This window comes from Alsobacter metallidurans (assembly GCF_014636935.1).
Classification (GTDB): domain Bacteria; phylum Pseudomonadota; class Alphaproteobacteria; order Rhizobiales; family Beijerinckiaceae; genus Alsobacter; species Alsobacter metallidurans.
Window position 1 is genome coordinate 899,201 of record NZ_BMES01000002.1, and the last position, 112,548, is coordinate 1,011,748.

At 69.0% G+C, this 112,548-nt stretch carries 103 protein-coding genes (1 of these 103 running past the window's edge); 46 read left to right on the forward strand and 57 right to left on the reverse strand.

Going from position 1 to position 112,548, the window contains the following annotated elements; translation table 11 throughout:
• Nucleotides 1-189: 189 nt before the first annotated feature.
• Together IEV99_RS14460 and IEV99_RS14465 are read right to left on the reverse strand one after the other, a co-directional pair.
• Nucleotides 190-951: an anti-sigma factor gene (locus IEV99_RS14460; RefSeq protein ID WP_188518460.1), complete on the reverse strand. Its 762-nt coding sequence runs from the start codon at nt 949-951 to the stop codon at nt 190-192.
• On the reverse strand, nt 948-1,514 hold the full coding sequence (locus IEV99_RS14465) for a sigma-70 family RNA polymerase sigma factor (RefSeq protein WP_308469375.1): 567 nt from the start codon (nt 1,512-1,514) through the stop codon (nt 948-950). The genes IEV99_RS14460 and IEV99_RS14465 overlap by 4 nt, the downstream gene beginning before the upstream one ends.
• A 161-nt stretch (nt 1,515-1,675) precedes the next feature.
• On the opposite strand from IEV99_RS14465, the gene IEV99_RS14470 reads away from it, so the two are divergent.
• The 5 genes from IEV99_RS14470 (at nt 1,676) to IEV99_RS14490 (ending at nt 7,138) form a co-directional block, all read left to right on the forward strand.
• Nucleotides 1,676-2,455 (forward strand): DUF4394 domain-containing protein, encoded by a 780-nt coding sequence (locus IEV99_RS14470; protein WP_188518461.1) that lies wholly within the window; start codon nt 1,676-1,678, stop codon nt 2,453-2,455.
• 205 nt (nt 2,456-2,660) lie between these two features.
• Nucleotides 2,661-3,182: a cupin domain-containing protein gene (locus tag IEV99_RS14475; RefSeq protein ID WP_188518462.1), complete on the forward strand. Its 522-nt coding sequence runs from the start codon at nt 2,661-2,663 to the stop codon at nt 3,180-3,182.
• An 83-nt stretch (nt 3,183-3,265) separates the two neighbouring features.
• Nucleotides 3,266-4,414 carry a 2Fe-2S iron-sulfur cluster-binding protein gene (locus tag IEV99_RS14480; protein WP_188518463.1) on the forward strand — a complete coding sequence of 383 codons (1,149 nt, stop codon included), beginning with the start codon at nt 3,266-3,268 and terminating at the stop codon, nt 4,412-4,414.
• Entirely contained in the window at nt 4,411-6,360 is a 1,950-nt protein-coding gene (locus tag IEV99_RS14485) for a mechanosensitive ion channel family protein (RefSeq protein WP_188518464.1), read from the forward strand. Before IEV99_RS14480 ends, IEV99_RS14485 begins: the two co-directional genes overlap by 4 nt.
• Nucleotides 6,361-6,397: 37 nt before the next feature.
• On the forward strand, nt 6,398-7,138 hold the full coding sequence (locus IEV99_RS14490) for a transporter substrate-binding domain-containing protein (protein ID WP_188518465.1): 741 nt from the start codon (nt 6,398-6,400) through the stop codon (nt 7,136-7,138).
• 152 nt (nt 7,139-7,290) lie between these two features.
• On the opposite strand, the gene IEV99_RS14495 is transcribed toward IEV99_RS14490, so the two are convergent.
• A complete protein-coding gene (locus IEV99_RS14495) occupies nt 7,291-8,205 on the reverse strand; it encodes an EamA family transporter (protein ID WP_188518466.1) in 915 nt (304 codons plus the stop codon).
• A gap of 195 nt (nt 8,206-8,400) precedes the next feature.
• On the opposite strand from IEV99_RS14495, the gene IEV99_RS14500 reads away from it, so the two are divergent.
• From IEV99_RS14500 to IEV99_RS14515, 4 genes are all read left to right on the forward strand, one after another.
• A complete protein-coding gene (locus IEV99_RS14500) occupies nt 8,401-8,688 on the forward strand; it encodes a hypothetical protein (protein WP_308469376.1) in 288 nt (95 codons plus the stop codon).
• A gap of 195 nt (nt 8,689-8,883) precedes the next feature.
• The gene (locus tag IEV99_RS14505; protein ID WP_188518467.1) at nt 8,884-9,378 is read left to right on the forward strand and encodes a (2Fe-2S)-binding protein; all 495 of its coding nucleotides are present in this window, start codon (nt 8,884-8,886) and stop codon (nt 9,376-9,378) included.
• A complete protein-coding gene (locus IEV99_RS14510) occupies nt 9,375-10,436 on the forward strand; it encodes an FAD binding domain-containing protein (protein WP_188518468.1) in 1,062 nt (353 codons plus the stop codon). Before IEV99_RS14505 ends, IEV99_RS14510 begins: the two co-directional genes overlap by 4 nt.
• Entirely contained in the window at nt 10,429-12,684 is a 2,256-nt protein-coding gene (locus IEV99_RS14515; RefSeq protein ID WP_188518469.1) for a xanthine dehydrogenase family protein molybdopterin-binding subunit, read from the forward strand. Before IEV99_RS14510 ends, IEV99_RS14515 begins: the two co-directional genes overlap by 8 nt.
• 520 nt (nt 12,685-13,204) lie before the next feature.
• Here the strand turns inward: IEV99_RS14515 and IEV99_RS14520 are convergent.
• The 8 genes from IEV99_RS14520 to IEV99_RS14555 form a co-directional block, all read right to left on the reverse strand.
• Entirely contained in the window at nt 13,205-13,717 is a 513-nt protein-coding gene (locus IEV99_RS14520) for a hypothetical protein (protein ID WP_188518470.1), read from the reverse strand.
• 149 nt (nt 13,718-13,866) lie between these two features.
• Entirely contained in the window at nt 13,867-15,264 is a 1,398-nt protein-coding gene (locus tag IEV99_RS14525; protein WP_188518471.1) for a gluzincin family metallopeptidase, read from the reverse strand.
• A gap of 2 nt (nt 15,265-15,266) precedes the next feature.
• Nucleotides 15,267-16,613 (reverse strand): TfuA-like protein, encoded by a 1,347-nt coding sequence (locus IEV99_RS14530; RefSeq protein WP_188518472.1) that lies wholly within the window; start codon nt 16,611-16,613, stop codon nt 15,267-15,269.
• Nucleotides 16,610-17,806: a YcaO-like family protein gene (locus IEV99_RS14535; protein WP_188518473.1), complete on the reverse strand. Its 1,197-nt coding sequence runs from the start codon at nt 17,804-17,806 to the stop codon at nt 16,610-16,612. Before IEV99_RS14535 ends, IEV99_RS14530 begins: the two co-directional genes overlap by 4 nt.
• Complete coding sequence (locus IEV99_RS14540; RefSeq protein ID WP_188518474.1) at nt 17,803-21,150, reverse strand: AAA family ATPase; 3,348 nt, start codon at nt 21,148-21,150, stop codon at nt 17,803-17,805. Before IEV99_RS14540 ends, IEV99_RS14535 begins: the two co-directional genes overlap by 4 nt.
• A 305-nt stretch (nt 21,151-21,455) precedes the next feature.
• Nucleotides 21,456-22,136 (reverse strand): anti-sigma factor, encoded by a 681-nt coding sequence (locus IEV99_RS14545; protein WP_188518475.1) that lies wholly within the window; start codon nt 22,134-22,136, stop codon nt 21,456-21,458.
• Nucleotides 22,127-22,696: a sigma-70 family RNA polymerase sigma factor gene (locus tag IEV99_RS14550; protein ID WP_308469377.1), complete on the reverse strand. Its 570-nt coding sequence runs from the start codon at nt 22,694-22,696 to the stop codon at nt 22,127-22,129. The genes IEV99_RS14545 and IEV99_RS14550 overlap by 10 nt, the downstream gene beginning before the upstream one ends.
• A 79-nt stretch (nt 22,697-22,775) precedes the next feature.
• The gene (locus tag IEV99_RS14555) at nt 22,776-23,657 is read right to left on the reverse strand and encodes an alpha/beta hydrolase (RefSeq protein ID WP_188518477.1); all 882 of its coding nucleotides are present in this window, start codon (nt 23,655-23,657) and stop codon (nt 22,776-22,778) included.
• A gap of 205 nt (nt 23,658-23,862) precedes the next feature.
• On the opposite strand from IEV99_RS14555, the gene IEV99_RS14560 reads away from it, so the two are divergent.
• Nucleotides 23,863-25,179, forward strand: a complete 1,317-nt coding sequence (locus IEV99_RS14560; RefSeq protein WP_188518478.1) for a Gfo/Idh/MocA family protein — start codon at nt 23,863-23,865, stop codon at nt 25,177-25,179.
• Here the strand turns inward: IEV99_RS14560 and IEV99_RS14565 are convergent.
• The 7 genes from IEV99_RS14565 to IEV99_RS14595 form a co-directional block, all read right to left on the reverse strand.
• Nucleotides 25,145-27,175: a hybrid sensor histidine kinase/response regulator gene (locus IEV99_RS14565; protein ID WP_188518479.1), complete on the reverse strand. Its 2,031-nt coding sequence runs from the start codon at nt 27,173-27,175 to the stop codon at nt 25,145-25,147. The genes IEV99_RS14560 and IEV99_RS14565 overlap by 35 nt on opposite strands.
• Nucleotides 27,176-27,335: 160 nt before the next feature.
• Nucleotides 27,336-28,757, reverse strand: coding sequence for a M20 family metallopeptidase (locus IEV99_RS14570; RefSeq protein ID WP_188518480.1), 1,422 nt, complete (start codon nt 28,755-28,757; stop codon nt 27,336-27,338).
• Between the two features lie 120 nt (nt 28,758-28,877).
• Entirely contained in the window at nt 28,878-30,263 is a 1,386-nt protein-coding gene (locus IEV99_RS14575) for a dipeptidase (RefSeq protein ID WP_188518481.1), read from the reverse strand.
• A complete protein-coding gene (locus tag IEV99_RS14580; protein WP_188518482.1) occupies nt 30,260-31,006 on the reverse strand; it encodes an SDR family NAD(P)-dependent oxidoreductase in 747 nt (248 codons plus the stop codon). Before IEV99_RS14580 ends, IEV99_RS14575 begins: the two co-directional genes overlap by 4 nt.
• A 10-nt stretch (nt 31,007-31,016) precedes the next feature.
• Nucleotides 31,017-32,054 (reverse strand): ketopantoate reductase family protein, encoded by a 1,038-nt coding sequence (locus IEV99_RS14585; RefSeq protein WP_188518483.1) that lies wholly within the window; start codon nt 32,052-32,054, stop codon nt 31,017-31,019.
• Nucleotides 32,051-32,752 (reverse strand): creatininase family protein, encoded by a 702-nt coding sequence (locus IEV99_RS14590; protein ID WP_188518484.1) that lies wholly within the window; start codon nt 32,750-32,752, stop codon nt 32,051-32,053. The genes IEV99_RS14585 and IEV99_RS14590 overlap by 4 nt, the downstream gene beginning before the upstream one ends.
• Entirely contained in the window at nt 32,749-33,777 is a 1,029-nt protein-coding gene (locus IEV99_RS14595) for a GntR family transcriptional regulator (RefSeq protein ID WP_188518485.1), read from the reverse strand. The genes IEV99_RS14590 and IEV99_RS14595 overlap by 4 nt, the downstream gene beginning before the upstream one ends.
• A gap of 157 nt (nt 33,778-33,934) precedes the next feature.
• Between IEV99_RS14595 and IEV99_RS14600 the strand changes: the two genes are divergently transcribed.
• From IEV99_RS14600 to IEV99_RS14625, 6 genes are all read left to right on the forward strand, one after another.
• A complete protein-coding gene (locus tag IEV99_RS14600) occupies nt 33,935-35,527 on the forward strand; it encodes an ABC transporter substrate-binding protein (protein ID WP_188518486.1) in 1,593 nt (530 codons plus the stop codon).
• Nucleotides 35,528-35,943: 416 nt separating this feature from the next.
• Entirely contained in the window at nt 35,944-36,882 is a 939-nt protein-coding gene (locus tag IEV99_RS14605) for an ABC transporter permease (protein ID WP_188518487.1), read from the forward strand.
• A complete protein-coding gene (locus IEV99_RS14610; RefSeq protein WP_188518488.1) occupies nt 36,879-37,706 on the forward strand; it encodes an ABC transporter permease in 828 nt (275 codons plus the stop codon). Before IEV99_RS14605 ends, IEV99_RS14610 begins: the two co-directional genes overlap by 4 nt.
• Nucleotides 37,703-38,704: an ABC transporter ATP-binding protein gene (locus IEV99_RS14615; protein WP_210318664.1), complete on the forward strand. Its 1,002-nt coding sequence runs from the start codon at nt 37,703-37,705 to the stop codon at nt 38,702-38,704. The genes IEV99_RS14610 and IEV99_RS14615 overlap by 4 nt, the downstream gene beginning before the upstream one ends.
• Nucleotides 38,701-39,741: an ABC transporter ATP-binding protein gene (locus tag IEV99_RS14620; protein ID WP_244643880.1), complete on the forward strand. Its 1,041-nt coding sequence runs from the start codon at nt 38,701-38,703 to the stop codon at nt 39,739-39,741. The genes IEV99_RS14615 and IEV99_RS14620 overlap by 4 nt, the downstream gene beginning before the upstream one ends.
• A gap of 20 nt (nt 39,742-39,761) precedes the next feature.
• On the forward strand, nt 39,762-41,270 hold the full coding sequence (locus tag IEV99_RS14625) for a carboxypeptidase M32 (protein ID WP_188518489.1): 1,509 nt from the start codon (nt 39,762-39,764) through the stop codon (nt 41,268-41,270).
• Between the two features lie 319 nt (nt 41,271-41,589).
• On the opposite strand, the gene IEV99_RS14630 is transcribed toward IEV99_RS14625, so the two are convergent.
• Nucleotides 41,590-42,414 (reverse strand): alpha/beta fold hydrolase, encoded by an 825-nt coding sequence (locus tag IEV99_RS14630; protein ID WP_188518490.1) that lies wholly within the window; start codon nt 42,412-42,414, stop codon nt 41,590-41,592.
• Nucleotides 42,415-42,650: 236 nt separating this feature from the next.
• Between IEV99_RS14630 and IEV99_RS14635 the strand changes: the two genes are divergently transcribed.
• From IEV99_RS14635 to IEV99_RS14665, 7 genes are all read left to right on the forward strand, one after another.
• Nucleotides 42,651-43,085 (forward strand): pyridoxamine 5'-phosphate oxidase family protein, encoded by a 435-nt coding sequence (locus IEV99_RS14635; protein ID WP_188518491.1) that lies wholly within the window; start codon nt 42,651-42,653, stop codon nt 43,083-43,085.
• Nucleotides 43,086-43,234: 149 nt separating this feature from the next.
• A complete protein-coding gene (locus IEV99_RS14640) occupies nt 43,235-44,494 on the forward strand; it encodes an extracellular solute-binding protein (RefSeq protein ID WP_188518492.1) in 1,260 nt (419 codons plus the stop codon).
• A gap of 95 nt (nt 44,495-44,589) precedes the next feature.
• Nucleotides 44,590-45,480 carry a carbohydrate ABC transporter permease gene (locus IEV99_RS14645; protein ID WP_244643881.1) on the forward strand — a complete coding sequence of 297 codons (891 nt, stop codon included), beginning with the start codon at nt 44,590-44,592 and terminating at the stop codon, nt 45,478-45,480.
• Nucleotides 45,473-46,324, forward strand: coding sequence for a carbohydrate ABC transporter permease (locus IEV99_RS14650; protein ID WP_188518494.1), 852 nt, complete (start codon nt 45,473-45,475; stop codon nt 46,322-46,324). The genes IEV99_RS14645 and IEV99_RS14650 overlap by 8 nt, the downstream gene beginning before the upstream one ends.
• Nucleotides 46,325-46,362: 38 nt before the next feature.
• Complete coding sequence (locus IEV99_RS14655; RefSeq protein WP_188518495.1) at nt 46,363-47,460, forward strand: Gfo/Idh/MocA family protein; 1,098 nt, start codon at nt 46,363-46,365, stop codon at nt 47,458-47,460.
• 10 nt (nt 47,461-47,470) lie between these two features.
• On the forward strand, nt 47,471-48,112 hold the full coding sequence (locus IEV99_RS14660) for a ThuA domain-containing protein (protein ID WP_188518496.1): 642 nt from the start codon (nt 47,471-47,473) through the stop codon (nt 48,110-48,112).
• A 4-nt stretch (nt 48,113-48,116) separates the two neighbouring features.
• Nucleotides 48,117-49,160 carry a LacI family DNA-binding transcriptional regulator gene (locus tag IEV99_RS14665; protein WP_188518497.1) on the forward strand — a complete coding sequence of 348 codons (1,044 nt, stop codon included), beginning with the start codon at nt 48,117-48,119 and terminating at the stop codon, nt 49,158-49,160.
• Between the two features lie 196 nt (nt 49,161-49,356).
• On the opposite strand, the gene IEV99_RS14670 is transcribed toward IEV99_RS14665, so the two are convergent.
• Nucleotides 49,357-49,899 (reverse strand): hypothetical protein, encoded by a 543-nt coding sequence (locus tag IEV99_RS14670; RefSeq protein WP_188518498.1) that lies wholly within the window; start codon nt 49,897-49,899, stop codon nt 49,357-49,359.
• Nucleotides 49,900-49,998: 99 nt separating this feature from the next.
• A complete protein-coding gene (locus IEV99_RS14675; protein WP_188518499.1) occupies nt 49,999-50,769 on the reverse strand; it encodes an SGNH/GDSL hydrolase family protein in 771 nt (256 codons plus the stop codon).
• Between the two features lie 208 nt (nt 50,770-50,977).
• Here IEV99_RS14675 and IEV99_RS14680 point away from each other — a divergent pair, with 208 nt between their 5' ends.
• On the forward strand, nt 50,978-52,099 hold the full coding sequence (locus IEV99_RS14680) for an OpgC family protein (RefSeq protein ID WP_188518500.1): 1,122 nt from the start codon (nt 50,978-50,980) through the stop codon (nt 52,097-52,099).
• A complete protein-coding gene (locus tag IEV99_RS14685) occupies nt 52,033-52,797 on the forward strand; it encodes an SGNH/GDSL hydrolase family protein (RefSeq protein ID WP_188518501.1) in 765 nt (254 codons plus the stop codon). Before IEV99_RS14680 ends, IEV99_RS14685 begins: the two co-directional genes overlap by 67 nt.
• A gap of 27 nt (nt 52,798-52,824) precedes the next feature.
• Here the strand turns inward: IEV99_RS14685 and IEV99_RS14690 are convergent, their stop codons facing one another.
• Nucleotides 52,825-53,676 carry a class I SAM-dependent methyltransferase gene (locus IEV99_RS14690; protein WP_188518502.1) on the reverse strand — a complete coding sequence of 284 codons (852 nt, stop codon included), beginning with the start codon at nt 53,674-53,676 and terminating at the stop codon, nt 52,825-52,827.
• A gap of 131 nt (nt 53,677-53,807) precedes the next feature.
• Between IEV99_RS14690 and IEV99_RS14695 the strand changes: the two genes are divergently transcribed.
• Nucleotides 53,808-55,211, forward strand: a complete 1,404-nt coding sequence (locus tag IEV99_RS14695) for a LuxR C-terminal-related transcriptional regulator (RefSeq protein ID WP_188518503.1) — start codon at nt 53,808-53,810, stop codon at nt 55,209-55,211.
• A 15-nt stretch (nt 55,212-55,226) separates the two neighbouring features.
• Here IEV99_RS14695 and IEV99_RS14700 read toward each other — a convergent pair whose 3' ends face one another.
• The gene (locus IEV99_RS14700; RefSeq protein ID WP_188518504.1) at nt 55,227-55,748 is read right to left on the reverse strand and encodes a DUF427 domain-containing protein; all 522 of its coding nucleotides are present in this window, start codon (nt 55,746-55,748) and stop codon (nt 55,227-55,229) included.
• 294 nt (nt 55,749-56,042) lie between these two features.
• Between IEV99_RS14700 and IEV99_RS14705 the strand changes: the two genes are divergently transcribed.
• Nucleotides 56,043-56,861, forward strand: coding sequence for a transglutaminase-like domain-containing protein (locus tag IEV99_RS14705; RefSeq protein ID WP_188518505.1), 819 nt, complete (start codon nt 56,043-56,045; stop codon nt 56,859-56,861).
• A 164-nt stretch (nt 56,862-57,025) separates the two neighbouring features.
• Nucleotides 57,026-58,294 (forward strand): hypothetical protein, encoded by a 1,269-nt coding sequence (locus IEV99_RS14710; protein ID WP_188518506.1) that lies wholly within the window; start codon nt 57,026-57,028, stop codon nt 58,292-58,294.
• Between the two features lie 83 nt (nt 58,295-58,377).
• Here the strand turns inward: IEV99_RS14710 and IEV99_RS14715 are convergent, their stop codons facing one another.
• From IEV99_RS14715 to IEV99_RS14780, 14 genes are all read right to left on the reverse strand, one after another.
• Nucleotides 58,378-58,575, reverse strand: coding sequence for a hypothetical protein (locus tag IEV99_RS14715; protein WP_188518507.1), 198 nt, complete (start codon nt 58,573-58,575; stop codon nt 58,378-58,380).
• 87 nt (nt 58,576-58,662) lie between these two features.
• Nucleotides 58,663-58,839, reverse strand: coding sequence for a hypothetical protein (locus tag IEV99_RS14720; protein WP_188518508.1), 177 nt, complete (start codon nt 58,837-58,839; stop codon nt 58,663-58,665).
• Between the two features lie 24 nt (nt 58,840-58,863).
• A complete protein-coding gene (locus IEV99_RS14725) occupies nt 58,864-59,622 on the reverse strand; it encodes a ZIP family metal transporter (RefSeq protein WP_188518509.1) in 759 nt (252 codons plus the stop codon).
• A 242-nt stretch (nt 59,623-59,864) separates the two neighbouring features.
• On the reverse strand, nt 59,865-60,464 hold the full coding sequence (locus tag IEV99_RS14730) for a sarcosine oxidase subunit gamma (protein ID WP_188518510.1): 600 nt from the start codon (nt 60,462-60,464) through the stop codon (nt 59,865-59,867).
• Nucleotides 60,457-63,438 (reverse strand): sarcosine oxidase subunit alpha family protein, encoded by a 2,982-nt coding sequence (locus tag IEV99_RS14735; protein ID WP_188518511.1) that lies wholly within the window; start codon nt 63,436-63,438, stop codon nt 60,457-60,459. The genes IEV99_RS14730 and IEV99_RS14735 overlap by 8 nt, the downstream gene beginning before the upstream one ends.
• Entirely contained in the window at nt 63,435-63,707 is a 273-nt protein-coding gene (locus IEV99_RS14740) for a sarcosine oxidase subunit delta (protein ID WP_188518512.1), read from the reverse strand. Before IEV99_RS14740 ends, IEV99_RS14735 begins: the two co-directional genes overlap by 4 nt.
• A 19-nt stretch (nt 63,708-63,726) precedes the next feature.
• On the reverse strand, nt 63,727-64,977 hold the full coding sequence (locus IEV99_RS14745) for a sarcosine oxidase subunit beta family protein (protein WP_188518513.1): 1,251 nt from the start codon (nt 64,975-64,977) through the stop codon (nt 63,727-63,729).
• A 114-nt stretch (nt 64,978-65,091) separates the two neighbouring features.
• Nucleotides 65,092-66,447 (reverse strand): MFS transporter, encoded by a 1,356-nt coding sequence (locus IEV99_RS14750; protein ID WP_188518514.1) that lies wholly within the window; start codon nt 66,445-66,447, stop codon nt 65,092-65,094.
• A 13-nt stretch (nt 66,448-66,460) separates the two neighbouring features.
• Nucleotides 66,461-67,294, reverse strand: coding sequence for an ABC transporter permease (locus IEV99_RS14755; RefSeq protein ID WP_188519685.1), 834 nt, complete (start codon nt 67,292-67,294; stop codon nt 66,461-66,463).
• Between the two features lie 62 nt (nt 67,295-67,356).
• A complete protein-coding gene (locus tag IEV99_RS14760) occupies nt 67,357-68,298 on the reverse strand; it encodes an ABC transporter permease (protein WP_188518515.1) in 942 nt (313 codons plus the stop codon).
• A gap of 3 nt (nt 68,299-68,301) precedes the next feature.
• Nucleotides 68,302-69,438 (reverse strand): ABC transporter ATP-binding protein, encoded by a 1,137-nt coding sequence (locus IEV99_RS14765; RefSeq protein ID WP_244643882.1) that lies wholly within the window; start codon nt 69,436-69,438, stop codon nt 68,302-68,304.
• Nucleotides 69,435-70,430 carry an ABC transporter ATP-binding protein gene (locus tag IEV99_RS14770; RefSeq protein WP_188519686.1) on the reverse strand — a complete coding sequence of 332 codons (996 nt, stop codon included), beginning with the start codon at nt 70,428-70,430 and terminating at the stop codon, nt 69,435-69,437. The genes IEV99_RS14765 and IEV99_RS14770 overlap by 4 nt, the downstream gene beginning before the upstream one ends.
• A 61-nt stretch (nt 70,431-70,491) precedes the next feature.
• Complete coding sequence (locus IEV99_RS14775; protein WP_188518517.1) at nt 70,492-72,012, reverse strand: ABC transporter substrate-binding protein; 1,521 nt, start codon at nt 72,010-72,012, stop codon at nt 70,492-70,494.
• 38 nt (nt 72,013-72,050) lie between these two features.
• Nucleotides 72,051-73,883: a gamma-glutamyltransferase family protein gene (locus tag IEV99_RS14780; RefSeq protein WP_188518518.1), complete on the reverse strand. Its 1,833-nt coding sequence runs from the start codon at nt 73,881-73,883 to the stop codon at nt 72,051-72,053.
• A gap of 184 nt (nt 73,884-74,067) precedes the next feature.
• Between IEV99_RS14780 and IEV99_RS14785 the strand changes: the two genes are divergently transcribed.
• A complete protein-coding gene (locus IEV99_RS14785) occupies nt 74,068-74,457 on the forward strand; it encodes an SgcJ/EcaC family oxidoreductase (protein ID WP_188518519.1) in 390 nt (129 codons plus the stop codon).
• 24 nt (nt 74,458-74,481) lie between these two features.
• Here the strand turns inward: IEV99_RS14785 and IEV99_RS14790 are convergent, their stop codons facing one another.
• Nucleotides 74,482-75,189: an HAD-IA family hydrolase gene (locus tag IEV99_RS14790; RefSeq protein ID WP_188518520.1), complete on the reverse strand. Its 708-nt coding sequence runs from the start codon at nt 75,187-75,189 to the stop codon at nt 74,482-74,484.
• Nucleotides 75,190-75,296: 107 nt separating this feature from the next.
• Here IEV99_RS14790 and IEV99_RS14795 point away from each other — a divergent pair, with 107 nt between their 5' ends.
• Nucleotides 75,297-76,238, forward strand: coding sequence for a LysR family transcriptional regulator (locus IEV99_RS14795; RefSeq protein ID WP_188518521.1), 942 nt, complete (start codon nt 75,297-75,299; stop codon nt 76,236-76,238).
• Nucleotides 76,239-76,245: 7 nt separating this feature from the next.
• Here IEV99_RS14795 and IEV99_RS14800 read toward each other — a convergent pair whose 3' ends face one another.
• Together IEV99_RS14800 and aroQ are read right to left on the reverse strand one after the other, a co-directional pair.
• Nucleotides 76,246-77,304, reverse strand: coding sequence for a Gfo/Idh/MocA family protein (locus IEV99_RS14800; RefSeq protein ID WP_188518522.1), 1,059 nt, complete (start codon nt 77,302-77,304; stop codon nt 76,246-76,248).
• Nucleotides 77,301-77,735, reverse strand: a complete 435-nt coding sequence (gene aroQ / locus IEV99_RS14805) for a type II 3-dehydroquinate dehydratase (protein ID WP_371875793.1) — start codon at nt 77,733-77,735, stop codon at nt 77,301-77,303. Before aroQ ends, IEV99_RS14800 begins: the two co-directional genes overlap by 4 nt.
• A gap of 382 nt (nt 77,736-78,117) precedes the next feature.
• Between aroQ and IEV99_RS14810 the strand changes: the two genes are divergently transcribed.
• Genes IEV99_RS14810 through IEV99_RS14850 form a run of 9 tightly spaced genes read left to right on the forward strand, consistent with a single transcriptional unit; the run spans nt 78,118 to nt 87,589 of the window.
• The gene (locus IEV99_RS14810) at nt 78,118-78,420 is read left to right on the forward strand and encodes an STAS domain-containing protein (RefSeq protein WP_503826893.1); all 303 of its coding nucleotides are present in this window, start codon (nt 78,118-78,120) and stop codon (nt 78,418-78,420) included.
• Between the two features lie 9 nt (nt 78,421-78,429).
• A complete protein-coding gene (locus IEV99_RS14815; RefSeq protein WP_188518524.1) occupies nt 78,430-78,795 on the forward strand; it encodes a response regulator in 366 nt (121 codons plus the stop codon).
• A gap of 4 nt (nt 78,796-78,799) precedes the next feature.
• Complete coding sequence (locus IEV99_RS14820) at nt 78,800-80,803, forward strand: chemotaxis protein CheA (RefSeq protein WP_188518525.1); 2,004 nt, start codon at nt 78,800-78,802, stop codon at nt 80,801-80,803.
• Nucleotides 80,803-81,258 carry a chemotaxis protein CheW gene (locus IEV99_RS14825; protein WP_244643884.1) on the forward strand — a complete coding sequence of 152 codons (456 nt, stop codon included), beginning with the start codon at nt 80,803-80,805 and terminating at the stop codon, nt 81,256-81,258. The genes IEV99_RS14820 and IEV99_RS14825 overlap by 1 nt, the downstream gene beginning before the upstream one ends.
• A gap of 39 nt (nt 81,259-81,297) precedes the next feature.
• Nucleotides 81,298-83,505, forward strand: a complete 2,208-nt coding sequence (locus tag IEV99_RS14830; protein WP_188518527.1) for a HAMP domain-containing methyl-accepting chemotaxis protein — start codon at nt 81,298-81,300, stop codon at nt 83,503-83,505.
• 22 nt (nt 83,506-83,527) lie between these two features.
• On the forward strand, nt 83,528-83,998 hold the full coding sequence (locus tag IEV99_RS14835; protein ID WP_188518528.1) for a chemotaxis protein CheW: 471 nt from the start codon (nt 83,528-83,530) through the stop codon (nt 83,996-83,998).
• A 2-nt stretch (nt 83,999-84,000) separates the two neighbouring features.
• Nucleotides 84,001-84,879, forward strand: coding sequence for a CheR family methyltransferase (locus IEV99_RS14840; protein ID WP_188518529.1), 879 nt, complete (start codon nt 84,001-84,003; stop codon nt 84,877-84,879).
• A complete protein-coding gene (locus IEV99_RS14845; protein WP_188518530.1) occupies nt 84,876-85,991 on the forward strand; it encodes a protein-glutamate methylesterase/protein-glutamine glutaminase in 1,116 nt (371 codons plus the stop codon). Before IEV99_RS14840 ends, IEV99_RS14845 begins: the two co-directional genes overlap by 4 nt.
• Entirely contained in the window at nt 85,988-87,589 is a 1,602-nt protein-coding gene (locus IEV99_RS14850) for a hypothetical protein (protein WP_194483074.1), read from the forward strand. Before IEV99_RS14845 ends, IEV99_RS14850 begins: the two co-directional genes overlap by 4 nt.
• A gap of 4 nt (nt 87,590-87,593) precedes the next feature.
• On the opposite strand, the gene IEV99_RS14855 is transcribed toward IEV99_RS14850, so the two are convergent.
• The 10 genes from IEV99_RS14855 to IEV99_RS14900 form a co-directional block, all read right to left on the reverse strand.
• Nucleotides 87,594-89,696: a methyl-accepting chemotaxis protein gene (locus IEV99_RS14855; protein ID WP_188518532.1), complete on the reverse strand. Its 2,103-nt coding sequence runs from the start codon at nt 89,694-89,696 to the stop codon at nt 87,594-87,596.
• Nucleotides 89,693-90,847 carry a TRAP transporter substrate-binding protein gene (locus IEV99_RS14860; protein ID WP_188518533.1) on the reverse strand — a complete coding sequence of 385 codons (1,155 nt, stop codon included), beginning with the start codon at nt 90,845-90,847 and terminating at the stop codon, nt 89,693-89,695. The genes IEV99_RS14855 and IEV99_RS14860 overlap by 4 nt, the downstream gene beginning before the upstream one ends.
• A 141-nt stretch (nt 90,848-90,988) precedes the next feature.
• Nucleotides 90,989-92,095 carry a mandelate racemase/muconate lactonizing enzyme family protein gene (locus tag IEV99_RS14865; protein ID WP_188518534.1) on the reverse strand — a complete coding sequence of 369 codons (1,107 nt, stop codon included), beginning with the start codon at nt 92,093-92,095 and terminating at the stop codon, nt 90,989-90,991.
• A gap of 32 nt (nt 92,096-92,127) precedes the next feature.
• A complete protein-coding gene (locus IEV99_RS14870; RefSeq protein ID WP_188518535.1) occupies nt 92,128-93,141 on the reverse strand; it encodes a Gfo/Idh/MocA family protein in 1,014 nt (337 codons plus the stop codon).
• A gap of 19 nt (nt 93,142-93,160) precedes the next feature.
• On the reverse strand, nt 93,161-94,045 hold the full coding sequence (locus IEV99_RS14875; protein ID WP_244643885.1) for a sugar phosphate isomerase/epimerase family protein: 885 nt from the start codon (nt 94,043-94,045) through the stop codon (nt 93,161-93,163).
• A gap of 2 nt (nt 94,046-94,047) precedes the next feature.
• Nucleotides 94,048-94,884, reverse strand: coding sequence for a carbohydrate ABC transporter permease (locus IEV99_RS14880; protein WP_188518537.1), 837 nt, complete (start codon nt 94,882-94,884; stop codon nt 94,048-94,050).
• The gene (locus IEV99_RS14885) at nt 94,881-95,765 is read right to left on the reverse strand and encodes a carbohydrate ABC transporter permease (protein WP_188518538.1); all 885 of its coding nucleotides are present in this window, start codon (nt 95,763-95,765) and stop codon (nt 94,881-94,883) included. The genes IEV99_RS14880 and IEV99_RS14885 overlap by 4 nt, the downstream gene beginning before the upstream one ends.
• 72 nt (nt 95,766-95,837) lie before the next feature.
• Complete coding sequence (locus IEV99_RS14890) at nt 95,838-97,118, reverse strand: ABC transporter substrate-binding protein (RefSeq protein WP_188518539.1); 1,281 nt, start codon at nt 97,116-97,118, stop codon at nt 95,838-95,840.
• Nucleotides 97,093-98,085 carry an alpha/beta hydrolase gene (locus IEV99_RS14895; protein ID WP_188518540.1) on the reverse strand — a complete coding sequence of 331 codons (993 nt, stop codon included), beginning with the start codon at nt 98,083-98,085 and terminating at the stop codon, nt 97,093-97,095. Before IEV99_RS14895 ends, IEV99_RS14890 begins: the two co-directional genes overlap by 26 nt.
• The gene (locus tag IEV99_RS14900) at nt 98,082-98,747 is read right to left on the reverse strand and encodes a GntR family transcriptional regulator (RefSeq protein ID WP_188518541.1); all 666 of its coding nucleotides are present in this window, start codon (nt 98,745-98,747) and stop codon (nt 98,082-98,084) included. Before IEV99_RS14900 ends, IEV99_RS14895 begins: the two co-directional genes overlap by 4 nt.
• Nucleotides 98,748-98,914: 167 nt before the next feature.
• Here IEV99_RS14900 and IEV99_RS14905 point away from each other — a divergent pair, with 167 nt between their 5' ends.
• The 3 genes from IEV99_RS14905 to IEV99_RS14915 are packed head-to-tail and all read left to right on the forward strand — an operon-like array spanning nt 98,915 to nt 101,576.
• On the forward strand, nt 98,915-99,613 hold the full coding sequence (locus IEV99_RS14905; protein ID WP_188518542.1) for a DUF4286 family protein: 699 nt from the start codon (nt 98,915-98,917) through the stop codon (nt 99,611-99,613).
• 32 nt (nt 99,614-99,645) lie between these two features.
• Nucleotides 99,646-100,692: a LacI family DNA-binding transcriptional regulator gene (locus tag IEV99_RS14910; protein ID WP_188518543.1), complete on the forward strand. Its 1,047-nt coding sequence runs from the start codon at nt 99,646-99,648 to the stop codon at nt 100,690-100,692.
• Nucleotides 100,693-100,748: 56 nt separating this feature from the next.
• On the forward strand, nt 100,749-101,576 hold the full coding sequence (locus tag IEV99_RS14915; RefSeq protein ID WP_188518544.1) for a shikimate dehydrogenase family protein: 828 nt from the start codon (nt 100,749-100,751) through the stop codon (nt 101,574-101,576).
• Between the two features lie 15 nt (nt 101,577-101,591).
• Here the strand turns inward: IEV99_RS14915 and IEV99_RS14920 are convergent, their stop codons facing one another.
• The 5 genes from IEV99_RS14920 to IEV99_RS14940 all read right to left on the reverse strand — a co-directional run bounded on the left by IEV99_RS14920 (nt 101,592) and on the right by IEV99_RS14940 (nt 105,768).
• Complete coding sequence (locus tag IEV99_RS14920; RefSeq protein WP_244643886.1) at nt 101,592-102,383, reverse strand: enoyl-CoA hydratase/isomerase family protein; 792 nt, start codon at nt 102,381-102,383, stop codon at nt 101,592-101,594.
• Nucleotides 102,384-102,408: 25 nt separating this feature from the next.
• Complete coding sequence (locus IEV99_RS14925) at nt 102,409-103,248, reverse strand: ABC transporter ATP-binding protein (RefSeq protein WP_188518546.1); 840 nt, start codon at nt 103,246-103,248, stop codon at nt 102,409-102,411.
• A gap of 10 nt (nt 103,249-103,258) precedes the next feature.
• Entirely contained in the window at nt 103,259-103,762 is a 504-nt protein-coding gene (locus tag IEV99_RS14930; RefSeq protein ID WP_188518547.1) for a MaoC/PaaZ C-terminal domain-containing protein, read from the reverse strand.
• Between the two features lie 42 nt (nt 103,763-103,804).
• Nucleotides 103,805-104,839, reverse strand: a complete 1,035-nt coding sequence (locus IEV99_RS14935; RefSeq protein WP_188518548.1) for an ABC transporter substrate-binding protein — start codon at nt 104,837-104,839, stop codon at nt 103,805-103,807.
• 65 nt (nt 104,840-104,904) lie between these two features.
• The gene (locus IEV99_RS14940; RefSeq protein WP_188518549.1) at nt 104,905-105,768 is read right to left on the reverse strand and encodes an ABC transporter permease; all 864 of its coding nucleotides are present in this window, start codon (nt 105,766-105,768) and stop codon (nt 104,905-104,907) included.
• A 166-nt stretch (nt 105,769-105,934) separates the two neighbouring features.
• On the opposite strand from IEV99_RS14940, the gene IEV99_RS14945 reads away from it, so the two are divergent.
• Nucleotides 105,935-107,494, forward strand: a complete 1,560-nt coding sequence (locus IEV99_RS14945; RefSeq protein WP_188518550.1) for an acyl CoA:acetate/3-ketoacid CoA transferase — start codon at nt 105,935-105,937, stop codon at nt 107,492-107,494.
• A gap of 262 nt (nt 107,495-107,756) precedes the next feature.
• On the forward strand, nt 107,757-108,671 hold the full coding sequence (locus IEV99_RS14950; RefSeq protein WP_188518551.1) for a LysR substrate-binding domain-containing protein: 915 nt from the start codon (nt 107,757-107,759) through the stop codon (nt 108,669-108,671).
• Nucleotides 108,672-108,760: 89 nt separating this feature from the next.
• On the opposite strand, the gene IEV99_RS14955 is transcribed toward IEV99_RS14950, so the two are convergent.
• On the reverse strand, nt 108,761-109,075 hold the full coding sequence (locus tag IEV99_RS14955) for a putative quinol monooxygenase (protein ID WP_188518552.1): 315 nt from the start codon (nt 109,073-109,075) through the stop codon (nt 108,761-108,763).
• Nucleotides 109,076-109,082: 7 nt separating this feature from the next.
• Nucleotides 109,083-110,447 carry an NAD(P)H-dependent oxidoreductase gene (locus tag IEV99_RS14960; protein WP_188518553.1) on the reverse strand — a complete coding sequence of 455 codons (1,365 nt, stop codon included), beginning with the start codon at nt 110,445-110,447 and terminating at the stop codon, nt 109,083-109,085.
• 506 nt (nt 110,448-110,953) lie between these two features.
• On the opposite strand from IEV99_RS14960, the gene IEV99_RS14965 reads away from it, so the two are divergent.
• Both IEV99_RS14965 and IEV99_RS14970 read left to right on the forward strand, forming a co-directional pair.
• Nucleotides 110,954-111,994, forward strand: a complete 1,041-nt coding sequence (locus IEV99_RS14965) for a TRAP transporter substrate-binding protein (protein ID WP_188518554.1) — start codon at nt 110,954-110,956, stop codon at nt 111,992-111,994.
• A protein-coding gene (locus IEV99_RS14970) for a TRAP transporter large permease (protein WP_188518555.1) crosses the window boundary here: on the forward strand, nt 111,991-112,548 show its beginning. Its footprint extends 1,332 nt past the window's final position; only the first 558 of its 1,890 coding nucleotides appear in the window; the start codon lies at nt 111,991-111,993; the stop codon falls past the right edge of the window. Before IEV99_RS14965 ends, IEV99_RS14970 begins: the two co-directional genes overlap by 4 nt.

Below are 112,548 nucleotides of genomic sequence, written 5' to 3' on the forward strand. Positions count from 1 at the left end.
CGGGAGAGGGATGCGCACGACGATCAAACGCCTCGCCGTCATTGCCGAGCGGAGCGAGGCAATCCAGGCGGTTGGGGTTAGCCGCCCGGCGCTGGGCATATGCCCAGCATCAGCTGGATTGCTTCGCTGGCGCTCGCAATGACGAGCGGAGGGTTGGGCGACAGCAGGGCGGCCCCAGCCACCCGCTCCCTACAGCGCCGTCGCCGTCAGCCCCTTCATCAGGATCGGCCCGGTGGGCCGGCCGGTGGGCGAGCCGCTGGCGGGCTCCACCGTGATCTCGAAGAGCTGGTTCGGCCCGGGCTTCGGCAGCTTCGACAGGTCGAGCCGCGTCGCCCGCGCCTCGCCGATGAGGCCGACCGATTTCGGCCCGACCGCGCGGTCCCACAGCGTCCAGATTTCGAGCGCCCGCCCGGGCGGAGCCGCGATCGCCCGCAAGGGAACCAGCTCCGTTCGCCCGTCCGCGAAGGCGTTGACCACGGCGGCCGGCTGGGCGCTGCCCTCCTCCAGCAGCACCGCGACCAGCGTCGGCGTGCGCGCCGCCTTGTCGGCGAAATAAGCGGCGCCGACAGCCAGCACCACCGCGGCCGCCGCCGCGAAGCCGGTGGCGGCGCGCCACGCCGGGAGGCTCTGCCAGATCGACGGCCGCGCCGCGCCAGCGGAGCGGAACGGCAACACGTGGGCTGTCGCGGCCTCGACGGAAGCGGGCGAACTCTCCGGTTTGGCAGGCGTAGCCGCAAGCCCTGACTCGATCCGCCCCCACAGGTCGCCGCTTGGCGCGGCGCGGTCTGCGATGGCGTCGAGATCGGACAGGCGCACCCGCCACTCCGTCACGGCCGCCGCGAAGGCAGGGTCCTGCTCCATGAGGGCGTCCGCCCGCGCTGCGTCTTCGCCCTCCAGGACGCCGAGCGCATGCTCGGCCGCCAGCTCGTCCCGGGTCGTCGCATCGCTCATGGCAGGCACTCCCGCAACGAGCTCAGCGAACGTCGCATCCAGGACTTCATGGTGCCGAGCGGCACCCGCAGGCGCCCGGCGAGCTCGCCGTGCGTCAATCCGTGCACATAGGCGAGCACGATCAGCGAGCGGCGCGTCGGGTCCAGCCGCTCCAGGCAACGGCGCAGCGCGCTGGCCTCCGACAACCGCGACACGATGGCCTCGGCGTCCTCCTCGGCGCTGGTGAGCCCCATGGGCTCGAAATCCTCGACCAGGTCGGTGCGGGTCTCCACCCGCAGCACGTTCAGCGCCCGGTGCCGCACGATCGCGTAAAGCCAGGACCGCGCATGGCCGCGCTCAGGCGCGAAGCCGGCGGCCTTCTGCCAAATCTGCAAGAAGGCGTCGTGCACCACCTCCTCGGCCACGGCCCGCCGCCCGACGATGCGCAGCGCCACCCCGATCATGCGCGCGCCCTCGGCGTCATAGATGCGCCGCAGCGCGTCCCGCTCGCCCGCGGCGCAGCGGGCGAGCTCGGCCGCGAGGTCGACCGGCGCGTCCAGCGTATGTTCGGCGGGCATGGACATCGCGGCGGAGGGCTCCGGGTGATCCTGTCCCTCTAATACGCTCCGAAACCGCCCATGGATGCAAAGGAGAAAAAACTTCAGCGCCTCTGCATCCGCCGCCGAGGTCGGCGTGTACCCGCTCCGTCAGCCGGTCGACAGGCCGGGACAACGGGAGAAACACGATGACAACCAAGACGCTGTTCGCCGCGCTGCTCGCCACCGCCGCTTTCACGGGCGCCGCCAACGCCCAGGTCGCCGTCGCGCTGATCGGCGAGAACACCCTCGCGATGGTGGACGTCGCCGCCAAGAAGGTCACCGGAACCGTGAAGGTCGACGGCGCCAACCTGCTCGGCATCGACGTGCGCCCCGCCGACGGCATGCTGTACGGCCTCGCCTCGGACGGCCAGATCTGGACCATCGACGCCAAGACCGGCAAGCCGACCGCAAAGTCCAAGCTCGACATGCCGCTGCCCGCCAACGTGATGATGACCGTGGACTTCAACCCGGTCGCCGACCGCCTGCGCGTGATCGGCTCCAACGGCGCCAACCTGCGCATCAACGTCGACGACGGCAAGGTCACCAAGGACGGCGACCTGAAGTTCGCCGAGGCCGACATGCACAAGGGCGAGACGCCCAAGATCGTGGCTGGCGCCTACACCAACTCCATGAAGGGCGCCAAGGAAACCACCCTCTACGACATCGACGGCACGATCGGCGCGCTCGTGAAGCAAGCCCCGCCGAACGACGGCGTGCTCGGCGCCGTCGGCAAGCTCGGCGTCAAGGCCGACATGGCGGCCTTCGACATCGTCACCGACTCGGCCGGCAAGAGCGAAGGCTGGCTGATGGCCGCCGACACGCTCTACCGGGTCGACCTTTCCACCGGCAAGGCGACCGCCCACGGCAAGATCGAGGGCGTCGGCACGATGCAGGTGCGCGACCTCGCCGTCATGCCGGCCATGTAAGGTAGGACGACGCGCGCTCGGAGCCTTTCCGACGTCACACTCAATCGTCATCCCCGGGCTTGTCCCGGGGATCCACGCGCTGGGCTCCCGCGTGGATGGCCGGGACAAGCCCGGCCATGACGGAGAGTGCGAGACCACATTGCGCCTCGGTGATTGCGGAGAGGTGGATGGCCGCGGTACTCGTCTTCCAAACGGGAGACGCCCCATGGCTTCGCACGATCACCCCCACGATCACGACCACGATCACGACCACCCGCACGACCACGCCCCGCGCTGGAAGCACAACGGCGTGCGCGTGATCAAGGGCGACCAGCTCGACCCCAACACGGCCCAGACGCCCGGCATGTTCCGGCAGGCCGCCATCAACCACGCCCGCGTCGGCGCGCAGAAGATCTGGGCCGGCACGGTCGCGATCGAGCCCAACGCCAAGACGGGCGTGCACCACCACGGCGCGCTCGAGAGTGTGATCTACGTGGTCAGCGGCAAGGCCCGCATGCGCTGGGGCGACAAGCTGGAATTCGTCGCCGAGGCCGGGCCCGGCGACTTCATCTTCGTGCCCCCCTACGTGCCGCACCAGGAGATCAACGCCGACCCCGACCAGCCGCTGCAATGCGTGCTGGTGCGCTCCGACAACGAGGCCGTGGTGGTCAACATCACGGACGTGGAGCCCGTCGAGAAGCCGGAGACGGTCTACTGGGTCGACCCCATCCACAAGCACCCGGAATAAGCCGCTCGCGCGAAGTTCAAGCCGCCGGGGCTCGCTTTCCGCGCCCCGCGCAGGCAATGTCCCGGGAGGTTCGGGGAACGACGATGTCTGCCACGATGGCGATCCGGGTAGTGAGGCTGGCGAGCGGCCTCTTGCTGATGGCCTTCGTGTTCACGCACCTCGCCACGCTCGCGGCCGGGCTGATGTCGCTCGACGCCATCAACGCCGCGGCCGGCATGCTGATGGCGCCCTGGATGACGGGCGTCGGCACCGCCCTGCTGGCCGGCTCCGCCGTCGCGCATCTCGCGCTCGGCCTCGCCACGATCGCGACCAAGCGCACGCTCGCGATGCGCCGCGGCGACGCCGTGCAGCTCGTGCTCGGCCTCGCCGTGTTGCCGCTGCTCACGCCCCACATCCTCACCGTGCGCGTCGCCAATGCGTATGCGCCCGATCTGGAGGTGGATTTCGCCCGCCTCCTCACCTTCTACTGGCACTTCGCGCCCGTTTACGCGATCCAGCAGCTCGTCGTGGTGCTGGTGGTGTGGAGCCACGCCAGCATTGGCCTGCATGGCTGGATCAGCGTGCAGCGCTGGGGCGAGCGCGCCGGGCGCCTCGTCACCCCGCTGCTGTTCGCCACCCCCATCCTGGCGCTGCTCGGCTTCGTGGAGGCCGGCAAGCAGGTGCTCGCCGCCTTGCGGGACGACCCCGCCTTTGCGGCCGACGTGGAGGCGCACTGGGCGCGGCTGCAATCCGCCCAGCCCTCGCTGCGCGCCATCGCCGGCACGGTCTCGCTCACCTACTGGTCGGTCGTGGTGCTGGTTGTCGCCGCGCTCGCGGTCGGGCTCCTCATGCGTCGCCGCTCGCCCGTCCACATCCGCTACGACGGCGGGCTGGAGGGCGTCGGCCTGCGCGGCCTGTCGATCCTGGAGATCAGCCGCCGCTCCGGCGTGCCGCACGCCAGCGTGTGCTCCGGCCGCGGTCGCTGCGGCACCTGCCGGGTGCGGGTGCTCAGCGGCGCCCAGGCTCTCACGCCCATGCAGGATGTGGAGCGCCGCACGCTTGGCCCCGCCTGCGCGGCGGATTCGGTGCGCCTCGCCTGCCGCGCCCGCGTCTACGACGACGGCGTCGCGGTGGAGCGCCTTCTCGCCCCCGACGCGGACGCCGCCTTGGCCCGCCGCCTGAAGGATCCCGACGTCGCCCCGGCCCCGGCCATGGAGGCCGCCCCGGCTCCGGCTACGGAGGCGGCGGCATGATGATGGCGACCAGCATCCTGGAGCGCGCCCAGAACGGCGTCGCGGCCGCCTTGCGCGATTTCGCCCTCGCGCCCGGCGAAGCGGCCGGGCTCCTCGCCGGGATCAACGCGTCGCTGCAGTCCGGCGACGGCGTGCGCGCCTTTGCGTACCTGCTGATCGTGTTCATCGTCGCGGCCGGCCTCGAATGGCTGTTCTGGACCTATGCGGGCCCGGCCTATCGCTGGCTTCTCGCCGAGGATCCGCGCCGCCGGACGGACGCCTGGCGCATCGCCGGCCGCCGCATCGCCACGGACGCCGCCGCCCTCACGCTCTCGGTCGTCTCGATGCTCGCCGTGGCGGCGATCTTCGCCTGGCCGCCCGGCGTGCCGGACGTCATCGTCGGCGTCGCCATGGTGACGCTCGCGGCGCGCCTCACGGCCGCGCTGGCCGGCGCGCTGCTGGCGCCTGGCAACCGCCGCCTGCGCCTCGTTTCGCTCGGCGCTCCGGATGCTCGCGCCTGGTCGCTCGCCCTGCCGCCCCTGGCGGGCGTTCTCGCCGCCGGCCTCGTCGCCGCGGAAGCGTTCGAACCCCACGCCCCCCATCTCGCCGGCGCGTTTGCGGTTCTCACCGCGCTGGTCGCCGGGGTGTCGCTGGTGGTCGTCGTGGCGGTTCTCGAGAAGCGCCGCCCGCCGCAACGGCGGCTGCTGCCGCGCCCGCTCGTGGCTGGCCTGTGGGCCGCCGTGGTGCTTCTGGTCTGGCTCGCGGGCGAGCCCCGCTGGGCGCTCACGGTCGTGATCGTCAGCGCCACCCTGTTGCTGGAGGGCGTCGCCCGCCGCATCGTCCGCGCCGCCTGGGACCTTGCCGAAGCCAGCAAGGCGTCCGCGGAGGCCGCCGCTTTGGCCCAAGCGGCCGATGCCGCTACACCGAGCACGGAGCCGGCCGCCTCCGTCCCGGCCGCGCCGGTTCTGCGCCCCCGACGCCGCGCACTCATGGCGGCGCTGAGCCGCGACGTCAGCATTCGGGCCGCCCGTTTCGTGGTGGCGCTCGCCGGGCTCGGCGCCTGCATCGCCGTGTGGGGTCTCGCCATTCTGTCGCCCATGGACGTGCAAAGCCCGCTGGAGCGCTTCGTGTCGCGCACGCTCGGCGCGGTTGTGCTGGTGCTGCTCGCCGATCTCGCCTGGACGGCTGTAAAAACCTGGACCGACGCGTTGCTGGAGCGCGTCGCCGCCACGCCGCACGGCGATCCCGAGACGGGCGCCAACGCGCGCCTGCTCACGCTGGTGCCGATGGCCCGCAAGGCCTTCGGAGCGACCCTGGTCGGCCTTCTCGCGGTGTCGCTCCTGTCGATCTTCGGCATCGCGATCACGCCCCTGCTGGCCGGCGCCGGCGTGCTTGGCATCGCGGTCGGCTTCGGCGCGCAGACGCTGGTGCGCGACGTGCTCTCGGGCGTCTTCTACCTCGCCGAGGACGTGTTTCGCATCGGCGACTACATCGAGGGCGGCTCCGCCAAGGGCACTGTGGAGCGCATCACCCTGCGCACCGTGGCGCTGCGCCACCAGAACGGCCCGCTGCATTTCGTGCCCTACGGCTCGCTTGGCTCCGTCCGCAACAATTCACGCGATTGGGTGATCGACAAGTTCGAGCTCCCGCTTCCCATCGAGGTCGACAGCGAGTTTGTCCGCAAGCTGGTCAAGAAGATCGGCCAGCAGATGCTTGAGGACCCGGAGATCGGCCACCTCATCGTCGAGCCGCTGAAAACCAAGATCTACCGCATCGAGCCGGGCGTGAAGGTGTTTCGCTGCAAGGTCCAGACCCCGCCCGGCAAGCAGTTCGAGGTCCGCGCCGCCGCCTACCGTCGCATCGAGGCGGCCCTGCGCGAAAACGGCCTCCGCTTCGCCGACAGCCGCTCGCAGGTGGTGCTGAGCTCCGCTCCCCAAGGAGAGCCGCTCACGGCCGCGAATGCCTGACCGGTCCGTCGCTTCGTCCTAACCTGCAGGAACGCGCATGACATCCCCTCTCCCCGCAGCCGAACGCGCCCGCATCGCGGCCCTGCTCGCCCCCACGGGCGTGCTGCGCGCCGGCATCAACCTGTCGAATTTCCTGCTGGTCTCGCGCCGCACGCCGGATGGCGGCCCCGCCGGCGTGTCGCCCGACATGGCGCGCGCCCTGGCCGACAGCCTCGGCCTTCGGCTCCACTACGTGCCCTACCCTAACCCCGCCCAAGTGGCGGACGCAGCCGGGAAGGACGAGTGGGACGTCGCCCTGATCGGGGCCGAGCCGCAGCGCGCCGAAGTCATCGCCTTCACGCCCGCTTATGCGGAGATCGAGGCCACCTACCTGGTGCCGGAGAAATCGACCGCCCAGACGGTTGCGGACGTGGACGCCCCCGGTCGGCGCATCGCGGCGGCCGACCGCACCGCCTTCGGCCTCTGGCTCGACCGCAACCTCAAAGCGGCTGAAATCCACCGCGTCGCCACCATGGACGACGCCCTGGCAGCTTTCCGCACCCACGACCTCGACGCCCTCGCGGGCCTCCGCGCCCGCCTCATCGACGACCAGAAGGCCGTGCCGGGCAGCCGCATCCTCGATGGTCGCTTCATGACCGTGCAGCAAGCCATCGGCGTCCCGCGCGCCAAGGAAGGCGCTCTCGCCTATTTGGTCGATTTCGTCGCCGACGCCCGCCGCACCGGCCTCGTGCAAGAACTCATTCGCCGCCACAAGGTTCAAGGCTTGACGGCGGCGTGAGCCAGACATCCGCGCTGGTGTTATGCGTCAGCCCCTTTACCGTCATTGCGAGCGCAGCGAAGCAGTCCAGCGAACGCCAGGCGTAGCGCGCGCTTCCCTGGCTCAGGCGCCGGCGCCTGAGCCAGCGCCAACATTCGTCAGCGCGGGCTTTTTCAAGCCGCCGAAGATGGCAGCCGCGCAGCGCCTTCGCGCCAGGCCGCGACACGCGGCCAGAACAGCCCGATCGCGAGGCCGCCGAGCACGAGGCCGGCCGCTACGAGCTTCCAGCCGGGCATCGGTTCACCAAGCCAGAGCCAGGACGCCCCCATGCCAAACACCGGGACGAGCAGCGCCATCGGAGTGATGGAGGCCGCGGGGTTGCGCGACAGCAGCCACGCCCAGGCCGCGTAGCCGAACAGGCTGTTGCCGACCGACTGCCACAGCACCGCCGCCCAAGTGGTCGCGCCGGCGTCGCGCAGCCCGGTCGCGATGGCGGGCCAGCCCTCGAACATCAGCGACAGCACGATCAGCGGCGGAACCGAGAACAGGCTGGACCACACCACATAGGCCACCATGTTCACGCGGCCGCCGGCCTTCGCGACCATGTTGCCGGCCGCCCAGCACGCCGCCGCGAGCAGGATGAGGCCGAGCCCCAGCGGCGTCGTGGTCGCGTCCACATTGGCGGCGATCACCCCAATGCCGACGCAGGACAGAAGCAGCGCGGCGATCTGGAACGCCCGCACCCGCTCGCCCGTGAACGCCATCGAGAGCCCGATGGTGAAGAACACCTGCGCCTGCACGACCAGCGAGGCCAGGCCCGGCGAGATGAAGCCGTTGATGGCGATGAACAGCAGCCCGAACTGGCCCGCCCCGATCAGCAGCCCATAGGCGACCAGATGGCTCCATGGCACGGCCGGCCGCCGGATGAACAGGAGCGCCGGAAACGCCGCGAACACGAATCGCAAAGCCGCGAAGGTGAGCGGCGGCAGATGCGACAGCCCGATCCGGATCACGACGAAATTGGTGCCCCACACCGCCACGACGGCGAGCGCGAGCAGGACATGGGACAGCGGCAGCGCGCGCGGCATCGGGGCCTCCGAACTCGGCCGCACCATGCACGCGCCGAAGCGCGCTGAACAATCGAATTGCGTGACGCCAGCGATCAGCGAAACCGATCGAAGTCACTCCTCGCCACCTCGCGACCTCGCCTGGAAGTCGGGCGCGCCACAAAGGAACCCCTCGCGCCCGGCGTCTGTTTCCCCCGCATCAATGGGAGAACACACATGACGATGAAGCTGATTGGCGTAATCGCAGGCGCCGCGCTGGCCTTTGCGGGTCTTGCATCCACCGCGCAGGCCCAGGGCGTCGTACGCGGCGCGCAGGACGGCGCCATCGTGGGCAACCGGGCGGCCGGCCCCGTGGGCGGAGCCGTCGGCGGCGTGGTCGGCGGCGTGGCGGGCGGTGTCGTCGGCGGCGTCAAGGGTGTGGCCGGCATCCCGCAGGACACCCGCGTGCGCACCTACCGCACGCACCGCCACCACTACCATCGCCGGCACGCCCACCGCCGCTGAACCGACCCGAATAAACGCGCGTCCCCCGAACGCCCGACGCAGGGCGGAAGGGGGATGCCGCCGGGCCACGCTCGGCTCGACGTGACTTACACGCGAGGGCTGGACTGCGCAGCGTCGTGCTCCATGTGCTTGCAACAAGGGATCGCGGCGCGCGCCGGCCGACCCTGTTCTTGCACACACCGGAGCACCCCCCGCATGAGCAGCCCCCTCACGCTCACCGTGAACGGCGTCCAGCGCCGCTTCGATCTCGACGACCCGCGCGTCACGCTGCTGGACCTGCTGCGCGAGCGCCTCGACCTCACCGGAACCAAGAAGGGCTGCGACCGCGGCCAGTGCGGCGCCTGCACGATCCTGGTCGACGGCCAGCGCATCAATTCCTGCCTCGCCCTCGCGATCAGCCATGACGGCGCCGACATCCTCACCATCGAGGGCGTCGCGCATGGCGACGCGCTGCATCCGGTGCAGGCCGCCTTCATCCAGCATGACGGCTTCCAGTGCGGCTTTTGCACGCCCGGCCAGATCATGAGCGCCATCGGGCTCATCCGGGAGGGCCAGGCCGGCGACGATCCCGAGCGCGTCCGCGAAGGGATGAGCGGCAACCTGTGCCGCTGCGGCGCCTATGCGGGCATCACCGAGGCCGTGCTCGAGGCCCATCACACCCTCAACCGCAAGGCGGAGCAGGCGGCATGAACCGGTTCGAATATCTCCGCCCCGCCACCGCCGCCGACGCAGTTGCGGCCGCCGCCCAGCCAGGCGCGGCCTATCTCGCGGCCGGCACCAACCTGCTCGACCTCATGAAGGGCGGCATCGCGCGCCCCGACACGCTGGTGGACATCACCCGCCTGCCCGGCCTGGACACGGTGGAAACCCTGCCGGACGGCTCAACCCGCATCGGCGCGCTGGTGCGCAACGCCAGGCTGGCGCATGACGCCGGCTTCGCCCGCCGCTACCCGGCCGTCGCCGAGGCGCTGCTGTCGGGCGCGTCGCCGCAGCTGCGCAACGCCGCCACGGCCGGCGGCAACCTGCTGCAGCGCACCCGCTGCACCTATTTCTACGACACGGCCAGCGCCTGCAACAAACGCCAGCCCGGCTCCGGCTGCGACGCGCTCCACGGCGACAACCGCCTCCACGCGGTGCTCGGCTGGAGCGAGCGCTGCATCGCCACTCACCCTTCCGACTTCTGCGTCCCGCTCGCCGCGCTGGACGCCGTGGTGGAGACGCACGGCCCCGCCGGCCCGCGCGAGATCCCGCTGGAAGCCTTTCACCTCCTGCCCGGCGACGCGCCCGAGCGCGAGACGGTTCTCCAGCCCGGCGAGCTGATTCTGGCCGTGAGGCTCCCGCCGCAAGCGGCTGAGTTCGCGGCGCATTCTCGCTACCTCAAGGTTCGCGAGCGCACCTCCTACGCGTTCGCGGTGGCGTCCGCCGCCGCTGCGCTGCGCATGGAGGGCGACAGGGTCGCGGAGGCCCGCATCGCGCTCGGCGGCGTCGCCCTGAAGCCGTGGCGCGCTCGCGAGGCCGAGGCCCTGCTGGCCGGCCAGAAGCCCGACGCGGCCCTGTTCCGCCGCGCCGCCGACGCCGCGCTGGCCGACGCGCGGCCCTCCGCCCCCGCCAACGCCTTCAAGATCGAGCTCGCGCGCCGCATCGTCGCCCGGGCCCTCACGCTGGCCGCCGCCGGGACCCCCAACCGCATTCCCGCCCTGCCGGCTTCCCCCTTTGCGCATCAGACCGGAGGCGCCCACCATGCCTGAACTCAAGCTCAACCAGGCGCCCGCCCATGTCCGCCACGGCTCCAACATGGGCCAGCCCCTCACGCGGCGCGACGGCGTGCTGAAGGTCACGGGCGCGGCCCCCTACGCGGCCGACAGCAAGGTCGAGGGCCTGCTCCACGCCGTTTTGGCCGTCAGCACGATCGCGCGCGGCCGCGTCACGCATCTCGATGTCGCGGCCGCCAAGGCGCATCCCGGCGTGGTCGACGTCATGACGCCCGAGAACCGCCCGGCGCTGGCCGAGGATCCGGACGCCAAGACCAACCCCTTCATGTTCCGGCTCGACCTCCTCCAGAACGACCGCGTGCGCTATCCCAACCAGCCCATCGCGGTGGTGATCGCCGACACGCTGGAAGCCGCAACCGAGGGCGCGGCCCTCCTGGCCCCCCGCTACGAGACCGAGCCGGCCCGCGCCGGCCTCGACACCGAAGGCCGATTTTCTCCCAACACCGTCGGGGTCGGCAACCCGGCCGAAGCCAGCCACGGCGACGTCGAAGCCGGCCTCGCGGGCGCGGCCAAGCGCGTCGAGGCCACCTACGAAACCCCGGCGCAATACCACAACGCCATGGAGCCGCACGCCATCGTGGCCCATTTCGAGGGCGACCGCCTCACGGTCGACACCCCCAGCCAGGGCCTCGCCATGGCGCAGGGCCGCCTCGCCGGCCTCTTCGGCATGGACCCGAAGAACATCCTCGTCCGCTCGCCCTTCCTGGGTGGCGGCTTCGGCTCCAAGGGCTTCATCGCGGGCCCGCAGATCCTCGGCGTGCTCGCCGCCAAGCTCACCGGCCGCCCCGTGAAGCTCGTGCTGCGGCGCGAGCACATGTACGGCCCCGTCGGCCACCGCGCCCCGACGCGCCAGACGCTGCGCCTCGCGACCGACGGCGACGGCGCGCTCCAGGCGCTGCACCACCACACGCTCACGGCCTCCAGCACCTTCGACGACTTCTTCGAGCCCGCCTCCGATATCGCCCATACGCTCTACGCCAGCCCGGCGATCCGCACCTCGCACGAGGCCGTGCGCGTCGACAGCGGCACGCCGCTGTTCATGCGCGCTCCCGGCGAGGCCACCGGCTCGATCGCGCTGGAAAGCGCCATTGACGAGATGGCCGAGGCCTGCGGTATGGATCCGCTCGAATTCCGGCTGAAAAACTATGCCGAGATCGAGCCCCTGTCAGGCAAGCCCTTCTCGTCCAAGGCGCTGCGCGAATGCTACCGCCAGGGCGCCGAGCGCTTCGGCTGGTCGAAGCGCTCGCTTGCGCCGCGCCAGATGCGCGACGCCGACGGTCTCCTGGTCGGCTACGGCATGGGCACCGCCACCTTTCCGGCGCTGATGTTCCAGGCCAACGCCAAGGCAATCATCAAGCGCGACGGCACGGGCGTGGTGGAAAGCGGCACGCACGACATGGGCCAGGGCGCCTGGACGGCCTTCGCCCAGGTGGCGGCCGACAGCCTCGGGCTCGACATCGAGCAGATCGAGTATCGCGCGGGACGCTCCGACCTGCCGGACGCCGGCATCGCGGGCGGCTCCGCCCACACGGCCACGGCCGGCACCGCGATTCATCGCGCCGGCGCGGCTGTGATCGCCAAGCTGGCGGCGCTCGCCACCGAGAACCCGGATTCGCCGCTCTACGGCGCCGGCAATGCCGGCGTGATCGCCCGCGAAGGCCGCCTCCACCGCCGCGACGACGAGAGCCGCAGCGAAACCTTTGCGGCCATCCTCGACCGGGCCGGCCTCGACCAGATCGAGGAGAGCGGTGCGGCCGCGACCGACCCGGCTGCCGCCGGCGCCTACGCGATGCACGCCCACGGCGCGGTCTTCGCCGAGGTGAAGGTCGATCCAGACTTCGGCCAGATCCGCGCCACCCGCCTGGTCGGCGCCTTCGCGGCGGGCCGGATCATCAACCCCAAGCTGGTGCGGAGCCAGCTCTTCGGCGGCATGATCTGGGGCGTCTCCTTCGCCCTGCACGAGCACGCCGCGGTTGACCACCGCACCGGCAGGGTGATGAACCCGAACCTCGGCGAGTACCACATCCCGGTGAACGCCGACGTCCCGGCGCTGGAAGCCATCACGGTCGACGAGCACGATCCCCACGTGAACGACCTCGGCGTGAAGGGCGTCGGCGAAATCGGCATCACCGGCTCAGCCGGCGCGGTCGCCAACGCGGTCTGGCACGCCACCGGCGTCCGGGTCCGCAACTTTCCCATCACGCTCGATCAGCTGATCGGGTGAGGCAAGCGCCCGCTGGGGAGGCGGCGCGACGCGAAGGCCTTCTCCCCCCGGGAGAAGGTGGCCCGAAGGGCCGGATGAGGGACTAGCGGGACGACCAAGACAATCGGCGGCGATTGACGCTGAGAGTCAGACCCTCATCCGTCGGCTTCGCCGCCACCTTCTCCCGGGGGCTAAGGGCCGCCCCCTGTCGTTCGCGCAAGTGTTTCCAATCCTCCCGGTCATTGCGAGCGACAGCGAAGCAATCCAGCTGATGATGGGCGTGACGCGCAACAGCCCACCCTCCCCTCGAGGGGGAGGGTCAACGGGCGAAGCCCGCCGGGGGCGGGGTGACGCCGGGTCAGCGCACGGATTCCTCTCACGATCCTTTCGCCCGGCGTCTGGATTGCTTCGCCTGCGGCTCGCAATGACGGGAGGGTGCCGTCGGCAGTCGCGAGAGTCGGCGACGGCGCCGTCGCGCTCCCCTTCTCCCCCCGGGAGAAGGGCTGCGCCTTTTTTGAAAACCGAGGTTGCCGCCGCCTCCCTACTCCGCACGCCCTGTCATCTGCGCCCGGCCGGTCAGTTGCGCCCGTCCGGTCATTTGCGCGCGGCCCGTCATCTGGGCCCGGCCGGTAAGCTGGGCGCGGCCTGTCATCTGGGCGCGGGCCGAAAGGCTGTCGCCGCCGTCGGCGAGTTCGGGGGCGAGAAGGATCTCCTCGAATGTCCCCGCCATGGCGTCGAGGCGGACTGACCGGTCCTTGGAGTCCACCGCCCACATGGACACGTCCTTGGCGAACACGTCGCTGGTCAGCTCCACGCCCGAAAGGCCGAGGTCGATCGGGCTCTGGCCGGCCGGAACCGCCGTCCCGGCGCCGTGAACCTTGAAGATGCAGGGCGCGGCGAGCTTGTAGTACTGGCCCTCGAAGCTGAACCCGTAGATCCGCGCCAGCACGGCGTCCTTTTCCGTGGTCGGGCCGTCGAGCTTCAAGTCGGTCATTTTGCGCCCGAACAAGCGCACAACCGAGCCAGCCAGCACGGTCTCGTTCAGATTTACCATTCGCCCCTCCTCTGGTGGTGGGTAGTCCCGCCGTTCGCCGGACGGGCGTGTTTGCAATCAACGCTCAAATCGCCGGAAGCCAGACACGCCCAAGGTTGCATGGTTGCATGGTCTCCAATGTGAAGCGCTTCACACGAGGCGCCTCACACTCAATCCGGCCGCCGATGTTCGGCGCGGATGATCTTGCCCAGCCCGAACGCCACCGCACCCTCGTGCCGGCGCGCCGGCAGGCAGCAGGCCGCGTGGCGCAATGCACGGAACTGGCCGATCTGCTGCGCATACGGCACGCCCGCCCGAAACCGCCGCGCCGTGGCCAGCATCACGCCCGCCGTGACCCGGGCCGGAACCACCGGATCGATCTCGCGCCAGCGCAGGTTTTCGGCGAGCATGTCGGCCGCGTAGAGGCCGACCAACTCAGACGTCACTTCGAGCAACACGCCCGCGACCTCGCCAAAGGACAGGTCGTCGATGTCGACCCGGTCCACCATGGCGCCCAGCACAAAACCGACTGTGTCGCGCGCATCCACAAGCGCCTCGCGGAAGTCGCCTCGCAGGGTTTCATAGCGATTGCCGAACGTCGCCGCGAGCGTCGCCATCGCGGCATCAACCTCGTCGCGATCCCAGCCGCGGGCGTCGTCGTCCGGCGCAATGACGCCGCGCGTCACGAGGTTGTCCTGGTAGAGATCCACCAGGAAATCGAACAGCGCGCCCGTGAGCGGCTGCGCCAGCGCATGCGCGTTCCGGCCCTGGCCGGACGGGTCGATCCAGTCCCCGCTCGCGGCGAGCCGCAGGCCGGCGAGGTCGCTCATCCGGGTGGTGTTGTCGGCGACGCGGATCTGCTGCGTGCTGGACAGCTCGCCGATCTTGTTGCTGTCGTTGGCCACGTACATGTTGCCGTTTGTCTGCGTCAACACGCGGTCGAGCACGGTCTCGAAGTGCAGCGCCGTGAGCAGCGCCGTCATGTCCGACAGCGACTCGTGGAAGGCCAGGAACTCACCCGTGAGGCGATCCTGCGCGGGCGTGCCGAGTTCGGCGAACAGCACCGTGTGGCCCGTTTCGTGCGCGATCACGTCGGCGTTCAGGCAAAACAGGCGCATCTCGCCTTCATTGTTGACCTGACAGCCCATCTCCATAAAGCCAGGACCCGACTGGGCGTTCGCCCATTCGACCAGCGGCACAAGCTCGAGCCGCTCGCGGCCGATCAGGTCCATCCACCGCACGGTGCGGCCGAGATATTTCTCCCAGACGTCGACCGACAGCCGCACGCAACCATAAAGGTGGGCCTGCAGGAACTGCTCGGTGTCGATCGGAATCCAGGCGAAGTCGCCGTTCTGGTCGGGCCAGGCCGGCGGCCGCACGGCGCCGCGAAACGGCGGCAGCGTCAGCGGCGGGTCGTATGGGACCTTGTCGACCGCATCCACGACGATCAGGCGGTCATCGGATGGTCCGGGCCCGACCGTGCCTGCCGGCCGCGACACCTCGATCAGTTCGGGCTCCGGATAGCTGTCCGTGGCCTGGGGAAACAACCTGAACAAGGTTCCGCGCATGGTCAGCCCCCGCTCCGCATGCCCTGCTCGCCCGGCTTTGCGGAACCGGCGAGATCGAGATGGTACCTGCTCCACAGTGCGCGCGCAAAGGCGCCCTCATCCGGGTAGCAAAGTCGTTCTGCCACACGCGCAAGCGGTTCCGGCGCCAGCGCGTCGTCGTCCACCAGACCATAGCGCCAGGCGATCGGCCGCATGTCGGGGGGCGGCGGCCGGCCGGCGTCCGGAGCCGCGGCCAGGACGGCGGCGTTCAGGCGGGCCTGATGGAGCGCTTCAGGATACGCGCCCGAAAGACGCAGGTGGTCGACCACATCGCGCGCCCCCGCCGCTGTGACGTGAGCGCCGCCCCGCCGCGCCACACGCTCGAACAAGGCCGCGAGCCCGGCCTCGTCGAGGCCGTTCTCGGCCATCCAGCGCTCCAGCGACGCGCGGGACGCCAGGCCCCGCAGTTCGCGCCAGGATGCGAAGGCGCGCCAGGTCACGGCGGGATCGGCGGGTCCGCCCTCCCGCCCGGCTGCGCGGCACAGAACCGGCCAGCGCACGAAATCCCGCTGCAAGTCGTCCGCGACCAGGGCATCGTCGGGCGTCAGGGCCGCGGCGCGGCGCGCCTCCTCGGCGGCCACGAAGGTTTCCCAGACGCCGGAGCGTTGAAACCCGAAGGTGGGCTTCGGCGCCGTCTCGCCGCTCGCCAGAAAGGCTTCGACCCGGGCGATCAGCGCCAGCGCGTCCCGGCGCTTCTGGGATACGTAAGCCTTCTCCCACCAGTCGCGCAGAGCCGCCGCGACGGGCGGCGCGAGCTGGGGGCTGGCGAGCAAGGCCTCGGCGCTGCGGTCCGGGTAGAAGGTCGCCGCCATCTCGGCGCAGAGCGCGTCACGCAGCGCCGCGCTGATCACGCCAAGGTCGTGCGCCTCCGCGAGCCCCTGTCGCAGGTCGACCATGGCGTCGCTGAGCCGCAGGAACTCCGTGTCGGGCGGGCCATGCACCACCGCGACCTCGTCGTCGTTCTCGAAATCGTCCGAGAAGGGACCATAGCGGCCGGCCCTGAAGCCCTTATACACCCGGCCTATCCCCACCATCCCGAACGCGTCGAGCTCGGCCGCGCGCAGCGCGCCCATGCTGGCCGCGCCGAACACCGCGACGCCCTCGCTGATCGCCCACAGGATCTCGCGGTGCCATACCGACGGGACCTGGTGGAAATAGCCGTCCACGATGCCGACGACGCGCGGCCGGTGCGCCAGCACGGCGCGGTACAGATCGCCCTGCGCGGCCGGCGGCAGGATGGGCGTGTCCGTCAGCGCCCGGGCTTCGGCGGCGGGCAGGCTGGGCCCGAGGAAGATGAGCCCGCCCGTCATCGCGGCCGCCCCGGCGCGGCGCCGTTCTGGCGCGCGGCGCGGACGCGGGCGGCCCGGGCGCCGCCGGCGCGCCCTTCCTCGCCGGTGAGCGGGGATTCGAGCCCGGGGACCAGCACGCGCGCCACCGGGATGCCGATGTCCGCGCGCGTGAGGTCCACGCACAGCGCCTGGCCGAGGCCGGCGGCCGCCAGCAGCCCGAGCGCGCGCCCGATGTCGGCGTCCGCGCTCCCGGTCGACAGATCCGCGCGGGCGTCCGGCGCCGCCGTGGCCGCGCCCTCCATCCACACGCGGCTGACGCGCCTGCGCCTCGCGCGCGCGGCCGCGTCGTAGATCTCGGGCGCGAAGTCGTCGCGCGAGCCCGCGATCCAGGTGGTGCGCGCCTGCGCGGCCTCGGTGAGCGCCTTGGCGATCGCGACCGCCGGCGCGGGGTGGCACGCGGCCCCGATCTCGGGGTCGGTCGCGGTGGCGCCCTCGTCCGCGGCCAGGCACAGATAGGCGGGCAGGCCCACGTCCGAGGTTGCGTCCCACACACGGATGCGCACGCCCGCGGCCGCGAAGCGCTCCAGCAGCCACGCGCAATCGGGATCGCGGATGGCCGCGAGCGCGAGCGAGGGCTCCGCGTACCCGTCGCGCAGACGCCAGAGCGTGACCGCGTCGCGCTCCACGAGCTCGTAGAGCGCGTGCGCGATCGCGTCCGCGAGCGTGGCCCCGGATGCGAGCCCGTTCGTGTGCGCCTCGAACATGCGCCCGAAGCGCGCCTCCGCGGCGGGCGTGTAGTCGGCGCTCACGCATTCGAGCGGGACCCAGGCGGGCGCGCCGGTCGCGAGGTCGCGCGCCTCCACCCATGGAATCAGCGCGTCCGCGTCGAAGCGCGCGCCCTCGGCCAGGGGCAGGCCCTCCCACACGCAGGGGAGCCCGGCCGCCTCCAGGTCCGCGGCGCGCCCGAGCCGGCACGGCGCCAGCACGCGCTCCGCGTGCCACGTCTCGGCCGCCTCCATGAACGCGGACGCCTTCGCGGCCGCGAGCGTGCGCCCCTTCCCCTGGAAGACCGCGATCGAGCGCGAGTTGGGGCGCGCGGCCAGGCACACGGGCACGCCCAGCGTATCCAGGCCCGTGAGCACGGCCACGCGGGTGATGCCCATGCGCGGGCCCAGCGGCGCAAAGCGCGCGTAGGTCTCAGCCGGCGCGCTCACGCGTCCGCTCCTGCGCCGTAGAGCGCGTGCGCGGCCTGCACGTCCGCCTGCGCGAGCCACTCGGGCGCGCCCGTGAGATACGGGCGCAGGATGGCGCGCGCCTCCTCGTGGTCGCCCGCCCGCCCGCGCGCCCGCGCGAGGGAGAGCGCCGCCCGCACGCCCAGCGCCCGCGCGTCCTGCGCGTGCGCGAGCGCCAGCGCCTCCCTGAGCGCCGCCTCCGCATCGCGCCCGCCCGCGCCCGTCCCCGCCCGCAGCTCCCCAATCCTCCTCAAAACCTCCGGCATCCAGATGCGCAGGCCGGCGGCGTTGCAGACGTCATGGACGTATTCGAGCTCGGCCAGGCCCTCGTCGGGGCGGCCGGCAAGTTCCAGAACTTCGGCGAGCATGCAGTAATAGACGGGGAAATCCTCCGAGGTGCCGCTGTCCTTTTGCTGGGCGAGGCCCTCCCGCAGCATCGCGAGGCCGCCCAGCGGGTCGCCGCCGAGTGCGGCCGTCCAGCCCAGAAACAGCCGCCCCTTGGACAGGTGGTCGGAAAAGCCCTTCTCCTCCGCCAGCCGCAGCATGGTGGCGGCCCGCTCGCGCACGGCCGGGATGTCGCGCCGGTAGGCGCTGTGCATCACCGCGATGTCGATGCAGTGGCTGTACGAGCCGTCATGGCCGAGCTCGGCCGCCCACGCCATGGCGCGGCGTTCCTGGGCGAGCGCCTGCTCGGGCGCGCCCTGCAGCCAGTAGACGAGCGCCCGCTCGCCGAGCGCGCAGACCTTTGCGTCATGGTTGCCGTAGAGCGTGGCGTGGTGGCGATAGTCGCCGGCCTCGTAGATCGCCAGCCCCTTGTCGATGTGCTCGCAGCAGGCCCCGAACTGCGCCAGCCCGAAATAGCTGCCCCAGCCGCAATGATGCGCTTGCAGCAGGAGCTCGGGATCGGAGCGCACCTGGGCGCGCTCCAGCAGCGCCTCGAAGCGCCGGGTCTTGTCGCGATAGTCCTCCGACATCCGCCACCAGCCCCAGAACACCGGATAGTGCGTGCGGGACTCGGGCAAGAGCCGGCAGGTCTCGTACGCGCTGGTGTAGATGTCCTCGACCTCGCGCGAGCCGGGCCCCTTCAGCGAGATCAATGCCGGGCCCAGCAGCACCAGCACGCGCAGGCGCTGCTCCAGGTGCTCGGGCTCGGGCGGCAGGTGGCCCAGCACCTCCAGGCAGCGCCGCAGCTGCGTCACGGCCTCCGGCAGCGCCGATCGCTGGAGGTTGCGCTCGCCCGCGCGAAGCCAGAACGTCACCGCCTGGTCGTAGAGGTTGGCCTCCGTCAGATGGTGGGCCAGCATCTCGGGCTGCTCGCGCTCCACCTCGGGCGTCAGCCGGCGGATTTCCTCGGCCGCGACTGCATGCAGCCGCCAGCGCCGGTCCCTCAGCAACGTCCGGTAGGCGGCGTCCTGCACCAGCGCGTGCTTGAACGAATAGTGCGCCTCACCCTGCTCCTGCGTCTCGAACAGCAGGCCGGACGCCAGCAGCGCCGCGATGCTCCCGTCGAAGCCCGCCCCTTCGCGCGCCGCCACGGCCTCGATCAGCGGCCGCGAGAACGAGCGGCCAAGCACCGCGCCGACCTGCGCCAGCGTCTTGGCCTCGCCGGCCTGGTCGAGCCGCGCCACCAGAATCTCATGCAGCGAGTCAGGGATCGGCGGCATCGCCGCTACGGCGAAGCGGTCAAGCCCGGAGGCCTGCTCCACGGCGTCCACCACCGTGCTGGTGAACTCCTCCAGAAACAACGGATTGCCGTCCGTCTTGCTGACGATCTGGGCCGCGAAGGTCGGGTCGATGCGCCGGTCGCCCAGCACGGTCTGGATCAGCGCCCGCGCGTGCTCGGGGTCGAGCCGGCCCTGGCGCAGCACCGCCAGCCCGGAGCGCTCGATCCATTCCACCTGCTCCTCGTCTCGGCAGGTCGCGATCAGCAAGATGCGCTGGCGCTCCAGCCGCGGAATCAATTGCTCCAGCAACTCCAGCGAGGTGGGGTCGAGCCAGTGGATGTCCTCGACAATCAGCAACAGCGGGCTCGCGGCGGCCCGCCGCTCCATCTGGTCGATCACGAATGCGAAGGTCTGCTCGCGGATCTGCCGCGGCGAAAGCTCGCCGTTGAGGCGTTGCTCGATGTCGACCGACAGGAGCTCCGCCAGGATCGGCATGCCGGCCCGGCGCGTCTCCTCGTCGCCCCAGATCAAGTTCTCCAGCTTGCGCCGGCGGGTGCCCACGTCGTCGCCTCGCCGGATGGAGGCCGCGCGCGTCAGAAAGGCGATCAGCGGAAATAGCGGGCTCTGGGCCGAGAACGGTCCAGCGGTGTAGCGGTGGACCACCGCCTCCGCGCCCTCCACGCCGTGGGCGAAGTGCTCCACGACGCGCGACTTGCCAATCCCGGCCTCGCCCACGATCACGAGGCCGCCGCCCTCCCCCACCAGGCTGCGCTTCCAGTGGGTGCGCAGCATCTCGAGCTCGACAACGCGGTTCACCAGCGTCGCCGGGCGCCGGCCCCGCCGCGCGCGGAAGCGCGTCGTCATCCGCCGCTCGCCCTGCACGCGCCACAGAGCGGTTTCGGTGGAGAAACCGCGGAACACGCGCCGCCCGAGCGACTCGCAAGTGAACAACCCCCGCACGAGCCGGTAGGTGCTTTCCGCCACCAGCACCTCGCCGGGACGCGCGGCGGAGTGGATCCGCGCCGCCAGGTTCGGCGTCGCGCCGACGATTTCCTGACGCTCCGACCCGCCGGGCGCGTAAAGGTCGCCGACGATCACGACGCCCGTTGTCAGCCCGATGCGCGCTTCCAGCACCGATCCATCCGGCGTTGTGACCGCCCCGAGCCCGCGCGTAATCTCCAGGCCGGCGCGCACGGCGCGCTCGGCGTCGTTCTCGTGACCGATCGGATAGCCGAAATAACACAGGATGCCGTCGCCGATGAACCGGGCCACGAAGCCCTCGTAGCGGTTCACGATCTGCGTGCAGAAGGCCCGGTAAGCCTGGATGATCTCGAGATAATCCTCTGTGTCCATGCGGTCGGACAGCCGCGAGGACCCGACGAGGTCGCAGAACATCACCGTGAGATGGCGCCGCTCGGTGATCGTCTCGGCCTGCAATTCCGGGTGCGTCGTCGCCACCGTCACGGCCCCGCCGAGTCGCTCGCCGATGGCCCGCATCAGCCGCTTGCGCTGGCCGAGCGTGAAGCCCAGCTCCTTGAGATCCGCCTCCGTGATGTCGCCGAGCGTGTCGAACCCGACATGCTGCGCCGCCAGCGCCGGCCCAAGCTCCGCCAGGCCGTGCAGGGCCAGCCAATCGATGAAGCTTGTTTCGGATTCGGACACTCGACGCGAACTCAGCGCAGCGCTTCCGCCAGAATGCCTCATCAGAGGTCCCGGCGGCAAGCGGGCGCGAGTTTTCGACGTGAAAACAATCACAACGCGCAGTGGGTTGTTGTTTTCGGCGCGATTCAGGCGCTCGGCAGCCCACCGTCCCCTTGAGGGGGAGGGTCGACGGGCGAAGCCCGGCGGGGTGGGGTGCAGCCGGGGAAGAGCGCGGTTGTGCCAACGAGGCTACCGCCCACCGTCACCTCACCCCGCCGCTGCGCGGCGACCCTCCCCCTCAAGGGAGGGTAAAGGGCGCGCTGCTCTTACTCCGGGATGAGCTTGCCCGAATAGATCACGGGGCCGGTCGGGCCGCCCGTGGGGGAGCCGCCGGAGGGTTCCACCGACACCGCGAAGGTGATGGAGGTGCGGGCGTCGTTGCGTAGTTCGGCGGGGGCGGCGACCTGCTGGGCGCCGTCGTGGACGACGCCGAGGGAGCGCGGGGCGGCGCCGTCGCGGATGTACCAGAGTTCGAGGCTGCGGCCCGCGGGCGGCTCCATGGCGACGGGGCGCAGCGTCACCGCGCCGGTGGCGACGTCGACGCGCACGATCAGGGCCGGGAGGTCGCCGCTGCGGTTGACCACGGCGACGTAGCGGCCGGCCGCGGGCGGCGCGGCGGGGCGCAGCCAGGGGGCGATCGCCAGGCTGGCGGCCAGCGCGGCCGCGACGCCCGTGGCGACGCGCCAGCGCAGCACCTGGCGGCGCAGCTGGACGACCGGGTCTGGACCGATGGCCTGCGCGATGGCGCGCCAGACGTCCGCGGTCGGGCTCACCGGCTCGACTCCTTGCGCCAGCGGCGACAGGCGGCGCTCCCAATCGGCGACGAGCGCCCGCAGCGCGGGGTCGCGCTCCAGCGCGCGCCCGAACGCGGCGCGCTCGTCGGCCCCGAGGGTGCCGAGCACGTACTCGCCCGCCAGGGCGTCGGCGTCTTCGGGCGTCATGGGCATGGCGGATCCAAGCACACGCGCAGCGCCGCCAAGCCACGGCGCAGCCACGTCTTGATGGTGTTCACGTTGCGACCGAAGCGGTCGGCCAGCTCCTCGCGACTGTAGCCTTCGCAGTAGGCGAGCACGAGGCACTGGCGCAGTTCGCCCTCGACCTGCCCCAGACATTGCCGCAGGGCCTGGGCGTCGACCCGGTCGACGCTCTCCCCGGCCGGATCGGCGAGGCTTTCCAGCCACCCGCCATCCTCGTCGCCCGCCGGAGCGCTCGCGATGGGCTCGGCCTTGCGGCTGCGGACCACGTCGATGGCGCGGTTGCGCGCGATGGCGCCGAGCCACGTCATCGGCGCGCCGGCCTCGGGCGAGTACCGGTTCGCATTGCGCCAGACGCGCAGGTAAACATCCTGAAGGATCTCCTCGGCCAAGGCCTTGTCCCTAAGGATACGAACCGCAATCCCAAGGAGTTTCGGAGACGTGGCGTCATAGAGATCGCGAAACGCGCGCCGGTCGCCGGCGCCGACGGACTGAAGCAAAACGGAAAGATCGGTCGCCGCCACTACGCGCACCCTTGCAGCCCCCGGAGGCAAATACTCGCAGAGGGCGCGCTTGGTTCACTTTCGCACGCCGGGATGATCGGACCGGGCCTCAGCCGCCCTGGATGAACGCAACCACGTCGTCCAGAACCGGCGCGCGTTCGCGCAGCGGCTTCGACAAGGCGAGCAAAATGCCCGCATGGCTGACGCCCGGATAGGCGCGCTCCACAACGCGCGTTCCCAGGCTGCGCAGCACCTCGGCGAGCTTGCGCGAGTTGCGCGGCAGCACGGTGGTGTCCTCGGTCCCGTAGGCGAGAAAAGCCGGCGGCGCGCCCCGCCGCGCGATCGAGACGGGCTGGGTTTCCTGCGGCCGCGGCCACTGGCCAAAAGCCTCGCGGGCGGCGCCGACGTCGAACGGGTAGAAATCATATGGGCCCGCGAGTCCGACCAGCCCGCGATAAGGAGCGCCGCGCAACCCGACATCCCGCGTAAATGCGGGGTTCAGCGCCAGCATGGCGGCGCTGTATGCGCCGGCCGAGTGACCCATGATAAAGAGGCGCGCCGGATCGCCGCCAAAGCGGCCGATCTCGCTCTTGACCCAGCGGGTCGCGAGCGCGCCGTCCTCCACGAAGCCCGGATAGCGGACCTGCGGGACCAGCCGGTAGTCCATCACCACGGTGACGATCCCACGCGCCGCGAGCGCCCGGCCAACAAACGCATAGTCGGCCCGCGCCCCACTATTCCAGGACCCGCCATAGATGAAGAGCGCCACGGGCCGGCGCTTCGCCGCCCTCGCGCCGGCGGACTCGTCTGGGACGAACACGTCGAGCTTGTGCCGGGGATCCGGCCCATAGGAAACGCCCTCGGCCGCGAGCCGGGCGCCGGAGTCGGCGGGCGTCACCGCATTGAAGACGCCGAGCGCCGAGCAGGAGGACAGAACGGGGGCGAGCAGGCCGGCCGTCAGAAGGGCGCGGCGGGACGGCGATGCGGGCATGCGGATCTCTGGCGCGAAGGAATGGGAAACATGAACTTCGTGCAAATACGCGCCAACCCGCCGGTTGGTTGAGGCCAGGCCCACGCAATCGGCAGCGCGCCCTTGTCGCACCCCTGACCGCGCCCCGGGGGCGGAACACCGGCCGGGAGGCCACGTTTCCCCGGCGGCGCATCGGCCGCCCTCGCGACCACGGAGACGACCCCCCATGAGCGACACCCTGGACCGCCCCTCCGAGCACCGCTGGAGCCGCCGCGGCCTGCTGCTGGCCGGAGGCGTCGGCGTGGGCGGCGTCGGGCTGGCGGGGCTCGCCGCCCCGGTTCTCGCCCAGGCTCCGGCGCCTCGCGAGCCGCTCGACGTAGGCGGGGTTTCGGGCGGCAAGGTGCAGTTCCAGCCCATTGCGGCCGGCACCGAGCCGGCGCAGAAGCCCAAGCCCGCTCCGCTGCCGCCGGCCGAGCGCGTCGGCTTCGCGATCGCGGGCATCGGACGACTGGCGCTCGAGGAGGTGATCCCGGCTTTCGGCGAAACCCGGATGGCCAAGATTGCCGCGCTGGTGTCCGGTTCGCCCGAAAAGGCCGGGCAGGTCGGCCAGTCGCTCGGCCTCGCGCCGAGCTCGCTCTATGACTACGCCAGCTTCGACCGCATCGCGGACGACCCGGCCGTGCAGGTGGTCTACGTGATCACCCCGAATGCGCTGCACAAGGACCTGGTTCTGCGCGCCGCCCGCGCCGGCAAGCATGTGCTGTGCGAAAAGCCCATGGCGGTGAGCTCCGCCGAAGCGCGCGAGATGACGGAAGCCTGCGCCAAGGCGGGCGTCAAGCTGATGGTCGCGTATCGCTCGCAATTCCAGAAGCACCACAGGGCGCTGCAGGACATGATGCGCTCGGGCGCGCTCGGGGCCATCCGCGGCATCGAGGCCGTGAACGTGCAGAACCAGGGCGATCCGCGCCAATGGCGCCTGCGCAAGGCGCTGGCCGGCGGTGGCTCGCTGCCCGACATCGGGCTCTACTGCCTCAACGAGGCGCGGTTCCTGTTGGGCGAGGAGCCCGTGGCGGTGTCGGCGCGCATCCACAGCCCGCCCGGCGACCCGCGCTTCGCCGAGGTGGAGGACAGCGTCGCGTTCACGCTGCAGTTTCCCTCCGGCGTGATCGCCAACTGCTTCACGAGCTACAGCGCCTTCAAGGGCCAGCATCTGCTGGTGAACGGAGCCGAAGGCTGGATGCGCATGGACAAGGCCTTCGCGTATCGCGGCCAGCAGCTGCACCATGGCGTGCTGCAGGACGGCCAGGAGGTGCAGCGCACCCTCACGGTGGCGGCCGGCAACCAGTTCGCCGACGAGATCGACCACATGGCCCAGTGCGTGCGCGAGAACCGCAAGCCGCGCACGCCCGGCGAGGAAGGCGTGCAGGACCACGTGCTGATGGAGGCGATCTACGAGGCCGCCGCGAGCGGCCGGACGGTGACGCTGCCGGCCTCGCAGGGGCTCGACGTCACGCGCGGTCCGGCGCTGCCGAAGGAGGGCTAGCCACGGCCTCGTCACGGGGGAAATACATCGACACAACGGTGCCGACGCCCGGCTCCGAGCGGGCGCGCACGAAGCCGCCGGACTGGCGCACATAGCCGAAGATCTGGCTGAGGCCGAGGCCCGTGCCCTTGCCTTCCGGCTTGGTGGTGAAGAACGGCTCGAAGGCCCGCGCCAGCGTGGCCTCGTCCATGCCCGCTCCCCGGTCCTCCACCTCCACGAGCACGTAGTCGCGTTCGGCCGCGCCGCCGCCCTCGGCGGGCGCGCTGCCGGCCGGCGCGTTGCGGGCGCGCAGCTGGATCCGCCCGCCTTCCGGCATGGCGTCGCGCGCGTTCACGGCGAGGTTCAGCACGGCGTTCTCGAACTGGCTGCGATCGGCCAGAGTCGGCCAGACGGGCTCCGTCCGGATCTCGATCTGATAGCGCGAGCCCAGCGTGCGGGTCAGGAGCTCCTGCAGGTCGGCCAGTTCGTGGCCGAGATCGAGCCGCTCGGGCTCCAGCGGCTGCTGGCGCGCGAAGGCGAGCAGGCGCTGGGTGAGCGCCGAGGCGCGCTTGGCGCCGTCCATCGCGCCCTCCACGAAGGCGCCCACGTTTGTGTCGCCGCGCGCGAGGCGCTTTTGCACCAGCTGCAGGCCGCTCAGCACCACGGCGAGCATGTTGTTGAAGTCGTGCGCGATGCCGCCGGCGAGCTGGCCGATGGCGTCCATCTTCTGCATCTGCCGCAACGTGCGCTCGGCCACCATGAGCTTCTCGGTTCGGGCCTCGACCTCGCGCTCGAGCTGCGCGCGCGATTTCGCCAGCACCTCGCGGGCGTCGACGATGTCCTGGATGTCCGTGCAGGTCCCGAACCAGCGCGTGATCGCGCCCGTCTGGTCGCGCACCGGCTGGGCCCGGCCGAGGACCCAGCGATACTCGCCCGAGGCGTGCCGGAGCCGGTACTCGATATGGTAGGGATCGCCGGTCGCCAGGCTGCGCCGCCAGGTCCGCGCGGCCCGCTCCTGGTCGTCCGGGTGGAACACGCCGTTCCAGCGCTCGCCGTCCGTCGCCCCGCGTGGCAGGCCCGTGAAGCTGTACCAGCGGTCGTTGAAGTAATCGTGGTAGCCGTCCGGCCGGGTGGACCAGATCATCTGGTCCACCGAGTTGGCGATCGCCTGGAACCGCGCCTCGCTTTCGCGCAGGCGCTCCTCGCTCTCGCGCCGCTCTTCGATGTCGATCACCGAGCCGACATAGCCCAGAAACGTCCCTGCCGGATCGAAGCGCGGCGCGGCGGCGTCGATCACCAGCCTGTAGGCGCCGTCATGGCGGCGCAGCCGATACTCGATCCGAAACGGGGCCTTCGCGGCGTTGGCGGCCAGAAATGCGGCCTCGGCGGCGCCACGGTCCTCCGGGTGGATCGGATCAAGCCAGCCGAAGCCCGCCGCCTCGCCGAGGCTCTGCCCCGTGAACGCGTACCAGTTGAGGTTGAGATACTCGCAATGGCCGGTGGGGTTCGTCACCCACACCATCACGGGCGCGTGGTCGGCCATTTCGCGGAACCGCGTCTCGCTCTCCTGCAGCCGGCGCTGGCCCAGAACCCGCTCGGTGACGTCGAGCACGATCGCGAGCGCGCCGCAGAACCGCCCGTCCTCGTCCGCGATCGGAGAGTAGCGCAGGTCCATCCAGACCTGCTCGGGCTCGCCGTTGCGGTTGAGCGACAGCTCCTGCTCGTCGAACGCCAGCGCCTCGCCGGCAAGGCTGCGCTCCACCACAGAGCGGTTGAAATCGCGATAGTCCGGCCAGACGTCGAACGCCGATTGGCCCAGCGCCGCCGGGTGCCGCTTGCCGCAAACCTTGGCGTAGCCCGAGTTGTAGATGAGGACGCCCGTCTCGCCCCACAGCAGCGTCATGGGCACGGCGGAGCGCAGCATCGTGCTCACCGAAAGCTTCAGAACGGCCGGCCAGCCTGAAATCGGTCCAAGCGGCGTGCGCCCCCAGTCATGCGCCGCGATGAGGCTTCCCATGGGGTCGGGAACCCGAAGAAAGAGAGGCGCGTCGACCACGTTCCAGGCGAACTCCTACGGTCGAAGACCGAAGCTGCGATGAACTTTCTTCTCTGGGGCCAGATCGAGCCGGCGGTCAACCAGAACCATTGGGAGTATGTGTATTACACGTCATGGTCGTTTATGCACGGCGCCTGGCCAGCACGGCCGGGCCGGTCTCGCCGAGATCCCAGAACAGCCCGGCCATAATCCGCAGCGCCTCTTCGGCGACCGAACCGAGCAGGTGCTCGTCCGGCGCGTGCTGCGAGCAGGCCGGGTAGGAGTGCGGGACCCAGATCGTCGGCAAGCCAAGCGTTTCCGAGAAGGCGTCGTTGGGGATCGAGCCGCCCAGATTGGGCAGCAGCGCCGGCTTCTTGCCGCTCGTGCGCGCCAGCGAGGCCAGCGCCCAGTGCACCCAGGGATCCTCCGGGTCGAGCCGCGTGGCCGAGAAGGTCTCCATCCGGCTCGCCGCGATCGTGACGGCGTCATAGCCGCTCGCGTCGAAATGTCGCCGTATGGCGGCCAGCGCCTCGGTCGGGTCCGTGCCGACCACGAAGCGCAACTGCAGGGTGGCCCTGGCGACGCCCGGCACCGCATTGGCGGGCGCGCTCGGGATGCCGGTCTCGTAGGCCAGCACCTCCAGCGCGTTCCAGCCGAACACGCGCTCCTCCGGGGTGAGCCCGGGCTCGCCCCAATCGTGGTCGATCGCCGGATCGTTCGGCCCCCCGCCCACCGTCAGGTCGGCGAGCGCGGCGCGCACCGCCGGCGGGATCTCGCGCGGTTTGAGCGCGTCCAGCAGGATGCGGCCGTTGCGGTCCACCAAGGAGGCGATCGCGTTGGCCAGGATCGTGCCCGGATTGGCGAGCAGCCCGCCCCAGTTGCCCGAATGATGCGCTCCCTCGCGCAAGTTTACCGTGAGGTCGAAGTTCAGCGCCCCGCGCGAGCCCAGGAAGATCGTCGGCCGCTCGGCGCTGAGCCGCGGCCCGTCGGAGGCGATCAGCACGTCGGCGGCGAGCGCCTGCCCGTGCGCGCCGGCGAGCTGGCGCAGGCCCGGCGAACCGGTTTCCTCGCCCATTTCGATCAGCGCCTTGCAGTTGAACCCGAGACTGCCGCCGCGCTCGGCCATCACCTGCGCGAGCGCCGCGATGTTGATGGCGTGCTGGCCCTTGTTGTCGGCCGCCCCTCGCCCGTACCAGCGGTCGCCATCCACGGTCACCGCCCAAGGGTCCCGATTCTCGCGCCACCGCCCCTCATGGCCGTTCACCACGTCGCCGTGGCCATACACCAGCACGGTCGGCAGATCCGCCCCCTCATGCCGTTCGGCCAGCAAAAACGGCGGCCCGCCTGCCACGGGGTTGTCCACCACCGACGACACGAAGCCGAGCTTGGCCAGCGCGGGCGCCATCGCGTCCGTCAGGTAGCCCCTCAGCTCGGCGCCACGTTCCCCCGACTGGCTCTCGGTGCGATGCGCCACGAGCGCCCGCAACTCGGACAGAAACGCCCCCGACGAAAAGTGCTCGGCCGCCCGCCGAACGGCGCCGTCGCGGGATGGGGTTGGGCTCATGGACATCTCCTGCCGGGCGGCGTGACCGCAACCTAGTTCAGCGACGGCGCGGAGCCACACCCTCCCCTCGAGGAGGAGGGTGTGGCTGCGGCGCGCCCTGAAAAGATGGGGAGCGGGCGTCTAACCCCTCCGCTCCCCTAACCGCGCCAGATACCGCGCCCACGCGATCATGCCGGCTTGATAGCTGGAGAGGCGGAAGAACTCGTTGGGCGCGTGGTAGTCCTCGTCGACGGTGGCGAATGAGAAGAACACCGTGTCGATGCCGAGCACGCGCTTGAAGATGTCGCCGATCGGGATTGTGGCGCCCATGCGCACGCGGACGGGGCGCCGGCCCAGGACGCCTTCGAGGACGTCCTCGGATAGCGCCAGGCCGGGATGGTCGGCCGGGATCGCGTAGGCCGGGGCTCCGCCGGTTTCGCGCTTCACGGAGACGCGCACGCCGGGCGGAGCCGCGGCTTCGAGATGGCGGGCGAGGAGGTCGACGATGCGGGCCGGGTCCTGCCCGGGCACGAGCCGGCAGGTGATCTTCGCGGAGGCCTCCTTCGGGATCACGGTCTTCTTGCCCGCGCCCGTGTAGCCGCCATGCACGCCATTGAACTCCAGCGTCGGGCGGATCCAGTTACGCTGCAGCAGCGTGTAGCCCGCCTCCCCGGCCCCCTCGGGCGCGCCGACCTCCTTGAGATAGGCGGCTTCGTCGAACGGAATGGCGGCGATCGCCGCCACCTCGGCCTCGCTGACGGGGTCGAGCCCGTCATAGAAGCCCCTGACCGCCACCGCGCCGGCGTCGTCATGCAGGCCCGCCATCAGGCGCGCGAGAACCTGGATGGGGTTGGCCACCGCGCCGCCGTGGCGGCCGGAATGAAGATCCTTGCCGGGCCCGCGCACGGTGACTTCCAGCGCGCAAATGCCGCGGCTCGCCACCGTGACGCTGGGCAGGTCCGCCCGCCACTGCGCGCCGTCGGCCGAAAGCGTGAAGTCGGCTTTCAGCAGATCGCGATGCGCTGCCACGAACGGCTCCAGATGCGCGCTGGAAACCTCCTCCTCGCCCTCGAACAGAAACACCATGTTCACCGGCAGCCGCCCGTCCGCCTGCATGAAAGCTTCGGCGACCGCGATCGGGATCAGCATCGGGCCCTTGTCGTCGGACGCGCCGCGCGCGTAGAGCCGCCCGTCCCGGATCTCGGCCGCGAAGGGTGGCGAGCGCCAGGCCTCGGCCGGGTCCGGCGGCTGCACGTCGTAGTGGCCATAGACCAGCACGGTGGGGGCGCCCGGGGCGCCGCGCCAGGACGCCGTCACGACGGGGTGGCCGTCGGTGGGGTGGATCGCGACCTCCCCCATCCCGGCCTCGCGCAGGCGTCCGGCCACGAAGGCCGCCGCGTCCGCGACGCCCTGCCGGTAGGCCGGGTCGGTCGACACGCTCGGGATCGCGACAAAGCGCTTGAGGATATCGACGTGGCGCGGCTGGTCGGCCTTCAGCTTCGCCTCGATGGCGGCGGTGTCGCTCATTTGCCGCCGTCCACCGGAAGGGTCTGGCCGGTGATCCAGGACGCCTGCTCGCTGGCGAGAAACAGCACCGCGTTGGCGATGTCCTCGGCCGTGCCGAGCCGGCGCGTGGCGATGCGGCCCAGCATGGCCTTCTGGCCCTCGGCGCCGTAGCTCGCCCACTGCTTTTCGCTGCTCGGATTGGAGCGCACGAAGCCCGGAGCGACGCTGTTCACCGTAACGCCGAACTGGCCGAGCTCATGCGCGAGCTGGCGCGTCAGCCCGATCTCGCCCGCCTTGGCGGACGCATAGGCCTGGATGCCCGTGAGGCTGACGCCGAGCCCGGCCCCGGACGAGATGAACACCATGCGACCATAGCCGTTCGCCTTCATGGCCGGGGCGGTCGCCTGCGCGAGCAGAAAAGCGGCCTTCATGTTGATGTTGACGATGGCGTCCCAATCCGCCTCCTCGATCTCCTCCAGCGGCCGGCCGACCTGCCCGCAGACGCCGCCGGCGCTGTGCACCAGCACGTCGAAGGGGCCGTGCTGGGAAGCAAGAGCCTGGATGTCCGCCTTGCGGCTGAGATCCGCAACCGCGGTGGTGATCCGCCCCGACGCATGCGAGGCGACCGGGGCGAGCTCGGCGGCGAGGATGTCGGCGGCGACCACGGTTGCGCCACCCTCCGCGAGGGCTTCCGCGATGGCGCGCCCGATGCCGTGGGCCGCGCCGGTGACGAGCGCCCGGCGCCCTTCGAACAGGATCTGCATGGAGGTTCTCTCAAGCTTTGGCGGGCAATGAGGCTTCGAGCTCGGCCAGGTTTTCCCAGGCGAGCGGGCGCACCCCGTCCTCGATCTCGTGGATCATCGCGATGACGCCCTGCGTGGCGGGGGTCGGCACGCCGACCTGCGCGCCGAAGCTCACGATGGGGCCGAGCTGGGCGTCCGCCTCGGTCTTGCGCTTGCGCACCGCAAGGTCGCGCCAGATGCCCGAATGCGTTTTCGCCGACTTGGCGTTGTGCGCCACCATGGCGTCGAAGGAGGCGTCCGCCACAGCGTCCGACGCGCCCGGCGCGAAGGCCTCGGGCGTGTAGCCGTTGAAGCCGAGCGCGTTGACGCCGAGCTTCATCGCGACCTGCGTCGCCTCCCCGGCGACGCGCCGGAACAACTCGCGCGGCTCGCGGGCGTCCAGCGCCTCGCAGATCGACGCATTGGTGAGCGCGGTGCCGAACAGCAGCGCGCCATAGCCGAGCTTGCCCCAGAGGTAGCCCATGATGTTGTCCGTGATCACGGCGTTCGGCTCAAACAGCAGCATGGTCTCGTGCAGCGCCTTGGCGCGCTCCGTGATGGCGCCGTCGATCTCGCCGATCACCACCGCGCCGCGGCCGCTGTATTGCACGAGGCCCGGGGCCATGTAGTCGGCCCCGAAATTCACGAAGGCCCCGACCGTGTTGGCGCGCCCGACCACGTCGGCGATCTCGAGTTCGTTGAGGCCGTTCTGGAACGACGCCACGTAGCCGCCCGGCGCCAGATGCGGCTTCAGCTGCTCGGCCGCGCCGCGCGTGTGGTGCGCCTTGACGCACAGGAGGATGCAGCCGAACTGGCCCTCCACGGCGTCAGGCGTGAAGGCCTTGGCCTGCACGGTGAACTGCTCGATCGGCCCCTCGATCTCCAGCCCGCGGCTGTTGATGGCCTCCACATGGGCGGCGTCGATGTCGACGAACGTGACCGGCAGGCCGGCGCGGATGAGATAGGCCCCGACCACGCCGCCGATGGCGCCGGCGCCCCAGATCAGGATGGGTCCCTCGACGCCGCTCATGCTCCGAGCCCTTCGATCAACGCGCGCGTTTCTTCCACGGCGATGTCCCAGATGGCCTGCATGTCGGCGTCAGAGCGGTGGTAGAGGCCGCCGAAATTGCCGTCGCCGAGGATCTCGCGCACGCCGGCCGGGTTCTTGGTGCGCATGCGGTCGAGATCCGCCATGGGCTTCTGCTCCTCCGGGCCGCGAATGTTGGCGAGCCGCGTCCAGGGGAAATTCTCCATCCAGGACGCGTGCGAGGCGACTTTGTCGGTCTCCTGCACCTTCGCGAAGGTCTTGGGAGCGTTCCACCAGTTGTGGAAGCGGACCGAGACGTCCGGGTTGTCGCCCATCCACTCGACGCTGACGGTCTGGGCCGGCGAGTTTCCGCCATGGCCGTTGCACAGGAGGATGCGCCGGAAACCCGCGATCTTCAGCGAGTCCAGGATGTCGCGGATCACCGCCGCATAGGTGGTCGCGCGCAGCGACACGGTGCCCGGATAGGCCATGAAATAGGGCGTGATGCCGTAGGCCTGCACGGGAAACACCGGCACGCCCAGCGGCTCGGCGGCTTCCAGGGCGACGCGCTCGGACAGGATCGAGTCCACCGACAGGCTCAGATAGGCGTGCTGCTCGGTGGAGCCGAGCGGCACCACGGCGCGGTCGTCGCCCTTCAGGTAGTCCTCGACCTGCATCCAGTTCATGTCGCTGATCCTCACGGGACAGCCTCCTTGAGCATCGGGCGCGCCGGGGCGCCGTTTCGTAGGGTTTCGATGAGCGGCAGCAGGGAGCCCTGCACCGCGTGGGGATCGGGCGTGTGGCGATACTCGATCGCGTTGGCGGAGCCTTCCGGCGGAGCGCCGGCGGCCGTGAGCGCGGCCTCCGCGCCGGTGGCGTACACCACCACGTCGACGCGCTGCAGGAAGGCCGGCAACTCGGCGTCGTCCGCCACGATGGCGTCCACCGCGCGCACATGCGGGGCGAAGCGCAGCACGCCGGGCTTCATCAGCGCCAGGAACTCGGGGAACACCGACACCAGCCCGACGTGCGCCAGCGGATCCAGCGCGGCGAGCCGGGCGCGGGTCGCCTCCGCGGGGAGGAAGCTGACGCTCGCCACCGGGGCGACGCCGGCCGCGATCTGCTCGGCCTCGCTCTTGCGGTTGGCCAGCGTGACGATGAGGTCCGGCGGCGCGCCGGGCCAGCCCTCGGCCGCGAGCGCCTCGAAGGTGAGCGGCGCGATGCTGTCGCCGGGCTTCAGCTGCCGGGCGATCTCCCCCGCATAGGCCTTTGTGGCCTCGGGGAAAACGCCCAGCATCACCAGCCGCATCGGCCGGCCGTCACGAACGCGGCCGCGGGTGATGGCGGCGGTAAGGAGGGAGGCAACCTGCGCGGTGGAGAGGCCTGCCGCCTCGGCGGCCGCCAGCGCGGCGTCGAGATGCGCCTGCACGCAGGCCAGTGCCTCCGGGCTCTCGGCCCGGGCGTCGTCCGCCACATAGGTGCCCGCGCCGGGGCGGGTCGCGATGAGGCCGCTACCCTGCAGCTCGCGATACACCGCAACCGCCGTCATGGGGGCGATGCCGCCCGCTTCGGCGAGCTCGCGCACGGAGGGCAGGCGCGTGCCTGGCGGCAGCTCGCCGCACGTGATTCCGTATTCGATCAGGCCCTTGAGTTGCACGCTGAGCGGCACCGGAAGCGTGCGGTCCAGCGCGGCGGCAAGGTTGCTGAGAAGAGAGGCGCCTGGCATCTGTTCTAGGCAGTTAGCACAAAGGTCGGGCGCGTCATCGGAATTTGCAACTCCAGAGCCTCTTTCCGAGACGTTCCTGTTGACGTCCGATTGTCGACCCTTCTAGCATCCTAGGACAGAACACCAGACGGCGTGAAGCCGCTGAGGGGAGAAAAAGATGAGAAGGACGTTTCTGAAGGCGAGCGCCGCCGCGCTCGCGCTCGCCGCCGGCCTGATCCACCTGCCCTCCGCCGCCGATGCGGCGACGCGTGGCGGCAAGATGATCTACGCCCGCTACGCCGACAGCCTGTTCCTCGATCCGGTGCTGAACGACGCCAACGTGGACATCTGGGTTTTGACGAACCTCTACGACACGCTGCTCGCCCCCACGGCCGACGGCGTCGGCGTGCAGCCCGGCCTCGCCACGAAGTGGGACATGGCCGCGGATGGCAAGTCGCTCGCCGTGACGCTGCGCCCGGGCGTGAAGTTCGCGGACGGCTCGGCGCTCACGGCCGAGGACGTGAAGTGGTCGCTGGACCGCGCCCGCGACCCCAAGGCCGGCGCGTGGTCGTCCTCGCTCGCCTCCATCGAGTCGATCGCCGTGACGTCGCCCGAGGTCGTCACGCTGACGCTGAAGCACCCTGACCCGACGCTGATCCCGGCGCTCGCGACCTTCAACGCCGCCATCCTGCCGCAGAAGCTGTTCGAAGCCTCGGCCGGCGCCACCCCGGAGGAGAAGGCCAAGGCCTTCGCCGAAAAGCCGATCGGCACCGGCCCGTTCATCATGACGGCCTGGAAGCGCGGCGTCTCCATGACGCTGAAGCGCAACCCCTACTACTGGAAGCAGGGCGAGGACGGGAAAGCCCTGCCCTATCTCGACGAGCTCGAGTTCCAGATCATCCCGGACGACGCCACGCGCCTCCTGAAGCTCAAGGCCGGCGAGATCGACGGCACGGAGTTCATTCCGTACTCGCGCGTCAAGGAGCTGCAGGGCGACAGCAACCTGCGCATGGAGCTGTGGCCCGCCACGCGCGTGCGCTACCTCACCTTCTACAGCGGCCCGACCTTCAAGGACGGCAAGCCGAACCCCTTCAGCAACCCGAAGGTGCGGCAGGCGCTGAACTACGCGGTGAACAAGGACGCCATCATCCAGATCACCACGCTCGGCCTCGGCAAGCCGATGCGCTCCTATATGTCGTCCACGACGCCGCTGTTCTTCGGCCAGGACCTCTACAAGTATGATCTCGCCAAGGCCAAGGCGCTGCTCGCCGAGGCCGGCTTCGCCAACGGGTTCGAGACGTCGATCTACTCGCTCTCGGGCAACGGCGACGACGCCAACGACCTCGCGGCCGTGCAGCAGATGTGGGGCCAGGTCGGCGTGAAGCTGCGCATCGACCAGGTCGACAACGCCACCCGCACGGCGCGCTACCGCGAGGAGAACTTCGCCATGCGGACGTCCGCGTGGACCAACGACATCTCCGACCCGAGCCAGATCACGTCCTACTTCGCCTATTGGCCGAACATCCACTCCCTCCATTCCAACTGGCAGGACAAGCGGGTGGACGAGCTGTTCGAGAAGAGCCAGCAGGAGATCGATCCCAAGGCCCGCGCCGAGCAGTACAAGGAGATCCAGCAGCGCTACGCCGAGGCCGCCCCCATCCTGTTCCTTTACGAGACGCCCTACCCGGTCGCCTTCCGCAAGAACGCCAAGGGCTTCGTGCAGATCCCGCTGGGCAACAACCTGTTCGAGGCCGCCTACAAGGACAAGTGAGCTGGCTTTCATTGCAGTGACGCGGGGTCGTCGTACCCCACCCCGTCATTGCGAGCGGAGCGAAGCAATCCAGAGGCCGGGAATGGTGCGCAGCGCCCAGCCTCTAGACTGGATTGCTTCGCCTCCGGCTCGCAATGACGGCGAGGCGCTCCACGGTGGCGACACCCTCCCGTCATTGCGAGCGAAGCGAAGCAATCCGGAGGCCGGAAATGGAGCGCAACTCCCAGCCTCCAGACTGGATTGCTTCGCCTCCGGCTCGCAACGACGGCGGGGTGGCGGCAGGTCCGCAAATCATCATGGCGCGGTCTCTCAGCCGTCATTTCCCGCGACCTTCGGAGCAGGTCGGGAAGGGATGACGGCGAGCGTTTCACGTCCACTGTCTCGAACGCCATGAACCGCACCAACAAAGGACACGCATGAGCAAGGCCGGACTGATCGCCGCGCGGTTGCTGCAGATCCTGCCGACCTTCCTGCTGATTGGCGTGGTGGTGTTCGTGCTGGCGCGGCTCCTGCCGGGCGATCCGGTGAGCGCCGCACTGGGGGATCGCGCCACCGACGAGGCCGTGAACCGGCTGCGCGAGCAGATGGGGCTGGACCGCTCCATTCTCGAGCAGTTTCTCCTGTTTCTGCGCAGCGCCGTGCAGGGCGATTTCGGCCAGTCCATCGCGTTCCGCACGCCCGTCACGACCGTGATCGCCGAGCGCCTGCCGGTGACGCTGGCGCTCACCGGCCTCGCCACCCTGATCGCGTTGGCGCTCGCAGTGCCGCTCGCCTTCGTGGCGGCCGTGAACGCCAACCGCTGGCCCGACTTCCTGATCCGCGGCGTGTTCCAGGTCGGGCTGTCGTCGCCGGTGTTCTATGTCGGGCTGATCCTGCTCACGGTGTTCGCCGCCTGGTTTCGCTGGTTTCCGGTGGGCGGCTATGGCGAGGGCTTCGCCGACATCCTGTGGCACCTCCTGCTGCCCTCCACCACGCTGGCGCTGAGCTTCTCGGCCGTGATCATGCGCAATCTGCGCGCCGCCATCCTGGAAGTGCTGAACGCCGAATTCGTCGATTTCGCCCGCGCCAAGGGCCTATCGCGCCGCGTCGTGATGATCCGCCACGTGCTGCGCAACGCGCTGATCTCCACCGTCACGCTGGTGGGTTTGCACGCCGGCTCGCTGCTGGGCGGCGCGGTGATCACCGAAAGCGTGTTCGCGGTGCCGGGCGTGGGCCGGCTCATGGTCGACAGCATCTTCGCCCGCGACTACCCGATGATCCAGGCGCTGACGCTGATCCTCGCCGTGGTGGTGTCGCTGGCCTTCCTGATCACCGACCTGATCCAGATGGCGCTCGACCCCCGGGTGGCGCGATGACGGCCCTCGCGCTCACCTTCCGCCGCGCCCCGGCTTCGCTGATCGCCGGCGCGGCCGTGCTGCTCGTCGTGCTCGTCTGCGCGGTCGCGCCCGGCCTGATCGCCCCCTATGACCCGCTCGCCTTCGACTATGGCGCGCTGCTGCAGCCGCCCTCGGCCGCCCATCCCTTCGGCACGGACCAGTTCGGCCGCGACATTCTCTCGCGCACCATCGCGGCAGCCACCATCGACCTGCAGATCGCGATCTTCGCCACCGTGGGCCCGCTCGTGATCGGCACGATCATCGGCCTGCTGGTCGGCTACTACGGCGGGATCGCGGACGCGATCTTCGGCCGGCTGGTGGACCTCGTGGTGACCTTCCCGTTCCTGGTGCTGGTGATCGCCATCGTGGCCGTGCTCGGGCCGGGGCTCTCCAACATGTACATCGCCATCGGGGTGGTCGGCTGGGTGTTCTACGCCCGGCTGATGCGCGGCGAGGTGCAGGTGCTGCGCGGACAGGACTATGTGTCGGCCGCCAAGGTGCTGGGCTATGGCGAGGCCCGCATCCTCCTGCGCCACATCCTCCCCAACGCGGCGCGGCCGATCCTCGTCTACTGGATGACCGACATGGCGCTCGCCATCCTGCTCGGCTCCAGCCTCGGCTATCTCGGCCTCGGGGCGCAGCCGCCCGCGGCCGAATGGGGCGTGCTGATCGCGGACGGCAAGAACTTCTTCTCGCAGGCCTGGTGGATCACGGTGTTTCCGGGCTTCGCCATCGTGTTTTGTGGCATCGGCTTCAGCCTGTTCGGCGATGGCCTCGCCGATCTCATGGACGTGCGCCGATGATGGCCGCGCCCTCCTCCGCCCTGCTTGACGTGCGCGACCTCCATGTCCGCTTCGCCACCGCGCGCGGCGAGGTTCGCGCCGTGGACGGCGTCAACCTCTCGGTCGCGCCCGGCGAGACGCTGGGCTTGGTCGGCGAATCCGGCTCCGGCAAGAGCGTCACGCTGCGCGCCATCCTGCGGCTGCTGCGCGCCAACGCGGCCATCACGGGCGAGGTGCGGTGGCAGGGCGAGAACCTGCTGGCCCTGCCTGAAAAGCGCCTGCGCGACATTCGCGGCAAGGACATCGCGGTGATCTTCCAGGAGCCCATGTCGGCCCTGAACCCGGTGATCTCGATCGGCCGGCAGATCGACGAAAGCCTCGTCGCGCACACGGCGCTGGACGCAGCGGGACGCCGGCGCCGCGCGATCGAGCTCCTGGACCTCGTCGGCATCGCGTCGCCCGAGCAGCGCCTCGCCGGCTTCCCGCACGAGTTCTCGGGCGGCATGCGCCAGCGCGCCATGATCGCCATCGCGCTCGCGGCGGAGCCGAAGCTGCTGCTGGCCGACGAGCCAACGACCGCGCTGGACGTCACTATCCAGGACCAGATCCTCAAGCTGCTGCTGCGGCTCAACCGCGAGCTCGGCATGGGGCTGATCCTCGTCACGCATGATCTCGGCGTCGTGGCCGAGACCTGCGACCGCGTCAGCGTGATGTATGCCGGACGCGTGGTGGAGAGCGGCCCGGTGGACCGGGTGTTCACCGCGCCGCGCCACGCCTACACGGACGCGTTGCTGCGCAGCATGCCGCATGGCGGCGCGGCGCGAGCGCCCTTGCGGCCCATTCCCGGCCAGCCGCCCCGGCTCGACCGCGCCATCGCGGGATGCCCCTTCGCGCCGCGCTGCGCCCTGGTGGAGGATCGCTGCACCGTTGAGGCGCCGCCCTTCGCCGTGGTGGCGCCGGACCAGCGCGCCGCCTGCTGGGCCAGCGACCGGCTCGCCGCGCGGGAGGGCGTCGCGTGAGCGGAACCATCCTGAAGAGCGGCCCCGTGGCCGACGCCCCGATCATGACCGTGGACGGGCTGGTGAAAACCTTCCCGCTCGGCCGCAGCCTCGCGGACGTGCTGGGCGGTCGCCCCGTGCGGGCCGTGCAGGCCTTGAGCGGCGTGTCGCTGACGGTGCGCAAGGGCGAGACGCTGGGCGTGGTGGGCGAATCCGGCTGCGGCAAGTCCACGCTGGCGCGCTGCCTGGTGCGGCTGCACGAGCCCGACGCCGGCGCGGTGCGCTTCGAGGGCGCCGACGTGCTCGGCCTTCAGGGCTACGCCCGGCGCGCCTACAACCGCAGCGTCCAGATGGTGTTCCAGGATCCCTACGGCTCGCTGAACCCGCGCCTGTCGGTCGGCGACGCGCTGGCCGAGGCCCTGACGGTGCACCGCATCGTCGAGGGCGGCGCCGTGCGCGAGCGGGTCGGCGAACTGCTCGACCTCGTCCATCTGCCGCGCGACGCCGCCGACCGCTACCCGCACGAGTTCTCGGGAGGCCAGCGCCAGCGCGTCGGCATCGCCCGCGCGCTCGCGGTGGAGCCCTCCGTGATCATCGCGGACGAGCCCGTCTCGGCGCTCGACGTGTCCGTGCAGGCGCAGGTCGTGAACCTGTTCCTGGAGCTGCAGGAGCGGCTTGGACTCACGCTGATCTTCATCACGCACGACCTGCGCCTCGTTCGGCACATCTCGCATCGCATCGCCGTGATGTATCTCGGCAAGGTGGTGGAGACCGGCGACACGGAGGCGGTGTTCACCGCGCCGCGCCACCCCTACACGCGCGCCCTGATCGCCGCCGTGCCGCAGGTCGATCCGCACCAGCGCTCGGCCCGCGAGGCGGTGCGCGGCGAGCTGCCGAGCCCCATCGCGCCGCCGCCCGGCTGCCCGTTCCACCCGCGTTGCCCCATCGCCGAGCCGCAGTGCCGGACGGTGGTTCCGGCCCTGGTTCCGCGCGGCGGGCCATGGCCCGTGGCCTGCCATCTGGCCGGCCCGGCGGACGCGCCCGAGTTCATCGCCTAGCCCTGTCGAGAAAGCCCCCCATGAGCCTCGCCGCCCTGCGCCAGCGGATCGCGACCGTATCCGACCTCCTCTGCACCCTAAACCTCATCGTGTGGGACAGCCGCACCATGATGCCGTCCGGCGGCGCCGCGGCGCGCGGGCATCAGATCGCCACCCTCACCCGCATGGCGCGCGACACGCTGGCGGCCGACGCCACCATGGACCTCCTCGCCCGCGCCGAGGACGAAGCCGCGGGGTTGCCGGCCGACGATCTCGCCCATGAGGAGCTGCGCCAGATCCGCCGCGCGGCCGAGCTGCACCGGCGCGTGCCGGCCGAGCTGATCGAGCGCCGCGCCGCCGTGCGGGCCGCCGCCAACGCGGCCTGGATCGAGGCCCGCGCCAGGAGCGACTTCAGCCTGTTCGCGCCCCTGCTGGAGGAGACGGTCGCCAACACCCGCGCCTATGCGGACGCGATCGGCTGGGAGGCGCATCCCTATGACGCGATGATCGGCCTCTACGAGCCCGGCGAAACGCTGGCCAGCCTGCAGCGGCTGTTCGGGGCGCTGCGCGACGGCATCCGGCCCATTCTGGACGCCGCGTTGGCGCGCCCGCAGGCGCAGGCGGCCTTTGTGCCCGGCGCGTTTCCGGCGGACCGGCAATGGGAGGCCGCCAAGGCCTTCTCGGCGCGTTTCGGCTTCGACTTCGGTCGCGGCCGGCTGGACACCACCGTCCACCCCTTCGAGATCTCGTTCACGCGCGACGACGTGCGCATCACCACGCGCTACAACCCGGCGGATCTCCGCCCTGCCCTGTTCGGCGCCTTCCACGAAACCGGCCACGGCCTCTACGAGCAGAATGTCGACCCGGCCTTCACCCGCACGGTCTTCGCGAGCGATCTCGTCGGGCTCTACGCGGTGGGCGGCACGAGCTTCGGCGCGCATGAATCGCAGTCGCGGCTGTGGGAGAACCATGTCGGCCGCAGCCGCCGCTTCTGGGAGCTGAACTTCGCCGAGTTGCAGGGCTTCTTCCCGGACGCGCTGGCGAACGTAACGCCCGAGGCGTTCTACGACGCCGTCACGGGCGTGCGCAAAAGCCTGATCCGCGTGGAGGCGGACGAACTCACCTATGATCTCCACATCATGCTGCGCGTCGAGATCGAGGCCGCGCTGATGGACGGAAGCCTGAAGGTCGCCGACGTCCCGGGCGCCTGGGCGGACGCTATGCAGCGCCATCTCGGCTTGACCCCGCCGGGCGACCGCGAGGGCGTGCTGCAGGATATCCACTGGTCCTCCGGGATGATCGGCTCGTTCTGCACCTACACGGTCGGCAACGTCATGGCGGCTCAGCTCTACGCGGCCGCGAAAGCCGACCCCGGCGTGGCGGCGGGCGTCGCGGCCGGAGACTACGCCCCGCTCGCTGGCTGGCTGCGCCGCTGCTGCTGGACGCATGGCCGCAGCAAGACCCGCGACGCGATCCTGCAGGATGCATGCGGGCGGGGCCTGGACGCGGGCGCCTACCTCGCGCATCTGCGCGAGCGGTATGCGGGATAGCGGCGCATCCTTCCGTCATTGCGAGGAGCGTAGCAACGAAGCAATCCAGGCGCCGGGCGAAAGGCTCGGCCGCCTTCTGGCCCGGCGTCGGCTGGATCGCTCCGCTTCGCTCGCGATGACGGCAGGGAACCACCGCCTTGCCCCCGTTCTGGACCGGGCAGCAGGTCAGACGCCGTTCGCAAGTAGAGGACGCCGCCATCTCTCCACCGTCATCCCCGGGCTTGACCCGGGGATCCACGCCCTCGGCTCACGCGTGGATGGCCGGGACGAGCCCGGCCATGACGGAGAGTGACGTCGCCTCAGCTCTTGAGACGAGGATTCAGCCCTTGATGAAGGCCAGCAGGTCGGCGTTGATCACGTCGGCGTTCGTGGTCGCCATGCCGTGCGGGAAGCCCGGATAGGTCTTCAGCGTGCCGTTCCTGAGCAGCTTGATGGCGAGCCGGGCCGAGACGTCGATCGGCACGATCTGGTCGTCCTCGCCGTGCATCACCAGGGTGGGAACCTCGATGGCCTTGAGGTCCTCGGTGAAGTCCGTTTCCGAGAACACCTTGATGCACTCGTGGTGGTCGAGCGCGGAGCCCATCATGCCCTGGCGCCACCAGTTGTCGATCACGCCCTGCGAGACCTTCGCGCCCGGGCGGTTGAAGCCGAAGAACGGCCCGGTCGGGACGTCGACATAGAACTGCGCCCGGTTCGCCGCCAGCGCCTGGCGGAAGCCGTCGAACACTTCGCGGGGCAGGCCCCCCGGATTGTTCTCCGTCTTCAGCATGATCGGCGGCACCGCGCCCAGGAGCGCAGCCTTGGCGACCCGGCCCTTGCCATGCTTGGCGACATAGCGCGCCACCTCGCCGCCGCCGGTGGAATGGCCCACATGCACCGCGTCGCGCAGGTCGAGATGCGCCGCCAGCGCGGCGACGTCGGCCGCGTAGGTGTCCATGTCGTTGCCCTTGCCGGGCTGGCTGGAGCGCCCATGCCCGCGCCGATCATGCGCGATGACGCGGAAGCCCTGCAGGGCGAAGAACACCATCTGGGCGTCCCAGTCGTCGGCGGACAACGGCCAGCCATGGTGGAACACGATCGGCTGGCCCTGGCCCCAATCCTTGTAGAAAATGTCGACGCCGTCAGGGGTCTTGATAAAAGCCATGATTGAATCTCCGTGGGGGTGGGAGAAGGATTGCGCCCCTCACGCACCCCTAACCGGCGGGCGTGACAGGCGCGTGTCCAATATCAAGCCTGCAACCGCCCCCGTCGAGCCCGTTCGGCGCAGGCGAGAGTCGCGCTGGTGGCCGCTGGAAGGATTGCCGCGCCTCAGGATCCAAGCGGTTCGGGGCCGCGTTGCCCGACGCAGGATCGGTCCTGCGACTGCTTCACGAGGCTTCCATGGCGTCCAAGACCCTGCAGGACATCGCCGAAACGATGCGCGACATCGATTTCACGATGATGTTCACCCGCAACGAGGCGGGCGCGCTCGCCGGCCGGCCGATGAGCAACAACCGCGACGTCGCCTATGACGGCGACAGCTACTTCTTCACCATGGGGGACACCCGCAAGGTGAAGGACATCAGCCGCGACCCGCAGGTCGCGCTGTCGTTGCAGGGCGCCGCCGGCCTGTTCGGCAAGCCGCCGATGTTTATCGCCATCGAGGGCAAGGCCGAGCTGATCCGCGACCGGCAGGCGTTCGACGCGCACTGGAATCCCGATCTCGAGCGCTGGTTCGACAAGGGCGCAGACACGCCCGGCCTCACGCTCATCAAGGTCCACGCCTCGCGCATCCATTGGTGGCACGGCGAGGACGAGGGCGACCTCTCGGTCTGAGACGCCGCGGACGCGCGCCGGAGCGGGACGCAACGTCCCGCTCCGGCGCGCCTGACCACAGGGCGCGAGCAATTTTGAGTTGCGTACCTCAGTTCCTGAGTTAAGTTCGTCCCACAGGTGGGGAAACGCCACCACGAGGGAGGAACCGGATGAGCATTCTCAAGCGCGCCGCGCTGGCTGCGGCGGCACTCGCGATGACGGCCGGGTTGGCCGCCGCGCAGACCACCGTGAAGTGGCTTCACATCGAGGTGAACCCCAACCAGGTGAAGATCTGGGAGGAGGTCGCGCGCGACTTCGAGGCCAAGAACCCGGGCGTCAAGGTCGAGATGCAGTTCCTCGAGAACGAGGCCTACAAGGCCAAGCTGCCGACCATCCTGCAGTCCAAGGATCGCCCGCACATCATCTACAGCTGGGCCGGCGGCGTGCTGAAGTCGCAGGTCGAGGCCGGCGTGCTGGAAGACCTCACCCCGGCGATGCAGGGCTACAAGGACAACCTTGCCCCGGCAGCCGTCGCGGCCTTCACGGTGGACGGCAAGATCTATGGCGTGCCGCATGCCCAGTCGCAGGTCGGCTTCATGGTCAACAAGGAGCTGATGGCCAAGGGCGGCGTCGACCCGGCCTCAATCAAGACCTGGGACGACCTGCTCGGCGCCGTGAAGAAGCTCAAGGCCGCGGGCGTGACGCCCATCGTGGCGGGCGGTGCGGACAAGTGGCCGCTGCACTTCTACTGGACCAACCTCGCCGTGCGGCTTGGCGGCAAGCCGGCCTTTCAGGCCGCGCTGAAGGGCGAGAACGGCGGCTTCGCCGGGCCGGTGTTCCTGAAGTCGGGCGAGCTCTTCAAGCAGCTCGTCGACCTGCAGCCCTTCCAGAACGGCTTCCTGGGCTTCAAGAACCCGCAGGCGGTTGGCGCCTTCGGCGACGGCAAGGCCGCCATGATCCTGGCGATCAGCTCGTTCTACCACACGCAAAAGGCGCTCGCGGCCGACAAGAAGGGCATCGCGGACGACAACATCGGCTGGTTCGATTTCCCGACCGTGCCGGGCGGCCAGGGCGACCCCACCGACACGCTGGGCGGCATCAACGGCTGGCTCGTCACCAAGGGCGCGCCCAAGGAGGCGGCCGCCTTCCTGAAGCACTTCGTCTCGCTCGACGTGCAGAAGCGCCTCGCGGCCGGCAACTTCCTGATCCCGACCTTCAAGGGCGCCGAGGAAGGGCTCGCCAGCCCGTTCATGCGCCAGATCGCCGCCAACCTGGCGAAGTCCAAGTACCACCAGAACTTCTATGACCAGGACCTCGGCCCCAATGTCGGCCGCGTCGTGAACGACGCCACCACCGAGATGGCCGGCGGCTCCATGGACGCCAAGCAGGTTGCGCAGGCGATCCAGGACGCCGTGAGGCAGGGCAATTGAGCGCGTCGTGGGAGGCGACCTCGCCCGCGAGGGCGACGCCTCCTCGGGAGGCTCAGCCTCCTCGCCTCCCACGACAGATGCCCGGGAACAAGCCCATGCTCGCCACCGTGGCGCGCCGGTCCATGCAATCCGGCAAGCTCACCGCCATCGCGCTGTTTCTGCCGCCGGCGCTGCTGCTGTTCACGATCTTCGTGGTGCTGCCGATCGCCGAGGCGGCCTGGTACAGCGGCTACAACTGGAACGGTTTCGGCAGCCCGAAGAACTGGGTCGGCTGGGACAACTACCGCTTCGTGTTCGAGACGCGCGCCTTCGGCCTGGCGCTGCGCAACAACCTTCTGATCATCGCGGTGTCGCTGATCATCCAGCTGCCGCTCGCCCTCACGCTGGCGCTGCTGCTCGCCGAGAAGTTCCGCGGCGCGGTGGCGCTGCGCATGCTGTTCTTCATGCCCTACATTCTGGCCGAGATCGCCACGGGCCTGATTTTCAGCTTCGTGTACGATGGCGACTACGGCCTCCTGGCCGCCATCTACCGCCAGTTCGGGGCCGAGGCGCCGCACCTGCTGGCCAGCACGCAGACCTCCATGCTGGCCGTGCTGATCGTGGTGGTGTGGAAGTATTTCGGCTTCCACATGATGCTGTTCATCGCCGCCCTGCAGGGCATGGACCGCAACCTCATCGAGGCCGCCCGCATCGACGGCGCGACCCGCTGGCAGACCGTGCGGCTGATCATCATTCCGCTGCTCTACCCCACCATCCGCCTCTCGGTCTTTTTCGCCGTGGTGGGTTCGCTGCAGCTCTTCGACCTCGTGATGCCGCTGACGCGCGGCGGCCCGGCCGACTCGTCGCAGACGCTGGTGAGCTTTCTCTACAGCTTCGGCGTGATGCGCATGCGGGTGGGCTTCGGCAGCGCGGTCGGCGTCATCCTCTTCGTGATCTGCGTCACCTTCGCGTTCACGTACAAGCGGTGGTTCATGCGCGATGAATAGCTCCTCGCCCGCCGTCGGAAAGCCGTTCGACCCCGCCGCGCTCTACAAGGGCCTGTTCCTGGCCATCGTGGTGGTGTTCGTCGCAACGCCGCTGGTCGCCACCCTGCTGGGCGGCTTCAAGTCGCTCGGCGAATTGCGCACCAACCCGTTCGGTCTGCCGCAGGTGTGGGAGTGGGAGAACTACGCCGGCATCCTCCGTTCGCCGCGCTACTGGATCCTGCTGCGCAATTCGCTGGTGATCTCCAGCCTCACGGTGGCGCTCACCCTGATCGTCGCCTCCATGGCGGCCTTCGTATTCGCCCACATCCGCTTCTTCGGCAGCGCCATGCTGCTGAACTACATCACGCTCGGGCTCCTGTTCCCGGCCGCGACCGCGATCCTGCCGCTGTTCATCAAGGTGCGGGACCTCGGCCTGCTGGACAGCTATTTCGGCGTGGTGCTGCCGCAGGTCGCCTTCGCGCTGGCGATGAGCATCCTCTTGCTGAGGCGCTTCTTCCGCGACCTGCCGGTGGAGCTGTTGGAGGCCGCGCTGGTGGATGGCTGCAGCTACATCAACTACTTCCGCTACGTCACGCTGCCGCTGTCCCGGCCCATCCTGGCCACCGTCGGCACCATCGCGTTCGTGAACTCCTGGAACGCCTACCTGGTGCCGCTCGTGATGCTGAACAGCGACGAGCGCTACCCCTGGCCGCTGGGCATCATGATCTACCAGGGCGAATACTCGTCCGAATGGCACCTGATCCTGGCCTTCATCACCCTCACGATCCTTCCCACCATCCTGCTGTTCCTGCTTGCCCAAAAGCACATCGTCGCCGGCCTCACGGCCGGCGCGGTGAAGGGCTGAGCGGAAGCGGCCACGAGAAGAACCAACCGGAGCGACCCATGAGCAAGACCGGGATCGGCGTCATCGGCTGTGGCAACATCAGCCAGAAATACATGACCGCGATGCGGCAATTCCCCAACATCGAGCTGCGCGCGGTGGCCGACATGCGCCAGTCCGTGGCGGACGTGCGCGGCCGCGAGTTCAACGTGCCGGCCATGCGGGTGGACCAGTTGCTGAAGCGCGACGACGTCGAGATCGTCGTCAACCTGACGGTGCCGCTGGCCCATACCGACGTCAGCCTCGCGGTGCTGAACGCCGGCAAGCACGTGCATTCGGAAAAGCCGCTCGGCGTGAACGTCGCCGAGGCCCGCAAGGTGATGGACCTTGCGGCGCAAAAGAACCTGCGCGTCGGCTGCGCGCCCGACACCTTCCTGGGCGGCGGCCACCAGACCGCCCGCAAGCTCATCGACGACGGCGCCATCGGGACGCCGGTGGCTGGCTCGGCCTTCTTCATGTGCCCCGGCCATGAGCGCTGGCACCCCGCGCCCGGCTTCTACTACCTGCGCGGCGGCGGCCCGATGCTCGACATGGGCCCCTACTACATCACCGACCTGATCCAGCTGCTCGGCCCCATCGCGTCCGTGATGGGCTCGGTGTCGACGCCCCGCAAGGAGCGGCTGGTCACCAGCGAGCCGATGAATGGCGAGATGATCCCCGTGGAGGTCGCCACCCACGTGGCCGGCACGCTGGAATTCGTCTCGGGCGCGCTCGTCACCATCGCGATGAGCTTCGACGTGCCCAAGCACCGGCACACGCCCATCGAGATCTACGGCACGAAGGGCAGCATCCTGGTGCCCGATCCCAACCGCTTCGGCGGCGAGGTGCAGGTCGCCAAGCTCGGCGGCGACTTCGAGGCCATGCCGACCACGCATGGCAACGCCGAGGGCGAATATCGCTCCATCGGGGTCGCCGACATGGCGGCCGCCATCCAGAACAACCGGCCGCACCGCGCCAGCGGCGCGCTGGCCCTGCACGCGCTGGAGGCCATGGAAGCGTTCCAGACCTCGTCCGACGAGGGACGGCGCGTGAAGCTCGAAACCATCGTGGAGCGCCCGGCCATGCTGCCGCCGGGCCTGCCCACCGGCCAGCTCGATTGAGGACATGACCATGCGGACTGCAATGATCGTCTGGGGCGGATGGGCGGGCCACGACCCCGACCTCTGCGCCTCCATGATCCGGGGCTGGCTGAAGCGCGAAGGCTTCGAGGTGCGGGTCGAGACCAAGACCGAGGTCTTCCTCGACCCCGCCATCAAGGACTACTCGCTGATCATCCCGATCTACACGATGGCGAAGATCGAGAAGCCCGAGGCCGCCGCCTTGTGCGAGGCCGTGAAGGGCGGCGTCGGCCTCGCCGGCCACCACGGCGGCATGGGCGACGCCTTCCGGGAGGCCGTGGACTACCAGTTCATGTGCGGCGGCCAGTGGGTCGCGCATCCGGGCAACATCATCGACTACAAGGTCGACGTGACCCGGCCGGACGATCCCATCATGGCCGGCATCGAGAGCTTCGAGCACCGCTCCGAGCAATATTACATGCATGTCGACCCGGCGAACGAAGTGCTGGCGACCACCACCTTCACGGGCGAGCATGCGCCCTGGATCGACGGCGTCGTCATGCCGGTGGTGTGGAAGAAGCGCTTCGGCCAGGGCCGCGTGTTCTATTCGGCGCTCGGCCACCGGGCCTACGAGCTTGACGTGCCGGAGATTCGCACGCTCATGACGCGCGGTTTCCTGTGGGCCGCACGCTGACGTCATGACCGAGCACCGCCTTCTCCGCCGATCGACCCTCGAGGACGTCGCCCGCGAGGCCGGCGTCTCGCTGGCCACGGCCGACCGGGTGGTGCATCGGCGTGACGGCGTGCGCGAGAAGACGATCCGCCGGGTCGAGGCCGCGATCGCCAAGCTGGGCTACCGGCCCAATGCGGCGGCCGCGAGCCTGTCGCGCAACAAGACCTGGCGTTTCGCCTTCATGCTGCCGGCCAACTCCAACGCGTTCATCGCCAACCTGGCCGAGCAGGTGGAGCGCACCTCCGACTGGCTGACCGGGCAGAACGGCTTCATCGACGTGATGCGGGTCGACGTGTTCGACCCCGTGACGCTCGCCAAGGCGCTGTGGGACCTGCCGGCCGTGTACGAGGGCGTCGCCGTGGTGGCGCTCGACGACGCCCGCGTGCGCGCCGCCATGGACGACCTCGTGGCGCGCGGCGTCCACGTCGTCACGCTGGTGTCGGACGCGCCGGGATCGCGCCGGGCAAACTATGTGGGGATCGACAACCCCGCCGCCGGCCGCACCGCCGGCTCGCTGATGGGGCGCTTTCTGCGCGGCCAGAAGGGCTTCGTCGGCATCATCACCGGCTCGCTCTCGCTGCGCGACCATGCCGAGCGGCATTTCGGGTTCCGGCAAGTCCTCTCGGCCGAGTACCCGGATCTTGTCGGCCTGCCGCCCGCAGAGGGCCGCGACGACAGCGCCCGCAATCACGAGATCGCCCGCGCCCTGCTGGCGCAGCATCCGGACCTCGTCGGGATCTACAACGCCGGGGCGGGAAACGAGGGCATCGCGGCGGCGCTGCGGGAAGCTGGCGCCGGCCGCGACATCGTCTGGATCGCGCACGAACTGACCGGCGACACCCGCCGGCTGCTGCTGGAAGGCACAATCGCGGCCATCATCAACCAGGATCCCGGCCACGAGGCCCGCTCGGCCGCCCGCATCCTGCTGGCGCTCTGCACCGGGCAACTGATCTATCCCGACCAGGAACGCATCCGGATCGAGATCTTCCTGCGGGACAATCTGAACTGAAAAGGCTCAACGCTCAGTCTCACCGTCATTGCGAGCGAGAGCGAAGCAATCCAGCTGACGCCGGACGTTAGGTCTGGATTGCTTCGCTGCGCTCGCACTGACGGCAGGGCAACGATAGGCTCGGGAGCGCGGCCGAGCGATCGCCAAGATGGCGATTGCTCTTGCCCGGTTGCGAGAGCGAGCCGCTGTCCGGGCGTTAGATCACCGGCGCGGCCGGTGTGGCCGGCATGGCAGGCGCCGCGCCCGTTCCGGCCAGCGCGGCCAAGATCTCCGCCATGGTGGCCTTTTCGGCGTCGCTGACCTTCACGCCGCCAAAGCCCAGGAACCCGCCCTCGTTGCCGGCTTCGGCCGCCTTCAGGGCGACGTGGTTCAGCCAAGCCTTGAAGGCGGGAGCATCCTCGGGCGCCTTGGCGTCGAGGATCTGGGCAATCGAGCGGAGCTCCTGAAGCGCCCTACCCTTGTACTCGGAAATCTGGCCGCCCTTGAACTGCGACTGCATCCAGTCGCGCGCCGCGGTCCGCGTGTCGGAATTCGCAATGTCGTCCGCCACCGCCTTCACGAGCGGGTTGGCGTTGGCGTCCTGTTTGGCTTCCAGCAACGCCCAGCCGCCCGACATAGCCTCCTTCAGGAGCCCCCATAGCCCGCTCGGCTCGGCCGCCGTGATGGCGAGGCCGGTCAGCATCGGGCTGGCGACGACGCGTGCCCATTCCTCAGGTGTGAAGCTTGCCTTGCTGGCCATGACGTCCTCCCTCGAACCCGCCTCAATGGCCCGAACGCGGCATGGTTCCACGCCGGCCAGTCACGGCGCGGGAGACGCAGGACGATCGCAGGCGTGGGCCTATTGGACGGTCTGGGCCGGCTGGGCGCTGGCCATCGGGCCGGCCGTGGCGGCGGCGTCCGCAATGACGCCCGCGAGCTTCTGCGCCAGGCAGGCGTATCCGGCGTCGTTCATGTGAAAGCGGTCGGGCGCAAGCGCGGCTTCGAGCCGCTCGGCGCCGCCGGCGTCCACCCAGGCCTGCATCATGTCGTGGCGATGAAACACCGGCACGCGCGCGGCGGCGGCCTCCTCGCGCACGGCGGCCACGAAGGCGCGGTAGCGGCGGCCGTCCTTGATGGCAGGGAAATATTGCTGGTCGATGATCATCAAACCGAGCCCGGCGTTGCGCACCGTCGCGATGCCCTCGCGCAGCATGTCGCGGAACGGGCCGACCTCTCCGCCTGCCAGGGCGTCGTTGGTGCCGACCTGCCAGAGCACGAGATCGAAGCCGCCGTCGGCCACGGCCGACCGGAGACGCGCGAGCGTCGCGTCGGCTTTCTCGCCGCCGATGCCGGCGTTCACGACCGTGACGGGCGCGCCCGGGATGCGGCGCGCGAGCTCTCCCTGAAGCTGCGCCGGATAGCTGAACTGAGGCGACGTGGCGCCGACGCCCTCCGTCGACGACGAGCCGATGGCCAACACGCGCAGGGGCGCCCCAGCGGCGCGATCGGCCTGGACGCGGGAGAGGCGCAAGGGATCGGAGAAGTTCTGCGCGCCGCAGGGAATCGACCCGGCCTCAGCGGCTCCGCAGAGCGCCAGGCACATGAGAACCACCGTCGTCGCGAGCTTCAAAACTGCGCCCCCAGCCGTTTAACCGGGTGTGACTTAAACACACGGACCTGAACGCCTGCTGAACAAAGCGCAGGGCCTTAGGGAATCGGTAACCAGCGTATGACGAGGAATTGATCTGACGGGCCGCAAGCCCGACGCAATTTTCGCGCACTCATACGTTGAGCCGCGTCGCCCCCGCTCGAACGGCCCCGCCCGGACAGGCACGAAGATGCAAAGCCCCGACCGATTCCTCGCCATCGACGCCCTGCGCGGCCTCGCGCTGGTGACGATCTTCATCAACCACGTGCCGGGCACGATCTTTGAGCGTTTGACGCACAAGAACTTCGGCCTGTCTGATTCGGCGGAGATTTTCGTGCTGCTGGCGGGCGTGGGCGCCGCGCTGGCCTACCTGCGTCCGTTCCGCGCCGGAGACGCCGCGCGCCAGATCTTCCGCATGGTGGTGCGGGCCGTGCAGATCTACGCCGCGCACCTCGTCGTGCTGGTGGTCTGCGGCGCGATCGTGGCCGCGGCGGCGCTGTCCTACCATGACCCGCGCATTCTCGAGGCCATGAACTTCGAGACGGTGGCGTCCTCGCCGACCGAGAGCCTGCTCGGCATTGCGACGCTCGGGCTGCAGCCGTCCTACCTCAACATCCTGCCGCTCTACGTGGTGCTGCTGTTGATGGCGCCGGCCCTGATCGCCCTGGTCGCGCACAAGCCGCGCCTCGCCCTGCTGTTCTCGGCTGGCGTTTATTTGGCGGCCCAGTTCGGCGCGGTTCCGCCGAGCTATCCGCAGGAGAACGCCTGGTTCTTCAATCCTTTCGCGTGGCAATTGCTGTTCGTGATCGGCCTGTGCGCCGGCGCGGCGCTTGTGGAGCGTCGGCCGATCCGCCGGCCGGGCTGGGTGCTGCCGCTCTGCATGGCCTATCTGGCCGCCGGCCTCGCGTGGAAGCAGCTGGAGTTTTATCCGGAAGGCGTGCCCGGCCTGCCGCGCTTCCTGTGGGACGACGACAAGCACCTCCTCTCGGTCCCGCGCCTCGTGCACGTGCTGGCGCTGGCCTGGGTGGTGACGGCCCTGCCGCTGGAGCGCTGGCTGCGCCGGGCTCCCGCGCTGGCCCCCCTCGGATGGATGGGGCGCAATTCTTTGGTTGTTTTCTCGATCGGCACTATCCTGGCCATCGGCGGGCAGGTCCTGCGCATCATCGGCGCGGGCGACCCCAGCCTCGACGTGGCGATCATCGGCCTCGGCCTCGCGCTGCAGGTTGGTTTGGCATGGGCTCTGGAATGGAACCGTTCGGGTCTGAAGCCGCAACGCGTCGAAGCCGGCGCGCCGGTCTCGGCGCAGCGTTAGCCGCGGCCGCGCTCGCCGCCGCGCTGCTGCTCGGCGGCGCGTCCGCGCGGGCCGAGGTTTCGCCCCGGTGCCGCGTCCCGGACGTCTACCTGTCCATGGCGGCGGACCTGAAGCGCACGGAGCGCCTCATCGACCGCGCCACGCCCGTGCGCGTCATGGTGCTTGGTCCGGAGATCGGCGGCGCGGCCATGCCGGAACGCCGCCGCGCCCGCCTGCACCAGGAACTTGCGCGCCGGCTCCCGGCCACCAATTTCGAGTTCGTGGACGACAGCGCCCCTTCCGGCCTTGTGGAGGATGACTTCAACGCCATTCGGTCGGCCGCCGCGCGCGTGGAGCCCGACCTGGTGATCTGGCAGGTCGGCGGCGCCGACGCGCTCGCGTCCACGGACGCCGAGGAATTCGGCAAGCGCCTCGCCGACGCCGCCAAGTGGATGAAGGAGCGCAACATCGACCTCATCCTGGTCGACCCGCCCTTCGTGCCGCGCGTGCGTCACGAGCAGCTCTACTGGCGGATCGTGGGCAAGATCCGCGAAGTGACGGACCGCGCCCGCCTCAATTTGTTCCAGCGCTACGCGGCTATGCAATTCCTCGACTTCGAGCGCCAGAAGCTCAAGGAGGAGCCCACAGACGCCAACTCCCGCCGGGTCTGCATGGCCGAGCTCGTGGCCGAAGCCATCGCCAAGGCGGCGACGCGCTGACGCGGGAGGCCGAAGGAGAGTGGGCGTTCATGCGCGCCGGATCACCACCTCGAGATACTCCGACTCCACCACCAGCGCGCCGTCCGTGGCGCGGTTGAACGCCTCGATCAGCGCCATGATGTCGGCCGCCAGCGCCTCCTGTCCGGCCGGGTCCAGCGCCCCGAACGCCTTCAGCACCGGCCCGTACCAGGTGCGGAACACCTCAAGCCAATGCGCGGGCGACCGGTAGCGGAACGCAAAGGTCTTAGGCGTCGCGCGGATCTCGGCTGCGCCGGCTCCGAACTGCTCTTCGAGCCACGCGACCCGGCCCCAATTGGCGGGCGGACAGGCTCCGGGCGGTGGCGGGACGCGCTTTCCGATGGTCGCGAACAGGCGGCCAATGAACCCATCGGGCGTCCAGTTGGCCATGCCGATCCGACCGCCTGGGCGAACGACCCGCAGGAGCTCCGCCGCGGCGGCCGAGTGATCGGCCGTGAACATCACGCCGAACGTCGACAGGACCACGTCGAATGACGCCGCGTCGAAGGGCAGCGCTTCGGCGTCTGCGGTCTCCACCCGCAGCGGCAGGCCCTCCGCCGCCGCGCGGGCCAGCGCACGTTCCAGCAGGGCCGGCACGTAGTCCGTGGCGGTCACGTCCGCGAAGCGGCGCGCCGCCGCCAGCGAGGCGTTGCCGTTGCCGGCCGCCACGTCCAGCACGCGCTCGCCGGCCCGCAGGTCCACGGCTTCGCAGAGCGTCTCGCCGACGATTTGCAGCGTTGTTCCGACGATGGCGTAATCCCCCGAAGCCCAAGTCGCCTGCTGCCGGGCCTTCAAGGCCGAAAGATCCACCGATGGAGCCGCGGGCGTCATCGCCGGAGAGGGAGCTGTGAGCGTCGACATGAAGACCTCCTGTGGTGAAAGCCTCCGGAGCGTGCCTTTCGCCACTGCGCGCCGCCATAGGGCCGGTGCAGTATTCTGCATCCTGCAATTGATGTAGTTTGCGCCTGCACCTGCAGTCGGAACGGAGAGCGATGGACGCGCTGAGCCGACGTGAAGCTGAGATCGCCCGCGCCTATGCGGACGGGGCGAGCCACCGGGCGATCGGCGAGACGCTGTTCATCGCGCCCTCGACGGTGCGGACCCATGTTGCGACGATCTACCAGAAGCTGGGCGTCTCCTCGAAGCTCGAGCTCGCCCGGGCCCTGGGGTCGCTGGGCGGAGCCGCCTCGGCCGCGACGCCGCCCGCCGCCGTCGAACACCGGCGCGCCCTGGCGATCATGCCCTTCCGGGCGCAGCAGCCGGCGGAGCGCAACGTCGCGGCCGGCCTCGTCCAAGACGTGATCACCCGGATTTCGAAGCTGCGCTGCATTCACGTCATCGCCCGCGGGACGTGCTTCGCCCTGGACGAGAGGGGCGTGCGCGGCCGTGAGGCCGCCGAGTTGCTGGGTGTGGACTATCTGGCGTCCGGCGAGCTCACGCGGGCCGGCGGCGCGCTGCGGGTGTCGGTGGAGCTCAGCGACTGCTCGCGCGACGAGGCGATCTGGGCCGAGAGCTTCGAGTTCAGCGCCGACGACATGCTGCTTGCGCTTGAGCGGATCGGCGACAGCATCGTCGGCGCGGTCACGGCCGGCATCGAGATGGCCGAACGCAACCGGGCTCTGCTCAAGAGCCCCCAATCGCTCGACGCCTGGGAGAGCTTTCACCGGGGCGTCTGGCACATGTTCCGTTTCACGGCGGCGCACAATGCACGGGCACAGGAGCTGTTTCGCCGCTCGGTGGCGCTCGATCCCACCTTCGCGCGCGCCCATGCGGGCCTGTCCTTCACGCATTTCCAGAACGCGTTTCTGCTACGGCCGGAACACCGCGACGACGAGGTCGCCCGCGCGCTGGAGGCGGCAGGCGAGAGCATCATCGCGGACAACCGCGATCCCACCGCGCACTGGGCCCTTGGCCGCGCGCTCTGGCTAAAAGGCGAGCACAGCGAGGCCGCGGCGGCGCTTGACGCCTCCGTCGAGCTGAGCCCGAACTTCGCCATGGGGCACTACTCGCTCGCCTTCGTGAACAGCCAGTCCGGGAATCCCGAGGACGCGATCCGGTCAGCCGATCAATCGCACCGGCTCAGCCCGTTCGACCCGCTGTTGTTCGGCTTCCTCGGCGCGCGCGCGATGGCGCTGTTTCGCCTCGGCGACTACGGGCAGGCGGCCGACGCGGCGCTGCGGGCGGCGGCGCGCCCGAACGCCCATGTGCACATCCAGGCGATCGCCGCTATGTGCCTCGCGGGGGCCGGACGCCTCGAGGAAGGCCGCCGCAAGGTCGCCGACATCCGGGCGATCTCTCCGGCCTACAGCTGCGATGATTTTCTGGTCGCGTTTCGCTTCCCGCCGGCCGATGGCGTCGCGTTCAGCCGCGCCGCGGCCCGCATCGCGTTCACGTGACCTGCCGGAGCCCCCTCACCAGCCCTGCGTGCCTGGCCCGCCCTTGAACGGCCCGACGACGTCATCCGTGATCCAGCCGCCATAAAAGCCGCCCTCCTGCGGCCGCACAGGCGCGCCATCGATCGTGCAGCTGTCCATGCGTCCGGGATAAACCGCGATGAACCCTGCGATGGGCGCGAAGCCGGGCGTGGGCCGCGGATAGCACCAGGCGGCCGAGCGCGCGACCGCCCCGGATCGCCCCTCCCCGGCCGGAACCACGATGTCGAAATAGCTCGCCGGCCCCTTCCACTCGCACACGCTGCCGATGCCAGGCAGCGGAACGAGCCAGTCCATCCGCACGTCCTCGGGCGGCAGGTACCAGGTCGGCGGATGGCTGGTTTCCAGCGCCCGCCAGGCCCGCCGCGTGTCGGCCAGCACGCCGCCGCCGAAGCGCACCACGACATGCCGGTCGGATGGCTGCAGGATAGCAGGCCTCGGATAGTCCCAGACGGACTCCTGGCCGGGTCCGGGCGGAAGTGGCTGGGGACGAAAGGCCATGGCGTGCTCCAAGTTGAACCGGCTTGGCCGCCGCCGCGCGTGCAACGATCGGGAGAGCGACCACGTTCGCATTATGAGCCAGATGGGCCGAGAGGCCCGCTGCTCATTCCGTCGCAGGCCTGCGCGCCAACGTCGCGATCCGGTTACCGGGCGGGCGTTCTGGCGCGCGCTTGTGCAAGGTGAACGGACTTTGTTCGGCCTTTCCACGCAATCGACATGGCTTTGCTTGTCATTACCCGCGAGGATGGACGCTGACGCGAAGTCTGGCGCCCCGCCCCGCCCGAGGAGTTCACCATGCGCCTGCACGTTGGCTGTGACCTGGGATACGAGTTCGTGCAGCCTACGCCGCTGATCGCGATGTTGAACGTGCACGCGTCGCGGGTTTCGGATCTCGAGCAGCCCGACCTCCTGATCACCGATCCGCCCGTGCCGGTGGAGGGCTACCGCGACACGTTTGGCAACTGGTGCAACCGCATGGTGGCGCCCGCCGGAGCGTTCAAGCTCAGCATCCGGGGCATCATCCGGGACGACGGGCGCTGGGACGAGGCCGCGCCGGACGCCCAGCAGGCCGAAGTGCAACTGCTTCCGCACGACGCGCTGCTGTTTCTGCTCGGCAGCCGCTATTGCGAGACGGACGTGATGTCCGGCGTAGCCTGGGAGCTGTTCGGCCAGACCCAGCCGGGTTGGACTCGCGTCAAGGCGATCGTGGACTACGTGCACGGCCACCTCACCTTCAGCTATCCGCAGTCGCGCCCGACGCGCACGGCCGCCGAAGCTTATCGCGAGCAGGTCGGCGTGTGCCGCGACTTCGCTCATCTGGCGATCACGTTCTGCCGCAGCCTCAACATCCCGGCGCGGTACTGCACGGGCTACATCAGCGATGTCGGCCTGCCGCCGCCACACGCGCCGCAGGATTTCGCCGCCTGGATGGAGGTGTATCTCGACGGCCGTTGGCATGTATTCGACCCGCGTAACAACGACCCGCGCATCGGCCGTATTCTGGTCGCTTATGGACGTGACGCCGCGGATGTCCCGATGACGATGACATTCGGGCCGAACATCCTGACCTCGTTCGAGGTCATTACCGAAGAGCTTGCGCCCCTGCCGAGCTAGTAGATTTGCAGACAGGCAGCTTCAATCGGGTCGTTTCGATCTTTCTCCGTCACCCCACACCGCCACCTGTTTCACAATGGGACAGAAAGCGCGCGCCTGAACTTTGCAACCTCCGATTGTAACGCGAGCGACCAGTGTCGCTCCGGGACATTCGGAGCCCAAAAATGCGCGCACTCACACCGATCGGCCTCTTCATCGTGGCGCTTGGCGCGTCCGCGACCTCGGCCTCAGCCGATACCTGCAATCCTTTCTCGAGCGGCTTCGTCCAGTTGTGCCAGCTCTACGAGCTGAACACGGGCGCGCTCGCCAACGCCGGCCCGATCTCGTTCGGTCCATCCCCGGCGCAGAGCGGCATCCGCAGCGGCGGCGCCGGCCCGGGCTCGGTCAGCAAGGCTGCGGCGCGGTCAGGCGGCGCGGCGCCCGGCGCGGGCGGTTCAGAAGGCGGCGCGGGCGGCGCAGCTCCGGGCGGCGACGGCGGCGCGGGAACTGGCGAGGGCGGAACGGGCCCATCGACTGGCGGCGGAAAAGGCAAGGGCAAGGGCGGCGTCGGTCACCACGGCGGTCACGGCCACAAAGGCGGCAAGGACGGCAACGACGGCAAAGAACACGGGGGTGGCAAGGGCCACGGCCAGCACGCCGGCAACGGCGGCGGCGACACGCACGGCTCGGGCCACGGCAAGGGCGCGGATGGTTCGGACAACGGCAAGGGTTCCGGCCAGGGCGGCTCGGGACAGGGCGGGTCCGGCAAGGGCAAGGGTGGCGGCAAGGACGGCCCAGGCAACGGCAACGGCAATAGCCCGAACGCCGGCAATGGCGGCGGCAACACCAGCGGCTCCGGCCCCGGCACCGGCAACAACGGCTCGAACAATGGCAAGGGTTCGGGCCAGGGCAGCGCGGGCCAGGGGAGCTCCGGTCAAGGCGGCGCCGGCGGCAAGGGTGGCGATTCTGGCGGCGGATCGGGCGCGGGCGGCGCGGGTGGACAAGGCTCATCCGGCGGAGTTGGCGCATCCGGCGGTGCAGGCGGCGCTGGAAGCGCGGGCGGATCGGGCGGCGGCTCCGGTCAGGGCGGCGCAGGCGGCAAGGGATCGTCCGGCGCGGGCGGCTCCGGCTCGTCAGGCGGAGCGGGCGGGCAAGGCTCATCAGGCGGAGCTGGCCCATCCGGTGGTGCGGGTGGCGCTGGAAGCGCGGGCGGTTCGGGCGGCGGCTCCGGTCAGGGCGGCGCAGGCGGCAAGGGATCGGCCGGCGCGGGCGGCTCCGGCTCGTCGGGCGGCGCCGGCGGATCTGGCGGCGGTTCAGGCGGCGCTGGCGGACCTGGTGGTTCAGGCGGAGCTGGTGGAGCCGGCGGGAGTTCGGGCGGCTCGGGCGGCAACTCCGGCGCTGGCGGCTCGGGCGGAAACGGCGGCTCGGGCGGCGCCGGCGGCTCCAAGAAGTAACGGCTGAAATCTGCGCGGTCGCCGCTCACTGCGGCGACCGTTTGCGTCTGGCGGCCAGACTGCCTGCCAAATCCCGCGTGCGATCAGGCCAGCCGGGACTCAGCTTGCGGAGACGCCCGCAACGCTGCGAGGAGAAGACGCGCGGCCGCGGCCGCGGCGGTCGCCCCGTTGGCGCCGATGAAGACCCCGAGCGCGATCCAGCCGGCGCCGCCCGCCATCGCGGCGAGAACGGCCCCCAGCACAGCTCCCAGAAATGCAAATCCAGCCAGACCGATCGCCATCGCACCCTCGTGTTCCGCCAAACACGCTAGGACGCAAAGGTAAACGGGATGTTGCGCAGGCCGCTCGCATGCGAGGGGTCGGGGCGCTCAGTAGCCGACGACGCGAAGGCAGATCCACGTGATCGCGAAAGCGACAACGAAGGCCAGCACGGCCCCGCCGATGGCGCGCGGGCTGCGCAACCCGGCCGCCCTGCCCGGCCCTGCGAACACGAACCAGAACGCCACGATGAGCCCGATGATTGCGGCGATGTCGTTGCGCGGCATGGATGACTCTCCGGTTGCGGCGGCTCAGCCGCCGAGTTTCGTTAGAATGAACGCGAGAAGAAACCCCGCGACGGTGATCAGGCCCGAGAACTCGTGGGTCGACTCGAACGCTTCCGGGATCATGGTGTCGGCCAGCATGGCCAGGATCGCGCCGGCCGCGACCGCCGTGGTGGCGGCGATGATCTCCGGATTGGCCCCTTCCAGCGCGACGTTGCCGAGCATCGCCGCGAGGCCGGAAACGACCGCGATGCCGCCCCAGACGCCGAACACATAAGCCGCGCCCCGCCCCGCCCGTCGCATTCCGGCGGCGCTGGAAAGTCCCTCGGGCACGTTGGACAAGAACACCGCCGCCACCGTGACGAGGCTCACGCCCTTGCCGGCAAGCAGACCGACGCCGATCACCACCGATTCTGGGATTCCGTCCAGCAACGCCCCGACCGCGATGGCGAGGCCCGAGGAGCCGGCCGCAGCCTGGCTTTCATCCGGGTTGTGCCCAGAGCGCTTGCGATGCTTCGCGCCCCGCCGCGTGATGATGATGTTGGCCGCCGTGTAGATGGCCGCGCCGCCGAGAAAGCCAAGCGACGTCGAGTCGAAACCGCCCAGTCGGTACGCCTCGTCCATCAGGTCGAACGCAACGGCCGAAATCAGCACGCCGGACCCGATCGCCATCACGGAGGCGATGGCGCGCTGCGACAGCGACGTGAACCACGCGATCGCGGCGCCAAGAACCAGCGCCGATCCGCCGACGAGCCCCCAGAGCCCGGCTTGAAGCCACAACGGCATGTGCATGCATCGACCCCTGCCGCCCGTTCACGAACGAAGGTTTGGGCGGGAGGTTCCGTCGTGGCGCAATGCCCTTGGGCTGCGCGTGGATGGCCTGGACGAGCCCGGCCATGACGGAGAGAGCGCGAAGCAGGTCATCCCCTCTCGTCATTGCGAGCGCAGCGAAGCAATCCAGTCTAAAAGCCGGGCGCTAGACTGGATTGCTTCGCCTCCGGCTCGCAATGACGTTGAGGCACGTTGCCTCAGCCCCTCACCTCGCAGCCAAACTCGGCCGTCGAGGCGGACAGCCACGACCAGATACTGCCCGCCATGCTGCGCGGCGCGAGCAACGTGAACGCATCGCCCTCGCGCCAGATCACGACGTTGATGTGCGAGACCGCCGTGAGCGCGACCGCGCCGTCCGGGAAGGCGGATGGATGCAGATCGAGCATGACGCCCTTCGCGAGCGCGCGCCGCACATCCGGACCGCCGATCTGCAGGGACGCCCAACCGTCGCTCTGGTTCGAGACCGCGGCCAGCGCGTGGAGCCCCTCGCAGACGGGGTCGAGGTCGTCGCGCCTGTCGGCGACGAGCATCCAGCGATCGGGGCCAGCCCACGCCAGCGCGCGGCCGCCGGAGCGCCGGATCAACGGCGTGAGCGGCGGCTCGATCCCGATCCGGTCGCGCAAGGCTGCCGCCAGAGCCGGCCCGCCGCCATCGGCGACGATCAGCGTCGCGATCCCGAGGCCATACAGGAGCTCCACCACCACGCCTGTTGTGCCCTGCGCGCCGAAGCGGCCGGCCTTCGCCACGTCCGCCCAGGCGCTGCGCCGGGTCCAGCCCACGGATGCCGTCTCAACCATGGAGGCGCGTCCCTTCCGGATCCAAGAACACGGGACTGCAGACCTCGACCTCGACGTCCCCGTTGCGAACCGGATCGACGGCCCGCACGCGACCGCCGATCCGCTTCTGCCCGTCCGCGAGCAGGCCGAGGCCGATCCAGCAGCCAAGGTTCGGCGAGAAAGCCACCGAGGTCATGTGCCCCAAGTCGTTCGCCATGGTGGCGAGCGCGCCGACCTCTACGAAGTGCGCTCCCGCCCGCAGCCGCTGGCCGGCGTCCACGGGCTTCAGCCCGACGAGGATCGGCCGTTCGGGCGCAACCAGCGCCTCGCGACCGGCCATCACGCGGCCCACATAGTCCTTTTTGGTCGACATCATGCGCGAGAGCCCGAGGTCGCGGGCCGTCGTCTGGCCGTTGAGCTCGCCGCCGGCCGCATGGCCCTTCTCAATGCGCATCACCGCCATGGCCTCCAGCCCGTAGGGCGTGACGCCAAGCGGCCGCCCGGCTTCGGTCAGGGCCGTTGCGAGCGCGTGGCCGTAATCGGCCGGGACCGCGATCTCGTAGGCGAGTTCGCCCGAGAACGAGATCCGGAACAGGCGCGCCGGCACGCCGCCGCCCACCGTCACCGCGCGGGCGGCGAGGTAGGGCATGGCTTCGTTCGAGATGTCGTGCCCCGCGTCCACCACGCCGCGCAGCAGCTCGCGCGAGCGCGGCCCCGCAACGGCCATCTGGGCCCACTGCTCGGACACGGAGACGAGCCGCAAATCGAGCTCGGGCCACAGCACCTCGTGGCAGAATTCGAGATGCTGCATCACCGCGCCCGCATTCGCGGTGGTGGTGGTGAGCAGGTAGTGGCTCTCGCCCAGCCGCGACGTGGTGCCGTCGTCCATCACGAAGCCGTCCTCGCGAAGCATCACGCCGTAGCGCGCCTTGCCGACGGGCAGCGACTTCCAATGGTTGATGTAAACGCGCTCCAGGAATTCGGCCGCGTCCGCGCCCTGCACGTCGATCTTGCCCAGCGTGGAGACGTCGCAGATGCCGACGCCGCCGCGCACGGCCAGCACCTCGCGGTTCACGGTCTGGAGCCAGTCCGCCTCGCCGGCGCGCGGGTAGTATTGCGCCCGCATCCACAGGCCGCTCTCGATGAACACTGCGCCCTGCTCGCGCGACCACGCATGCGTGGGGCTGAGCCGCAGCGGCCGGAAATCCTTGCCGCGATGGTGGCCGGCCAGCGCTCCGATCGCGACGGGGGTGAAGGGCGGACGGAAGATGGTGGTCCCGGTCTCCGGAATGGAGCGGCCCGTCTGCTCGGCCATCAGGGCGAGGCCGGGCAGGTTGGAGGTCTTGCCCTGGTCGGTCGCCATCCCGAGCGTGGTGTAGCGCTTCAGGTGCTCCACCGAGCGGTAGCCCTCGCGGGCCGAGAGCTCGATGTCGGCGTCCGTGACGTCGTTCTGGAAATCGACGAACGCCTTGCCCTTTCCGCCCACGACACGCCAGAGCGGGCCGGAACTCGGCGTTTCGGGATCGGCGTCCAGGTCCTGTGGCGCCGGGCTGACAAAGCCGCAGGCCGACGCCGCCTCGCCGCCGAGCTGCGAGCCCTCGGCCAAAATTTCGGCCAGCGCGAACCGCCCGGCGGCCGCGCCGGCGACGCTCATGCCGGGCGGCAGCTTGTCCGGCACAAAGGCGTCGATCGCCGGGTTCCAGGCCGGCTTGTTATTCTGGTGGGAGGTGAGATGCAGCGTCGGATTCCAGCCGTTGGACACGGCGAGAAGATCGCATGACACCGCCTGCTCGCGACCTTGGGCGTCCCGGACCGTCACCGTGCTTAACGCCCGCCCGCCTGATGCGGCGCTGACCACCGAATCGACGTGCAACGCGGCCCCGATCTCGCGCGCCAGCGCGGCGAGCGCCGGATCAGGCTCGGGCCGCGGGTCGACCAGAGCGGCCACGCGAGCGCCGGCGGCGGCAAGGTCGCGCGCCGTGTTCCAGGCCTCGCTAACCGTGGCGAACACCACCGCCTCGCGCCCCGGAAGCGCAGCGAAGCGGTTCACATAGGTGCGCACCGAACCGGCCAGCATCACGCCGGGCGTGTCGTTGCCGGCGAACACCACCGGCCGCTCGATGGAGCCGGCCGCCAGCACGCTGCGCTTGGCCACGATGCGCCAGGCCCGCTGCCTCGGCTGGTGCGGCGGTGGAACCGGCAAGTGGTCGGCCACGCGCTCCACCGCGCCGAAAGTGCCGCCGTCGAATGCGCCGTACACGGTGGTGCGCCGCGTGATCGTGACGTTTGGCAGGCTCTCCAGCTCCGCCACGGCGTCACGCAGCCATTCCCCGGCCGGGCGACCTGCGATCTCGCGGCGGTCGGACAACAAGCGCCCGCCGAGCGCGAAGTCCTGCTCGCACACGATCACGCGCGCGCCGGCGCGGCCCGCCGCCAGCGCCGCCGCCAGGCCAGCCGGGCCGGCGCCGATCACCAGCACGTCGCAGAACGCGAAGGCCTTCTCGTAGTGGTCGGGATCCGGCGCCCCGGCGGCGCGCCCGAGCCCCGCGGCGCGGCGGATCAGCGGCTCGTAGAGCTTCTCCCAGAACGCCGCCGGCCACATGAAGGTCTTGTAGTAGAAACCGGCGCTAAACAGCGGCCCCGCCAAGCCATTCACGGCCAGGAGGTCGAAGGCCAGCGACGGCCAACGGTTCTGGCTGCGCGCCTCCAGCCCGTCGAACAGCTCGGCCGTGGTGGCCCGCGTATTGGGCTCGCGCCGCGCGCCTGTGCGCAGCTCGACGATGCCGTTGGGCTCCTCAGGCCCGGCCGACAGGAAGCCGCGCGGGCGGTGATACTTGAACGAGCGCCCGACGAGGCGAACGCCGTTGGCCAGCAGCGCCGACGCGAGCGTGTCGCCGGGATGCCCGGCGTAGTCGCGCCCGTCGAAGCGGAACCGCAGCGTTTGGCTGCGGTCGACGAGGCCGCCCTGCGGCGCCCGGTGCGGCTGGCTGATCATGCGACCGCTCCCTTGCGGGCCGGGCGGGCCGGCTGCACGTCCGAGATGGCGTGGGTGCGCGTGTCGCGCGTCACCACCAGCCAGGCATGGCAGCCGGCGCTGTGGCGCCAATATTCGCGGTGCGGCCCGGCCGGGTTGTCGCGCAGGTAGACGTACTCGAACATCGCCTCGGCGGGCGCGTCGGCGGCGGGGCGGCGCACCGTGGCGTCGCCCAGATAGGTGAACTCTTGCGAGTCCCGGTCGCCGCAATGCGGACAGGCGATTCTCATGGACGCAGCCCCTGCCCGTTCAGTGGAGGTTCGGCTGGGCGCCGGCGCCCGATTCGTCGATCAGCCGGCCGGTCGCGAAGCGGTCGAGCCGCAACAGCGTGGCGACCTCATGCGGCTCGTCGCGCGCGATCAGGTGCGCGAAGCAAAAACCTGAGGCCGGGGTCGCCTTGAACCCGCCATAGCACCAGCCGCAGTTGAGGTAGAGGCCCTGCACGGGCGTGTGGTCGATGATGGGCGAGCCGTCCATGGTCATGTCCATGATCCCGCCCCACTGCCGCAGCGTGCGCAGGCGGCCGAGGCCGGGCCACATGGCCATGCCGGCCTCCATGACGTGTTCCACGGTCGGCAGGTTCCCGCGCTGGGCGTAGGAGTTGTACATGTCGATGTCGCCGCCGAACACGAGCCCGCCCTTGTCGGACTGGCTGATGTAGAAGTGCCCGACCCCGAATGTGATTACACAGTCGATCAGCGGCTTCACCCCCTCCGACACGAAGGCCTGCAGCACGTGGCTCTCGATCGGCAACCGCAGGCCCGCCATGGCTGCTACGCGCGATGAATTTCCTGCCGCCGCGAGCGCAACCTTCTTGGCCCGGATGGGGCCGCGCGTGGTGTCGACGCCCGTGACCCGGCCGTTCTGGACCGTGATCCCCGTCACTTCGCAGTTCTGGATGATGTCGACGCCGCGCTGGTCGGCCGCGCGGGCGTAACCCCACGCCACGGCGTCGTGCCGCACCGTGCCGCCGCGCCGCTGCAAAAGCCCGCCCTGGATCGGGAAGCGCCCATTGTCGAAATCCAGAAACGGCGCCATGGCGCGCACCTGCTCGCGGTCGAGCAGTTCGCCGTCCACCCCGGCGAGCCGCATGGCGTTGCCGCGCCGCGCATAGGCGTCACGCTGGCCGTCCGAGTGGTAGAGGTTCAGCACGCCGCGCTGGCTCACCATGGCGTTGAAGTTGATGTCCTGCTCCAGCCCCTCCCAGAGCTTCAGCGACAGCTCGTAGAACGGCGTGTTGCCGGGCAGGAGGTAGTTGGAGCGGATGATGGTGGTGTTGCGCCCGACATTGCCGGAGCCGACATAGCCCTTCTCGACCACCGCCACGTTGGTGATCCCGTGCCGGCTGGCGAGATAATGCGCGGTTGCGAGGCCATGACCGCCGCCGCCCACGATCACAACGTCGTACTCGGCTTTCGGCGCCGCGTCCCGCCACGCCGGCGCCCAACCGCGATTGCCCTTCAAGGCCTGCGCGGCCAGGGAGAAGATCGAGTAGCGCATGCGCGGAGGGTCCGGGTGCGGGAGCTTGGAGGAACAGACTGCCGAACCTAGCACAGCCGACATCGTCGCCAACGACTTGTGCTTGGCCAGCGGCGACGAGCGGTGGATGACGGCTCAGCGCCCCACGCGCAGCAGGCTGACGAGTCCGCCCGCCAGCGCCAGCGCGGCGCCGATCGCCAAACCGATCCGCGGCGCGGTCTCGGCCGCCGCTACCGTAAACAGCAGCCCCATGATCACCGCGCCGCTCGTCTGGCCGACGAGGCGCGCGGTGCCCTGCATACCGCCCGCCGCGCCCGCGCGTTCGCGCGGGGCGGACAGGAGCATGTTGCGGTTGTTGGGCGTCTGGAAGAACCCGAAGCCGAGGCCGCACAGCACCGTGAACGGGATCAACGCCATGAGGTGCCCCTGCAGCGGCCAGATCGAGACCAGCAGGAGGCCAACGCTCAGGCACGCGCCTCCGACCGCGCACAACCATGCCGTGGAGACGCGATTGGACATCCGGGCCGACAACGGCGCCGCAACCGCGACGGCCAGCGGCCAGGGCGTCATGTAAAGGCCGGTCATGAAGGCGTTTTGCCCGAGGCCGTGCTGCAGGTAGAAGGGCAGCGCCACATAGCTCACCATCTGGGCCGTGAAGCAGCAGACGGAGGCGATCACCGAGATCCGGAACGGCCCGCCGCGCAACAGATCCAGCGGGATCAGCGGGGCTTCGCGCGGCATCTCGCGGCGGATCAGCACCACGAGGCTGATCGCCGCAACCACGATCAGCAGCGCCGCAAGGCCCGGCCGGCTCGTGATGAGGTCGACGCCGATCACCAGCGGCCCGAACACGGCGGCGTTCAGCGCCACGCTGACGAAGTCGAGCGAGCGGCCCGTGCCCTTCGTTTCCGGCAAGGCGCGTGACGCCAGCAGCACAACGATCCCCACCGGGATGTTGACCGCAAAGAGCCATGGCCAGCTTGCGACGGACAGGATGGCGGCGCCGATGGCCGGCCCCGCGGCCGAGGCCAAAGCCACCACCAACGCGTTCCAGCCGAGCGCAGAACCGAGCAGGCGGTGCGGATAGGTGAAGCGCAGCAGCGCGGCCATCAAGGCCATGATGGGCGCGCTGCCCAGCCCCTGCAGAAACCGCGCCGCCACGAGCCAGGGCAGCGACGGCGCGAACGTGCACAGCGCCGATGCGGCCGTGAACAGCACCACGCCGGCCACGAACACGACGCGGTAGCCGAGGCTCTCGCCGAGCGCCGCACAGGGCAGCAACGCCATCACGAGCGCCAGCTGGTAGCCGCTGACCACCCAGATCGCATCCGCCGGGCTCACCTGCAGCACGGACGCGATGGTGGGCAGCGCCACGTTGGCGATGGCCCCGTCCAGCACAGCCAGCACGATGGCGGCCATCAGGGCGCCGACCGCATAGATGCGCCGCGGCTGCGGAAGGCCGTCCGTGTCCGCGGCGGGAGGAGCGTTCATGCGGTGCGCCCGCTCACCGCGAACGCGGGTCGAGCGCGTCGCGCAGGCCGTCGCCCAGGAGGTTGAAGGACAGCACGGTGGCGAAGATCGCGATGCCGGGCCACAGCGCCATCCAGGGCGCGTTGCCCAGAAAGCGCTGGGCGCTGTTCAGCATCGAGCCCCAGGACGGCGCCGGCGGCTGCAGCCCGAGGCCGAGAAACGACATGCTGGCCTCCGCGATGATCGCGGACGCGATCGTGAGGGTCGCCTGCACCATGAGCTGCGGCAGGATGTTGGGCAGGATGTGCCGCACCGCGATGCGCCATTGCGGGTTTCCGACCGCGCTGGCGGCCTCGATGTAGTCCTCCGCCTTGATGGACAGCACCTGCCCGCGCGTCAGCCGGATGAACAGCGGCGTCGCCGTGATGCCGATCGCCAGCATGGCGTTGAACAGGCTGGGGCCGAAGAACGCCGCGAACGCGATGGCGAGGATCAGGAACGGGCAGGCCAGCATGGCGTCCGTGAAGCGGCTAATCAGCCCGTCGACGAGCCCGCCCAGGAAACCTGCCGCCAGCCCGAGCGGCACGCCGATCGCCATCGCGATGCCGACGGAGGTCAGCCCCGCCATCAGGGACGCGCGCGCGCCCCAGATGATGCGCGACAGCAGGTCCCTCCCCGCCTCGTCGGTGCCCAGCCAATGCGCGGCCGACGGCGCCTTGCGGACCGCCGTCCAGCTCTGCGCGATGGGATCGTAGGGCGCGAGCAGCGGCGCGAAGGCAGCCACGAACACCACCAGGAGCACCACCGCGAGGCCGACCAGCGCGCTCTTTCGCCGGGCGAGACGACGCCAGAGCCGGCTCTGGAACAGGCCGGCCCGTGCAGCCGGCGGCGCAGAGGCCGGTGTCGCGAAGGTTTGCGAGGTCGCCACCGTCAGCTCCTCAAACGCGGGTTGACCAGGATGTAGCCGATGTCGGCGAGCAGGTTCAGCGTGATGTAGAACAGCGACGTAACCAGCACGACGCCCTGCACCACCGGGTAGTCGCGGGTGAAAACGGCGTCGACGATCAGCTTGCCGAAGCCCGGGATCGTGAAGATCTGCTCGGTCAGCACCGCGCCCGAAAGAAGCGCGCCAAACTCCAGCGCGCCCAGCGTGATGATCGGCGTCAGGGCGTTGCGCATGGCGTGCTTGAACACCACCACCCATTCGCTGAGGCCCTTGGCGCGGGCGGTGCGGACGTAGTCGCTCTCCAGCGCCTGCAGCATGGCGCTGCGGGTGTGGCGCATGATGACGCCCGCGATGGCTGTGCCGAGCACGAAGGCCGGCATGATCGTGGTGGCGAGGTTCATGCGCCAGTCCTCCCACGGGCTGACGAAGCCTGAGGCCGGCAGCCAATTGAGGTGCACGGAAAAGAACAGGATCAGCATGATGCCGAGCCAGAAGTTCGGCACCGAGATGCCGGCCAGCGACACGATGTTGGCGGCGTAGTCGACAGGCGTGTTCTGCCTCAGCGCCGAGATCACCCCGCCCGCGATGCCCAGCACGAGCGCCACGATGATGCCCATCACGGCGAGCTGCAGCGTCACCGGCAGCTTCAGCAGGATGAGGGCGAGCACCGGCCGGTTGTGGCGCATGGACTCGCCGAGGTCGCCCGTGAGCACGCCTTTCACCCAGTACAGGTACTGGACCACGATGGGCTGATCGAGATGGTACTGCGCCCGGATGGCCGCGAGCGTCGCCTCGTCGGGGTTCTCGCCCGCCAGCACGAGGGCCGGATCGCCCGGCAGCATGTGCTGCAGCGAGAAGATGATCAGCGACAGGATCACGATGGTGGGGACCAGCTGCAACAGCCGGCGCAGGAGAAGGGATCCCATCCGTCAGCCTCCCGCCACGGGCGCGTCTTTGGCGGCCGCGGAGGCGGCCGTTTCGGCCGCCATGGCCTCGAACGCGCCGAAGAGCAGTTCGAGCTTGGCGTTACGGGGCTCACGAATGCGCGAAGCCTCGTCCTGCGGCGGCAGCTCGCGCCAGAACGCGCAGGCGTTGGCATGGCCGCTGGGTTCCACGTCGAGGCTCATGTCCACCGTCTGGCAGGCTGGCCGCGCATGCGGGCAGCGGGTGTGGAGGCGGCAGCCCTCGGGCGGCGAAAGCGGGCTCGGCAGGTCGCCATGCAGCCGCGCAGCGCGCGCGCGCTGCAGGCTTGGCGGCGCCGCCACCGTGATGGCCGACAGCAGCGCCCGCGTGTACGGGTGCCGCGGCGCGCCGAAGATCTCGTCCGCCGTGCCGATCTCGACGATCTTGCCGAGATACATCACCGCAACCCTGTCGGCGATGTGCTTCACGACGCCGAGGTCGTGCGAGATGAACACATAGGCGAGGCCGAGCCGCTTCTGCAGATCCTTGAGCAAGTTGAGGACTTGCGCCTGGATCGAGACGTCGAGCGCCGACACGGCCTCGTCGCAGATGATGGCGTCGGGCTCCGGGGCGAGCGCCCGGGCGATCACCACGCGCTGGCGCTGGCCGCCCGAGAACTCGTGCGGGTAGCGGTTGGCCAGCTCGGGCCTCAGGCCCACCATCTCCAGCAGCTCGGCGACCCGTTTTGGGCGTTGGCTGGCGGGCACGATGTTTTGCAGCATCAGCGGCTCGGCGATGGTCTGGCCGATGGTCAGGCGCGGATTGAGCGACGCGTAGGGGTCCTGGAAGATCAGCTGCACATGCCGGCGCTGCTCGCGCATGGCGCCGTGACTCATGCGGGTGACGTCGCGGCCGGCGATCAGCACCTGGCCGGCGGTCGGCTCGATCAGGCGCATCATCAGCCGGCCGAGCGTGGACTTGCCGCAGCCGGACTCCCCCACGATCGCGAGCGTTTCTCCGGGCTTCAGCGCCAGCGAAACGTCGTCGACGGCGGCGAGCCGCGCCAGCGGCCGGCCGAACACGCTGCGCTTCACCACGAAGCTCTTGGCGACGTTGCGGACCTCGATGATCGGCCCCGAGGCTGCGGCGGCGGTTGCGTTCACGGGACCAGGGTCTCCAGCGGCGCGCGCCAGCAACGGCTGAAATGGCCCGCGGTGATTTCGGCGAGCGCCGGCGTCTCGGCGCATTTCTCGATGCGGAACGGGCAGCGCGCCTGGAAGCGGCAGCCGGACGGCGGCTCGGCCATGTCCGGCACCGTGCCGGTGATGGCGACCAGGCGGTCGCGCTTCTCGTCGAGGCGCGGCAGCGAGCCGAGAAGGCCCACCGTGTAGGGGTGCTGCGGAAAGGTGAAGAGGTCCTCCACCGAGCACTGCTCCACCACCTGCCCGGCATACATCACGATCACGTCGTCGCTGGCTTCCGCCACCACGCCGAGGTCGTGCGTGATCAGGATGATGGCCGCGCCCGTCTTGCCCTGTAGCTCGCGCATCAGGTCCAGAACCTGCGCCTGAATGGTGACGTCCAGCGCCGTGGTGGGCTCGTCGGCGATCAGCAGCTCGGGGTCGCAGGCGAGCGCCATTGCGATCATCACCCGCTGGCGCATGCCGCCCGACAGGTTGTGCGGATATTGCGCATAGCGCTGCTCGGGCGACGGGATGCGCACGAGGCGCAGCATCGCGATCCCGTGCTCGGTCGCCTGCGCCTTGGTGAAGGGCCGGTGGCGGAGGATCACCTCGTTGATCTGCTCGCCGACCGTGTAGGACGGGTTCAGCGAGGTCATCGGCTCCTGGAAGATCATCGCCATCCGGTCGCCGCGCAGGTCGCGCATGGCGCTTTTGGGCTCGGCGAGGAGTTCTCGGCCCTCAAACGCGACCGACCCGCTGATCCGGGCCGAATGCTCTGGCAGCAGCCGCATGATCGCCAGCGAGGTGACGCTCTTGCCGCTGCCGGACTCGCCCACGATGGCGAGCGTGCGGCCCTTCCGCACCGTGAAGCTGACGCCGTCCACGGCCGTGACGGTTCGCCCGTCGTTCGAGAACGTGACGCGCAGGTCGCGGACGTCCAGAACTGTGGGCGCGCCCTCTCCGGCCCGCATGAGGCGGGTCGGAGAGGTCTCGGTCGGGGCTGTCGAGATGCTCATCGGCCGGGGCGCAACCTCAGTTCGTCCGCTTCACGCCGGAGAGGCGGATGATGCCGTCCGGGGCGGGCTTCATGCCGGTGATCTTGGCGTTGTGCGCGAAGATCCACTGCGAGTGGTAGAGGTACACGATCGGCAGGTCCTTCTGCAGGATCGCGTTGGCCTTGTCGTACTCGACCTTGCGGGCGTTGGCGTCGCCAATCGAGCGCGCCTTGGTGAGGATCCCGTCAAGATCCTTGTTGCAGTACTTGGCGTCGTTGCCGGACGCGCCGCAGGCCAGCATCGGGGTGATGTTGAGGTCCGGATCGACGCGCCCGCTCCAGCCCACCAGATGCGCCTCGAACTTGCCCTGCCGGGCAATGTCGAGCAGCGTCATCAGCTCGGTCGGCTTGATCGTCATCGTGATGCCGGCCTCGGCCACCATGGCCTGCACGAGTTGCGCGACCTGCTGGCGCTCGGCGTCGGTAGGCACCAGCAACTCGAGGTTGACAGACTTCACGCCGGCCTCAGCCATTTTCTTTTTGGCGGCCGCGACGTCGCGCGGCGGCACGGGGAACTTCTTGTCGTAATAGGGGCTCGTCGGCGGGAATGGCTGGTTGCCGATGCTGGCCTGCCCGTCGAACACGACATTGCTGATGGCCTCGCGGTCGATGGCCAAGCTAAAGGCCTGGCGGACCAGCTCCTTCTTGCCGGCGTCGAGGTCCGCGCCCTCGCCGTTGATGTCGAACGTGATGCCATAATAGCCCAGGCCAACCACGGGGACGACCGTGAAGCCCTTGTCGGCCTTCACGGCCTTCACGTCGGTGGCCGCCATGCGCTCGATCAGGTCGAGCTGGCCCGAGCGGAGGTTCAGGAGGCGAACGTTGGAGTCCGGCATCCCGCGATAGACTAGCCGGTCGAAGTGGAACTTGTCGGCCGCGTAGTATTGCGGAAACTTGTCCAGCACGATGCGGTCCTGGGTGACGCGCTCCACGAACTTGTAGGGGCCGGAGCAGACCGGCGCGTCGGTGAACTTCTCGCCCAGCGCCTCACCCGCCTTGGGGCTGATCATCATGCCGGCGCGGTCGCTCAGCGCCGCGAGCAGCGGAACGGACGGCTCCTTCAGGTTGATCTTCACGGTGAGCGGATCGACTACGTCGACCGACGAGATCGCGCTGATCTCGGCCTTGCGGCGGGAGATCTTGATGGTGAGCTCGCGGTCGAGATTGTACTTGATCGCCGCCGCGTCGACCTTGGTGCCGTCGTGGAACACGGCGTCGGGCCGCAGCTTCAGGGTGAGCGCCGTGCTGTCGGCGTTCCACTCCCAGCTTGCCGCCAGCATCGGGATGATCTGGCCGTTCTCGTCGATGTCGACGATCTTGTCGCACAGCGACTGCAGCACGTGGCGGCCGACGAAGCTCCAGTTGGACACCGGATCCAGCGTGTCGGGATCATCCTGCAGGCCGATGCGCAGCGTGTTCTGCGCCGCCGCCGGGGCTACGGTGGCCGCTAGGACGCCCAGCGCCAGGCTGGCTGCGAGCGCGAGATAGATCGGTTTCATCGACGTCCCTCTCCTGTTGTGCTTGTTCTTCATGAGCGTCATCGCGCGACCGCATAGCCTTGCACGCCGCGCGGGTTCGCGCCCGCTTTCACGAGTTGCACGTCGCCGTCCATCTCGCGCGCAACGGCGGCGAGCCGGCCCTCGGACCATGGATCGTTGAGCGTAATCGTGTGGCCTCGCCGGGCGAGATCGTCCTGCACGTGCTGCGCATAACGCGATTCCAGCGTCAGCGAGCCGAGGCTTGTTTCGCGCGGCCAGAACGAGCTTGGCAGATGGTCGGTGTGGAACGAGGGGGCGTCGATCGCCTCCTGCAGGTTCATGCCGCCGTGGATGTGGCGCAGCAGCATGATGAGCTGCCACTGGTCCTGCTGGTCGCCGCCCGGCGTGCCGAACGCCATATAGGGCTTGCCGTCGCGATAGGCCGTCGACGGCGTCAGCGTGGTGCGGGGGCGGGTGGAGGGCTTCAGGGAGGAGTTGAGCCCCTCCTCCAGCCAGAACATTTGGCCGCGTGTCGTCAGGCTGAAGCCGAGGCCCGGGATCACCGGGCTCGACTGGAACCAGCCGCCGGACGGCGTCGCCGACACCATGTTGCCCCAGCAGTCCACGGCGCTCACCTGCACGGTGTCGCCGCGCTGCGCGCCTTCGGGCGTCAAGGCGGCCTCGCCCTGGCGGTCGATCGCTGGCGCGACCTGCCGGGCGACGGTGGGCTCGCCGCCGCCGACGCCAGGCTGCGGGATCGTCCCGACCGGCCGCAGGGGCGGCAGGATCGGCGCTCGGCCGTCGGGCGAGCCGGGGCGGAACTCCATCGAAGCTTCTGCGCCGATCAGCGCGCGGCGCTGGTCCGCATAGGGAGAGGACAACAGGGCGTCGAGCGGCACGTCCGGGCTGTCGCCATACCAGCATTCCCGGTCCGCCATGGCGAGCTTGGCGGTTTCGGCCACGAGATGCACGAAGTCCGGGCCGTTGGGGTCGAGCCGGTCGACGTCCGTCCCTTTCAGGATTTGCAACATCTGCAGCAGCACGGGGCCTTGCGACCAGGCTCCGCACTTGAAGATCTCGTAGTCTCCATACGCGACCGACACGGGCTTCTCGACCTGAGGCGCGTATTCCGCCATGTCCTGGGCGGTGATCAGGCCCTTGTGCCGCCGGCCGGAGACGTCCCACACCTCCTGAGTGGCGCAGAACTGCTCGATCTTCTCCGCGATCGGGCCGCGATACCAGAAATCCAGCGCAGCCTGAATGCGCGCCTCGCGGTTCCCCGCGCCTCGCGTCTGCTCCAGGATCTCGCCATACATCGCGGCGATGTGCGGGTTGCGGAACAGCCGCCCGGTCTGCGGGGCGACCCCGCCCGGCAGGTAGATCTCGGCCGAGCTCGGCCAATGCGTGGTAAAGAGCTCGCGCATCTGCGCAATCGTATTGGCGATCCGCGGCACCAGCGGGTGACCGGTGCGGGCGTAGGAGATCGCCGGCGCGAGCACGTCCTCGAGGTCAGCGGTCCCGTAGTCGCGCAGCAGCGTCAGCCACGCGCCGAACGCGCCCGGGATGCAGGCCGGCAGGAGGCCGGTGCCCGGAATGATGTCGAGCCCGAGCGAACGGAAATGCGCCACGGTGGCGGCCGCCGGCGACGGCCCCTGCCCGCTGATCACGATCGGTGCGTCCGCGCCCGCCGGCGTCACAATGATGGGCACTTCCCCGCCTGGCCCGTTCAGGTGCGGCTCCACCACCTGCAGCACGAAGCCGGCCGCCACGGCCGCGTCGAACGCCGTGTGGCCCTTCTCGAGAACCGCCATGCCGACCGTGGCGGCGAGCCAATGGGTCGACGAGACAGCCCCGAAGGTGCCCCGCAATTCAGGTCGGGTCGTGAACGTCATGGATCTTCCAAGTTGCTGAATGCGAAGACGTCTCTCGCAACCCATGCGTATTTCAACGGAGGGTGTCGAGGTCAATCGCTTTAGCGCAACCCAGACCAGCACGGCGCGATAATTACGCCTCTTGCGTGCACGGCTCCGGGCGTGTCGTCTACCGCCTCCCCGCACCGAAAGGCACGAACGCACGATGACCAACGCCGACGAGGAAGCCGCCATCCGCGCCGTGATCGCCGCCATGCAGGACGCCTGGAATCGCGGCGATATGCCCGGCTACATGGAAGGCTTCGCCAATCCGGACGTCGTCTTCGTCTCGCGCGGCCGCATCCAGAAGGACTGGCAGGGCACGCTGGACCACTATGTGGCCGATTACGGCGGTTCCCCGGGCTCGCAGGGCCGCCTCGCCTTTTCCAACATCCGCATCGAGATGCTGGCGCCCGACGCCGCCCAATTGATCAGCGACTACGCGCTGGTGCGCCCGGCCGGCAACCAGACGGGCGTCAACACCCGCCTGATGCGCAAGCGCGAGGGCCGCTGGGTGATCGCCCTCAACCACGTCTCCAACATCGAGAGCCGGTAAGCGACCGCTCGGCAAGGCGCCGGCTCAGCGGCCGAATTCGCGCTCGACCGCGTCCGCGAGTTCGCCGAGGCTGGCGAAGTGGAAGTCGGGCTTGGTGACCTGCTTTGGCTCGGGCGTGCCGCCGAAACCCTTCTGGCCCTGGCGACGCTCGATCCAGCAGACCTTGTAGCCGAGTTCCCGGGCGACGCCGATGTCGTGATATTGGCTCTGCGCCACGTGCAGGATGTCCTCCTGACGATAGCCGAAGGCCGACTGGCGGCCGAGATTATACGAGAAGAAGCGCGGGTCCGGCTTCGGATACTGCGCGTCGTCAACCGTGACGCTGTCGTGAAACGGCAGCCCCAGCGTGTTGGCGCTGGCGCTATAGGCGACCCGATCGAAGTTCGTCATGGCGACGAGGCGATACCGGCGCCGCAGGCGCCTCAGCGCGTCGGCCGAATCCGGAAAAGCCGGAAACTGGAAGAAATGGCGCATGAAGGTGTCGGCCGCCGCGTCGTCGTGCGGCAGGCCGAGCTCGCGGGCGGCGTCACGATACACGTCGCGCATCACCACGCTGGACCGGCCTGGATACTTCGCGCGCGCGGTGAGGTAGGGCGCAAAGATGGCGTCGTCGGCGAGGCTTGCGGCTGCGGAACCGCCGATCGCCCTGAACCCATCGAGAATGCCCTTCTCGAAGTCGATGCAGGTTCCAATGATGTCGAAGGTCAGGACCTTGAAGTCAGCGAAGGACATGAGCGGGGCTCCTGTGACGGCAGGTCACGGTTGCGATGCCGCGAAAGTGCCGCTTGCGCGGACGCTCCGCAATCCGCCTAATACTCACCTGGGAGTTACATAATGTAATGCCGCCGCTGCGCCGCCTCCTTCCATCGCTGAACGGGCTCGTGGCCTTCGAGGCTGCGGTCCGGTGCGGAACGTTTGCGGGGGCGGCCTCCGAACTCGGCGTCACCGGGCCGGCGGTGAGCCGCACCATCGGCCGCGTGGAGGCGCAACTCGGCGCACAGCTCTTCGACCGCACCCCGCGCGGCGTCCAGCTCACGGCCGACGGGGCCGAGCTCTTCGCGGCCGTCACCAAGGGCTTCGGCGAGATCGAGCGGGCGCTGAGCCGGATCTCGCGGCCAAGAAACGCCGGCCGCAAGCCGATCCTGCTATCGGTCTCGTCCGCGTTCGCGACGCACTGGCTCATGCCGCGGCTCGGCGCCTTTCACGAGCGCTTCCCCGGCCAGGAGATCCAACTGCAGCTCATGTCCGGGCCGATGCGGGGACCGGTGGACGGCGTCGATCTCGCCATGCGTTACGATCATGCGCCCGAGGACGGGCACACGGTGCTGCCGCTGATGGAAGAGTTGCTGATCCCGGTCTGCGCCCCGCATTTCGCCCGCGAGGGCGTGGACGGCCTGGAGGTTGAGCAATCTTTGCGCATGATCACGTTGCGGGAGGCTCAACCCGATTGGGGCGTGATCTTCTCACCCGCGTCGGGCCGCTCCGAGGCCGAGCAACTGTCGCTGGCGGATTACTCGCTCGTCGTGCAGGCCGCGCTGGTCGGCCAGGGCATCGCGCTAGGTTGGCTGAACACGGTCTCGCTGCTGCTCGCGCAGGGCAAGCTCGTCCCGGCCGCACGGTCGGTCATCCGAACCGGGCGTTGCTGCGAATTCGTGATCGGGACCAGCGACAAGCGCGCGGTTCTTCACGAGATTCATCACTGGATCGCGGCCGAGATGGCCAAGGACATCGCGGCTATCCGGTCGCGTTATCCCGAGCTGGGCGACCTGCACGCCGGGTGACGCGCGGTCACGCCGGGACTCCGGCGTCCGCCAGCATCTCGGCGATCGCCACCGCCCGGTTTTCCCGTCCGGCTCTGGCGATCGCCAGCGTCGCCGCGAGCGTCATCATCCCATCGCGCGCCGAGATGAGCGGCGCGACTGCTCCTTTCACGACGTCGAGGAAGTGATCGAGCTGGTTCACATAGGTCAGCGACCGTTCCACCGGCCGGTGCTCGCGGACGAGCGGGTCCTGCCAGTCGCCGTCAGGGTCGGCGTGACGCCACAGATACAGGTCCGACACCGACAGCGCCCCCTTGCGCCCCGCCAGGAACAGCGCGGCGCCGGGCTGCGTCGGATGGTAGAGCGCCTGGCCGGAGGTGTACTCCCAGGCCCAGGGGCTCACGGCCGCATCCGAGATCACGAAGCTGCCGAGCGCGCCGTTGCGGAACCGGATCGCCAGGCTTGCGGTGTCCTCCACCTCAAAGCCGCGGACGGCCGAGGAGGTGAACGCCTGCACGCTGTCGATTTCTCCTACGAGCCAGCGCAGCACGTCGATGTCGTGGATGAGGTTGATCAGCAGCACGCCGCCGCCGGCCTGCTTGCGCCAGTCGACGAAGTAGCGATCCGGCTTGTCGAAAAGCGTCATGCCGCTCACGGCCACGAGCGGGCCGAGCGCCCCCTCGTCGATCGTCCGCTTGGCCGCCCGGATGTCCGGGCTGTGCCGGCGCTGGTGTCCGACGAGCACCGGCACGCCCGACTGCTCGGACGCCTGCACGATCGCGAACGCCGCCTCGACGGTGTCGGCGAGCGGCTTTTCGACGAGGCACGGGATGCCCCGCTCGATGCACGCGATAGCCGCCGCGCGATGCATTTGGTTGGGCGAAGCCACGATCACGCCATCGGGTTTGCACTGGTCGAGCATCGCGGCGAGGTCGGCATGCAGGGGAACGCCCAGACGGTCCGCCGTTGCGACAGCCGTCGGCGCCGGGTCGCAGATCGCCGCCAGCGTCGCGCCCGCATGGCGGGCGATCAGCGTAGCGTGCTCCTGCCCGATCAGGCCCGCGCCGACCAGGGCCAGACGCGTCATCGGGTCATTTCCGCCATGGCGCGCAACGCCAGGCGGTAGCCCAGGGCCCCGAACCCGGCCATCACGGCCGTCGCGGTCCGCGACACCAGCGACTTGTGGTAGATCTCCTCGCGCTTGTGCACGTTCGAAAGGTGCAGCTCGATCTTGGGGCCGTCGAACATCTTCAGCGCGTCGAGAATCGCGATGGACGTGAACGTGTAGGCCGCCGGATTGATGATGATGCCGGCCGCCTGTTTCCGGGCCGCGTGGATCGCCTCGATGATCTCGCCTTCGAAGTTCGACTGGCGAAAGTCGATCTCGAGCCCAAGCTCCCGGGCGTCGGCCTCGCACCACTGGCGGATCTCCTCGAGCGTCGTCGGGCCGTAGATTTCAGGCTCCCGCTCTCCCAGCAGGTTCAGGTTGGGACCGTTCAGAATGAAGATTTTCGGCATGATCGCGTGTTCCGGGCAGGCTGCGCAACGCTGCGTCAAGGTCGCCGCGTTGCAGGGTTGCGCGTTCGCCGGGAGCGCCCGGCGACGGAGCCAACGCTACCTTTTCACCCCAAAGGGCGCGCCGTCGAGAGACCTTGGACGATTTGGCCGAACGCTTCGCCTGACGAGTCCCGGCCACGGGGGACTGCGACGAGCCCTCCGTGCAGTGAGATCGCGCCGCCCGCAGGAGGTTCAGGCTGACTGACCGGCGTAACCAATCATTCAGAACAGCCCGAATTCGCCCGTTCGGATCAAATTTTACCGACCCATTTTCAGCGTTTTTAATAGAATGACGACCATGACAACTATCAACCTAAGGTTGCAAGTCTGGGACGTGTCAACAATGCACTGCGAAATCGTACCACTTGATTCTTTGATGGATCTCGACGCCGCGGAAACGTTGCGGCTAGCCCTCGTGGACGCGTTCATGACGGCTGAAAGTATCGAGCTCGACGCGTCGCCCGTGACCCAGATGACGTTCGGCGCCGTGCAGGTGGTGTTGGCCGCCATCCAGCAGGCAAACGCCGCCGGTGTGCAGATCCGCATCGCCGCCGAGCCTGCGCCAGTCGTCGTACGGAGCTTCGCAAGCGCCGGCGTGGACATCGCCTCGCTGGCGGACGTCGGCGTCAACCCGGCGCGCAACTGAGAGGCGGCCATGAAAACGATCCTCACGGTGGACGATTCCCCCAGCATCCGACAGATGGTGCGGCTGGTGCTGACCCAGGCCGGCTTCAAGGTCGAGGAAGCCGGCGACGGCTCGCAGGGCCTCGCCAAGGCGCGCACGCAGGCGTTCGATCTGGTGGTGACGGACCTCAACATGCCGGTGAAGGACGGCCTGTCCCTGATCCGCGAGCTGCGCGGATTGCCGGCCTATCGCGGCGTGCCGATCATCTTCCTCACGACGGAGTCCGATGGCGCGATCAAGCAGCAGGCCAAGGCGGCCGGCGCGACCGGGTGGATGACCAAGCCGTTTCAGAAGGATCAGCTGCTCGCCATCGCGTCCAAGTTCCTGGGCGCCTGACGCCATGCACGAACTGGACCCCGTTGCGACCTTTCGGCAGGAAGCCGCCGATCTGCTCGAGGAGCTCGAGCAGACGTTGCTCGACCTCAACGCGAACCCCGCTGCGCGCGACCTGATCGACGCGGCCTTCCGGGCCATGCACACCATCAAGGGCTCAGGCGCCATGTTCGGTTTCACGGACGTGGCGACCTTTACGCACGACTTCGAGACCGCGTTCGATCTGCTCCGCAAGTCCGGCGCACAGCCGAGCCCCCGCCTGATCGAGGTCGCGCTCGCCGGAACGGATCACATCCGCGCCCTCATCGAGGACTCGGCCGGAACCGACCCGGTGTTCGGCGACGCCATCCTGAGCGACCTGCGCGAATTGCTGGGCCAAGCCGCGCCAGACCTTCATGACGCAGCGTCGGCCACGCGGGAGCCAGTGAGCGCCCGGCCGGCCGTTCGCTATGGGCTGACGCTGCGGTTCGCGCCCGACGTCACCGTAAACGGGACCAACCCGCTGCTGCTGCTCGACGAGCTGCGCGGCCTCGGCGACTGTGTGGTGGAGCCCCTGCTGGATCGGCTGCCGCCCCTGGGCGAACTCGATGTCGCCGAGTGCCACGTCGGCTGGCGTGTCGACCTGACGACCGACAAGCCGCGCTCGGCCATCGAGGACGTCTTCATGTTCGTGCTCGACGACATGGAGCTCGACATCGCGGAGCAAAGCGACGCCTCCCCGCTAGCCCCGAACATCGCTCCCGCTCCCGCCCGCGCCGCCACGCCGGCCGAACGGGCTGACGCGGCAGAGCCGGTCGTGGCAGCCGTCCCAGAGGTGGCGAGCCGCGCCGATGATCGCGGCTCCACCGTGCGGGTCCAGGCCGAGCGGCTCGACCGTCTCATGGACCGGGTCGGCGAACTCGTGATCGCGCAGGCCCGCCTCTCGCAGCTCGCGCACAACCGACGCGAGCCGGCCTTGCAGGCGGTGGCGGAAGAGATCGAGCGTCTGTCGGCCGGCCTTCGCGACACCGCGATGGGGCTGCGAATGATGCCGATCGGCACGTTGTTCGCCCGCTTCCGGCGCCTGGTGCACGACCTGTCAGGCGAGCTTGGCAAGCCGCTGGAGTTCGTGACCTCGGGCGAGGAAACCGAGCTCGACAAGACCATGATCGAGCGCCTCGCCGACCCGCTCGTGCACGTCATCCGCAACGCGGTGGACCACGGGCTGGAAACGCCCGACGTCCGGCTTGCGGCCGGCAAAGGAGAGACGGGCCTGATCCGGCTTTCGGCCCGGCACATCGGCGCCGAGGTGCACGTGTCGGTGCGCGACGACGGGCGCGGACTCGATCTGGCCCGCATCCGCGCCAAGGCCGAGGAACAAGGGCTTCTTACGCCGGGCGCGCCCGCCAGCGAGAGCGAGCTCGTGCAGCTTCTGTTCGCGCCCGGCTTCTCGACCGCTCGCGAAGTTTCCGCCCTGTCGGGCCGGGGCGTGGGCATGGACGTGGTGAAGCAGACCATCGAGGCCATGCGCGGCCACATCGACGTGACGTCCGCGCCTGGCCAGGGCTCCACCTTCACGATGCGGCTGCCGCTGACGCTCGCCATTATCGAGGGCCTGCTGGTGCGGGTCGCGAACGGCCGCTACGTGATTCCGCTCTCGGCCGTGGAGGAGTGCATCGAACTCGACCGCCGCGACGACCAGCGCTCGGCCGGCCGCTCCTTCCTGAACGTGCGCGGCGCGCTCGTGCCGTTCCTGCGCCTGCGGGAGGCGTTCGGCGAAACCGACGCGCCAGGCGAACACCAGAAAGTGGTCGTGGTGGCGGCGGGCCAAAGCCGGGTCGGCTTGGTGGTCGACCAGATCCTCGGCCACCACCAGACCGTCATCAAGTCTCTGTCGCGCCTCCACGCGGACGTGGGGGCGTTCTCGGGAGCCACCATCATGGGCGACGGCCTGCCGGCGCTGATCCTCGACGTCGGCCAACTGGTCGGCGGCCGGGCCCGGCCCGTTCACGGTGACAGGGAGGCGGCATGATGGCGTCTGTTTCAGGTCAATCCACAACGCGCGTTGTGATGCTGGGGCTTGGCGACGAGCTCTTCGCCGTTGACGCTGCTGCGGTGCGCGAGATCCTGGATCCGGTGCCGGTTACGCGCGTGCCGGGCGCACGCGATTTCGCGCCCGGCGTCATCAATGTGCGCGGCTCCGTGATCCCGCTGGCCGACCTGCGCGTCCGTTTCGGCATGACGGCCGCAGCCGCAACGGCCGACACGCGGTTCTTGGTGCTGGAAATCGCCATGGAGGGAGACCCCTCCCCGATGGTGGCCGGGATCGTGGCCGACAAGGTCTACGAGGTCACCGAAATCGAAATTCCTTCGCCCGATGCGACGCCGCGCGTCGGCATGAGCTGGCCCGCCGACATGGTGGCCGGCATCGCCCTCTGGAAAGGCGACTTCGTCGTCGTTCCGAACTTCACCGCCATCCTGAACTGATCGAGCCCGGCTCGCCGGGCGCCTGGGGGAATACTCGTCATGCGCTTCACCGTTCGCGCCAAGCTCGGCTTGGCTTTCGCCGTTGTTATCGGCCTCTCCACCACCGCGGCGGGGGTCAGCTACCTGAAGCTCTCAGCCCTGAACGATCGGCTGGACTATGCAATCCACAGCGTGGCGAAGCGGATGGACGTCAGCGCCGATCTGCACGCGGATGTCCTTCGAGACATTCAGGCCGAGAAAGAGGCTCTATTGGCGACGAATGAGGCCGCCATCGAGGCGATCCAGAAGCGGGCGCAGGACCTCAGGAAAAATGTGATCATGAACCGTGACGCGCTGCGCGGCCTCGCGACGACCGAGGAGGGCAAGAAGGCGCTGGACGAGATGAAGGACGAGTACGAGCGCCACGTTCTTATTCAAGACAATGTATTCGAACTCGCCAAGCTTAACTCGGACCGTCGGTCCACCGCCCTTCTGCTGAGTGATGGGCGCGCGATGTTCGACCGCCTCGAGAGGGCGTCCGATGCTGTGGGCGCGCAGGCGGCGACCGAGCCGGCTCTGGCCGACGTGTTCGCGGCCAACGACCGGTTGCGCCGCGTAGGCCGCCGGGCGCTCGTTGATATCCTGACCTACGTGTCGCTCACGCGCAGTGATGAGATTGAGGCCGCCGCGCGAGCAACCGAAGCGTCCATCAATGAAGTTAAAGCGCAAGTCTCCACTCTTACCAAGGCGGCGCAGGACCATTCGATCAAGAATGCAGTCGCCAACGTTGCGCAGATCGCCGTCGCATGGACCTCGGTCATCGAAAACGTCGTGGCGATCAAGCGCGTAGCTGGATCCGTCAAAGCGAGCGAACTCTCACAGGGTCAGGGCAAAGTGGTCGCCGACGCCGTGGTGGAGCGGATCGAGCGTTACATGAAGCTGCTGGACGCCGTCTTCCAGCAGACGTCCGACGCCGCCGTCGAGCAATTCCGTTCAGCCCAGATCCAGTTGGCCGCGCTTGCGCTGACGTCGCTCCTGGTGGGTCTGGCCGCGGCCGTCGCGCTTTCGTTGATCATCAACCGCGGCGTGCGCCGCTCGGTCGACATGGCCGCCGCAATCGCGCGCGGCGACCTGAGCCAGCGCATCGCGATCACGTCCCAGGATGAGTTCGGCGACCTCGGCGCGGCCATGAACACCATGTGCGACGGCCTGCAAGACGCCGCCGGCGTGGCCGCCCGCATCGCGGCCGGCGACCTCACCGTCCAGCCGAAGCCTCGCTCGGAGGTGGATTCGCTCGGTATTGCGCTCGAGCAGATGGTCGAGCGCCTGCGCAACGTGGTGTCGGACACCATCACGGCCGTCCGCAACGTCGCGGGCGGTAGCCAGGAGCTGTCTTCGAGCGCCGAGCAGCTGTCGCAGGGCGCCACCGAACAGGCGTCCTCCACCGAGGAGGCGTCCGCCTCCATGGAGCAGATGGCCGCCAACGTGAAGCAGAACGCCGAGAACGCGAGCCAGACCGAAAAGATCGCTCGCCAGTCCGCCAAGGACGCCGAAGCCAGCGGCGTCGCGGTCGGCACGGCCGTCGAGGCGATGCAGACTATCGCCGAGAAGATCACCATCGTGCAGGAGATCGCCCGCCAGACGGACCTTCTCGCCCTCAACGCAGCCGTCGAGGCGGCCCGCGCGGGCGAGCACGGCAAGGGCTTCGCCGTGGTGGCATCGGAGGTGCGCAAGCTCGCCGAGCGCAGCCAGGCCGCCGCGGCTGAAATCGGCTCGCTGTCATCCAGCACAGTGAAGTCCGCCCGCGAAGCCGGCTCCATGCTGGCCAAGCTGGTGCCCGATATCCGCCGCACGGCCGAACTCGTGGAGGAGATCACGGCCGCCTGCCGCGAGCAGGACGTCGGCGCCACGCAGATCAACCAGGCCATCCAGCAGCTCGACAAGGTGACGCAGCAGAACGCCGCCGCGTCCGAGCAGGTCTCGGCCACTTCCGAGGAGCTGTCCGCCCAGGCCGACCAACTCCAGTCTACCATCGCGTTCTTCCGCCTGGACGACACGGCCGCCACGCCTGCGCCAGCCGACCAGCCGGTACGCGCCCTGCAGCAGCGGGTCGAGGCCAACTTCCCGGCCGCGACCCGGCCGAAGACGGTCGAGAAGCCCGCCCCCAAGCGCGCCCGCGCTCCGGCCGGCCGCGCCGTGGCGAATGGCGGCTTCGTGTACGACCTCGGCGGTGAAGACGCCGAAGACGCACAGTTCCGGCGCTCGTGAGCGTGGCCCGCAGGAGCTCACCATGGCGACCGTGAACCAGTTCGTGACGCTGGGCGTCGGCGAGGACGTTTTCGCCCTGCCGATCGAAAGCGTGCGGGAGATCCTCGAGATGCGCCGCATCGCGCGCCTGCCGCATGCGCCGAACTGCGTGCTGGGCATGATCGACGTGCGCGGCGAGAGCGTTCCGGTGCTGGACCTGCGGCTTCGGCTCGGCCTCGAGCCGGTTCCCGAGACCGCCGCGACCCGGATCGTGATCCTGAACGCCGAGCAGGACGGGTCCGAGCTCTCGGTCGGCCTCCTGGCCGAACGCGTGTTCGAGGTTGCGGAGCTCGATGACGGGCGGCTCGATCCACCGCCTGCCGTCGGCGGCGCCAAGGCTTCCGCCTGCGTGTCCGGCGTCGGCCGCCGACGCGACGCGTTCGTGATGGTGTTCGACGTGCCGCGGCTGCTCCGGCTCGACGACCTCCCCTCGCTTGCGACCAAGGCCGCCTGATCATGGTGGAGGATCATCTCACCGACGCCCAGTTCCGGCGCATCGCGAGTCTGGTGGAAAACCACACGGGCATTCGCGTGCCGGCATCCAAGCGCATCATGGTGGAAGCCCGTCTGCGCAAGCGCGTGCGGGCGCTCGGCCTGCCGGACCTGTCCGCCTACGCGGCGCTGCTGGCCGGCGACGCGCCGGAGGACGAGTTCCCCCATTTCATCAACTGCATGACCACCAACAAGACCGACTTCTTCCGCGAGCCGGTGCATTTCGACGTACTCCGCGACCGTGTCGCGCCCGAACTCCTGCGGCGCGACTCCAAGCGTCCGCTGACGCTGTGGAGCGCCGCGTGCTCCACCGGCGCCGAGCCCTATACGATCGCGATGGTGCTGGACGCGATGGCCCGCGAGGCGCCGTTTCGCTACCGCATCCTCGCCACCGACATCTCCACCGACGTGCTGGCCCAGGCCAGGCGCGCCGTGTTCCAGCTCGACATGGCGGCCCCGATCCCTCCCGAGATGCGCAGGCGCTACGTGCTGACGTCGCGCGACCCCGGCCGGGCGGAGTTTCGGATCGCTCCCGAACTGCGGGCCAACGTGGGTTTTGGCCACCTCAACCTGATGGATGCACGGTACGGGGTCGAGAACGACGTCGACGTCATCTTCTGCCGCAACGTGCTCATCTACTTCGACCGCGACGTGCAGCACGCCGTGCTGACGCGCCTCGTCTCGCATCTGCGGCCAGGCGGATACCTCTTCCTCGGCCATTCGGAATCGATGGCCGGCGTCGGCCTCTCGGTGCGTCAGGTGCTGCCGACCGTCTACCAGAAGGCGGCTGCGCCCAAGCGCCTCGCCGCCGGAACCGATTTCCCCAGGACTGCGGCCGCATGATCCCTCCCCCGAAGATCCGCGTCCTGATCGTCGATGACAGCGCGTCCGTCCGGCAAACGCTGACCGGCATCTTCGAAGGCGCGCCAGACATCGTCGTCATGGGCGCCGCCTCCGATCCCTTCGCGGCGGTGCGGCGGATGCAGGACGAGATGCCCGACGTTCTCATCCTCGACATCGAAATGCCGCGCATGGACGGCCTGACGTTCCTGCGCAAGATCGTCGCGCAGCGGCCGATCCCGGTGATTATCTGCTCGACGCTGACCGAGGCGGGCTCCCAGACCCTGCTCGACGCGCTGGAAGCCGGCGCCTTCGACATTCTTCCCAAGCCCCGTGTGGAAACCCGGCGCTTTCTGCAGGACTCGCGCGCTCACATCTGGGACGTGGTGCGGGCGGCCGCCCAGTCGAAGGCCGGGGCGGCCCGCAGACGCCAGCCCGCCGCCGCGTCGCCCGTCGAGGCCAAGCTCACCGCCGACGCCATGCTGCCCCCGCCGGCCCAGCGACGCGCGTTGGCGTCCACCACCGAAAAGGTGGTGTGCATCGGCGCCTCAACCGGCGGCACGGAATCCCTGCGCGAAGTTTTGCAGGCGCTTCCGGTGGATTGCCCGGGCATCGTCATCACCCAGCACATGCCGGAGAAGTTCACCGCCGCATTCGCGCGCCGGCTGGACGGGCTCTGCCAGATCGACGTGAAGGAAGCCGAGGACGGCGACGCCGTGCTGCCGGGCCGCGCGCTGATCGCGCCGGGCAACCGGCACACGCTGCTCAATCGCAGCGGCGCGCGCTACTTCGTCAACGTCAAGGACGGGCCGCTGGTGTCCCGCCACCGGCCGTCCGTCGACGTGCTGTTTCGCTCCGCCGCCCAGTATGCGGGCGCGAACGCGGTCGGGGTGATCATGACGGGCATGGGCGACGACGGCGCCCGCGGGCTCCTGGAAATGCGCAAGGCCGGCGCCCTCACGGTGGCGCAGGACGAGGCGACCTGCGTGGTGTTCGGCATGCCCAAGGAAGCGATCGCCCGGGGGGCGGCCGCCAAGGTGCTGCCGCTCGGCCTGCTCGCTTCCGAAATCATCAGCGTGCGTCGGCACGCGCCCGTTCTGGAGAGCATGGCGTGAACGCTTCCGTGGAAAGTCGCCAAATCGCCGTCGAGCACGCCGCCGTGGCGGTTCGCACCGGCGCCGAGCTCATCGAGGACCGCTTCCTGGCGGTCGGAAGCGCGCTCGACGAGGCGCTCGCGATCGTGGGCTCGCTCACCGGGCGCGTCGCCGCCATTCCGGCGGAGATCAACAGTGAAAGCATGATGCAGGCGTCCGAGACGCTGTGGCGCATCGCGTCCGAAATGTCCGCCGTGTGCGACGCGCTGCCGGTGGAGCGGGCGGCGCTGGATGGCGTCAAGGCGAGCCTAGACCGCATGCATGCGCCACTGGACCGGCTCGTGACCAGCATCCGCACGCTCGCGATCCTGGCGCGCAGTTCGCGAATAGAAGCCGCCTACCTGTCGAACAACCGCTACAACTTCGTCGAGTTCGCGGATGAGATCGTGCAACTGGCCGCCGGCGCCCAGGGCGGCGTCAACGCTCATGCGCGCAGCTATGCGGCCATCTCCCGGCAGGTCGCCGAGGCGCGCGACTCCCAAAGGCGCTTCGAGGCCGAGCGGGGCCAGGACTTGCGCAACAGCGTTCTCGAACTGCAGGCCGCGTTCGACGCCATCGAGACGCGCCAGCACGACGCCGTCCGGGTGTCCGCGAGGGTGGCGGAGAACAGCGCGCGGATCGGCGACGTCGTCGGCGACGTGATCATGTCCCTGCAGGCCGGCGACAGCACGCGCCAACGGCTGGAGCACATCGAGAGAGGGCTGAGCGCCCCGGCGGAGGACGAAGCCGAACTTGCGGCGACCTGCGCCCTCCAAGGCGCCCAACTCGCCCATGCGCTGGTCGATTTTGACTCCGCCGTCACGACCACACGCGCGTCGCTGGCGTCCATCGGATCCGACGCCGACGCGATCGTGGCGCTCGGACGGTCGCTGATCAACTCCGACTCCGCCGAGACGCTGCACGAGCGCCTCAGCGCCAAGTTGTCGGCCGTTCGCGCCCTGATCCTGGAATGCGAAACCGCTCGGCTGGGCGTCGACAGCGTCATGCGGACATTGTCGGGCGCGCTGGCGGAATTCCGCGACCGCATGGAGACGCTGAACGCCATCAGCTTCTCGATCACGACCGTGGGTATGAACGCCGCCATCAAGTCGGCCCGGCTCGGTGGCGAGGGCCGCGCCCTCGCGGTGATCTCGCAGGACTTGAGGCACTACGCCGGGCAGATCGTCGGGGATACGCGCGAGCTCATGGACGTATTCCAGGCCGTGCTGGACTGCAGCATGCAACTCGAGAGCGCGCGGTCGCGGCAGGATTCCAGCCGACTGGGCCAGGCCGAAACCGACATCGCCGCCATGATGGAAACGCTCGGCCGCAACGAGGCCACCCTGATGGCGGCGCTGCGGCTCTTCGCCGATGGAGGCTCACGGCTGGAACAGGTCCTGGGCGAAGCCGATCACGCATTCGCGGCCCTGGAAGACGACATGGCTCCGGTCCAGCACGCCGCAGCCACTCTCGCGGTCCAAGGCCGAGGCGCAAGGCCCGTGGCCGTGGCGGCGAGCGGCCGCTACACCATGGAAAGCGAACGTCGTATCCACCAATCCTTGCGGGCTGTCGGCGCGTGACGCGCTAGGCCGCCGTCAGCTTGCGCATGAACTGGTCGGTCTCTGTCACGAGCCCGTTGGCTTCGTTCAGCAAGCGCCGGATGGTGGCGTTCATCTCGTCCACCGATGCGTTGATGAGTTCGGAGCGGCCGGCGATCATCGCCACCGCGCCCGACACGTCGGACGTGGTCGTGGCGGCAGCCCGGATGCTGCTCGTGATCGAGGCGGCGGAATGATCCTGCTCGCTCACGGCCAACTCGACCTGCTCGGCTTCGGCCTTCATGTCGATGATGATCGTGTTCATCGCCGCGATGCTGTCCGTGGCCTGGGCGGACGCGGTCTGGATCGCCTGGACCTGCTTGGCGATGGCCTCAGTCGAGCGGCTCGTCTGCGCGGCGAGCGCCTTCACCTCGTTGGCCACCACCGCGAAGCCGCGGCCCGCCTCGCCGGCGCGGGCGGATTCGATCGCGGCGTTCAGCGCGAGAAGATTGGTCTGCCCGGCGAGTTCGCCGATCATGTCCACCACGGCCGAGACCTGCGAGGCGGAGTGGTCGAGCGCTGTCATCACCTGTGTGGCGACTCGGGAGCGTTCCGACGCGAAGTCGGCCATGTGGGCCGCGCGTCGCGCCCGTTGCGCGACACCCTTGACCGAGGCGGAAAGCTGCTCGGCGCTCCCGGCTACAACCTCGACGGTGGACGACGTGCCCTCGGCCGAGCCCCGCACCACTTTCGCCTGATGCACAGCCTCCGAGGCCGCCGACGACATGACCTTGGATTCGTCGTCCGCCGCCTCGGCCGCCTTCTTGACGCGCGCCGCGCTGGCCTTGACCGACCGCTCGAAGCTGACCGCCAGGTCGTGGAGCTCCGCCTTGTAGCGAAGCACCAGGTCCTGCTGGCGCTTCAGCTCGGTAATGTCCTTGCGCATGCCCACCGATCCGCCCGTGACGGTGCGGCGCTCGGTCGCCAGCACCCAGCGCCCGTCCGGCAACAGACGCTCGAAGGAACCTTTAGAGCTCTTTCGCCACGACACCATGTGCTCGACGAAAGCCTCGATGTCGTCGCCGGCTTGCGGGTATTGCCCGACCTCGGCCCCCTTGCGCATCACCTCCTCGAACGTCGCGCCGGGCACCAGGAAGGCGGCGCTCGCCGAATAGAGATCTTTGTAGTTCTGGTTGCAGATCACCATGCGATCGCGCGGATCCCACATCACGAACCCGTCGGACATGGCCTCGATGGCGTCCGTGAGAAGGCCGGACAATTGCGCCTCGCGCCGGAGCGCGATGATCACGCCGAAGGCGAACAGCACCAGGAAGGCCTCGGCGGCGACAGCGCCGAGGATGATGTGCCGATTTTCCAGAATCGCCTCGCGCAGCACGAGATCAGGATTGATGATCGCGAATAGCCGGTAGCCGTCATAAAGGGCGTTGCCTTCCCACTCCCAGTCCGAGCCCTCCTTGCCGCCAAACGCGCCGATCCGGGTTTCGTCATGCGGGTAGCTGGCGGCGAGCTGGCCGGCGCCGTCACGAAGCTCGAAACGCACGCCCGGAACGGCCGCCAGATTGGCGAGCGGCCCCGTGATCATCGCCAGCGGAACCTCCGCGACCGCGAAGGCCTCGGGCAGCTCAGGCAGCACGATCCTGCGCGCCAAATACATGGACCATTCGCCCGTGAGCGGGTTCTTGAGCGGCCCATGGAGATGCGCCGCGCCCGGCGCGACGCCGGTTCCAAGCGTCTTCAGCGCAAACGCCCCCCGGCGCGAGCCTGGGCGAGCTGACGCCCAGACCACGCCGTCCGGCCGCACCACCAAAAGGTCGCGATGGAGCGGGCTCTGAAAGCTCAGGAGCTCCAGCATGCGCGACGCGGCTGCGCCGGACCGCATGTCGGAGGTGAGGCTCAGAATGCCCGGGACGCTCGCGAGGGTGCGATCGACCTGCACGAGCTGACCGTTGACGATGCCGTCAGCCGTCCGACCGACCCGGTCGAGGCTTTCCTTCGATGAGCGATCCGTATCCGCGACGGTCTTGATCACAACCGTGGCGGCCCCTCCGGCGATCACGAGCATCAGCACGACCGTGCAGAGCACGACGGCGGCCTGTGACCAGCGCCGACCTCCGAGAAAGCTGCTCATGGGCGCACGAGCGGACCCGCCGCAGCCGCCGGTTTCGCGGTGGCCGCCTTCTGGGGACTGGTGTTGCTCCAGATACTCGCGCAGCCGTCGCCGCAGCGCTGGATCCAATGCGGCAGCACCGAACTTTCGAGCACCGTCCCGCGCAGGCGTTCATCGTCGGCCGAGCTCGGAACGAGCTGCATCGCGCGGCGCTGCCCCGGCGGGCAGGAACTCCTCCCGATGTTGCAGTCGATCCCCCGCACGGTGTCGGCGTCGGCGGCCTCCCAGATCCGCTTCTCCAGTCCCGAAATCCCTTTCTCGGCTGCGGCCTGGATGTCCGGCGGCAGCGCCAGCCACGCGGCCTCGTTGGCGGCGAAGATCGACAGCCCCCAGTTGATCGCCATGGGGGAAAGGTGGGTGGCAATCTCCGCGAGCCCGTTCTCGTTGCCGCTCAGCGTACCCGTGACCGCGCAGTCGACCACGCCCTTGCGAATCGCCGGAACGATCTCGGCGAAGGGGGTGACCACGGTCTTGGCCCCGAGCGCTTCGAACAGGTCTGACTGGGTGACCGACGACGTCCGGATTGTGCGGCCCTTGAGATCGCCGAACCCGCTGAAGGGCTTGGCGCAGTACAGCACCTGCGCCGGGTAGGCGTATACGGCGAGGAGCTTGACGCCGTAGCGCTGGGACAGGATGGCGGTGAGGTGGTCCCGGTCGGCGGCGACGTGTCGCCGCAACGTGGGCAGGTCCGGGTTGAAACCCGCGAGGTCCACGGCGTTGATTTCCGGATCCTCGGCCTCGGCGACGCTCATCACCACCGTGCCGAAGGGCGCAACGCCAAGGCGAATTAATTGCAGCATGTCCTGCGCCCGCATGCCGCTGGCGTCAAAGGGAGCGATGCTCGCGGTCGCGCGCCCGCCCGTCAGAGCCTCAAATTCGCTGCGCCAGAATGGCTCTTCCAGGCTGCGATACTGGTTGACGCCGCTCAGGCCCCCGATGACCTTCAGCTTCAACGGCTCAGCCCGAGCTTGGCCCGGTAGCGTCGCCCACCCCGCAAATGCGGTGAAACTGGCGAGCCCCCAGCACGCCAGCAAACGGCGTCTCATACGACGAATAGGCATCGCAGCTCGTGATCCCCCACGAAGACAAAGTCCGGCCTTGGAGCTTTTCATGGCCGTGGCGATCAGCGGCTAAGCACGAGTGCCAAGCCAAATCTGCAACCTATGGTTTAAGGGTCCCTGAATGACGATTGCATTTCGGACGGCGCGTAAACGAATGCGCCGCTCTGGCTCGCGCCATGCGATCCGACAGGCTCAGAGTTCGTCGTGCTCGCGCACGAAATCCATGTCGGGCGTCAGGCCCAGGCCAGGCGCTTCCGGGACCGCCATGTAACCGTCCACCGGGACCACCGCGTTCTTGAACAGCGCGGCTGTTATGCCTTCGAACATCAAAAGTCTCTCGAGCATGAAGATGTTCGGCACGGCGGCTGCGAGCGGCAGGTGGATATTCTCCATCGCGTGCGGCGCGAACTTGACGTTCCAGGCCTGCGTCAGCGCAGCGCATTTCAGCATCTCGGTGTAGCCGCCCGCGCGAGCGCCATCGACCTGTACGATGTCGGCCGCCTCGGCCAGGAGGAGGTCGCGGACGCCGAAGCGCGTGTATTCGTGCTCGCCGGTCGCCAGCGGAATGTCCGTCCCGCGCCGGAATCGGGCGAGGCCCGGAATGTCGTCTGCGAAGACCGGCTCTTCAAACAGCGTGATGTCGTATTCGCGGATCCGATTGGCGAGCTGGATCGCGGTTGCGGCGTCGAAACAGTTGTTGGCGTCCACCAGCAGGCGGATGTCCGGCCCGACGGCCTCGCGCACTTTCCGGACGCGCTCGACATCGCGGCGCAGACTCTGGCCGCCGTTGAATCCAACTTTGAACTTGATGGCGCTAAAGCCGCGCGCCACCATGGTTTTCATCTCGTCGACGAGCTGGTCGTCGTCATAGGACGTCCAGCCACCGCTCGCATAGACCGGGACGCGCGTCCGGTCGCCGCCCAGCAGGCGCGAGAGCGGCAGGCCGACGATCTTGCCCTTCAGGTCCCACAGCGCGATGTCGATCGCGCTCAGGGCGCAGAACATCAGGCCCTTGCGGCCGATGCCGCGAAGGTAGTGGAACAGCTCCTGCCAGATCGCCTCGGTCTGCAGCGGATCGCGCCCGATGAGCTTGGGCGCCATGTTGCGGCGGATGACCTCCCGCGTCGCCTCGCCGCCAACCTCGTGATAAGTGACTCCGATCCCTTCCAATCCCTGGTCCGTGGTGATCCGCACCAGAAGAAAGCCGATCGTCTCTACCTTGCGGGTGGCGTCTGCCAAGCCCGCCGGCGCCTGCGCCGAGACGAGGTGGACATCGATCCTGCTGATCTTGTGGTCCATGGCGCCGCTCCGTCCTGCTTCGTTGTGGGGGATCACCGGGAGGCCGGCTGGTCGAGGCCGAGCGCCTGCTCCATCAGCGCCATCGCGCGGGCGCCGGCTGCGGCGTCCGGCGTCGACACGGCCTCGCCGCGGGCGGCGCGCACGAAGTCGCCGAGCAGGGCGTGGTAGCCCTTGTGGTCCTCGTTGGCGGCCGCCGTGAGGTTCGGCTCCCAGACCAGCGTGTCCTCGCCGTCGACCAGCGAGGCCGAGCCCACCGAAGCCTTGAAGGGCGGGTGCCGGAAATAGCGGACCTCATGGACGTTGCGCACCTCGACGCGCTTGTGGTCGCCCATCACCTGCCACCACTCCATGGGGGTGCCCCGGGACTGGTGGGTCCCGAGCACAAGCGTGCCGATGCCCCCGCTCGCGAAGCGAAAGTCCAGGTGCAGCAGCAGCTTGCCCGGCGAAAGCTCGTGGCGACGCGACGAAATGGCCGCGACCTCCCCCATCAGGTGCGGGACGAGATCGAAATAGTGGACGCAGTGGTGCAGGTAGAAGCCGGTGTAGTCGACGTCCCCGGCGAAATAGGTCGGGGCCGTCATGTACTCGCCGAGAAAGCTCGCGCGCGGCCCGAAATCAGCCGCGTGCAGCACGTTGGCGGCGATGCGGTTGGCGGTGGAATACCGCTTCATGAAGCCGAGCACGACCGGGACGCCCCTGGCGCTGGCGGCGTCGGCCAGCTCCTGCGCCTGGCGCGCCGTGGGAGCCGGAGGCTTCTCGATGAAAACCGGCAGGCCGCGCGCGATGGCGGCGAGGCCGATCTCGTGGTGGAGAGCCGGCCCGACCGCCATCCCAACGGCGTCGATGTCGCCCCGGGCGAGCAGCGCGCGCCAGTCCGGCGTCCGGTCCGCCTCGGCGACGCCGAAGCGGCGTCCGGCCTCGGCCAGGCGCTCGGGCGCGACATCGCACAGCGCCTGGAGGACGACGTCGTGCCGGGTGAGCTGGGGGAGCAGCATCTCGGAGGCATGGGTGCCGCAGCCGATCCAGCCGATGCGAAGCGAGGTCATTGGAACGTCTCCGGGCTGGTCAGGCGGTCGCGCGCGCAAAGGCGAGCGTTGCGGCCAAGTACGCAATGCTGGCCGCGAGCGGCCCATCCTCGTCCGTTGTGGGCGCCCGCCACTGCGCCAACGTTACGCCGGCGGCTTCGTCGGAGCGGCGGAACGGCTCCAGCACGATCGGGCCGCGGTAGTCGACGTCGCGGACCGCGCGGGCCACCGACGCCCAGTCGATGTGGCCGGCGCCCACGAAGCCGCGGTTGTTCTCGTTGGCCTGGAAATGGACGAGCCGCGACCCGGTGCGCCGGATGGCGTCCGCGATGTCGAACTCCTCCATGTTCATGTGGAACGTGTCGAGCATCACGCCCACGGCCGGGTTGCCGACGCGCTCCACAAGTTCCAGCGCATGCCGGGCCGTGTTGCAGACGTCGGTCTCGAAGCGGTTCAGCGGCTCCACGCCCAGAAGGACGCCCGCATCCGCGGCGCGGCGCCCGGCGATGGTCAGCCCCTTCACCACCGCGTCGATGCGACGCCTGCGCTCGTCCGCGTCGACGGGCGCCGGGGCGCGCCCGGCGAACACCATGGGAGCGCCATAGAGCGGCCCGCCCACGATGCCGGCGCCGAGCTTGCCGGCGATCTCCACGGTCTGTTCCAGATAGGCGACGCCGGCGGCGTGCGCGGCCGGCTCGGCGCTTGCGAGGTCGCGCGTCAGGTTCACGCGGGCGGCCAGCACGCAGGAAAGCCCGGCGTCCGCGATTGCGGCGCGCGTTTCGGCCAGATCGAGCTCGCCCGGCTCGGGCATGAGCAGTTCGACCACATCCGCCCCTGCCCGCTTGATACGCGCGAAGGTCGAGAAATGCTCGCGGGTGAACGGCCGCGCATAGAACATCGAGATGACGCCGATGGGGTTGGTCATGGTCATGCCTTCACTGCGCCGGAGGTCAGTCCCCCCACGATGCGCCTTTGAACCAACAGGAAGAGGATGGCGACCGGCAGCGCGATCAGCGCCCCGCCCGCGGTAAGCAGGCCCCACTGGACCGTGAACTCGCCGATGAAGAGCTGCAGCGCGACCGTGACCGGTCGCACGGTCTGCCCCGACAGCATCATGGCGAAGAGGTATTCGTTCCAGGAAGTGATGAAGACGTAGATCGCGGTGGTCACCAGCCCGGGCATCACCAGCGGCAGGATCACGAGGCGGATCGTCTGCAGCCGGCTGGCCCCGTCGATGGTCGCCGCCTCGTCGAGCTCGCGCGGGATCGCGTTGAAGTAGCTCACCAGCATCCAGATCGAGAACGGGATCGAGAAGGTGGAGTGCCCGATGATGACGCCGATGAAGGTGTCGATCAGGCCGAGATTCCGCATCAGCACGAAGAGCGGAATGATCAGCAGCACGATCGGGAACATGTTGATGACCAGGAACCCGGTCATCAGCAGCCGCCGGCCGCCGAAGCGAAAACGCGAGAACGCATAGGCGGCGGGCACGCTGGTGACGAGGCCGACCAGCACGGCCCCGCAAGCGATGATGAAGCTGTTCAGGAGGTTGCCCGCAAAGCTCGTGCGCTGCAGCAGCATGGCGTAGTGCTCGAGCGTGAAGCGGCTCGGCCAGTAGCGCACCGGGAACACGGACAGGTCCGAGGTGGGCTTCACCGAGGTGAGCAGCATCCACAGAAACGGGGCGAGCGCGAAGGCCAGGATCGCCAGCACGGGGATCTCGACAAGCAAAATGCGCTTGCGGGCGGAAAGGCGGCGGCTCATGCGTCGAGCTCCCTCGCCTGCCGGGTCACGTACAGCCACACGATGGCGAGCAGCATCACGGTAAGCAGCAGCGCCAGCGCGGCCGCGGAACCGAACTCCATGCCGCTATAGGCGCGCAGGAAGGCGTAGAGCGGCAGCGTGTGCGTGGCGTAGCCCGGCCCGCCGCCCGTCATCACCAGGATGACGTCGAGCGAATTGGCCACCCAGATGATGCGCAGCAGCACGGCGGTGGCCACGATGCCGGCGATGCCCGGCGCGGTGATGTGGACGAATTGCCGGAACGCCGTAGCGCCGTCGATCTCGGCGGCTTCATAAAGCTCGCGCGGCACGGTCTGGAGCCCCGCAAGGATCATCACGGCAAAGAACGGGAACCCCTGCCAGACGAGCGCCAGCATCACGCAACCAAGCGCAGTCGCCGGGCTGGCGAGCCACGGGAAGGGCTGCGAGATCACGCCCATCCGGATCAGGATGTCGTTGAGAACACCGGTGTTGTAGTCGTAGATCCAGGTCCACATCAGGCCGATGATCACGCTGGGCAGCGCCCAAGGAATGATCACAAGCGCCCGGGCGAGGCCCCGCCACCAGAAGCTCTGGTTCAGCAGCAGCGCGGTGGCGAGCCCCAGCGCGAGTTGGGCGAACACGATCCCGCCCACCCACACGGCCGAATGGCCAAGCGAAATCCAGAAGACCTCGTCCCGCAAGGCCGCCGCGTAGTTGCGGAACCCGACGAAACGCGCGTCGTCCGGCGCATAGAGGATGTAGTCCTGCACGCTGTACCAGACCGTCTGCACGACCGGGTACAGGATCACCAGCGCGGTCAGCACCAGCGCGGGCAGCAGGAAGCCGTAGGGTGTCGCGGCGCGCACCGTGGCGTGGTTCATCGTTGTGTCCCGAGGGGCGCCGGCCGGGCGCGCATCGTGCGTTCCGGCCGGCCTCGCGCTGGCGGTGATGCGTCAGCCGTTGAAGAGCTGGTCGACGGCCTTCATCAGGTCGTCGGGATTGATCTCGCCGGTCAGCGCGCGCTGCATGTTGGTGGGCAGGACGCGCCCTACGAAGTCCGGCGTCTTCACGCTGTCGGGCAGCGTGCGGGCGATCGGTAGCGACGCGAAGCTGGCGTCGACGAAGCGCTTGGGGTGCCCCGTCCAGCTCTTCACGCCCGAGGTCGTGATCGGCAATTGCCCGCTGAGCTTGGCCTGCTCGACGTTGGCTTCGCCAGACGACAGGAACGAAATCCAGCGGAACGCCGCCTCCTTGTTCTTGCTTGCCGAGAAGATGGCGTTGGATTCGTCGCCGAAATAGGTCCAGCCGCCGCCATCCGCCGCGCGCGGTAGCGGGACCGCCGAGGCCTTGTCGCCCAATGCTCCCACCACTTCGGCTGCCGACCCGATATGGTGGATCGTCATGCCGGTGCGGCCCGCCTTGAAGCTGTCGACGATCTGCCGGAAAGCGTCGGTGGGCGCGGAGGGCGGGACCACCTTGTGCTTGGTCGCCAGCTCGATAAACCAGCGGTTGGCGGCCAGCGCCTTTTCGGTCAGCAACCCGCCCTTTTCAAAGCTGCCGCCGCCCCCGAGCACGAAGGGGCCCCAGTTGTCGTGGGCTCCCGCGCCGCCGCGCATGCCGTAGCCGAACATCCCGTCCTTGGTCAGCGCCTTCGCGGCGCCGAGGAACTCGTCGAAGGTTTTGGGGGGCTGCAGGCCGGCCTGCTCGAACAGGTCCTGCCGGTAGTAGAGGTAGATCACCACGTAGTGGAGCGGCATGTAGTACTGCTTGCCGTCCGGCGCGCGATTCAGCTTCCAGACGTCATCGGAGATGTCCGACTTGGCGTCCCACTTTGCCAACATGCCGTCCAGCGGCTCCAGCGCCTTCATCTGGGCGAAGCGCGACAGGTATGACAGGCGCACCATGGCGCAATCGGGCTGGTTGCCGGCCACCACGGACGAGAACATCCGGTTAATGTAGTCCGTGCCGCCGCCCCACGGGATCGCCTCGGCCTGGATCTTGATGCCCGGATTGGCGGCCTCGAACTGCGCGACGAGCGCCGCCGGCGTGTTCTGCGGATTGTCATAGTGATACCACCAGCGGACGGTGGTCTGCGCCTGCGCGTGCGCAGGCCGCGCCAATCCGCCGGCCAGCGCCGACGCGCCCGCCAGTTGCAGGAACGTCCTGCGGCCGAGCGTCCCGATCTCGGCTGGCTTCAGCCTGGATCCGTCAGGTCCCTTGGTCCCCTTGGTCATCGGCCCTCTCCTCCCTGTTCTGGTTTTTTGTGGTCTTTGTCGCGAGCGCGCCGGCGAGCATGTCGCCTGCGGCCGTGATGATGGCCTGCGCCGGAGGCAGTCTGCGGCTCATGCGCAGGCAGCCATGGACGACGCCGGGAACGTGGTCGTAGCGGAAGTCGACGCCGGCCTCGGCCAGCCGGACGGCCAGGCGGCTGGTGTCGTCGCGCAGCGGATCGAGCCCGGCTGCCGCGAGATAGAGCGGCGGCAGCCCCGCGAGATCAGCCTCCAGCGGCGCGGCCTCGGGCGGCGGCGCGTCGAAGGCGTCGGCCAGGTAGTTGCGCCAGTACCAGCGCATGTTGACCGAGGTGAGCAGGTAACCCTCGCCGAAAGCGTGGTGGCTCGGCGTGTCGAAGATCGGCGCATAGCAGCCGTAGAACAGAGCCGCCGCGGCAGGGAGGCTATGGCCACCGTCCCGCAGGCGCATCATCGCCGCCAGCGCCAGCGTCGCGCCGGCCGAATCCCCGGCGAGCGCCCAGCGCTCCGCCGCCACGGCGCGGCCAAGGCCGCCTTCCCGCACGAAGGCGATCGCCGCCATGCAGTCGTCCAGCGGCGCCGGAAACGGATGCTCGGGCGCAAGGCGATAATCGAAGCCGAACACGGCGCATCCCGACGCGACCGCGAGTTCGCGCATGGCGCCGTCATGCGTGTCGATCGAGCCGAACGTCCAGCCGCCGCCATGCACGAAGATGATGACGGGCATCGCCTCGACCGCCGCCGGACGATAGAGCCGCGCCCGCATGGGGAACGGGCCCGGCACGGTCAGCTCCGCCACGTCCATCGCGGGCGCGCCAACGCTCCACGCCGCCGAGGCCGCATCGCTCACCCGGCGAGCCTCCTCGATCGGCAGCGTCTTCACGTCGACGGCCGGCTGGGCCCTGAACTCGGCGAGGATTGTCGCCATCTCGGGATGGATGAAGGGTGTCACGCCGTGGTCTCCGTTGGGGCGGCATCGCCGAGCAGCACGATGGTGTCGATGTGCTGCCCCAGCGCCTGCGCCAGGCCCTCGCCATCCCGGGCGCGCAGGCAGTCCATGAGCACGTCATGGCGGGTCACCGTGTCGACCAGCGGCCGCCGGTGGCCGGGCGCCCACAGCTTGAAGCGGTGGGAGTGCAACATGCAGCGCACCAGGATCTGCTCCAGCGCGTCTAGCCCGGACGCGCGGAAGATGGCGAGATGAAAATCCTTGTCGGCTTCGATGAGCCCGTACTCGTCCTGCTGGGCGGCGGCGTCGTCCATCGCGGCGCGGATGGGCAGGAGCGTCTCGATCAGCGCCGGGGTGGCGGCTGCGGCCGCGCGCCGCGCGCCGCGCGTCTCGATGGTCCGCCGCAGCACCAGCATTTCCTGCGCTTCGTCGGCGGTAAGCCGGGTCACCACCGTGCCGCGGCGCCCGCTGCGCGACACGAGGCCCTCCTCCTGCAGGCGGAGCAGCGCCTCGCGCACGGTGCCCTGGCTGGCGCCGATCTCGCGGGCGAGGCCAAGCTCCGTCAGCACGGTCTCGGGCTCCAGCTCGTTGAGCATGATGCGCCGCTTGACGTGGTTGTAGGCCACGTCCGCCGGCCGCATCAATTTCAGCGCAGGAGCAAGCATATCATTATCGATAATGCGGGTGATTGCGGGCGTCAACGCTCTTGTTCACACACCCGCCGCTGCCGTCGCGCAAGGAATGTAACGTTGCGAAAGACGCCCAATATCGTTACAGAGCAATTCTGCAAGCGGTTACAGTTCAGCACGGCTGAGGCAGGGAGTTTTGCGCAATGGCGATGGCGGGACGTGGCGTACTGGCGATCTGGAACGGGATCGCGCCGGAAGCGGAAGCGGACTTCGTAGCCTGGCATGTGCGCGAGCACATCCCCGAGCGCGTCAGCCTCCCGGGTTTCCTGCGCGGCCGCCGCTATGCCTCGCAGGACGCGTCGCCGCTTTATTTCAACTTCTACGAAACGGAGGGCGCGGAGGCGCTGACGTCGGGCGCCTACAAGGCTCGCCTCAACGCGCCTTCGGACTGGACGCGGCAGGTCGTCCGCCATTTCACGGACACCTCGCGGACGGTGTGCGACGTCGCGATGAGCATGGGCGTCGGCGAGGCCGGCTGGATCGAGACGTTCCGGGTTTCCAGTCCGGTTCCGGCCGATTTCGGCGATGCGGCCACAGGCATCCTCCAGTCAGCGATGGACCAGCGCGGGATCGTGGCTGTCCATCTGCTCCAGGGCGAGCATCAGGCGAGCCGCAGCGACTCGGCCGAAAAGGCCATGCGCGCCCAGCCGGACGAGGTGGTGGACTGGATCGCGCTCGTCGAAGCTGTCGACCGGGCCGCGCTGGAACTCATGCGCCCGACGCTCGACATCGCGGAGCGCCTGCGCGGGGCCGGCGCGGCCGGAACGGTGCGGCGCGGGATCTACCAGTTGCAGTATAGCTTGACGCATGCCGAGATGCTGGCCCAACCAGGGCAGCGTTGAGACGAGACGGCGCGCTGAACCGGGGGACAGGAATGAGCGTGGTCGAAGGCCGCAAGCGGCACCCGGGCAGCGTCGGCCTGCGCGACGTGGCGAAGCTCGCGGGCGTCTCGACCGCGACGGTGTCGCGGGCCATCAACAATCCGGACCTCGTCTCGCCCGAGCTGCGCCAGCGCATCTCCGCCACCATCGAGCAACTCGGCTGGGTGCCGGACGGCGCCGCCAAGGCGCTGGCGACGCGCCGCTCCTATGCGATCGGCGCCGTGTTCCCGACGCTGGCGACCGGCGATTTCGCGCGCGCCACCAACGCCGTGCAGAAGGAGCTGCAGGGCCTCGGCTACACGCTCCTGCTCGCCTGTTCGGAATACGACGCCGTGCAGGAATTGGCCCAGGTCAAGAAATTCGCCGAGCGCGGCGTCGACGGGCTGATCCTGGTGGGCCGCGCCCACCACCCGGACCTGTATCGCTTCCTCGACAAGCATCGCATGCCGCACGTCTTCAGCTTCGTGCATGACGGGCAGGACGAGGGCGTCTGCATCGGCCCTGACAACCGCAAGGCCATGGCGGGCCTGACCAACTACCTGATCGAAGTCGGCCACCGCACCATCGCGGTGCTGGCCCAATCCGTCGAGAACAACGACCGAGCCGAAGCCCGGCTCAACGGCATCCGCGACGCGCTCGCGATCCAGGGCATCGCGGTGCGGCCACAGCACATGGCGGTGGGTCGCTGGACCATTGAGGAAGGGCGCGAGATGTTCGGCGCCGTATGGGACACCACGCCCCGGCCCACCGCGATCGTGTGCGGCAACGCCCACCTTGCAGTCGGCGCCATGATCGAGGCGCTGGCGCGCGGCGTCGACGTTCCGGGCGCGGTCTCGATCGTCAGCTATGACGACATCGACATCATGTCCCACCTGCCCGTCACCGTGACGGCGCTGCGCGTCCCCAGCGACGAGGTGGGCCGCAACGCCGCGCGTTCGGTTGTCGGAATGGTCGAGCAGCGGCCCTTGCCGGTCATCTACGAGCATGTTCCCGAGCTGGTGATCCGCGGATCTTCGGGTCCGCCTCCCCGGCCGGCGTGAGACAGCCCTCCAACCGGCAAACTTGCAAGAAGCATGTAACCGGCTACATTGACATTATGAGCAGTTCTGAGACTCGTCCCGACCAGCCGGTGATCACGGGCGCCACGCGCCTTTACGCCATTGTGGGCGACCCAATCGCGCAGGCGAAGTCGCCGGCTGTCTACAACGCATTGCTGGCGGCGGCAGGCCGCAACGCCGTTCTCGTCCCCTGGCTGTTGTCGACAGCGGATTTCGATGCCGGCCTGCGCGGGCTGCTACGCGCCGGCAACGTGGACGGGCTCGTCTTCACCTACCCGCACAAACAGGCCGCCCTGCCCTTCGCCGACGTCGTGCATTCCCGCGCCCGACAAGTGGGCGCCACGAATGCGCTACGCCGCCGGCTGGACGGACGGTGGGAAGCCGACATGTTCGACGGCGTCGGCCTCGTGCGCGCCCTTGAGGATGTCGGGACCTCGCCTGGCGGCCGGACCATCTGGCTGGTCGGCGCTGGCGGAGCCGGCGGCGCGATCGCGTTTGCGCTGGCGGAGGCGGGCGCGAGCCAAATCCATCTCACGGACGTCGAAGCCGACAAAGCAACCGGCATCGCCGTCTCGGTCGCGAAAGCCTTCCCGGGCGTCATCGTTTCCTTGGCCCCGCCGTCGCTGGAAACCGTCTCGATCCTGATCAACGCGACGCCGGTCGGCCTGTCGGACGCGGACGGGCTCCCTGTCGCGCTCGACGACGCACTGCCCGCATCGCTCACGGTGGTGGACATCGTTCCCCGCGAGGCGACGCGGCTTCTGGATCTCGCTCGCGCCAGCGGGTGCCGCACCGTAGGCGGAGCCGCCATGGTCGCCGGGCAGGCCGCGGCCGTGCTGGACTATTTCGGTGAAACTGCCGCCTGAAGATGGCCCGCTGCGTCAAGATCCGCGAAACACAGGCGTACGCTTGTCGAAAAAGGCGCGCATGCCTTCGCGCAGGTCATCAGAGTCGAAGATTGCCTGCTGGGACACCGTCGATCGGCTGAGCGCGCCCTCGAGCGGTTCGTCCAGGGCCGCGTCCACGAGCTGCTTGCCGAGCCGGTTCGAAAGGGGACCTCGGTCGGCGATGACGCCCGCCCAGGCCCGAGCGGCGTCCAGCGCCGACCCGTCTCGTGCGATGCGGTTTACGACGCCCCAAGCGAGAGCCTGGTCGGCGTCGACGACCTCTCCGGTGAACAGCATCTCCTTGGCCCGGGCCGGGCCGACGAGGCGCGCCAGACGCACGGCGCCGCTGCCCGCTAGGCCGCCGAGGCGGCACTCCGTCAGGCCCAGCGCGATCCCCACGCGGGCGACCCGCAGGTCGCAGGCGAGCGCCAGTTCCAGCCCTCCGCCCAGCGCCGGTCCGTCCAGCGCCGCGATGGTGGGCGCCGGCAGCCGCGCCAGCCGCCGCAGCACCATATCCTCGAAGAGGATTTTCTCCTCGCTGGCGTTCTCGCGGAGATGCGCGAATTCCTTGATGTCGCTGCCGGCGCAGAAGGCCCGCCCCGTCCCGCCATGCAGGATCACGCAACGCACCTGCGCGTCCCCGGCCAGCGTCGCGAGCGCGGCGTTCAGCGAGCGCAGGAGCGGCTTCGTCACCAGGTTGAGCGGTCCGGCCTGCAACGCGATCTCGGCGACCGCGCCAGACCGGGTGAGTTCCACCCGGGCTCCCGTCCTGCCTTGCGCGGTCACCCCCGCCCTCCCCTGCCTGGTCCGGTCACGCCGGCTCCTTGGCCGCTCCGGGCTCGACGCCGTGCAACACGCCGAGCCGGGCGAAATGCCGGTGAATACGGTCGACATAGCGGGTGAACTCCGGCGCGTCGCCGAGCACCAGCGGCCGCGGCCGTGGCAGCGACACCTGAATGTCGTCGATCACCTCGCCCGGGCTCGGGCTCATCACCAGGATGCGGTCGGAAAGCCCCACGGCTTCTTCGACGCTGTGCGTGATGAACAGCACGGTCGGCCTGCGCCGCAACCAAAGCTCCTCGAGATCCGCCCGGACCTGAAGCCGCGTCAGCGCGTCCAGCGCCCCGAAGGGCTCGTCCATCAGGATCACGGCCGGATCGTGCACGAGCGTGCGGATCAGCGACACGCGCTGGCGCATGCCGCCGGAAAGCTGCGACGGATATTTGTTCATCGCATGCTCGAGCTTGAGCTGCGCGAATAGGTCGCGCGCCCGCTTCTCGAGCGGTTGGCGCGGCAGGCCGCGGATGTCCGCATGCAGCATCACGTTCTCGAACGCGGTGCGGAATTCAAGCAGGAGGTGGTCCTGGAAGGCGATGCCCACATCGGTGATCGGCTTCACCACCGGGCGGCCGTCGACCACGACCTCGCCCGAACTCGGCTTGAGCAGGCCCGCGGCAATGAGCATGAGCGTGCTCTTGCCGCAGCCCGAGGCGCCGACCACCGACACGAAGGCCCCCGCGTCGATGGAGACGTTCAGCGGCTTCAGCGCCTGGAACGGCTTGCCCGAATGCTCGCCGAACTCTTTCGAGACGTTGCGGATGCCGATAGGAACACCCGATTGTTCCGGCAGGGACAGGGCCGCGGCGCTCATGGGAGCCTCATCAAACGGCGACGGTGTCGGGTTCGCCGCGCGACGCCGCGACGGCCTCGAGCGGCGTCTTGGACAGCAGAAGCGCCTTGCGGCCCTTCTGCACCACGACGCCGTCCTGGTTCACCAACTCCACCGCGAAGGTCGCGATGGCCTGGTTGGGACGCGAGCGGCTGTCCCGGATCTCGACGATCCAATAGTTCACGAAGATCGTGTCGCCGATGAAGATCGGCCCCGCGAACGACCAGTCCGTGATGCCCAGGAAGGCGATGGCCGTCTCCCTGAGCTCGCCGGTTCTGGCCCACATCAGGCCATGCGCGTAGGCAAGGCCCAGCATGCCGTGCGCGACGCGGCGACCGAACTGGCTGGCGCGGCCATAGACCTCGCTCGTGTGCAGCTCGGAGAAGTCGCCGGTCAGGCCCGCGAAGGCCATCAGGTCGGCCTCTCCGATCGTGCGCCCGGGGCTGCGGAACCGCATCCCGACGTGAAGGTCCTCGAAGCGATAGCCAGTCGTCATTCCGGGTCTCCGTTCGCGGTTCAGACGCTCGCGCGCGCCTGCTCACTTGCAGGGGCGCAGGTCCTTCTCCGCGGGGAGGAACGCGTTGGTGTAGTAGCTCTTCGGGTCTTGCCCGGCAGGCAGCAAGCCGACCTCCGACAGAAGCGTTTGCGTCTTCTCCCACTGGCTGTCCTCGGCCTTGCCCAGGAACTTGGCCCCGCCGCTGCAGAACAAGGGCGTGATGGCGGCGAGTTCGCTGGCGGCCAGCTTGGCGTTCACCTCGGGGAATACCGTCTTGAGGTGCTGCACGGTCTTTTCAGGGTTGTCGATTGCGAAGCCCCAGCCCTTCAGGCTCGCGGCGACGAACTTCTTCACGACGTCAGGCTGCTCCTTGAGAAAGCTGTCGGCCACGAAGATCGAGGTGCTGACGGTCGGGACGCCGAAGTCAGCGAAGCGGAAATTATCCAGCTCCGCGCCCTGGGCTTCGAGCTGGATCTGGTAAGCGTCCATGGAGCCCAGGATGGCGTCGACCTGCCCCTGCAACAGGGCTGGCACCATGGACGTCGGCGGCATGTTCAGCATCGTCATGTCGGTTTCCTTCAAGCCGTTGGCCTTCAGGAACAGCGGCAGCATCGTGGTCTGCGAGGAGCCGGCTGGCACGCCGACCTTCTTGCCCGCGAGCGCCTTCACGGAGGTGACGCCCGTCTTTTTCAGCGCCGACACCTCGTTGGGGTTGGACTGGTAGACGGTGGCGACCACCTTCATGGGCGCGCCCTTGGCGATCAGCTGGCTGACCGCGACAGCGTCCGCGTAGGCCACCTGCGCACGGCCGTTGGCGACGAGCTGGGCCGTGTTGCCCGAGCCGTTGCCTTGCACCACGGCGACGTCGAGCCCCGCGTCCTTGTAGTAGCCCTCGCCAACCGCGGCCGCGAATCCTGCATTGGGGCCGCCTGCCGTCCAGTTGAGCTGGAACGTCAGCTTGGTCTGGGCCGACGCGCCCTGCGGCGCCCATGCGGCGAGCGCCAGCGCACCCGCGAGGGTTACGCTCTTCAGGCGCGAACGGCTGCCGGAAGTCCGGCTCTTGATCGACGTCGTCATGTTTCGTCCTCCCTCGTCATCGTTGTTGTTGGTTGCGACCGACGCGCCAAAAGCCGCGCCGGCGATCACGTGCGGCTGATCCGCTGCCAGGGGGTCAGGGCCCACTCGGCGAGTTCCACCGCGTAGTTGATGAGGATGCCGATCAACGTCAGCACCACGAGCACCGCGAAGGTGAGCTGGAGGTCCATCGTGCTGGTGCCGCGCAGCAGCACGTAGCCGAGCCCCTCGTTGGCTCCGACGAATTCGGCCACGATGGCGGCTGTCGCCGCTATCGTGGCGGACGTCTTGACGCCCGCGAAGATCACGGGCAGCGCCGCTGGGAAACGCAAGAACCGGAACGTTTGCCAGATGCTCGCGCCCATGGATTTGGTGAGGTAGAGCAGGCGCGTGTCCAGGATCTGGAAGCCGCTGATGCTGGAAATCAGCAGCGGAAAAAACGTCATCAGCGTCGTCAGCAGCACCTTGGATTCGATGCCGAACCCCAGCCACACGAGAAACAGAGGCGCGACGGCGATCTTGGGAACGAGCTGCAGCAGGACGATGGGCGGATAAAGCGTCTGCTTGGCGACGCGCGACAACGCGATCACGAGCCCGAGCGGGATGGCCAGCACGATGGTGAGCCCGAATCCGAGCAGGATCTCGGCCAACGTCACCTTGGCGTGCGTCCACAGCAGCGCCCGGTCCGCCACCAGCCGCTCGAACACCGAGTCTGGGCTAGGCAGTAGATAGGGCGGAATTTTGAAGGCCTTCACGGCTGCCCACCAGCACCCGACGATCACCACGAAAGACAAGGGCGGCAGGAGATTCCAGCCGATCGCGGCGGCGCGGCGCATCATCCGGCCCTGGCCGGGCGTCGACGCCTGCACGGCGGCCACGGGCGACGCGGCTTCTACCGTCCCTGGATCACGCGCGATGGGGTTGGCGACCATGTGTCCTCCCGTGATCGGACCTCGACGCTCCCCAGATCACCTCTGCGGCAGGTCCGGACGGCACGTCATTGTTGACTTGCGCGCTCGATTATGTAACCGGTTACAAGAGAATTTGGTTCCCGTCAATACGCCCTGGGCGCCTTGCGACGCGCGCGGAGGACACTACATGCAACTCGTCTCGGCCGAAGAAGCCGTCCAGCACATCCCCACCGGCGCGCACGTGCTGGTTAGCGGGTCAGGTGGCGGCCACGCCGTGCCCGAGAAGGTGCTGGAGGCGCTGGAAGCGCGCTATCTCGAGAGCGGCGCGCCTGGCGCCCTAACGCTGATCCACGTCGTCGGCATCGGCGACCGGGTCGCCACCGGGGCCGCACGCTTCCGGCACGAGGGCATGCTAAAACGCTCCATCACGAGCGCGCTGATCGATTCGCCACCACTGATCGCGCTCGCGACCGCGGACAAGATCGAGTCCTACACGCTGCCCCAGGGCGTGCTGTCGCAGATCATGCGCGATCTCGCGGCCGGGCGACCGGGCCTGATCACCCGCACGGGCCTGCACACCTTCATCGACCCGCGCCACGGCGGCGGCCGCCAGAGCCCGAGCGCGCGCGAGGACCTCGTCGAGCTAATCACGATCGACGGCAAGGAGTACCTCCGCTTCAAGCCTTTTCCAATCACGGTCGCGATCCTGCGCGGCACCACTGCGGATGAGGACGGCAACGTCAGCATGGAGCAGGAGGCGATCTTCGGCGAGATGCTGGCCTCCGCCCAGGCGGCGCGCCGCAATGGCGGCATCGTCATCGTGCAGGTCAAGCGCATGGCCAAGCGCGGCACGCTGCCCGCAAAATCCGTGAAGATTCCCGGCATCTTGGTCGACTACCTCGTGGTCGATCCCGACCAGCGCCAGACCTACGCGACCGACTACAACCCCGCTTATGCGGGCGAGATCAAGGCGCCCCTGCACGCCTTGAAGCGCCTGCCCTTTGATGTGCGCAAGATCGTGGCGCGCCGCGCCGCAATGGAGATAGTCCCGGGCGCGATCCTCAACCTGGGGGCCGGCATCTCCACGGGCATTTCGGCGGTCTGCACCGAGGAGGCCATTCTCGACGAGATCGTACTGACCAACGAGCAGGGCTTCATCGGCGGCGCGCCGTTGACCGGCCCTGATTCCGGCGCATCACAGAACTACGACGCCATCGTCGACCAGCCCTCACAGTTTGATTTCTACGACGGCGGCGGGCTCGACGTGGCCTTTCTGTCCTTTGCGGAGGTCGATCCGGCCGGCAACGTCAACATTAGCCGCTTCGGCTCGAAAATCGTCGGCGTTGGCGGATTCATCAACATCAGCCAGAACGCCCGCAAGGTGGTGTTCAGCGGCACTTTCACGTCCGGCGGCCTAGAGATCGCGGCCGGCGACGGCGCCCTGCGCATCGTCCAGGAGGGTCGGCACCGCAAGTTCGTCGAACGCATCGAGCAGGTCTGCTACAGCGCCCCCTTCGCCCAGAGCGAGGGCCGCGAGGCGCTGTTCGTCACCGAGCGTTGCGTTTTCCGGGCCGTGGACGGCCAGCTCGAGTTGATCGAGGTAGCACCGGGGATCGACGTCGAGAAGCACATCCTCTCCCTCATGGCTTTCCATCCACGCGTCGCACCGCAATTGCGCGAGATGGACGCTCGGCTGTTTCGCCCCGAACCCATGGGCCTCGCGGCCGGCCTCCAGAAAACTCGGTAAGCCGGCTCGGGCTTCGCCGGCGTCCATGCTGCGCGGGCGCTCCCCGTCATCGCCAAGCAAGGAAGTCGTCTGTCGGCGGCCTCCGGTTAGGGATCATGATATGGCGGTTTGTAACAGGCGCCCAGGGCCTGAGATGAACTGCCGCAACGACTCAAGAGAGGAAGCTCGAGCCTGGAGTTCGGGAAGCTGGTAAGCGCGATTGTCAAATAGTAAGTGAATTGCTGAGTCCTCGTCGAGTGGACGTCTGATATGAAATGACGCCATGCAGCTTCCCATCAAGGCCATCAGCGTCTTTCACGTCACTGCGCGCGCCGGCAGCATTACGCGGGCGGCTGAGGAGCTGAGCGTGACGCCGTCGGCCGTCAGCCAGCAGATCCGCGCGCTCGAGGTCCAGCTTGGCGTCTCTCTTTTGAGCAAGAAAGGCCGCCGCGTGGTCCTCACCGAGGCTGGCGAGCGGTATTTTTCAGCGATCAACGATGGTTTCGAGCGCATCAACGACGCCACTCAGGAGATCCGCGGGTTTCGCACCGTCACCCGGCTGACGATCCGCGCTACGCCGACGCTCTCCAACAAGTGGATCCTGCCGCGACTGCAATCCTTTCTGGACGGCAATCCCGAGATCGAGCTGCGGCTGGACGGCACCAACGAGCCCACCGATTTCAACCGCGAGCTGGTCGACATCGAAATCCGCCACGGCGACGGACGGTGGCCCGGATTGTTTGTTGAGGGCCTTACGGAGGAAACCTTCATTCCCGTTTGTGCGCCGCACTACGCGGCTGCGGGAAGTCTCGCCGCCGACGAGGTGGCGCGTTGCAACCTGATCCACTCGGTCAAGGCGCAAGCGCAATGGCCCCACTGGTTCAAGCTCGCGGGCGTAGCCCCGGCGAGCCAATGGCGTCGCCTCCTGTTCGACCGCAGCCACATGGCCATCGACGCCGCCGTGAACGGCATGGGCATCGCGCTCGAGAGCACGCTGATGAGCTGGCGTGAGCTATCGGAGGGTAGGCTCGTCTGCCCGGTGCGCGAGTCCCATCCGGTGCGACTCACGACGCAATGGATCGTCTGTCCGACGGACCACCTGCGGCAAAAGAAAGTGCAGCGCTTTCTTGAGTGGATCCGGGCCGAGCGGATCATCTGGCGGCAGGAGTTCGACGCCGGGCAAGGGGCCGGGAACTGACGCCCAGCCGCTCAGGCTCGGCCGCGTCGCTGCCCCAAGCAGTTCAGGGCCGCCATGCTAAACATGACGGCCCCAGGCAAGTCCCGTCGTCACCCGGACGCGGGATTTTGCAGCAGACCAAAGCGAACCGGCAGCTCCGCTTCGATGAGCGGCGGAAAGGCCTCCCGGAAACGTTGCAGATGCGGCGTGAGCAGATGCGCGTCGAAGGCGGCGCGATCATGGTAGATCTCGTAGAAGATCACGGTTGCGCCTCCGTCGGGCACGACGACGTCGAACCTCCAACAGCCGGGCTCGTCGGCGACGCTGTGGGCGGCGTCGTCAGCCGCCACTTCCAGAAATGCGTCGAGGCGTTCCGGCTTCACCCGGAACTCCGCAATCACCACGAAGGGCGTTGACTCCGCCATTGCGCCCTCAGACCGCAAGCAGTGTTGGCGCCGGAGCCCGGAAGCGCGTTTCCATCTCCCGACGCAACGACACCACGTCCATATCGTCGACGAGTTCGACGTCGTCGACCGTCACGATCGTGTCGCGCGCCACCGGGCGCACCACCTTGACGTGATGCGCGAGGCCGATCGGCAAGGCGCCGAGCCGAAGGCTGCGTTCCGCCGGGATCGCGTTGGCCCAGACCGCAAAGCCACCCTCCCCATCCAGGTATTCACCCGGCGCGAGGTCCTTCTTGGCGGTCGCGACGGCGTCTCCGCGGAATTCCTTGGAGCAGCCGGTCGGCTCGTTGCGAAGCACGGCGGACAGGACGCTGATCGACGTCTCGAGCCCAATGATGTGAAAGGGACGCCACATAGAGGCGTACCAGCCGGACGGATCCGTCAGGAGCCCGTACTGCTTGAAGCACGCGCGAGCGTACTCGTTATGAGCCTTGAAGGTCACGAATACGCCGTAGCGAATGTTGTTGAGCACTTCGCGCCCGTCGGGCTCTTGGCTCGCCGCGATGTCGACCAAGCCCGCGCGCGACATGCGGCCGCCGTCCGCCGCAGGCCGGAAGACCTTGGCGAGATCCTGCAGGCCGGCAGGCGGAAATGCGAGCCCGTCGTCGGGACAGTCGAGACCGGCGCCGTTGGCGACCGCCGCCATCTCGATCGCGGCCTTCGTGCCGTCCGTGAAGGAGTTGTACATCTTGGGATTGAAGTCGCCTTGGGCGACCTCTTCGTCGGTCCAGCCGAAGAAGCCCCACACGGTCTCGGGGGTGGAATAGCGGTATCGCGGCTCGAAGTTCATGCCCTTGCCGGCCGCCGTGATTTCAAATCCGCAGGCCCGTCCCCAGTCCACCAGCTCGCAGATCAACGCCGGCTGGTCGCCATACGCCATGGAGTAGATCACGCCCTTTTGGCGCGCTTTTTCGGCGAGCAGCGGGCCGACCATCACGTCCGCCTCGACATTGACCATGATGACGTGCTTGCCGGCGTCGATCGCCTTCAGGGCGTGCCGAGCCCCCGCGAGCGGATGACCGGTCGCCTCAATGATGCACTCGATCTCGTCGCAGGCCAGCATGGCGTCGACGTCGTCCAGAACACAGGTCTGGCCACTCTTCAGGGCGTCGCCGACAGCCTTGGCGGCGTAGCGCTCGGCAGCCCAGCCGACGCGCTCCAGAGATTGCCGCGCTTTTTCGACGTTGAGGTCGACAACCGCGACCATGTGAAAACCCGCGATTCGCTGCGCCTGAGCCAGCACCATCGAGCCGAATTTTCCTGCGCCAATGAGGCCGACGCGCACGGGCCGGCCCGCCGCAGCGCGTGCGGCCAGCAAAGAATAAAGGTTCATGTTCGCCGTCCTTGGTGATTGCGGTCTGCGTGACCCAGCCGCCGGCAGGGCGGCCGCATCCTCCTTTGCCGACGTGACCATCGCAGCGGTGCGCGGCCGTCGGTATGCGGAAAGGCTAGGCAACCTTAGTCTTTAGCTCAATTTAGAAACGCACCTCCATCGTGTAGCTGCACTAAAGAACCGGGCTGAGAACAAGCGCACTCGCGCCATTGGCATGAAGCCACCGTCAACCCGGGGACATTTCGATCGTTTAGTTTTGCTAAACAAAGAGACTGTCGATCTGAATTGATCTTCACTGACCCCGTTCCTACTGTCGGCCCATAAGGAATGCCTCCGGGACCAACCGGGCGCTCCGAGGAAACGACGGGAGGAAGAGCGGCCGACGCACGCATCGTGCCTCGGCGACGCATTGCTCCCTTTCGAACGCACTGTTGGCTGCTTGCTCCCGACAGGGCTCGGCATGACGGACGCAGCATCGCGAGATCTGCGGGCCAGGGGAGGACATCATGACGTTCAAGCACACAACGGACCGGTCGACGGCGCTATCGCGCCGCTCGCTTCTGGCCGGTGCGGCCGCCAGCATTCCTTTGTTCGCGATCGGCACGGGCCGGGCCCGCGCGGCTGAGTTCAGCTTCAAGGTCGCGACCGGCCAGTCGTTGACACAGCCCATCAACGCGCGGCTGGAGCAGGCCTGCGCGCGCATCCAGCAAGCATCAGGCGGCCGGCTGGAAATGAAGTTTTTTCCCGCCAGCCAGCTTGGTTCAGACACGGACCTCATCACGCAGGTGCGCTCGGGCGGCATCGAATTCCTCAACATCGCGGGTTCGGTGATCTCCACGGTCGCGGCCGGCGCGGCGATCACGAATGTCGGCTTCGCTTTCGCGGACTACGATCAGGCCTGGCGTGGCGTCGACGGCGCAATCGGCGAATACGTCAAGAAGCAGATCGAGAAGGCCGGCTTGCAGATCGCCTCCAAGGCGTCCGACAACAGCTTTCGCCAGATCACGTCCGCAACGAAGCCGATCAAGAATCCCGCGGACCTCAAGGACTACCGGATCCGGGTGCCGGTCTCGCCGATCTTTACGTCGCTGTTCTCGTCGCTGGGGGCCAACCCAACCTCAATCAACTTCAACGAACTCTACACCGCCCTGCAGACGAAGCTCGTCGACGGGCAGGAAAACGGCCTGGTCGCGATCGACTCGGGCAAGCTCTACGAGGTGCAAAAATACGTCTCCGAGACCAACCACATCTGGGACCCCTTCTGGCTGGTGGGCAATCGCCGCGCCATCGCCCGCCTTCCCGCCGACCTGCAGGAGATCGTGGGCCGGGAGTTTGATCGCGCGTCGCTGGAGCAGCGCGACGACGTCGCCAAGCTCAACGGCTCCCTGAAGGCCCAGCTCTCCGCGAAGGGGCTCGTCTTCGAGGCCGCCGACAAGCCGGCGTTCCGGTCGGCGCTGACCGCGTCGGGGTTCTACAAGACCTGGAAGGACAAGTTCGGCGCCGAAGCCTGGAGCGTGCTTGAGTCCGTCACCGGAGAGCTTGCATGAGCATCGCGGCCCCTCCACACGGCGAATGCGAATGCGAGCTCGCGCTCGCGTCGCCAGGTTGGCTGGACACCCTCGACGCCGGCTTCAGGCGCCTCGTCGAGGTTCCGGCAGCGCTGCTCGTCGCCGCGGAGGTGCTGATCCTGTTCGTGGGCATTTGCGCCCGCACCTTTCATCGGCCGATCATCTGGTCGGATGAGCTGGCGTCGATCCTGTTCCTGTGGCTCGCGATGTTCGGGGCCGTGGTGGCGCTGCTGCGGGGCGAGCACATGCGCCTCACCTTTCTGGTGAGCGGCCTCTCGCCCCGCGTGCGGGCCTGGACGGAGACGCTCGCGGTTGGCGCGATGTTCATGCTCTTCGCGCTGATGCTCCACTCGGCCTATGACTACACCGAGGATCAGTCCTTCGTGGAGATGCCGGCTCTCGGCTGGTCGGGCGTCGTCCGGGCCGCCGCGGTGCTGGTGGGTTTCGTGCTGGCTTTGCTGGCGTGCTGCATCAAGCTGGCCCGGCATCGGCCGGTTGATGTCGCCGCCGTTGCGGCGCTTCTGGGCGCAATC

What these genes read in the sequence shown, in the direction of transcription:
- IEV99_RS14460 (WP_188518460.1), bottom strand. Translation starts at nt 951, where the DNA reads ATGAGCGATGCGACGACCCGGGACGAGCTGGCGGCCGAGCATGCGCTC.
- IEV99_RS14465 (WP_308469375.1), bottom strand. Translation starts at nt 1,514, where the DNA reads ATGTCCATGCCCGCCGAACATACGCTGGACGCGCCGGTCGACCTCGCG.
- IEV99_RS14470 (WP_188518461.1), top strand. Translation starts at nt 1,676, where the DNA reads ATGACAACCAAGACGCTGTTCGCCGCGCTGCTCGCCACCGCCGCTTTC.
- IEV99_RS14475 (WP_188518462.1), top strand. Translation starts at nt 2,661, where the DNA reads ATGGCTTCGCACGATCACCCCCACGATCACGACCACGATCACGACCAC.
- IEV99_RS14480 (WP_188518463.1), top strand. Translation starts at nt 3,266, where the DNA reads ATGTCTGCCACGATGGCGATCCGGGTAGTGAGGCTGGCGAGCGGCCTC.
- IEV99_RS14485 (WP_188518464.1), top strand. Translation starts at nt 4,411, where the DNA reads ATGATGATGGCGACCAGCATCCTGGAGCGCGCCCAGAACGGCGTCGCG.
- IEV99_RS14490 (WP_188518465.1), top strand. Translation starts at nt 6,398, where the DNA reads ATGACATCCCCTCTCCCCGCAGCCGAACGCGCCCGCATCGCGGCCCTG.
- IEV99_RS14495 (WP_188518466.1), bottom strand. Translation starts at nt 8,205, where the DNA reads ATGCCGCGCGCGCTGCCGCTGTCCCATGTCCTGCTCGCGCTCGCCGTC.
- IEV99_RS14500 (WP_308469376.1), top strand. Translation starts at nt 8,401, where the DNA reads ATGACGATGAAGCTGATTGGCGTAATCGCAGGCGCCGCGCTGGCCTTT.
- IEV99_RS14505 (WP_188518467.1), top strand. Translation starts at nt 8,884, where the DNA reads ATGAGCAGCCCCCTCACGCTCACCGTGAACGGCGTCCAGCGCCGCTTC.
- IEV99_RS14510 (WP_188518468.1), top strand. Translation starts at nt 9,375, where the DNA reads ATGAACCGGTTCGAATATCTCCGCCCCGCCACCGCCGCCGACGCAGTT.
- IEV99_RS14515 (WP_188518469.1), top strand. Translation starts at nt 10,429, where the DNA reads ATGCCTGAACTCAAGCTCAACCAGGCGCCCGCCCATGTCCGCCACGGC.
- IEV99_RS14520 (WP_188518470.1), bottom strand. Translation starts at nt 13,717, where the DNA reads ATGGTAAATCTGAACGAGACCGTGCTGGCTGGCTCGGTTGTGCGCTTG.
- IEV99_RS14525 (WP_188518471.1), bottom strand. Translation starts at nt 15,264, where the DNA reads ATGCGCGGAACCTTGTTCAGGTTGTTTCCCCAGGCCACGGACAGCTAT.
- IEV99_RS14530 (WP_188518472.1), bottom strand. Translation starts at nt 16,613, where the DNA reads ATGACGGGCGGGCTCATCTTCCTCGGGCCCAGCCTGCCCGCCGCCGAA.
- IEV99_RS14545 (WP_188518475.1), bottom strand. Translation starts at nt 22,136, where the DNA reads ATGCCCATGACGCCCGAAGACGCCGACGCCCTGGCGGGCGAGTACGTG.
- IEV99_RS14555 (WP_188518477.1), bottom strand. Translation starts at nt 23,657, where the DNA reads ATGCCCGCATCGCCGTCCCGCCGCGCCCTTCTGACGGCCGGCCTGCTC.
- IEV99_RS14560 (WP_188518478.1), top strand. Translation starts at nt 23,863, where the DNA reads ATGAGCGACACCCTGGACCGCCCCTCCGAGCACCGCTGGAGCCGCCGC.
- IEV99_RS14565 (WP_188518479.1), bottom strand. Translation starts at nt 27,175, where the DNA reads ATGGGAAGCCTCATCGCGGCGCATGACTGGGGGCGCACGCCGCTTGGA.
- IEV99_RS14570 (WP_188518480.1), bottom strand. Translation starts at nt 28,757, where the DNA reads ATGAGCCCAACCCCATCCCGCGACGGCGCCGTTCGGCGGGCGGCCGAG.
- IEV99_RS14575 (WP_188518481.1), bottom strand. Translation starts at nt 30,263, where the DNA reads ATGAGCGACACCGCCGCCATCGAGGCGAAGCTGAAGGCCGACCAGCCG.
- IEV99_RS14580 (WP_188518482.1), bottom strand. Translation starts at nt 31,006, where the DNA reads ATGCAGATCCTGTTCGAAGGGCGCCGGGCGCTCGTCACCGGCGCGGCC.
- IEV99_RS14585 (WP_188518483.1), bottom strand. Translation starts at nt 32,054, where the DNA reads ATGAGCGGCGTCGAGGGACCCATCCTGATCTGGGGCGCCGGCGCCATC.
- IEV99_RS14595 (WP_188518485.1), bottom strand. Translation starts at nt 33,777, where the DNA reads ATGCCAGGCGCCTCTCTTCTCAGCAACCTTGCCGCCGCGCTGGACCGC.
- IEV99_RS14600 (WP_188518486.1), top strand. Translation starts at nt 33,935, where the DNA reads ATGAGAAGGACGTTTCTGAAGGCGAGCGCCGCCGCGCTCGCGCTCGCC.
- IEV99_RS14605 (WP_188518487.1), top strand. Translation starts at nt 35,944, where the DNA reads ATGAGCAAGGCCGGACTGATCGCCGCGCGGTTGCTGCAGATCCTGCCG.
- IEV99_RS14610 (WP_188518488.1), top strand. Translation starts at nt 36,879, where the DNA reads ATGACGGCCCTCGCGCTCACCTTCCGCCGCGCCCCGGCTTCGCTGATC.
- IEV99_RS14615 (WP_210318664.1), top strand. Translation starts at nt 37,703, where the DNA reads ATGATGGCCGCGCCCTCCTCCGCCCTGCTTGACGTGCGCGACCTCCAT.
- IEV99_RS14625 (WP_188518489.1), top strand. Translation starts at nt 39,762, where the DNA reads ATGAGCCTCGCCGCCCTGCGCCAGCGGATCGCGACCGTATCCGACCTC.
- IEV99_RS14630 (WP_188518490.1), bottom strand. Translation starts at nt 42,414, where the DNA reads ATGGCTTTTATCAAGACCCCTGACGGCGTCGACATTTTCTACAAGGAT.
- IEV99_RS14635 (WP_188518491.1), top strand. Translation starts at nt 42,651, where the DNA reads ATGGCGTCCAAGACCCTGCAGGACATCGCCGAAACGATGCGCGACATC.
- IEV99_RS14640 (WP_188518492.1), top strand. Translation starts at nt 43,235, where the DNA reads ATGAGCATTCTCAAGCGCGCCGCGCTGGCTGCGGCGGCACTCGCGATG.
- IEV99_RS14645 (WP_244643881.1), top strand. Translation starts at nt 44,590, where the DNA reads ATGCTCGCCACCGTGGCGCGCCGGTCCATGCAATCCGGCAAGCTCACC.
- IEV99_RS14650 (WP_188518494.1), top strand. Translation starts at nt 45,473, where the DNA reads ATGAATAGCTCCTCGCCCGCCGTCGGAAAGCCGTTCGACCCCGCCGCG.
- IEV99_RS14655 (WP_188518495.1), top strand. Translation starts at nt 46,363, where the DNA reads ATGAGCAAGACCGGGATCGGCGTCATCGGCTGTGGCAACATCAGCCAG.
- IEV99_RS14660 (WP_188518496.1), top strand. Translation starts at nt 47,471, where the DNA reads ATGCGGACTGCAATGATCGTCTGGGGCGGATGGGCGGGCCACGACCCC.
- IEV99_RS14665 (WP_188518497.1), top strand. Translation starts at nt 48,117, where the DNA reads ATGACCGAGCACCGCCTTCTCCGCCGATCGACCCTCGAGGACGTCGCC.
- IEV99_RS14670 (WP_188518498.1), bottom strand. Translation starts at nt 49,899, where the DNA reads ATGGCCAGCAAGGCAAGCTTCACACCTGAGGAATGGGCACGCGTCGTC.
- IEV99_RS14680 (WP_188518500.1), top strand. Translation starts at nt 50,978, where the DNA reads ATGCAAAGCCCCGACCGATTCCTCGCCATCGACGCCCTGCGCGGCCTC.
- IEV99_RS14685 (WP_188518501.1), top strand. Translation starts at nt 52,033, where the DNA reads ATGGAACCGTTCGGGTCTGAAGCCGCAACGCGTCGAAGCCGGCGCGCC.
- IEV99_RS14690 (WP_188518502.1), bottom strand. Translation starts at nt 53,676, where the DNA reads ATGTCGACGCTCACAGCTCCCTCTCCGGCGATGACGCCCGCGGCTCCA.
- IEV99_RS14695 (WP_188518503.1), top strand. Translation starts at nt 53,808, where the DNA reads ATGGACGCGCTGAGCCGACGTGAAGCTGAGATCGCCCGCGCCTATGCG.
- IEV99_RS14700 (WP_188518504.1), bottom strand. Translation starts at nt 55,748, where the DNA reads ATGGCCTTTCGTCCCCAGCCACTTCCGCCCGGACCCGGCCAGGAGTCC.
- IEV99_RS14705 (WP_188518505.1), top strand. Translation starts at nt 56,043, where the DNA reads ATGCGCCTGCACGTTGGCTGTGACCTGGGATACGAGTTCGTGCAGCCT.
- IEV99_RS14710 (WP_188518506.1), top strand. Translation starts at nt 57,026, where the DNA reads ATGCGCGCACTCACACCGATCGGCCTCTTCATCGTGGCGCTTGGCGCG.
- IEV99_RS14715 (WP_188518507.1), bottom strand. Translation starts at nt 58,575, where the DNA reads ATGGCGATCGGTCTGGCTGGATTTGCATTTCTGGGAGCTGTGCTGGGG.
- IEV99_RS14720 (WP_188518508.1), bottom strand. Translation starts at nt 58,839, where the DNA reads ATGCCGCGCAACGACATCGCCGCAATCATCGGGCTCATCGTGGCGTTC.
- IEV99_RS14725 (WP_188518509.1), bottom strand. Translation starts at nt 59,622, where the DNA reads ATGCCGTTGTGGCTTCAAGCCGGGCTCTGGGGGCTCGTCGGCGGATCG.
- IEV99_RS14730 (WP_188518510.1), bottom strand. Translation starts at nt 60,464, where the DNA reads ATGGTTGAGACGGCATCCGTGGGCTGGACCCGGCGCAGCGCCTGGGCG.
- IEV99_RS14735 (WP_188518511.1), bottom strand. Translation starts at nt 63,438, where the DNA reads ATGATCAGCCAGCCGCACCGGGCGCCGCAGGGCGGCCTCGTCGACCGC.
- IEV99_RS14740 (WP_188518512.1), bottom strand. Translation starts at nt 63,707, where the DNA reads ATGAGAATCGCCTGTCCGCATTGCGGCGACCGGGACTCGCAAGAGTTC.
- IEV99_RS14745 (WP_188518513.1), bottom strand. Translation starts at nt 64,977, where the DNA reads ATGCGCTACTCGATCTTCTCCCTGGCCGCGCAGGCCTTGAAGGGCAAT.
- IEV99_RS14750 (WP_188518514.1), bottom strand. Translation starts at nt 66,447, where the DNA reads ATGAACGCTCCTCCCGCCGCGGACACGGACGGCCTTCCGCAGCCGCGG.
- IEV99_RS14760 (WP_188518515.1), bottom strand. Translation starts at nt 68,298, where the DNA reads ATGGGATCCCTTCTCCTGCGCCGGCTGTTGCAGCTGGTCCCCACCATC.
- IEV99_RS14770 (WP_188519686.1), bottom strand. Translation starts at nt 70,430, where the DNA reads ATGCGGGCCGGAGAGGGCGCGCCCACAGTTCTGGACGTCCGCGACCTG.
- IEV99_RS14775 (WP_188518517.1), bottom strand. Translation starts at nt 72,012, where the DNA reads ATGAAACCGATCTATCTCGCGCTCGCAGCCAGCCTGGCGCTGGGCGTC.
- IEV99_RS14780 (WP_188518518.1), bottom strand. Translation starts at nt 73,883, where the DNA reads ATGACGTTCACGACCCGACCTGAATTGCGGGGCACCTTCGGGGCTGTC.
- IEV99_RS14785 (WP_188518519.1), top strand. Translation starts at nt 74,068, where the DNA reads ATGACCAACGCCGACGAGGAAGCCGCCATCCGCGCCGTGATCGCCGCC.
- IEV99_RS14790 (WP_188518520.1), bottom strand. Translation starts at nt 75,189, where the DNA reads ATGTCCTTCGCTGACTTCAAGGTCCTGACCTTCGACATCATTGGAACC.
- IEV99_RS14795 (WP_188518521.1), top strand. Translation starts at nt 75,297, where the DNA reads ATGCCGCCGCTGCGCCGCCTCCTTCCATCGCTGAACGGGCTCGTGGCC.
- IEV99_RS14800 (WP_188518522.1), bottom strand. Translation starts at nt 77,304, where the DNA reads ATGACGCGTCTGGCCCTGGTCGGCGCGGGCCTGATCGGGCAGGAGCAC.
- aroQ (WP_371875793.1), bottom strand. Translation starts at nt 77,735, where the DNA reads ATGCCGAAAATCTTCATTCTGAACGGTCCCAACCTGAACCTGCTGGGA.
- IEV99_RS14810 (WP_503826893.1), top strand. Translation starts at nt 78,118, where the DNA reads ATGCACTGCGAAATCGTACCACTTGATTCTTTGATGGATCTCGACGCC.
- IEV99_RS14815 (WP_188518524.1), top strand. Translation starts at nt 78,430, where the DNA reads ATGAAAACGATCCTCACGGTGGACGATTCCCCCAGCATCCGACAGATG.
- IEV99_RS14820 (WP_188518525.1), top strand. Translation starts at nt 78,800, where the DNA reads ATGCACGAACTGGACCCCGTTGCGACCTTTCGGCAGGAAGCCGCCGAT.
- IEV99_RS14825 (WP_244643884.1), top strand. Translation starts at nt 80,803, where the DNA reads ATGGCGTCTGTTTCAGGTCAATCCACAACGCGCGTTGTGATGCTGGGG.
- IEV99_RS14830 (WP_188518527.1), top strand. Translation starts at nt 81,298, where the DNA reads ATGCGCTTCACCGTTCGCGCCAAGCTCGGCTTGGCTTTCGCCGTTGTT.
- IEV99_RS14835 (WP_188518528.1), top strand. Translation starts at nt 83,528, where the DNA reads ATGGCGACCGTGAACCAGTTCGTGACGCTGGGCGTCGGCGAGGACGTT.
- IEV99_RS14840 (WP_188518529.1), top strand. Translation starts at nt 84,001, where the DNA reads ATGGTGGAGGATCATCTCACCGACGCCCAGTTCCGGCGCATCGCGAGT.
- IEV99_RS14845 (WP_188518530.1), top strand. Translation starts at nt 84,876, where the DNA reads ATGATCCCTCCCCCGAAGATCCGCGTCCTGATCGTCGATGACAGCGCG.
- IEV99_RS14855 (WP_188518532.1), bottom strand. Translation starts at nt 89,696, where the DNA reads ATGAGCAGCTTTCTCGGAGGTCGGCGCTGGTCACAGGCCGCCGTCGTG.
- IEV99_RS14860 (WP_188518533.1), bottom strand. Translation starts at nt 90,847, where the DNA reads ATGAAAAGCTCCAAGGCCGGACTTTGTCTTCGTGGGGGATCACGAGCT.
- IEV99_RS14865 (WP_188518534.1), bottom strand. Translation starts at nt 92,095, where the DNA reads ATGGACCACAAGATCAGCAGGATCGATGTCCACCTCGTCTCGGCGCAG.
- IEV99_RS14870 (WP_188518535.1), bottom strand. Translation starts at nt 93,141, where the DNA reads ATGACCTCGCTTCGCATCGGCTGGATCGGCTGCGGCACCCATGCCTCC.
- IEV99_RS14875 (WP_244643885.1), bottom strand. Translation starts at nt 94,045, where the DNA reads ATGACCAACCCCATCGGCGTCATCTCGATGTTCTATGCGCGGCCGTTC.
- IEV99_RS14880 (WP_188518537.1), bottom strand. Translation starts at nt 94,884, where the DNA reads ATGAGCCGCCGCCTTTCCGCCCGCAAGCGCATTTTGCTTGTCGAGATC.
- IEV99_RS14885 (WP_188518538.1), bottom strand. Translation starts at nt 95,765, where the DNA reads ATGAACCACGCCACGGTGCGCGCCGCGACACCCTACGGCTTCCTGCTG.
- IEV99_RS14890 (WP_188518539.1), bottom strand. Translation starts at nt 97,118, where the DNA reads ATGACCAAGGGGACCAAGGGACCTGACGGATCCAGGCTGAAGCCAGCC.
- IEV99_RS14900 (WP_188518541.1), bottom strand. Translation starts at nt 98,747, where the DNA reads ATGCTTGCTCCTGCGCTGAAATTGATGCGGCCGGCGGACGTGGCCTAC.
- IEV99_RS14905 (WP_188518542.1), top strand. Translation starts at nt 98,915, where the DNA reads ATGGCGATGGCGGGACGTGGCGTACTGGCGATCTGGAACGGGATCGCG.
- IEV99_RS14910 (WP_188518543.1), top strand. Translation starts at nt 99,646, where the DNA reads ATGAGCGTGGTCGAAGGCCGCAAGCGGCACCCGGGCAGCGTCGGCCTG.
- IEV99_RS14915 (WP_188518544.1), top strand. Translation starts at nt 100,749, where the DNA reads ATGAGCAGTTCTGAGACTCGTCCCGACCAGCCGGTGATCACGGGCGCC.
- IEV99_RS14925 (WP_188518546.1), bottom strand. Translation starts at nt 103,248, where the DNA reads ATGAGCGCCGCGGCCCTGTCCCTGCCGGAACAATCGGGTGTTCCTATC.
- IEV99_RS14930 (WP_188518547.1), bottom strand. Translation starts at nt 103,762, where the DNA reads ATGACGACTGGCTATCGCTTCGAGGACCTTCACGTCGGGATGCGGTTC.
- IEV99_RS14935 (WP_188518548.1), bottom strand. Translation starts at nt 104,839, where the DNA reads ATGACGACGTCGATCAAGAGCCGGACTTCCGGCAGCCGTTCGCGCCTG.
- IEV99_RS14940 (WP_188518549.1), bottom strand. Translation starts at nt 105,768, where the DNA reads ATGGTCGCCAACCCCATCGCGCGTGATCCAGGGACGGTAGAAGCCGCG.
- IEV99_RS14945 (WP_188518550.1), top strand. Translation starts at nt 105,935, where the DNA reads ATGCAACTCGTCTCGGCCGAAGAAGCCGTCCAGCACATCCCCACCGGC.
- IEV99_RS14950 (WP_188518551.1), top strand. Translation starts at nt 107,757, where the DNA reads ATGCAGCTTCCCATCAAGGCCATCAGCGTCTTTCACGTCACTGCGCGC.
- IEV99_RS14955 (WP_188518552.1), bottom strand. Translation starts at nt 109,075, where the DNA reads ATGGCGGAGTCAACGCCCTTCGTGGTGATTGCGGAGTTCCGGGTGAAG.
- IEV99_RS14960 (WP_188518553.1), bottom strand. Translation starts at nt 110,447, where the DNA reads ATGAACCTTTATTCTTTGCTGGCCGCACGCGCTGCGGCGGGCCGGCCC.
- IEV99_RS14965 (WP_188518554.1), top strand. Translation starts at nt 110,954, where the DNA reads ATGACGTTCAAGCACACAACGGACCGGTCGACGGCGCTATCGCGCCGC.